Below are 112,558 nucleotides of genomic sequence, written 5' to 3' on the forward strand. Positions count from 1 at the left end.
CGCTTCGTGCGCGGCCTGGTGGCGCGCCTGACGCGGCGGCACGAGGCCGCCGAAGCGTGCCCGTGGAAGATGGGCGACGCCCCGCCCGACTACCTCGACGCCATGCTGCGCGGCATCGTCGGCCTCGAGATCGCCGTGACGTCGCTGGTGGGCAAGCGCAAGCTCGGCCAGAACAAGGACACGCGCGACCGCCTCGGCGTGGTCGACGCGCTGGAGGCGCGCGGCTGCGCGGAACTGGCGCAGTCGATGCGCAACGCGGTCTGATCCGGCTTCGCCGCAATCCACGCCGGCACGGCCGCAACCCTGCCTCATCAACAAGGAACCCCGAACCATGTCGCTGATCCCCTTCCTGATCGCCGCAGTCGTGCTCGCCATCACCCCCGGCCCGGCCATCGCCTATGTCGTCGCGCGAACGGTGGCCGGCGGACGATCGGAGGGCCTGGCCTCATGCCTGGGCACCGGCCTCGGCGGCTTGCTGCATGTGCTGGCCGCGGCCGCGGGCCTGTCGCTGGTCATCGCCCAGTCCGCGGTGGCGTTCAGCGTGCTCAAGTACCTGGGGGCAGCCTACCTGGTGTACCTGGGCGTGCGCATGCTGGTGCGCAAGGCCCCGCCCGCCACAACGGTCGCGGCCGTGCCGTCGCGCGGCGCGCGCCGCGCGCTGATGGAAGGCGTGGTGGTCGAGGTGCTGAACGTCAAGACCGCGCTGTTCTTCCTGGCGTTCCTGCCGCAGTTCGTCGCGCCCGGCGCAGCGGCCGTGTCACAGCTGGTGCTGCTGGGCTGCATCTGCGTCGCGCTCAACACGCTGGTCGACGTGGTCGTGGTGTTTGCCGCGCACCGCCTGCTCAGGTCCGGGGCCGCGAGCGCGGCACGCGCGCGCCTGATGACCCGTGCTTCCGGTGTCACGATGGTGGGGCTGGGCACCTTCCTGGCGCTGGCGCGGCGCGAGGCATAGCAGACCGCGCCACCCTGCCGCCCTCATCGGGGCTGGAAAGGCCTGCCCATCGGTTTGAGCCGGATGCCCGGCGCCAGCCGGGTCCAGGGCAGGTCCGCGGGATCGGCCGTCATCGGACCCGGCGCCTTGGCCACCAGCACGGCCTGCGCAATGCCCTGGAAATCCGCGCGGAAGTGCACCGAGCTCTTATTGACCAGGATCTTCATCGCCTCGGGCTCTACCCCGCCCACGCGGAACAGGTTGCGGTCGAGCATCTGGGCCTTGCCGGCGCTGACCACCACCTGCACATCGTCGATGCGCAACAGTGCCACCGGGCCGACATCGGCCTGCATGCCGTGCATCATCGGCCCGCCGTAGCGGCATACGCCATCGGACAGCTTCAGCACCTCGAAGCTGCCCTGCAGCGGCGCGTCGCCGGGCACCCCGGATACGCCCCCGAGCGCGACGTCGATGGTCGCGCCCACGCCGGCGCGGTGCGCCTCGGCCGCCGCGGCCGGATCCCAGATCAGCCCGATCGCCGCCTGCCGCGCGCCGTGGCGCAGCAAGGCCCGCAGCATGCCCATGGTGTTCGAATCGCCGCCCGCGCCGGGGTTGTCCTGCGTGTCGGCGATGACCACCGGCCGCGTGGCCCCCGCCGCCAGCCGCATGGCTTCGAGCACGGCCTCGTCGGGCGAGAGGAACGGCACCTCCCAGGCGGGCTCGTCGGCCAGCATCCGGTCGTACAGCGCCTGCACCGCGGCTTCGGCCGCGCCGGCGTCGTCGCCATAGCCCCAGATCACCGGACCGCATTCCGGGAAATCGGCGGCCGGGAAGCCCGGCGCGAACGACAGCGACACCACGTCGCCGCGTTCGCCCTGCTGCAACAGCGCGTACATGCCGCGCGCCGGCTCCAGCATCGTGCACATGCCGTTGATGGGGATCAGGAACGGCAGCCGTCGCACCGCGCAGTGCAACAGCCCCTTGTGCGCCAGCAGTCGCTGCACCAGCGCCGCGGCGCGCGCGCCGGTCTCGGCCATGTCTACGTGCGGGTAGGTGCGGTAGGCCACCAGCGCGTCGGCGGCTTGCAGCATGGCGTGCGTGACGTTGGCGTGCAGGTCGAGCGAGGCAACCACCGGCACCCCGGGGCCCACCGCCGCGCGGATACGCTCGAGCAGCGTGCCCTCGCCGTCGTCGGTGTGCTCGGCTACCATGGCGCCGTGCAGGTCGAGATAGACCGCGTCGAAGCCGCCAGCGCGCGCCGCGCCGACGATCTCGCCCGCGATGCGCTCGTACGCGTCCTCGGTCACGTGCGTCGACGGGCTGGCGCCGGCCCAGATCACCGGCAGCAGCGTCCAGCCGTAGCGTTCGGCGGCGGCCATGAAGCCGCCGGCCGGGATGTTGACGTCGCGCAGCGCGCGCATGTCGTCGCCGCGCACCATCGCGGGAAAGCCCTCGCCGCGCTCGAAGCTGGCGTAAGTTGCCTTTGACGGCGCAAAGGTATTGGTCTCGTGCTGGAAGCCGGCGACCAGGATCCGTGTTGCCAAGGTTCTTCTCCGTGAAACAAAAGTCCGGCGTCACGCCGGCGACACCGCGCCCTGCGGCGCCGGCATCCGGTTGGCCACCAGCACTGCCGCGCCGGCCAGCAGCAGCGCCACCATCACCAGCAGGCCGGCCTGCATGCTGCCCGTGGCGGTGCGCACGGCGCCGATGATGGTGGGGCTGAGGAAGCCACCGATCAGGCCGATGGTGTTGATCAGCGCAATGCCGCCCGCCGCGGCATCGCCCTTCAGGTATTGCGACGGGATCGCCCAGAACACGGTATAGGCGGCCCACATCATCGCCGTGGCAATGGTCATGCACAGCAGCGACACCGGCAGGTTGCCGCTGGACTGCGTCGCCACGGCCAGCGCCACCGCGCCGGTAAACGCTGGCACCGCGCTGTGCCAGCGGCGCTCGCCGCGGCGGTCCGAGCTGCGGCCGATCACCAGCATCGCGATCGCCGCGGCAATATAGGGAATCATCGAATACAGGCCGATCTGCATGGTGTCGGTGACGCCGTCCGCCTTCAGGATAGACGGCAGCCAGAAGCTCACCGCGTAGATGCCGCAGATCATGGTGAAGTAGGCAAAGGCCAGCAAGTACACGCGCGGATCGCGCGCCACCTGGCCGAACGAGTGGTGCCCGCCCGCGGGCGCCTGCAGTTCGGCGGCCAGCATGCGCTTTTCCGCGTCGCTGAGCCAGCTGGCGTCGGCCGGGCGGTCGGCCAGCACGCGCAGGGCCAGCGCGCCAAGCAGCACGCAGGGCAGCCCTTCGACCAGGAACATCCATTGCCACCCGGCCAGCCCGTGCGCACCGGACAGCGCCGTCATCAGCCAGGTGGACAGCGGCGAGCCAAAGATGCCGCCGATGGGGCCCGCCAGCATCACCACCGCCATCACGCGGGCCATGCGTTGCTGCCCGTACCAGTAGGTCAGGTAGAAGATCATCCCGGGGGCGAAGCCGGCCTCGAACACGCCAAGCAGGAAACGCAGCACGTAGAACGTGGTTTCGTCGCGCACGAACATCATGCCCGCCGAGGTCAGCCCCCACAGCACCAGGATGCGGCTGATGGTCTTGCGCGCGCCGATCCGGGGCAGCAACAGGTTGCTCGGGATCTCGAACAGTACGTAGCCAAAGAAGAAGATGCCCGCGCCCAGCCCGTACACCGCGTCGGAAAAGCCCAGGTCGCTCTGCATCTGCAGCTTGGCGAAGCCGATGTTGACGCGATCCAGGTAGGCAAAGGTGTAGCACAGCAGCAGGAACGGCAACAGGCGCCAGTTCAGCTTGCGGTACAGCGCCTGCTGCGCGGCGCCGGCGCCTTCCGTGAGGTGGCGTGGGGGCAGGGTTGCGGACATGTCGATCTCTCCCGTGGTGGTCCGGCTCTTGTGGACGCGATGTCTTGCGGTGGCGGGCGTTGATCGTCTGGCATCTGAAAAAACAGAGCAAGAGCAACTTAAGTCGGCTATCGTTGCCCTGCCGGCAACACAACGACACGCCGGCGCCTTCCAAGCCAGACAACGAGGTCCCGACATGCGCGAACTGAACCAGCGCAGGCTGCGCTATTTTCACGAGGTACTGACGCACGGCTCGATCCGTGGCGCGGCCGACAGCATCAACACCTCGCCGTCGGTCATCACACGCCAGATCCGCCTGCTGGAAGAAGAGGTGGGCGCGCCGCTGTTCGACCGCCATGCGCGCGGCGTGCAGCCGACCGAAGCCGCGCAGCACCTGCTGGAGTACTGGCGCGGCTGCCGCGCCCAGCAGGAACTGTTCGAAGACCGCCTGCAGGCCTTGCGCGGGCTGCAGCATGGCCAGGTGCGCATCGCCACCAGCGAGGGCTATGTCGACGGCCTGATGGATGAAGTGCTGACGGATTTCTGCGCGCGCTATCCCCGGCTGGACGTGACCGTCGACATCCTGCCGGTCAACAACGTGCTGCAGGAGGTGGCCGAAAGCCGCGCCCATATCGGCCTGGCCTACAACCCGCCCGGCCATGCCGACATCGCCTGGGTGGCGACGTCATCGCAGCCGGTGGTGCTGCTGGTGCATGCCGGGCATCCGCTGGCGCGCCGCGGCGGCAAGGTCGGCGTGCAGGAGCTGGCCGACTATCCGCTGGCGATGATGCCGCCGGCTTTCGGGCTGGGACAGGTGGTGCAGATGCTGGCCTACGCGGAGAACATCCAGATCCGCCCGACGCTGACCACCAACTCGCTGGCGGTGCTGCGCCACTTCGTCAAACGCCATGACGGCATCACGCTGATCGGCGGCTTTGCGGCCTACCGGGAATTGCAGTCCGGCGAACTGGTGACCTTGCCGATCGCGCATCCGCTGTTCGAAGCCGCCAAGGCGCGCCTGCTGGTCAAGGCGGGCCGGCCGATGGGCGTGGCAGCCAATACGCTGCTCGACTGCATCCTGCGCGACATGTCGATGTTCGCCGGCGCCCGCCGGCGCCGGAAGCGATAGGCCGCGGCCCGCTACTCCGGCACGAAGCCAATCGACCGCAGCAGCTCCGCCTGCCGCTCATAGGCCGCGCGGGCCTCCTTTGACAGCGCTTCGCTGCCGAGCGGCTGGCCGTTGTCCATGCCCATGTCTTCCACGTGCTTGCGGTAGCCCGGCTGCTGCACCACCGCCAGGGTGGCGTTGCGGATCTTCTCCTGCACCGCCGCCGGCACGTCCGGCGGCAGCCACAGGCCCATCCAGCCCGGCTCCGTCATCGCCGGGAAGCCCACCTCGGCGAAGGTCGGCACGTCCGGCAGCGCGGGAATGCGCTTGGGGTAGGCCACGGCATAGGCCCTGAGCTTGCCGGCCTTGATCAGCGGCAGCGAAGTGGCCAGCCCGTCGAACATCAGCGGCACGTGTCCCCCCATCACGTCCTGCAGCGCGGGCGGCGAGCCCTTGTAGCCGACGTGGCTCATGTTCACCCCCGCCAGTCGGTTGAACTGGACCCCGAGGGTCTGGCCGCGCATGCCGGCGGCATACGAGGCGTAGTCGATCTGCCCCGGCTTGCTCTTGATGTAGGCCAGCAGCTCGCTGAAGTTCTTCGCCGGCAGTTTCGGGTTGCCGACCAGGACCAGGCCGGTGCGCGCCACCTGGGCAATGGGCTTCAGGTCCTTGAACGGATCGAACGAGACCTTCAGCGCCAGCGGGGTCTCGGAGACGATGCCGCCCTGGATCAGCAGCAGCGTATGCCCGTCGTGCGGCGCCGACAGCAGCGTGCCGACCGCGATCGCGCCGGCGCCGCCGGGCTTCTGCTCGACGATCACCGGCTTGCCCAGCGACTGCGTCAGCCCCTCGGCGAGCAGGCGCGCGAGGATGTCGGCGGTGCCGCCGGCGGGGCCGCCGACCACGATCCTGACCACCTTGGACGGCCACACCTGGGCATGGGCAGCCGATGGGAACGCGGCCGGCAGCGCCAGGCCGAGCATGCATGACAGCAGCGCCCTGCGGCGCGCCGACGGTTGTGCTTGCTTCATGGTTGTCTCCGAATGTGCGAGGGTTCGGGGCAGCCAGCCGCCGCCCCTGCCCTTCTACGGGGCCGCCTGCCGGTGGCAGCCGGCCCGGTTCAGGCGGCCTTGCGCAGGAAGCCCTGGTTGCCGCCGTTGCGGTTGGGCGCGAACCCGTTGGCCGCCAGCGTCTCCTCGACCGTGTCGTAGAACACGCCGATCTTCTGGATCTCGCGCGCTTCCCGGGCGCTTGCCACCTTGCGGCCGAATTCGCCGGCAATGCGCACCAGTTGCTCGATCTGCTTCACGGTGCTCATCTTGGCCGTGCGCGACTGGTTCCACAGGCAGTCCTCGGTCCCGCAGCGCACATGCAGCCCCAGCGCAATGCCCATCATGTTCACCGGCAGCACGTTGCGCACCGAGCTTTCGACGGTCAGCACCGCGCCATCCGGCACCGCGCGGACGATGTTGGCCAGGTTGAACACGCTCGGCGCATCCATGCCGCCGCTGATGGCGACCCAGTTCATCACCAGCGGGCCCTTGTAGATGCCGCGCCGGATCAGCCGCTCGACCGATTCGAAGCTATTGATGTTGTAGCACTGGAATGCGCTCTGGATGCCGGCGGCGGACAGGCGGCGGATATGCTCCTCGACCCAGCCGGGCTGCGCGGGCACCGTCATTTCCTTGTACGCGTTGAAGATCGCGGGATTCTCGCGCGAGGTGCCGCGGAAATCCGCCAGTTCGGCATGCTCGGTGACGTTCATCTGCGAGGTGTTCACGGTCACGGTGACCTGGTCCGGCACCGGATCGAGTTCGGCCAGCATGTGGCGCGTGTCGTCGGACAGCCACTTCGCGGCATCGCCCTCGTTTTCCGGCGCGAAACTGATCGATCCGCCGACCTGGATCACCATCTCCGGCACCGCCTTGCGCACCCCGGCGATCAGTTCGTTGAACTTGGACAGGCGCTTCGAGCCCTTGCCGTCGAGTTCGCGCACGTGCAGGTGCAGCACGGTCGCGCCGGCGTTGTAGCAGTCAACGGCCTTCTGGATCTGGTCCTCCATCGTCACCGGGATGTCTTCCGGAAAGTCGGACGGCAGCCAGCCGGGCGCGTAGGGGGCCGCGGTGATGATCAGCGGCTGCTGGTTTTCAGGGAACAGGGATCCATCTAGGTAGTGCACGGCATGTCTCCATTGATCGTGGCGTGGCCAGGCCTGCGGCGCTGGCGCGGCTCAGAACGGCTTGTCGCCGATGATGGCGGCGCGCTCCATCTTGCGCGGCGCCGGCCAGTAGTCCTGCACCGCGTAGTGCTGGGTGCAGCGGTTGTCCCAGATCGCCACGCTGTTGGGCTGCCAGCGGAAGCGCACCTGGTACTCGGGAATCGCCGCCTGGCTGATCAGGTAGTTCAGCAGATGGCTCGCGCCCGGGGTCTTGTCCTGCCCGTAGCGCACGTTCTCCGGCGTGTGGAAATTGACGAAGTGGGTCGAGAAGCCGCAGACATAGAGCACCTTCTCGCCGGTTTCCGGATGCGTGCGCACCACCGGGTGCTCGACCGCGGGGTACTGCGCCGCCAGCTTGGCGCGGTTCTCCGGGCTCATCGCCGCGCCGAAGGAATGCTCGATGCCGTGCTTGGCGCGCAGGCCGGCGATGCGCTGCTTGATTTCCTGCGGCAGGTGCTCATACGCCGCGGCCATGTTGACCCAGATGGTGTCGCCGCCGACGGGCGGCGACTCGATGCAGCGCAGCACGCAGCCCATCGGCGGGCATTCGCGCCAGCTGCCGTCGGTGTGGTAGCTGTTCTCGTAGTTCTCGCGCTTGTCGCTGCGATAGATCTGCACCAGGCCGGGATGGTCGGGATCGCTGCCCGCCACCGGATGGTCTTCCAGTTCGCCGAAGCGCCGCGCGAACGCCACGTGGTCCGCGCGCGAGATCTCCTGGTCGCGCAGGAACAGCACTTTGTGCTCGAGCAGCAGCGACCTGATCTCGGCAAACAGCGCCGCATCGCGCGCGGCATCGGCCAGGCTGACGCCGCTCAATTCGGCGCCGATGCTGCAGGTAAGTTGTTGGACTCGCATGAGGACGCTCCTTTACAGCACGAAGATCGATGAGCCGGTGGTCTTGCGCGACTCCAGGTCGCGGTGGGCCTGGACCGCATCCTGCAGCGCATAGCGCTGGTTGATGCCGATGCGTAGTCGCCCGGCGGCCACGTGGCCGAACACTTCCGCGGCCAGTTCGGCCTTCTCGGCGGGATCGGCAATGTAGTCGGCCAGCGCCGGCCGGGTCAGGTAGAGCGAGCCCTTCCGCGCCAGCAGTTGCGGATCGAACGGCGGGATCGTGCCCGAGGCGGTGCCGACGCAGACCATCAGCCCGCGCCGCCTGAGCGAATCCAGCGAGCCCTGGAAGGTGCTGCGGCCGACGCTGTCGAACACCACCGATACGCCGGTGCCGTCGGTCAGTTCGCGCACCCGCGTTGCCACGTCCTCGCGGCTGTAGTCGATGATGTGGTCGCAGCCATGCGCGCGCGCCAGCTCGGCCTTGGCTTCGGTCGAGACCGTGCCGATCACGGTCAGGCCGAGCAGCCTGGCCCATTGCGAGACGATCAAACCGACCCCGCCGGCGGCCGCGTGCAGCAGGATGGTCTCGCCGCCGCTGAACGGGTAAATGCGGCGCATCAGGTAGGCCGAGGTCAGGCCGCGCATGGTCATCGCCGCGGCGGTCTCGAAGGAAATCGCATCCGGCAGGCGGATCAGCGGCGCGGCGGGCACCAGGCGCTCGGTGCTGTAGGCGCCGAGTGTGTTGGTGAAGCCCGTATATGTGACGCGGTCGCCTTCCGCGACCTGGGTCACGCCGGGCCCGACCGCCTGCACCACCCCGGCCGCCTCAACGCCCATGCCGCTGGGCAGCGGCACCGGGTAGGTGCCGTTGCGGAAGTAAGTGTCGGCATAGTTGAGCCCGACCGCGACGTGGCGGATCCGTACCTCGCCCGGGCCCGGATCGCCGACTTCGGCGTCCTCGTAGCGGAGGACTTCGGGGCCTCCGGTCTCATACATGCGAATGGCTTTGGCCAAGGCTGTCTCCTGATTGTGGTGTCCTGCCCGCGCCGCTATCATTGGCGCGGCGCAGTCGATTGTGAGACAGCCGGGCCGCAGCGCCCTTGACCGATCGCGCCAGGATTTGCCATTTGACGACGGACACGACCGACGCCCCCACCCACTCTCGCGGCAGCCCCATGACCGTCCTTGTTCGCAGCGCATCGCTGACCAAATACCTGGGCATTGCCCGGGGCGCGGGCCTGGATCCGGTGCAAATGGTGGCCCGGGCCGGCCTGGACCAGGCGTGCCTGTACACGCCCGACCTGCGCATCCCCGAGCAGCGCCTGGCGCAAGTGCTGGAGGCCTCGGCGCGCGAGACCAGCTGCCATTCGCTGGGCCTGATGGTGGGGGAATCGTGGCGCCTGTCGGACTTCGGCCCGGTCAGCCTGCTGTTGCAGCACCAGCCCACGCTGCGCGACGCGCTGGCCGAGATCGAGCGCTACCGCCACTGGCTGAGCGACTCCATCGCCATCCTGGTCACCGAGCATCGCGGTGTCGCGGTGCTGCACGTGACGCTGCAGACCGGGCGGCAACAGCCCGGCCGGCAGGCGATGGAACTGACCGTGGCCGCATTGCACAGCCTGATCCGCGCCATCCTGGGCGAGTCGTGGATGCCGCACAGCGTGCATTTCGCGCATGCGGCGCCGGCCGACCTGCGCATCCACCGGCGCCTGTTCGGGCCGCGCATCGAATTCGGTTCGGACTTCGACGGACTGGTGCTTGCCGGTGGCGACCTGGATCGCGTCAATCCCCTGGCCGATGCCAGCCTGGCCGGGTACGCGCGGGGTTTCCTCGACCTGCAGCCGGGGGCCGGCAAGCCATCCCTCGCCGCGGACGTGCGGCGCACCCTCAACCAGTTGCTGCCGCGCGGACGCGGCGCGGTGGAACAGGTCGCGCAAAGCCTGGGCACCAGCCCGCGCACGCTGCAGCGCCAGCTGGAACAGGATGGCCTGACGTTCTCCGCACTGGTCAATGAAGTGCGCCGCGAGCTGGCGCAACGCCATCTGCAGGATCCGCGGCGGCCGCTGGCGCAGGTCGCCACACTGCTCGGGTTTTCAGAACCGAGCGCATTCTCGCGCTGGTTCGCGGCGCAGTTCGGCAAGTCGCCGACGCGCTGGCGCCAGGACGGCGCCTGAGGCGGGCCGCCTACTTCAGGTACTTCATCGTGGCCACGCCAGTGGCCACCAGCAGCTCGCCATCCAGCCACACCTCGGCCCGCGAAAAGAAGATCGAACGCCCGCGGCGGTCGACCATCCCCTTCGCCGTCAGCAGCTTGCCGGTCCCGTTGCTGAGGAAGTTCGATGTCAGCGACAGCGTGACCGCATGCCGCGGGCTCTCGTGCGGCGCGGCGTAGAGGCCGGCATAGCCGGTGGCGGCATCGAGCAAGGTGCAGATCGTGCCGCCATGCACGACGCGGCTGCGGTTGAGCATGCTGGGCGCGAGCGGCAGTTCCAGCTCGACATGGTCGTCGCGCCAATGGGTGATCCTGACCCCGATGCTTTCCAGTGCGGGATTGTCGAGGCTGTATGCCTCGCCCTTGCCTGCTGCCATTGCCGCGTCCATCGCCCGGATTTCCCTTTGCTTGATCAAGCCTCCTTTCTGCGCGATCTGCGTGTTTCCGACAATCTGTATTTCGCAAACCGGACCTTCCGCCGGCATGAATCCGCGCATGCGGCGCGGCACGCACGGCTTTGACTCGGCTTGCAGAACGACCTAGGCTAGGTAGGCTTAGCGCGCACTCGGCCACCCGCCAAGTGACGTACCGGCGATGTCGCGAGGTCCGCCAGGACCAGGAGGGCACACCATGAACATGCGGCCAGATCCGACGTTTCACGCCTCGCCGGAGCTTGCGATCCACGCGCCCGCGGAATCCTTCGCCTACACGGTGCTGCTCAGCCCCGGCGGCGCGCAGCCCGACGCGCTCGCGGTGATCGACGTCAAACCCGGATCGCCGACCTACAGCCAGGTGGTGCACACCGTGCCGATGACGCACAAGGGCGACGAGCTCCATCACTTCGGCTGGAACGCCTGTTCGTCGGCGCTGTCGCCGCTGACCGGACATGCGTTCCTGGAGCGGCGCTACCTGATCATTCCGGGGATGCGCTCGTCGCGCCTGTATATCGTCGACACCAAGCCGCATCCGACCCAGGCGCGCATCCACAAGATCGTCGAGCCCGACGAGATCTTCCGCAAGACCGGCTATTCGCGGCCGCATACCGTGCACTGCGGGCCCGGGGGCATCTATGTCAGCACGCTGGGCGGCGGCGGGCCGGACGGCACCGACGGCGCCCCCGGCATCTTCATCATGGACTGCGAAACCTTCGAGGTGCTGGGCCGCTGGGAGATCGACCGCGGCGAGCAGCAGAAGCACTACGACTTCTGGTGGAACCTGCCGCGCGACTACATGGTGTCGAGCGAATGGGCCCTGCCCCCGCAGTTCGAGAACGGCCTGGTGCCCGAGGATTTGCTCGGCAACCGCTACGGCCACAAGCTGCATTTCTGGGACCTGCGCGCGCGCCGCAACGTGCAGACCATCGACCTGGGCGCCAATCACCAGATGGCGCTGGAAGTCCGGCCCGCGCATGATCCGGTGCGCGAGTACGGCTTCGTCGGCGTGGTGGTCGACACCACCAACCTGGAAGGCTCGATCTGGACCTGGTGGCGCGAAGGCGGCAAGTTCCACGCCGAAAAGACGGCGACGATCCCGCCCGAAGCCGCCGACGCAAGCCAGTTGCCGCCGCTGCTGCAAGGCTTCGGCGCGGTGCCGCCGCTGGTGACCGATATCGACCTGTCGCTGGACGACAGGTTTCTCTATGTGTCGTGCTGGGGCACGGGCGAGATGCGCCAGTACGACGTCACCGATCCGCGCAAGCCCAGGCTGGCGGGCTCGGTCCATCTCGGCGGCATGGTCCGCCGCACCCCGCACCCGAACGGCAAGCCCTTCGCCGGCGGCCCGCAGATGGTGGAGATCAGCCGCGACGGCCAGCGCGTCTACTGGACCAATTCGCTGTATTCCACCTGGGACCAGCAGTTCTACCCCGATGGCATTCCCGGCGCGCAGGTCATGGCCCGCGCCGGAGCGGACGGTGGCCTGGAGCTGGCCGACGACTACTGGGTCGAATTTCCCGAAGGCTACCGCGCGCACCAGATCCGGCTGGAAGGCGGCGACTGCTCGACCGATTCGTTTTGCTATCCCTCGGCCAGGGCTTGAGCGGGCACGACTGGGAACAGCTTGGCCTGTGGTCGGCGGTGCTGGCCAGCGGGCTCTATCACGGCGTCAATCCGGCGATGGGATGGCCGCTGGCGGTATCGAACGGCCTGCTGGCGCACAGCGGCCGGGCCCTCGTTGCCGCGCTGGGGTATCTGGCCGCCGGGCACGCGCTGGCGGTGCTGGCGGTGACGCTGCCGTTCGGCATGCTGGCCGCGCTGGTCGCCTGGCAGGCGCAGATCCGCATTGGCGCCAGCCTGCTGCTGGTTGCCGCCGGCATCGCGCTGCTGCTCAGGCGGGGGCATCCGCGGGCGCTGGTGCGCATCGCGCCAGCGCGGCTGGCGCTATGGTCGTTCGCGGTGGCGATCGCGCATGGCGCCGGGCTGATGCTGGTGCCGATCTATCTTGGGCTGTGCCGTACCGATAGCGAGCCGGGCCACCAGGCGGCCGCCACGCTTGCCGGCGCCAACCTGGGCATGGCGCTGGCCGTCGCGCTGCTGCATACGCTGGCCATGTTTGCCATGGGCGGCGGCATGGCGTGGCTGGTCTACCGCTACCTGGGGCTGCAGTTCGTTTCGCGCAGCTGGTTCAACCTGGAGGCGGTCTGGGCCCTCAGCCTCATCCTGGTGGGGATGCTGGCGCTGGGGCTGGAAGCGTCCGGCTAGGAACCGGGTTCAGCCGGCCAGCCGCGCCGCCAGCCGCCCGCGCGTGATGGCCGCGATCTGCGCCAGCGCCTCGTCCAGTTCCTGCTGCGTGCTGCGGCCGATGCGGCGCTCGAACGCGGCAAAGATGCCTTCGCGGGTGTAGTGGCGCACGCAGATGATGAAGGGGAAGCCGTGGCGCGCCTGGTAGTCCGCGTTGAGCTGGTCCAGCGCGGCTTCCTGCTGCGCCGACATCGCATCCAGGCCGGCGCTCTTCTGCTCGGCGTTGGAATCCGCCGTCATGGTGCCCGCGCGGATATTGCGCGCCGACAGCTGCGGGTGCAGGTTCAGGAAATCGCACTGGCGCGGCGCATCGAGCTTGCGCACCACGTCCATCATCGCGCCATGCAACGCCGCCACCGAGGCGAACGGCCGCTGTGCCCAGGCGCCTGCCGCGGCCTGCGGAAAGTGTTCGAACACGCTGCCGAAGGCCTCGGCAAAGGCCGCTTCGTCCAGCGCATTGACCGACGCCAGGTCGAGGGGGTGAGACATGGAAGCTTCTCCCGTAGGGATTCCCGCAAGGGCAATCGTTGGATACGGGGCCGAGTATAGGAACGCCCCGCCGCAGCGGCGAGAGCCGGCGCCCTATAGATCGGATAACAGAAACCGATACCGTTAGCGGTGCATGTCGCGCAGGTCGCGCAGTTCCTGCGAAGCCGCGGTCAGCATGCCGCGCAGCCACACGTGCGCGGCCGAGCGATGGCGCGACGGATGCCACAGCTGGTAGAAGCGCATGAAGGGGAACTCGATCGGCGGCTCCAGCACCGCCAGCGGCACATGCTGCGCGTGATAGTTGGCGAAGTGGCGCGCCGTGGTCAGGATCAGGTCGGTGCCGGGAATCAGGCTGGGGGCGAGGTTGAAGTAAGGGCAGCTGACCCGGTTGTCGCGGTGCACGCGCATGGTGCTCAGGCCCGCATCCACCAGCCCGCGCTGGTCGCGCGAGTACGGCGTCGGCACGATATGCGACGCACCCAGGTAGGCCTGCGCGGTGAACTTGCCGGGCTGCGCATGCACGCTGTCCTGCGCCACCACGCATACCACCTCGTCCTCCAGCAGCACCGACAGGTGCAGGTGCTCGGGCGGATTGGGCCAGTTGCCGATCACGATATCGACCGCGCCCGCCGACAGCGCCTGCTCATAGTCGAAGGTGGCCCCGAGCGGCAGCGCCGACAGCCGCGCATGCGGCGCGGCACGGCGCACGGCGCGCACCACATGCGCAAAGAACGGCGGCGCCAGGTAGTCCGGCATCGCCACCACGAAGCTCTGCTCGGTGGTGGCCGGGTCGAAGCGGTCGTCAGAGACCAGCAGGTTGTCCAGCGCGCTGAGCGCTGCCTGCGCATTGCGCGCCAGCTGCAGCGCCCGCTCGGTCGGCACCATCACGTTCTTCTCGCGCGTCAGCAGCGGGTCGTTGAAGATCGCGCGCAGGCGCTTGAGCGCGGCGCTGATGGCCGGCTGCGACTGGTTCAGGCGGATCGCCGTGCGCGACACGCTCTGCTCGGCAATCAGGATGCACAGCACGCGCAGCAGGTAAGTGTCGAACGGGTCGTCGGCGCGAATCATGTTGGGTCCGTGGCAGGGGAACAAAGGCAGGGAACAGAGAATGCATGGCAGGTGCGGCTGCCGCCGCTCGCGGCGGCGCCGGCACGCCGGGCCATGGCGACTTTGTAGCGTGTCGCGCACCGCACGGCAACCGGTGGAACCCGCACGGGCGCCGCCGCGCCGCGCGCGCGGCATCCCTGCAGCGGGCCGATCAGGGTAATCCATAGGTCCGCCGGCAGCCTTCGCCGATTCCCGCAAACCCGCGCCAGGCAAGGGATTGCGGCCCATATCGACGCTGCTATGGGGCCTATACCAGCCCCCTCGTTTCGCATCGGCGGGCCATTCATATACTTGCTCCCAACCCGGCGGACCGCATGCAAACCGCCACCAGGCCGCGGCCTGGCAGAACACCACAAGACAGGAGACATCATGTCGATCACGAAACAAGGGGTACCGGTCTTCGCCGGCACCGCCGAGGACGCCGAGGACAGCGTCTACCGCAAGGTTACCTGGCGCCTGCTGCCATTCCTCGGGGTGCTGTGGGTGCTGGCTTGGCTGGACCGCGTCAACATCGGCTTCGCCAAGCTGCAGATGCTGGATGCACTGCGCTTCAGCGAGGCCGTGTACGGGCTGGGCGCGGGCATCTTCTTCCTGGGCTACTTCTTCTTCGAAGTGCCGTCGAACATGCTGCTGCAGAAGATCGGCGCCAAGAAGACGATCATGCGCATCACCATCTGCTGGGGCGTGATCTGCATGCTGCAGAGCTACGTCACCACGCCCACGCAGTTCTACATCCTGCGCTTCCTGCTGGGCGCGTTCGAAGCGGGCTTCTACCCCGGCGTGATCCTGTACCTGACCTACTGGTACCCGTCGCAGCGGCGCGCGCGCGCCTTCGGCACCTTCATGTCGGCATCCGCCATTGCCGGCGTGCTGGGCGGCCCGCTGGCCGGCTGGATCATGACCGGCATGGCCGGCGTCAGCGGCATGCACGGCTGGCAGTGGCTGTTCATCCTGGAAGGCATCCCGTCGGTGCTGGCCGGCATCTTTGCCTGGTTCTACATGACCGACAAGCCCGAGCAGGCGCACTGGCTGTCCGACGCCGAGAAGCGCGTGGTGCAGGACGCGCTCAAGCGCGACCACGCCGCCATGGGCGAGCGCGGCCACGACTGGCGCACGCTCTTCACCAACCCCAAGGTCTGGCTGCTGATCGCGATCTTCTTCTGCCTGCTGTGCGCCAACTCGACGCTGACCTTCTGGATCCCGACCATCATCAAGGACGTGGGCTTCACCACGCCGATGGCGGTGGGCTGGATCGCCGCGGTGGCGTACCTGTGCGGCGCCGCCGGCATGATCCTCAATGGCGCGCATTCCGACCGCCGCAATGAAGTGCGCTGGCACTTCAGCGGCGCGGCGCTGGTCGGCGGCGGTGCCATGGCCGTGCTGGCGGTGCTGCTGGGCGCGCAGGTGCTGTCGCCGGTGATCGCGCTGCTGGCCATGACCGCCGCGCTGGTCGGCACCATGAGCGCGATCCCGGTGTTCTGGCAACTGCCCAACCGCTACCTGGCCGGCAGCGCCGCCGCGGTGGGCGTGGCCCTGATCAACTCGGTGGCCAACCTGGCCGGCTTCGGCGCGCCGTACGTGATGGGGCTGGTCAAGAACACCACCGGCAAGCTCACCTCCGGGCTGTACCTGGTGGCGGTGATCGAAGTGCTGGCCGCGGTGCTGGTGCTGGTGGGCATCCGCCAGCTGCGCGGCAAGACCGCACCGGCACCTGTACGTTAAGGAGCCTGAGATGGACGACCATACCTTTGATCCCGCGCGCCGGCGCTTCGCGCTGCAATCGATGACGCTGGGCGGCGGCGCGCTGCTGGCCGGCGCCAGCTGGGGCGCCACGCCGCATGCGCCGGCGCCGAACCAGACCGCGGCGCCGGTGCAGCAAGGCGGCCTGAGCCCGCGCCTGACGCTGCATGCGCTGGACACCTACCACGGCACCCCCGCGGCCGGCATGCGCGTGGAGATGTTCCGCATCGACAATGGCCAGCGCGTGCCGCTGCCGACCGTCACGCTGGCCGCCAACGGCCGCAGCGAGCCGCCGCTGCTGATCGGCGACAGCTACCGCACCGGCACCTATGAGCTGATCCTGCACGCCGACGAGTACTTCGCCGCGCGCAAGGCCAGCCTGCCGCAACCGTCGTTCCTGTCGAAGATCCCGCTGCGCGTGCGCGTCACCGACGCCGGCCAGCGCATCCACCTGCCCGTGCTGTTCGGGCCGTGGAGCTACAACTACTACCGCGGCAGCTGAGCGCGCGGCCCAACCCGGAGAGATCGCATCATGGCAGGTATCAGCACCCATGTGCTCGACGTATCGCTGGGCCGCCCGGTGGCCGGCATGCAGGTCGAGCTGTTCGACGTCGCGGTGCAGCCGCCCCGGCTGCTGGCGCGCACCCGCACCAACCACGACGGCCGCACCGATGCGCCGATGCTGCCGCCGGCGCAGGCGCGCACCGGCGAGTTCGAGCTGCGCTTCTGGGTGGCGGATTACTTCCGCACCCCCGACGTGTTCGCCGACATCGTGCCGGTGCGCTTCACCGTCGCGGATGCCGCGCAGCACTACCATGTGCCGCTGCTGTGCTCGCCGTGGAGCTTCGGCACCTATCGCGGCAGTTGAGCACCAGCGCACAGGCCGCGCCTACCGCGGCTTGCGCACCTCCGCCTCGTCGTGCGACAGCACCTTGCCGTCGCCGGAGCGCGGCATCATCGGCGGCACCGGCTTGCCGGTGCGCTTTTCCACCAGTTGCGAGCGGCGCTCGCCGCGCGCGAACAGGTGGTGTTCCCCCCACTGGCGCAACGCCACGACGATGGGGAACAGGCTCTCTCCCATTTCCGTCAGCACGTATTCCTGGTAGGCACTGCCGTCCGAGGCCGGCCGCGTCGCCAGGATGCCGGCTTCCACCAGCCGGCGCAGGCGATCAGACAGGATATTGCGCGCCACCGCCAGGCTGCGCTGGAAGTCGCTGAAGCGGTGCATGCCGTCGAAGGCATCGCGCACGATCATCAGCGACCAGCGGTCGCCGACCAGCGCCAGCGCGCGCGCCACGGGGCAGGTGTCTTCGCTCGGGTCCTTGCGGGTGACCATGTCAGGTAAGCCTTGGGCGCATCGCCCGCCGTCAAAAGTGGTTGCATTTTAAAACCGGCAGGCTTACGCTTCAACTGGTTTTAATTTGCAACCACTTGGAAGCGATATGGAAACCTGCTCGCGGGCGCCGGATACGACATCGCCCACCGCCCCCACCGCTTGCCCGGCGGCCTTGCCCGCATCGCTGCCGCGCGCCGCGGTGCTGCTGTTCGCCTGCGCCAGCGGGCTGAGCGTTGCCAACGTCTATTACGCGCAGCCGCTGCTGGACGCGCTGATGGTGGATTTCCACATCGGCGCCGCCGCCATCGGCGGCGTGGTCACCGCCACCCAGGCCGGCTGTGCACTGGCGCTGCTGTTGCTGGTGCCGCTCGGCGACCTGCTGCCTCGCCGCCGCCTGATGCTGGCGCAGGTTCTGGCGCTGGCCGGCGCGCTGGCCGTGGTGGCGCTGGCGCCATCGGTGCCGATGCTGCTGGCGGGGATGCTGCTGACCGGCCTGCTCGGCACCGCCATGACCCAGGGACTGATTGCCTACGCGGCCGCCGCGGCGGCGCCAGGGGAACGCGGGCACGTGGTCGGCACCGCGCAGGGCGGCGTGTTCGCCGGCTTGCTGCTGGCGCGCGTGGTCGCCGGCGCCGTCAGCGACCTGGCCGGCTGGCGCAGCGTCTATGTCTGCGCCGCCGCTGCCATGCTGGTGCTGGCCTTGCTGCTGTGGCGCTCGCTGCCGCCGCTGCCGGGCCCCGCGCAGCGGATGCGCTATGCCAGCCTGGTGTGGTCGATGTTCGCGCTGCTGCGCCGCGACCGGGTCCTGCAGATCCGCGGCATGATCGCGCTGCTGATGTTCGCCGCGTTCAATATCTTCTGGAGCGCGCTGGTGCTGCCGCTGAGCGCCCCGCCCTACCAGCTGTCTCACACCGCCATCGGCGCCTTCGGGCTGGTCGGCGCGGCCGGTGCGCTGGCCGCGGCGCGCGCGGGACGCTGGGCGGACCAGGGCCTCGGCCAGCGCACCACCTGCGCGGCGCTGGTGCTGCTGGTGGCCGCCTGGCTGCCGCTGTCATGGCTGGGCAGCTCGCTGTGGCCGCTGGCGCTGGGCATCGTGCTGCTCGACCTGGGCGGCCAGGCCATCCATGTCACCAACCAGAGCATGATCTTCCGCGCCGACGCCACCGCGCACAGCCGGCTGGTCGGCGCGTACATGCTGTTCTATGCGACCGGCAGCGGCCTGGGCGCGCTTGCCACCACGGCGACCTATGACGCCGCCGGCTGGCGCGGCGTTTGCCTGCTGGGCGCGGGCGTCAGCTTGCTGGCGCTGTGGTTCTGGGCCGGCACGCGGCGATGGATGGCGGCGCGCTGCTGACCAGGCCAGCGGGGGCGCAGCGCCTGGCCAGTTCACTCGGGCTCGATGCCCGCGGCCTTGATCACCTTGGCCCATTTCAGGGTTTCGCTGCGGACGAAGGCGGCCAGTTCCTCGGGCGTGGACGGCGAGGGTTCGCCGCCGCTGCGGGCAAAGTATTCCGCGGCAGCCGGACCGGTCAGCCCGTTGCGCATCAGGCCGCTCATGCGATCCACCACAGCCCTGGGCGTCCCGGCCGGGAAAAAGGCTGCCGCCCACGCCACCATCTCATAGCCCGGCAGGCCGCTCTCGGCCATGGTCGGCACATCCTTCAGCACCGGATTGCGTTGCGCCGTGGTCACCGCGATGGCGCGCAGCTTGCCACCCTGGATCAACGGCATGGCTGGCGAGACGTCGCTGATCATGAAGTCGACCTGGTGTCCCATCAGGTCGTTGAGCGCCAGCGGCACCCCCTTGTACGGCACGTGCAAGGCCTGCACGCCGGCCAGCATCTTGTAGAGTTCACTGGCGATACGGGTCGACGAACTGCCGCTGGCAAATGTGAGTGCCCCTTGCCGGGCCCGCGCCAGCGCCGTCAGGTCCGCCAGCGTGCGCACCGGGCTGTCGGACGGCACCACCAGCACCAGCCCGCTCTTGACGATCAGCGATGCCGGCGCGAAGTCCTTGACCGGATCATAAGGAAGCTTCTTGAACAAGGACGCGTTGGCGGCATGCGTGGTATTGGTCGTCACCAGCATGGTGTAACCGTCGCCCGGCGCGCCGGCGACCGCCTTGGCCGCAATGAAGCCGTTGGCGCCCGGGCGGTTGTCGACCACGACGGGCTTGCCGGTCTGCGCAGTGATGCGCTCGCCGATGAAGCGGGCGCTGCTGTCGGTGCCGCTGCCCGCCGGGAACGGCACGACGACGCGAATCGCCTTCTCAGGGTACTGGCCGGCGTCGGCGGCCCGCGCGGCCCCGATCGTTGCCGTCGCGGCCGCCAGCGGCAGCAGCAGGCCGGCCGCCGCCTTGCGCATGCATGGATGCATCATGGTTGTCTCCTCGTGCCTTTGGCATCTATTGATGGTTGGTGCGCTGGCTGCGGTCCGGCTCAGCCTGAGGCGTCGTGCGCGCGCACCAGGATGGCTTCGCACCCGCCAGCCAGCGCGGCGAAGCTGAAACGCCCGTCCTCCGGCACAAAGACCCAGTCGCCGGAATCCGCGGTGAAGCCCTGGCCGTTGATCTCGCCGCTGATCGACCCCGACTGCAGGAACAGCACCTGCTCGGTGCCCGGCACCGTATGGGCTTCTGCACCGCCAGACGCTTGCACGGCAAGCTGGCAAATATCCAGGTGACGCGCATTGACCGTCTCGCGCGTGATAACGGGCCGGGCAAGCGCTCCGTGGTAGTGAGGCAGGCTGCGCGCCGCGGCGTGCATCGGCACCTCGCGCACGGTGTCCGCGTGGACGCGGCAGCGCGGGTCGTCCGCGCCATCGGCCACCGTGGCGGCGTCGGGGTTTTCGCTGTACGGCGGCGCGTAGACCACCATGACCTGCACCGGCGCTTCGCTGACCACCTCGAAGCGGTGGAATACCCCCATCGGGTTAAAGCTCCAGTCTCCCGCGCGCAGCATGTGCGAGCGGCCCGCGCTCTCCCCAATGCCCTCGCCCTGCACCAGGTACGACGCCTGCTCCAGGTTCGGATGCGCATGAGGCAAGGCGCCGTGGCCGCGAGAGATCGTGCCCAGCAGCACTTCGACGCGCCGCGCGCCGACGGTCTCCCTGCCGATGACGCGCTGGTTGGCGGTGCCGGTATGGTTCGCCGGGGAATACGCGGGCACATCGGCCGCGCGCCTTACGAATGGCGATGTCATGGCTGGTCTCCTTGCTAGTCTTCTTCGCGGGCAGCGGCCTTCGGTATGGCCAGCTCGGGGTAGCGCTCGGTGAGCTGAGCGGGCATTTCCACGTCCAGGATGAAGCGGTCGCCGCGATACCAGAAGCGGCCTGCCGTCAGCACGTTGCCATCGACATCCAGCGTGGTGCGGACCATGCGCGCCACCGGTGCCGCGAAGGCGTAGTCCAGCGCGCGCGCCAGCATGGCATCGGCCGGTTCCACGGTCAGGGTCTGGCGCATCATGCCAAGGCGGTCGCCCAGCTGCTGCCGCAACAGGTGGGCGATCTTGTGGTGATTCTCGGCGCCGCGCGGAAACCTGGCGAACACCGGTTCCGCCACATACAGATCGATCAGGCAGAACGGCACACCGTCATGCACATGCAGCTTGCGCAGCATCACGTAGCGATCCATCAACACGCCGCAAGTGGCAAGCCCGGGTGGCAGGCTCACACCCTTGCGCTTTTCCAGGATGCGGATCTCGAGATCGCTGGCGCCGACCGAGACATCGTTGATCGCCGAGCGCATGCCTTCGCCCGGTCCGGACGGCGCGCTGATGACGTGGGTGCCGCGCCCGCGCTGGCTACTGATCAGCCCTTCCTCGGTCAGCAGCGCATAGGCCTGCCTTACCGTGACCTTGGCAATGCCATAGGTGTGCGCAAGATGCTCCACCGTAGGCAACTGGTGCCCGACCGGATACTCGCCCGAGACGATCTTGTGGCGCAGCACGCTGGCCAGCTGGCGGTAGCGGGTCACGCCGCCGGCATTGTCGTCGCCCAGTGCAACGCCGTCATTAGCCGCGATCTTTTGCGTGGCGCGCGTCATGGCAGCAGGCTCCGCGGTACGCGCACAGGCATGGTCAGCAGGATCTGCGCCATTCCCTTGCCCAGCGAGTCATTGCGCAGCGATGCCATGCCGCCGCCGTCAAGCGCGGATTCGCAAACGAAGTTCATCGCGTCAAAGCCCGGCAAGTCGTAGCGTGCAACGCTGCCTTTCACGAGGTGACCCAGCCAGTCCGCCACCCGGCAGGCGGTGACTTCGGCGCGCAACACGGGCAGGTACTCCGGCCGGCGTGCCATCAGGCCGATATTGGAGATGTCGCCCTTGTCGCCGCTGCGCCCGTAGGCCAGCCGGATCAGCGGCACCTCGATGCAGTCGCCGCGGGCCGGCCCGGCGCTGGCAGCCGGCGCTTGCGCCGCTGCCGGCACGGCATCCTCTTCCGGCATGCGCGCGGCGGGACTGGCGACGGCGGTGCGCATGCCATCCATCACCACGGTGGGGGCCAACGCGGCCTTGTCCAGCAGGAATGCGTATTGCCGGATCGACGGCGATGGACTGGCGCGTCCGCCGCCCGATCCCGTGGTGCCCGGCGCCCAGCTGGTGCCGGCTGCCGCGATCTCGCGCGCGAACAGCTCCAGCGCCGCCTTCTCGGCATGCATGACCGCCAGCCGCATGATGGCCTCGCGGGTATGGCGCGTGGCGGCATGCGGCCCGAAACAGGATTCGGCGCCGAGGACTTCGACCCGGGTCCGGGTGTAGTCGCCCCAGCCGTTTTCCGCGAAGAGCCGGCGCGTGCGGGCGAGGATTGCTTCGGCCGTGCGCTCTGCCTTGGCCACGGCATCGATCCCGACGATGGTCAACTGGGCATTGCACCGGAACCCGTCCAGATAGGTGGCGCTGACCTTGTAGCAGTGGCTGGGGGCCCGCCCGCGTGCCCCGCGCACTTCGACCAGGTCCGGCCCGGCCTGGCGCAGCGTCACCTGCGTGAAATCGCAGGTCACATCCGGCAGCAGGTAGGCCGCGGGGTCGCCGATCTCATACAGCACCTGCTCGCCCACCGTGGCGGTACTGACCAGCCCACCGGTGGCCGGCGGCTTGCCCACCAGGAAGCTGCCGTCCGCCCGGCACTCGAGCACCGGATAGCCGATGTTCGGCCAGTCGGGCACCTGCTCCCAGTCGGTATGCAGCCCGCCCGTCGCCTGGCAGCCGCATTCGATGATATGGCCGGCCAGGCTGCCGTGCGCGAGCCGGTCATAGTCGTGCGCCTGCCAGCCGAACTCGTGCATCAGCACGCCCAGGGTCACGGCGCTGTCCACGCAGCGCCCGGTAATGACGATCTGCGCGCCCTGGTCCAGCGCCTGGCGGACCGGCAGCGCGCCAAGATAGGCATTGGCGCTGACCAGCTGGTCCGGCAGCGGCAGGCCCTTCTGCAGGTCCGCAATGCCGGCCTGGCGCAGCGACGGCAGCAACGGCATGACGTCGTCGCCCTCGACCACGGCGATGCGCACATCGATGCCCTGCTCGGCGGCGATTGCCGCCAGCGCCTGCGCGCAGCCTTGCGGATTGATGCCGCCGGCGTTGCTGACGACGCGGATATTGCGCGCGACGATGTCGCGCAGCAGGCTCTTCATCGTCACCGTGACGAAGTCGGTGGCATAGCCGAGTTCCGGCTTGCGCAGCCGCGCCGCGGCCAGCACCGACATGGTCAGCTCGGCCAGGTAGTCGAACACCAGGTAATCGATGTCCCCATGGCGCACCAGTTGCGGCGCGCCCACGCTGCTGTCCCCCCAGAAGCCAGAGGCACCGCCGATGCGGACGGTCTTGTCATGCATGGTCCATTCTCCTTGCCTACCTGCCAGTCCAGTTCGGCTTGCGTTTTTCGCGGAAGGCGAGCTGCCCCTCGCGCGCGTCCTCGGTCATGGCGAACAGGCCGATCTGGCTTTCCGTGAATGCCATCGACTGCTCGAACGACATGGTGTCGATATGCTTGAGGGTGTAGAGGCCGCGCCGGATCGCCGCGGGCGATTTGTCCATCAGCCGGCGCAGCAGCCAGTCGAGCTTGCCGTCGAGGTCCGCGCTGACATGGTTGACCAGTCCGGCCGCCAGGGCTTCCTGCGCGGACAGCGGCTCGCCACACAGGCAGAGTTCATTGAGCACGCGCCGCGGCACCAGGTGCTGCAGCACGCTCAGCACCTGCGCCGGGAAGACGCCCACCTTGACCTCGGGCAGGCCGAACACCGCCCGATCGCTGGCGACCGCCAGGTCGCACATGGCCATCAGGCCCATGCCGCCGGCCATGCAAGCACCATTGACGCGCGCGACCAGCGGCACATTGGAGCGCCTGGCACGGCGCAGCAGGTCGGCAAGCCGTTGGCCCGGCTGCGCGTAGTCGAACGCAAAGGCCTTGCCACTCTGCAGGTCGGCGCCCGCGCAGAAGGCCTGGTCGCCCGCGCCGGTGATGACCACGGCGCGGATGCCGGGGTCATCATTGGCACGCTCGATCCCGGCGTGCAGCCCGTCCAGTACCGCAGGATTGATGGCGTTGCGGCGCTCGGGCCGGTTGATCGTCAGCCAGAGTACTTCCCCGCGGACTTCGCTCAGGAGTTCTTCATGCATGCTCCGCTCCGGATGGCGCCGCTGCCGGCGGTGCTTGCCGGGAAGCGCCGCACGCCATCAGGCCGTCGATCTCGGCTTCGCTGTAGCCGGCCTCGCGCAGCACCTCGCGGCTATGCTCGCCGAGGGATGGCGCGTGGCGGCGCCGCGCCGGCGGCGTGCCGTGCCATTCGCTGGGCACGGCCATTTCGCGGATGCGGCCCACCGCCGGGTGATCGGCTTCATGGAAGAAGCCAATATCATGCAGGTGCGGGTCATCGAGCAGCGATGCAAAGGTGTGCATGGGAAATACCGGGATATCCGCTTCTTTCAGCAATTGCTGCCATTCCTGCGTGGTGCGCCTGGCCAGTTCGTCGCTGACCATGCCGTAGAGCTCGGTAATGTGTGCCGTGCGGCTGGTGATGTCGGCGAAGCGGGGATCGCTTTCGTACAGCTGCGGCTTGCCGATGACTTCCAGGAAGGCACGCCAGTGGTGGTCGTGGTAGATCAGGCAGCAGACATGTCCGTCCAGCGTCCGGTAAGGCCGGCGCTCGGGCGACAGCAGCCGCGGATAGCCGAATCCGCCCTTGGCCGGCACGAAGGTTTCGCCATAGAGATGGTCGCCCATCACGTAGGGCACCATGGTTTCGAACATCGGCACGTCGACGCGCTGGCCGCGCCCGGTGCGCTCGCGCGCATAGAGGGCGGCGCAGATCACCCCGAAGGCATAGAGCCCCACCGAACGATCCGCGATGGTCAGCGGGAGATAGCGCGGCATGTCGCCGGTTCCCAGCGCGACGGCCTGCGGCAGGCCGGTCGCCGCCTGGATCAGGTCATCGAACGCCGCGTGGGCGGCATAGCGCCCGCGCTGCGAAAAACCGAACATGCCGACATAGAGCAAGCGCGGATTGACCTGCGCCAGCGTCTCGTAGTCCAGGCCCAGGCGCTGCATGGCCTGCGGTCGCACGTTGTAGGCGAGCACGTCCGCGCTCTCGACCAGCCGCAGCAGCGCTTCGCGCCCCTGCGGCGACTTCAGGTCCAGCACGATGCTGCGCTTGTTTCGGTTCAGTCCCAGAAACAGCGGCCCCATCTTGTCCTTGCCACAGGGCCCGATGCCGCGGGTGCTGTCGCCTGCGGGCGGCTCCACCTTGATTACGTCCGCACCCAGGTCGCCAAGCATCTGCGTGGCGGAGGGCCCCATGAATACCGCCGTGATGTCCACAACTTTGACGCCAGCCAGCGCCCCAGTGCCTGTCTCCATCCTTGCTCCTGTCTTGTTTCTATAGTTCTATGTATAGGACTATAGTGAAGGAAGACCGGGGACGCAAGCAGGCGCCACGGCGTTCCGGCGGCAAGAAGGCCTTAGAATCCCCGCTGGCAACCTCTATCAACACCGTGAAAGTCCTTCCCCGCCTGAACATGAAGCAGTTCTCCCTGCTCTGCGCCGCACTGCTGGCCTCCGTTTCCGTCCACGCCGCAACCACCGCGGCCCAGCCCGAGCCGGCCGGCAATATAGCTGCGCCGCTGGGCCTGGAACTGGGCAAGGCCAGATGCTCGCGCCTGTCGCCACCGCACAACCATGCCAAAACCGGCACCTCCGAATGGGCTGGCGGCGATACGGTGGAACTGAAGCACCTGGAGCGCTTCCATCTGCCAGGCCTGTCGCGCGTAGTGCTGAACTGCGATGCGCGGGATGCGGTGGCGCTGATCACCATGACCTTCGAGCGCCCCGCCATGGAAGAAGTGCGCAGGAAACTGGACGAGCGCTATGCCGCCGTGCGCAAGACCGAAGGCGCGGCGGAGAACGGCTACGCCGAATGGAGCGCCGCCAATGGCAGCCTGGAGTTGCTCTACGGGCGCGACAGCAGGCATTTCACCGTGGCTTACTGGGCCAGGGGCGCCAAGGCCCGGTACTTCTCCTACAGCGGCGGCGGCAAAAAGCCCGCGGCCCCGCCACAGCCTGCGCCGCTGTAGCGCGGGTTGCGGCGCGGACCTGCAGAGCCGTGTCGCCAGGCGCTTCCGGGCGTCGAAATCATCACTGCACGACTTTGATGCGCTGGATGATTCCTTTGTATGGAAGGCGCCGTCTCGCCTATGCTGTCCAGTGCGGCAACGAAAAAAAATCCGCGCAGCATCACATGCACTGAAAACAAGAAGGGGCAAGTCCCCACAAGCGGGAAGCGCAGCACGGCTGGCGCTTTCCTGCTTTTGCCTTGGCCTGGTCACGGGGTGAGTCGATCGCACACGAGCTTGTGGGGGCTCGTGGGCGGGATGCGCCGTTGACGACAACATGACAGACCAATTCCTGTTTAGTAAGCCGTTCACGTTTCTCGCCTGCGCCGGCATGACAGAAGTCAGGGACGGCATCGAGGCACTGGAAGCGCTTCCGGGCCACCTGTTCTGGCTGGAGAACGAGGATTTCATCCGCCGGGTCTACGTGCCCGATTTCCTGGAGCAAAGCCGCGTCGCACTCGAGGCCGCGATGCCGGGCGGGCCGGAGCTGATCGACGCCCTCGCGCCCGAGATCCGCCGCAGCCCGGCCGTGCTGCCGGCATTGCGGCAGCTATCCGCGGACCAGGCCGCGCTGGCCCACTCGTACTGCTACTGGGGCTATTGCGCCGATGTGGTCGGGCGCGCCCAGGGCATCCCGCGCAGCGCCATCGCGCGCCAGTTCGAGCGCGCCGCCGCCGCGCGCGACGGCGCACACAAGCTGCAATGGCTGTGTCCATGCTGCGGCGGCCGGGCGCAGTATCAGGTCGATGGTTTGCTGGCATCGCAGCGGCCGGTGCGCCAGGGCGGCTTTTCGCTCGAATGCGCGCATTGCGGACACCAGGAGCGGCTCTATGCCGGCTTCCTGCACGCGGGCCGGCTCGAATGCCGCTGCGCGCTGTGCACCAGTTTTGTCCAGTCGCTGGCCGGCCAGCTGGCGCGGGCCGCGCGCAAGCTGTGCGCCAGCCTGGAAGACTATGCGTGGATGCACGCGGTGGACACCGCCGCGGAAATCGGCGAACTCAAGGAGGCCTCGCTGCAACGGATTGCACACGGGGACAAGCCTTCCGCCAACGCGATGGCGTTTGCGGCAGCAGCCCAGTCCGGCGAGATGCGCGCCATGCCGGAACTGCTCGCCCGCATCGACCCCACGCTGGAGAACCGGCTCGACAAGAACCCCAGGGCCTGGGCGCTCTTGTGCGAGCTGCTGCGCGAAGGCGTGGTCGATAGCGAATGCACCATCTATGACCACGACGGCCGCAAGCACGTGGCGCTTGAAATTGCCTTGCTCGACGACGACCCGGCGCTGGACGGCGGCACCGCGCAGGACTATCTCGCGACCCTGCTGCGCGGCTACCAGCCGGCCGAGCCCGAGGCCTTCGTCGGCTGGCTCAAAGCGCTGAAGCGGCTGCGCCTTTGCACCGGCCGGTTCAATGCGGCCGTCGATGTATCGTGGAAACCCAACCTGGAGCACTGCCGCATCCTGACCGCGCGCTGGCTGCAGGACTCGGCGCCACTGGCGCCATTGGCCGCGTACGGCAGCGCCCCGGGGCCGCTGCCCGCGCAGCGCGCGCGCACCCTGGAACGCCCGGTGTATCTCGACGCCGAACTGGAGGCCGTGCAGCTGCTCAAGTCGCTGGGCTACATCCTGCTCAGTCCGGAGGACATCCGTTCGCAACGGGATCCGGCGGAGTCCACCGGACTCGATTGAGCCCATCCACGGCGGCCCTGGCGCGCCGTGTGCCCGCATATCGAAGCGCGGATTTATTCGTTGGTGCAGGGGCGCGGTCCGCGTACGTTCGGGGGTTCTGACATCGAACGCCCCGAACACCATGACCGCTTCCCGACGCCAGTTCCTGCGCCGCGGCGCCGCTACCACGGCGGCGCTTGCCGCCTGCCCTCTCCTTGAGTTCACCACCTTCGCGGCCGGCCACGCGCACGCACAGGGACGCCCGGTGCTGAAGGCCGGCGACCAGAAGGGCGGCCTGCGCGCCCTGCTGGAGTCCGCCAATGCGCTCGAGGGCCTGGGCTACGACATCCAATGGACTGAATTTCCCGCCGCGGCACCGCTGGCCGAGGCGCTCAACGCGGGCGCCGTCGACAGCGGCCCGATCGGCGACGCGCCGGCCATCTTCGCGCTGGCCGCGGGCACGCGCATCCGGCTGATCGGCGCAAACCGCTCTGACCCCTACGGCACCGCGGTGCTGGTGCGGCCCGACTCGCCACTGCGGCAGGCGGTCGACCTGAAAGGCAAGAGCATCGGCACCAACCGCGGCTCGATCGGGCACCTGATCGCGCTCAAGGCGCTGGAATCGGCCGGACTGAAGCCGGAAGACGCCAACCTGCGCTTCCTGCCGCCCGCGGATGCCAAGCTGGCGCTGAGCAGCGGCTCGATCGATGCCTGGGCCACGTGGGAGCCGTATACCGCGATGGCCGAAACCAGCCAGCACGCGCGCGTGCTGGTCAACGGCCGCGGGCTGTGGTCCGGCCTCAGCTACCTGGCCGCGACCGATGCCGCGCTGGCAAACAAGCGCGCGGTGCTGCAGGACTTCCTGCACCGCGTGGTACGCGCGCAGCAATGGTCCTACCAGCATGTGCCGGAGTTCTCGGCGACGCTGGCCCGCATCATCGGCATCTCGCCGCAGGCGGCGCGGCTGCAGTTCGAGCGGCGCCGCACGCAGTGGCGCGGCATCGACGCAGAGCTGATCGCCGAGCAGCAGCGCACCGCCGATTTCTACCTGAAGGCCGGCCTGCTCAGGCAGCGGCTCGATGTGCGCCAGACCTTCGACTCCGGGTTCTCCCTGAGCGCCTGAGCGCCCGCGCCTGGCGCGTTGCCGCCGCAAGTGGCGCTGGCGCGATCCCGGCACCGGCCGCGGCCGGTACAGGAATTCCATGATTGACGCAGCCCCGCGCCACCGCTCCCCGCGGTCCGGCGCGGCCTGCGCGCGCGCGGCCGGTTCTGGCCCCACCGAATTCCGGCAACTGGTCCTATAGGCCCGGAATCGGGCTCACCTATAAAGCCGTGACCCCCAAACCCATTTCTCATCCGAGGAGCACAACCATGCGGTGGATCAAGCAGATTGCGATGTATTTCGCGCTGGCGGCGGCGCTGGTGCCGGCCGCACATGCCCAAAGCAAGAATGTAGTGATTGCTTACCAGGACATGGTCGTGCCCTGGCGCTATGCGCAGGACATGAAGGAGCTGGAAAAGCAGACCGGCTACACGATCTCGTTCCGGCAGTTCGGCGGCGGCGGCGATGTAATCCGCGCCATGGCCTCGGGCCAGATCGCCATCGGCGAAGCCGGCACCTCGCCGATCGCCTCGGCACTGTCGCAAGGACTCGATGTCGAGCTGTTCTGGATCCTGGACGACATCAACGCGGCCGAGGCCATGGTCGCGCGCAACGGCAGCAAGATCGCCAGCGTTGCCGACCTGAAGGGCAAGCGCATCGGCGTGCCGTTCGTGTCGACCACGCACTACCACACGCTGGTCGCGCTGGAGCGCGCGAAGATCAATCCGAAGGACGTGCGCATCGTCAATATGCGCCCGCCCGAGGTCGCCGCAGCCTGGGAGCGCGGCGACATCGACGCCACCTTTATCTGGGATCCGGTGCTGGCCAAGCTCAAGCAGTCCGGCACGGTGCTGACCACCTCGGGACAGATTGCCGCCGACACCGGCAAGGCGACCTTCGACGGCATGATCGCCAACAAGAAGTTCGCGCGCGAGAACCCCGAGTTCATGGTCAAGCTGGTGCGCGTGCTGGCCGCGGCGGATGAGAACTACCGCAAGAACAAGGCGTCATGGACCGCGGACTCGCCCATGGTGAAGGCCGTGGCCAAGGTCTCCGGCGCCAAGCCCGAGACCGTGCCGGCCAGCATGGCGCTGTACAGCTTTCCCACGCTGCAGGAGCAGGTCTCGGAGCGCTGGCTCGGCGGCGGCGCGGCGCGCGCGCTGCAGTCGGCGGCGCAGTTCCTCAAGGAGCAGGGCACCATCCAGACCGTGCTGCCGGACTACGGCCCCGGCGTCAACGCGGAATGGGCAAAGCGGGCGCTGCGCTGACCCCGGCCCCCAAGTCGCTGAAGCTGGCCGCCGCGCCCCCTGTTGCATGCGGCGGTCCCGTAGATCCTGTTGCGGAAGCCCATCATGTACCAACTCGAAATCGATAATGTCAGTGTCAACTACGGCACGGCCGGCGGCGCGAAGACGCTGGCACTGTCGCAGGTCAACCTCACCATGGAGCGCGGCGATTTCGTGGTCGCGCTGGGTGCCTCGGGCTGCGGCAAGACCACCCTGCTGTCATGCATTGCAGGCTTCATGGAGCCGTCGGAGGGCGAGATCCGGCTGAGCGGCAAGCCCGTGCACGGCCCCGGCGCCGAGCGCGGCGTGGTGTTCCAGAAGCACGCGCTGATGCCGTGGCTCAGCGTCGAGGACAACGTCGCGCTGGGCCTGCGCCTGCGCGGCGTCAACCGTGCCGAGCGGCTGCGCATCGCCCATGAGAAGCTGGCCGCGGTGGGACTGGAAAGCGTCGCCGCCAAGCCGGTCTACCAGCTCTCGGGCGGCATGCAGCAGCGCGTGGGGATTGCCCGCGCGCTCGCCTGCGATCCGGCGGTGATGCTGATGGACGAGCCGCTGGGCGCGCTCGACGCGCTCACGCGCGAGTCGATCCAGGCGCTGATCCTGAAGCTGTGGGCGCGCGAGCAGAAGATCGTCTTCTTCATCACGCACAGCGTGGAAGAGGCGCTGTTCCTGGCCACGCGGCTGATCGTGATGACGCCCTCGCCCGGACGCATCGCCCACACCTATGAACTGCCGTTCGCACGCCGCTTCATCGAATGCGGCGACGCCCGCGCGGTCAAGTCCGACCCGGAGTTCATCCGCTACCGCGAAGAGATCGTCGACCTGATCCATGCCACCGCCTGAGGAGAAGCAGATGTCCGCTACCGTCCAACGCATCGAGCCGCCGCCGCATGCCCCCGCGGCGTCCGCGGCCGCACCAAGCCGCCCCATGAAGACCGTGTCGGGCTACCGCCTGCCTGGCGAAGGGTCCAGCTCGCGCATTTCCACCATCACCGTGGTGCTGCTGCTGGCGCTGTGGTGGCTGGCCAGCCACCTGCGCTGGCTGCCGCCGCTGTTCCTGCCCACGCCCGAGTCGATCTTCACCGCCTTTATCGATGCCTGGCAGGGCAACCTGCAGGGCGGCCAGCCGCTGACCGAGCATTTCGCGGCGAGCATGCTGCGCGTGTTCGGCGCCTTCGCGCTGGCGGTCGCCACCGCGGTGCCGATCGGCGTGATGATGGGCGTGTCGCGCATCGCCCGCGGCATCTTCGATCCGCCGATCGAGTTCTACCGCCCGCTGCCGCCGCTGGCCTACCTGCCGCTGATCGTGATCTGGTTCGGCATCGACGAGACCTCCAAGGTGCTGCTGATCTTCCTGGCCTGCTTCGCGCCGCTGGCGATGTCGGCGCAGGCAGGGGTGCGCTCGGTCACGATCGAGCAGATCAACGCCGCCTATTCGATGGGCGCGAGCCCGTGGCAGGTGGTGCGCCATGTGGTGATCCCGGCGGCGCTGCCCGATATCCTGACCGGCATGCGCATCGCCATCGGCTTCGGCTGGACCACGCTGGTCGCCGCCGAGATGGTCGCGGCCACGGCCGGGCTGGGCCAGATGGTGCTCAATGCCTCCAACTTCCTGCGCACCGACGTGGTGATCATGGGCATCGTGCTGATCGGGCTGATCGCCTATGTGTTCGACCTGCTGATGCGCAAGCTGGCCAAGTGGCTGGTGCCCTGGAAGGGCAGGATGTGATGCCGGCGGCCCCGCGGCAAGCCTGCGGGGCCGTTGCGCTGTAACATGGCGGGGACCTCGCCGGCCGTGGCCCGGCGACTCCTGCAAGCCCGCCATGAACCGCTGCCCTTCCCTCTCCCCCCTCGCCCGCCTTTGCGTGGTCGCAGCCGGCCTGCTCAGCCTGGGCAGCGCCCGGGCCACCGATATCGATTGCGACCCGTCCGCCAGACCGGCCGTCGCCACCCAGGCGCAGCGGCTGGTCTGCGAATCCGCGCTGTTTTCCATGGGCTACCAGCGCATTTACGCCGACCAGCAACGGCTGCTCAAGGCGGGCGCCATCACCGACGCAGACATCGCCGCGTTCCGAAACAAGCGTGACCGTTGCGACACGGCCGCCTGCCTGGACGCCGTGTTCCGGGAGTGGCGGGCCTTCGCGGCCCAGGCCCGCGCCAGGCCGTAGGCGCCGTGTGCTGCGCCCGCTGCAAAAGCCGCCCGACGCCGCCGGGTATGCCCCCCTCCCGGCCTTGATACAATCCCGGTTCACACAACGGCAGACATCATGGGCTTCGAACAACTGGCAGCACTCAGGGACCAACTCGCCAAGAAGGCGGCCGCCGAATCCAGGAAGGGCGAGCGCAAGGGCCCGCGCCAAGGCGCGACCGGCGGCGCCACCGGCGACGCATCGAAGGGCACGTCCAAGGGCGCATCCAAGGGCGCGCCGAAGCGCCCCCGTGACGGCGAGCGTGCCGGCGCCGGCGCGGACACGCCCGCGGGCGCCAAGGGCCGCCGCGCGGCGCCTGCCGCGGCGCCGGCCAAGCAGGTCGATCCGGTGGTGCATTCCATTGCCCGGCTGCAGAAGCACTTCCCCAAGGCCTTCCCCAAGAACCCGGCACCCAAGGTGCCGCTGAAGATCGGCACCTTCGAAGACCTGACCCAGCACGCCGGCAAGCTCGGCCTGGACGAGGCCGAGCTGCGCGAGGCAATCCGCACGTGGTGCAGCGGCGCGCGCTACTGGTCGTGCATGGTGGAAGGCGCCAAGCGGCTGGACCTGGATGGCAACGAGGCCGGCGTGGTCACGCTGGCGGATGCCAAGCGCGCCCAGCAACTGAAGGCGCGCCGCGCCGGCGCCGCACGCCAGAAGGCCAAGGCTGCAGCGCCTGCAGCGACAGCCGCTCCTGCAGCTCCTGCCGCGCCGGCCGCGGCGGAGTCGAACGAGGCGCCTGGCGAGGCGCAGGCACCGGCAACGCCGGCTACGCCTGATACCCCGGAAACGCCCTGATCCGCGCCGCCGGCCGTCCGGCGGCGCCTATCCGAGCACCGCGCGCGCGATCACCGTCCGCTGGATTTCCGACGAGCCCTCGTAGATGCGCAGGATGCGCGCATCGCGCACCAGGCGCTCCAGCGGCATTTCGCGCGTGAAGCCGTAGCCGCCGTGGATCTGCAGCGCGGCATCGGTGACGAATCCCACCATCTCCGAGGCATAGAGCTTGGCCATCGACGCCTGCTCGGTAAAGGGCTCGCCGTCGCGACGCCGCGCCGCGGCCTGCAGCGTCAGCAGCCAGGCTGCCTCCAGCCGCGTGCGCATGTCCGCGAACATCCATTGCAGGCCCTGCTTGCGCGCCAGCGGCTCGCCGCCCACCTGGCGCTGCCGGGCCCAGTCCACGGCGCAGGCCAGCGCGGCCTCGGCAATGCCGAGGCTGGTGGCAGCAACGTCGAGCCGGCTGTTGTCGAGTACCTTCATCGCGGTGCGGAATCCCGTGCCCTCCGGCCCGAGCCGGTTGGCGGCGGGCACGAAGCAGTCGAGCGCCACCTCATGGGCCGGGGCGCCGTGGATGCCCATCAGTTTCTCGGCTGGCGCCACCTGCACGCCGTCGCTGCGGCGGTCCACCACGAAGGCGCTGATGCCGCGCGTGCCCGCCGCCGGGTCGGTCTTGGCATAGACCACGATAAAGTCCGCCGCGTCGGCGTTGGAGATAAAGTGCTTGACCCCGCGCAGCCGGTAGCCATCGCCTTCCGGCATGGCGCGCGTGGCCATGTCGGCCGGGTTGGACCCGGCGCGCGGCTCGGTCAGCGCGAAGGCGCCCAGCCGCGTGCCGGCCGCCGCGTCGGGCAGGTAGCGTGCACGCTGGCTGTCGTCGCCGCCGATCAGGATGGAATCGGTGGCCAGGTAGTGCGCGCCGAGCATCGATGACGTCGACGCGCAGGCCTTGGCAACCTCCACCAGCGACAGGATCAGCGCCACCGGCGAAGTTTCCGTGCCGCCCCAGCGTTCCGGCAGGTTCATCCCCATCAGGCCGAGTTCGGCCAGTTGCGGCACATAGCGCGTGGTGGACGTTTCCGCGCGGTCCACTTCGGCCGCCTTTGGCGCCAGTTCGCTCTGCGCGAAGCGGCCGATGGCATCGGCGATTTCCAGGTCGCCCGGCTCGACGCCCAAACGTTTAAGCATGTTGTGTCTCCTTGCTGAAATCGTGCGCGGCCAGGATGGCCCCGGTGTGCTGCCCCAACTCAGGCGCGGGCGTGACACGGTTGGGGCCATAGCCCGAGAACTTCACCGGCTGCGACGGCAGCCGCACCGTGCTTCCATCCGGCCCGGCCACTTCGGTCAGCAGGCCGCGATGGACGGCCTGTTCGCTCTCCAGCGCCTGCCTGACATTGCGGATCGGCGCGACCGGAATGCCCGCCGCGCCCAGCAGGCGGTTCACCTCGGCGACGGAGCGGCCTGACGACCATGCTTCCAGGCCCGCGCGCAGCGCGGGCTCGAAGCGGCAGCGCGATTCGTCATCGGCAAAGCGCGGGTCGTGCGCCATCTCCGGACAGCCGATGGTCTCGGCCAGCGTGTGGAACAGCTTGTTGTTGAGCACCGCCACCACGTAGAAGCCATCCGCGGCGCGGTACACGCCAAACGGCGCGGACGAGGGATGGCGGTTGCCCACCCGTTGCGGCGCCCGCCCGGTGGCGGCATAGCGCGCCACCAGGGTCGCGCTCAGGCTCAGCGTGGCGTCGAACATCGACACATCGACATGCGTGCCGCGCCCGTTCTTTGCGCGCGCCAGCAGCGCGGCCAGCACGCCCCATGAGGCGAAGAGCCCGCTGACCGCATCGGAGACCGCCTCGCCAAGCATGGTCGGCGCGCCGTCCGGCGCGCCGGTGGCGTCCATCAGCCCGCACATCGCCTGCAGGATGATGTCGTAGGCCGGCCGGTGCGATTCCGGCCCGGTCTGGCCGAAGCCCGACACGCTGGCGTAGACCAGCGACGGATTCAGGGCCCGCAGCGCCTCGTAGCCGATGCCGAGCTTGTCCGCCACGCCAGGGCGGAAGTTCTCCACCACCACGTCGGCGCGCTCGCACAGCTTGCGCGCCAGTTCCAGCCCCGCTGCGGTCTTCAGGTCGATGACGATGCTCTGCTTGTTGCGGTTCATCGCCGCGAACAACCCGCTCCTGCCATCGACGAAGGGCCCGACGGCGCGGTAGTCGTCGCCGCCCGGCGGCTCGACCTTGATCACCTCGGCGCCGAGGTCGCCCAGCAGCGCCGTGCAGTAAGGGCCGGCCAGCACCCGCGAAAAGTCGATCACGCGGATGCCGGCCAGCGGCAGGTCGGAATGGTTGGAATCGCTGGAAGGGTCCAAGGCTTGCTCCTCGATGGCTTGCAAGCGCATGGGCTTGCGTTTCAGTGCCTAGATTCTGCGCAGCGCAAGCTATCAAGTAAAATATGGAATTCGACTAGCGCCTATAGGATTTCCTGATGCCTGTCTCCCGCATCTCGCTGCGGCGGTTGCGCTACTTCGCCGCGACCGCGGAAACCGGCAGCACCACGGCGGCGGCGCGGCTGCTGAACGTGTCGCAGCCGTCCATCTCCGTGGCCATCCGCGAGCTGGAGACGCTGTTCGAGGAAGCCCTGTTCGCCCGCGACGCCGGCGCGCGCATGACCCTGACCCGCTTCGGCGCGCGCAAGCTGGCGGAAGCGCGCCACATCCTGGGCGCGGCCACGGCGTTTGAAGTCGACAAGCGCGGCGACGGCGCGGCCGGCGAAGTGCAGCTCGGGGTGTTCCGCACGCTGGCGCCGGTCTACCTGCCGGTGGTGCTGCGCATGGCGCGCGAGCGTTATCCGAACCTGGCGGTGCGTTTTGTCGAGGGCGACCTGGCCCAGCTGGAAGACTGGCTGCATGGCGGGCAGATCGAACTGGCGCTGAGCTACGACGTCGGCATGCCCGAGGACCTCGAGCGCGAACGGCTGGCCGAGCTGCGGCCCTACGGCCTGGTGCCCGCCGGCTCGCGGCTGGCACGGCGCCGTGGCAGCATCTCGCTGCACGACCTGGCCCAGGAGCCGCTGATCCTGATCGACCTGCCGCACAGCCGCGAATTCCTGATGGCGCCGTTCTGGCAATACGGGCTGCAGCCCGAGGTGCGCTACCGCGCGACCTCGCTGGAGCTGGCGCGCGGCATGGTGGCCAACGGCCTGGGCGTGGCGCTGCTGATCACGCAGGCACCCGCATCATCCCAGATCGCCGCCGTGGTGGAAAAACCGATACGCGAAGAGACCGTGCGCCAGCCGCTGGTGATCGCCCGCGCGGCGCGCGCCACGCGGTCCCGTGCGTCGGAACTGCTGGCCGAATGCGTGCGCGCCGCCGTGGCGGAGGCAACCGCCGCCTCGGCCCGTGCGCGCCCCCGCGCTTCCTGAGCCCGGCTACCGCGGGCGCGACTGTGGTAGCGTGGCGCTTTCCGCCTGGCTTGCTCCCATGCCCGATTTCGACGCCGACGCCCTGAACGGCTGGTCACCGTCACCATGCCCTTTGGCAAGCACAAAGGCACGCTGATCGCCGACCTGCCTGGCAATTACCTGAACTGGTTCGCGCGCGAAGGCTTTCCGCCGGGACAGATCGGCGCGCTGCTGGCGCTGATGCATGAACTGGATCACAACGGGCTGGCGTATTTGCTGAAGCCGTTGCGGGGCCACGTGTCAGCTAAACCATTTTCTTGGTCGAGAATAAACGATATTGCTGGACTTTCTTGAGGGGCCGGGTGCAGAGCCCGTCTCTAACGTAAAGCGTATCGCTTGATTTCATGTACAAAATAAAGCATTTCATTGGATTTCGCGCACAGCCATGACCGCAGTGCCTTATCGCATGCAGACCAGTGGCTGCCTGACGATTCGCTACCGGAGAATTCTTCTATGCGTGTACCCCGCTTTGAGTTCGAAGCTCAATGAGGGGCTGGGTCCGCTTGCTGCGCTCAACCTCAGGTCTGATAATCACGTGCCAGTGGTGCCATCCAGAGACAACCTATGACCGGTAGTGGCGTTGAGCAACGTTGAACCACCGCCGCTCTACCTTTGATATTGGCCATTCCAGTAGATGTGGTCAAAGGAATCAATGAGGAGCTCAAATTTTTCATCCAGAGCCACAGGCAGGCCATATGCATACCACTCGACGTCTCGGTCAACTGTAGCAAGTTGTTCCATCTCTTCCAGTGCTCGCAAATGGCTGGTTGGAGCGTCAGGTGCTAGGCTTCTGCTAACTTTGACCTCAAAGGGTGCGATGCCGCTTAACGGCTTGGGCCAAGAATCCACGTCCTTTATAACCAAGTAGTCGCCTTCGGCCCGAATCTTCCCGGAGCCGTAGTACACGCGTTCCTCGCCGCGGGGCTTCAGCTTACTGCCTTGAAACGCATTCCCATACGTCAGCCTCTGTCCATAAAGCGACAATGCATGTGCGTTGAGAGTTGTGCGGAAACTCTCGTTGTACTTGGCTGTCCCCCGTGTGAGGTTGGCTGTCACGGCTCGGTCATATGCATGCTTCCGAAGACGCTTGTAGGCCTGAATGATGGGCCGAAGCTGGGATGTGGTGTAGCGGCTCGATATAGTCTTGTCCGCAGCAATCAGCCTGCGACGCCGGGCAATTTCTGTCTCGTCTGGCGGCGGTCCGTCCCCATCGTCTCCAGGTTTGCGCACTCTGGACGCCTTCCGCCGCTTCACTAAAGCCTCGGGGAGTTCAATTTCTCCAACCACCGTTCGTTTCGGCTCGGCTGACGAGACAGTTTTGCCAACAGCTCCCTCTTCACCGGCCTCACCATTGCATGAGCCTCGATGGGCAGTTTTGTTCGGCAACTTGAAATGGGGAGCCTTTACGCACTCTGTGACGATGCACCTGTCCTCGTATGGGACCTCGCAGAACGGGCATCTATAAGGGCCGTACGAATCGCCGGTCTCCTCAAAGATTTGCTTGAACTCCGACGCGCTACGCACATCCCCGTAGTTGTTCATCCCAAGCGAACTCAAACTGGCCTCCATTTACTGTCAAGGCGGGCCCAGAAAAGCTGTCCGCCTCCAAGGCCCAACTCGCGGGTAGCAATGCTCCGCAAGTGCAATATCGGACGCTTCCTTTAAAATTTGAGTCAACTTTCAGCGCTAAGCACGCCGCCGCATCCCTGTCCTTCAGGGCAAAGCGAGATACTGTATATTCATACAGCATCAATCTCGCTCGAGGCAATGCTCCCAGAAACCTGCGTATTTCCCGTTGTGCGGCGCTGCCGCGGAGCGGTAGCGGCTCGCACACTAGGGAGCAGCGCTGTGAAAACGCCCGATGCTCGCATACATACTCTTAGTGGACAGTCGTGGCTCCTACCGCGCACGCCCCCAACGTGATGTTGGTGGATTTGCAAGCTGGGCATAGCGTGATGCCGGTGGAGACCACTCTGGTAGGCCGGGAACTAGCTATCCCGCCGGCGAGAGGTGTTGCTATCCCTGCAGAGGGCAACCAGGAACCGAAAACAACTGGCTGCCCGCCGGACTCGCACTCAGCGCGCAATGGAGGTTAGCTCTGCCAAGACAGTGTCCTTGAACGACTCAAAGACGACCCAGTTGTTGAACTGAGCGCTCCAGTAACCCCAGCCGCGGCAAATCGGCTCTACGAGCTCGCGAACTGGCTCGCAGATGGGATGGAAGACCGCGATGTTGTTTATCGGCAATTCCCGAACTCGCACTACGACACCCAGCACCGAAAACGTCCATACTCCGTCTCGCTGAAACATATGACCCTCCATCGTTGAAAGAGAGGTCAGGCTAGTCATCGAGGTGCTATCAAAACAGTCAAAAACAGTGGGAACAACTGTGACACACGGAAACAACTCCTTAAAAATCAGTGCCATAGGCGAATTACCAGGCGACGAACAGCATCCGACTTCCACCGAGGAAGAGGCAGCCTTGACGGCGTTCCTGGGCTTCTTCTGCCGGCCTGAGAAACGAGAAACCTGGGCGGTGAAGATGGCACGCGCCCTCGCCTCTGCCGCGCTCGAAAGAGTACAAAGTGGTAAGCCACGCGTTGAGCTCAACTCGGCATACGTTGTTGAAATGCTTAGGCAGGACATAGCACCAGAATCCGGCACAAGCTGGTTGTCCGGTATATGGACCACGCTAAAGACTCGCCTGGACCAGCGCGAGGCTGGCATGCAGGACACAGTCCGCCAAGCCGGCCTGGCCTATTACGCCTGGCCAAGAAAGACTGGCAGCAGCGGTGGTGCCGGCAATAGTTCTACCTACGCCATGGAGTTCATCCGGCTTCCGGATGCAGAAGGAGAGTCCGTACCCCTACCTGCAGGTGGCATAGCTTACGTTCGCGACGTGACGCTACGACCGGCATTCTGGGTACATCGGCTGGTCGCAGCCGGCTTCGCGCTGAAAGGATGGCGCCGCAACCTGTTTCTTACATATGGCTTAGGCGGCCTGGCGTTAGTTGGCTGCTGGCTTTTGGTCCTCTGGTTGATTATCACCACGCAGATGGCGCGACTCACGACCGGCGAGCTTTCCACGCTAGTGCTACTCGCCGCGATGGTGGCCTGGCTGGGATACACCTTTCTCCGTCCATTCTGGACACTAATAGACCGGCGGATAATCATGGCGCCCGATGTCCTGGTCTCCCTGCGAGAGCGAGGCGTTCAGCTCGAAGCAGCAAAAGAAACTTCAGATGATGGACAGTCTGTTCGGATAATCCGCCTGGTCCGATACTCTGGGCGCTGCCCACTCTGCGGCGAAGACGTGCACCTGCAAGATGGTCGAAAGGAATTTCCCGGCAGGCTGGTCGGGCGGTGCGATGAGCACCCCGCCGAACACGTCTACTCGTTCGACAGGTATACGCGAATGGGCCACCTTCTGAGATAAGAATGCTTCGACAACTGTTTCTGATTGCAAACACTCTTGACGCCACTTGCTACGCGCTTGCCAATCTTCGGTTTCAAGGTAGGCATCATTCCAGCACAGGGGCGTGCCTTCAGTATCCATCTCCGTCCAGGTCGTAGCTGACTTGCACTCCAGGGCGGCTGCCAGCTTTTCGCCCGCGGCCACATTGACAACGCCAAGGACCTCTCGCTCCGTATGGCTAGCGTAGTTGACGAGGTCCTCATCCGTCCCTGTACTATTCGCACGATGGCTCATTTCCCTTGTCCGAATACGAGGCAATCATGGTGAAACCGTACCTTCGAGACCTCAGAGCAGACGCGACTGCTCTACTCAACAAAGGGGGGATGTGGGTCGTCGGCGGAGTCGAAGGCAGCGTAGCGTGGCCCAAAGTTGCCCAAGTCGTGCCATTCGATGGCATGGATTTCATTCTCCGACCTGCAGAAGGCAACCGAATGGCCACCATTGCCTTCAACGCAGGCCTCTACCGACTCAATGTCACGCAAGGCCAAGCACGGATACTGAAGCTCGCGACCGCATTGGCCTGGAGCGATGGAGGAAGTCTGGAAGTGACCAGTTGGGTCAGCGGCGGCAATCCAATTGGACTTGGGAAATGGCGCGGCAATGTAGTGCGGGATTTCATTCGCGGCGATGACCTGCCGTACGCCCTATCGGAAGAAGCCTGGGTTGCCCTGGCGCTCTTCCGAGAAGGAGTCGCATCAAAAAACGTGTTCTATTCGTTCCTCAGTCTATTCAAGGTCATCGGGTCGATTCACCGCGATGGACGAAAGAGAGAGGACTGGTTCCGAGCGCATCTGGGCAACTTGGACTCGGAGGACGCAATCAAGCGCTATGACGAACTACATGCAACCGGAATCGACGTAGCAAAATACCTTTTCATGGAAGGCAGAAATGCCATCGCGCATGCGGAGAAGGAAGTCTTCGTAAACCCCGACGAGCCTCTCGACTACGAGCGAATCTCGCGAGACCTTCCGGTTGTTCGCAATCTGGCTGAGATTGCTATAGAGGAGCAGTTTGGGCTGCTGCGCAGAAGAACCCGGTACCACTCGAGGGGCTTGGACATAGTGGGCTTCAAAGAAGCCATCGGACAAGAACTCTGGCAGATGCTCCTAGAAAAGTCCCCGGAGGTCGAGGGGCGCAACATAGAACTTCCTGACACCGTAGCCCTTGTAGCCCGTCGGGATGCAGCTATCCACGTCTATGAAGGCATGCGGTTCGGCCCTATTGGTCCGGATGACAAGGGCATCCGGTTCCTCCTGACCGACGCCAGCGAGACTGTTCAGTTCAGCATTGGGCTCAACCTACAAGAGGAGGAGCTATTCTTCGAGGCGCTCGAGGACATGGGTATCAGGCGGGAACCTGAGTCGGTTGACGGCATTGACCGGCTCATTAAGTACCTCAATTTTCAGTTTTGCCTATTCTGCAATGGTTGCGTTGAGGTTTGGGATGAGAAAACGGGCTTACTGCTCGGAAAAGCGCCACCTTACATGCTCGAAAACATGATGATTGACTTCGACAGGCACAAGGCGCAAATCGCGCAGCTCGAAGCGCGCAAGGCTGAGCTGATGAAAGCCTAGTCCGGCGGTCAATGTTGGCCGCTCTTCGCACAGCTAAAGCCTCGAGTAACCGCTCTACCTGTCCATCTCGGTCGCGGAACCCGCAAATTGCAGCCCGAATCGCCCGACGACAGGACAGCCAGGGACGGAATACTGCCGCTTCTTGCGAGCGTGGTCGTCACGCGCTCTAAATTCTCGAACCGGGCAACAGGCGGAGGCTCTTTGCGTATCTATCCGAATTTGTCCAGATATTCGACCTGCGGGCAATTGCGCGATATACGCGCCACGGTGCACGAGTGCCCCTTTCCCCGAGCCCACCCCGAAAGTCTCGGCAGCTATGCCCTAGGGCTTGGCTGCGTGAATAGTCAATACATCGTTTATTCTGTCCAGAATTGCAGCAAAGTTCGAAAAATCGATACTCTTCTGGCCCTTTTTGACAACGTGCTCGGCAAAAAGGTGCTTACCGTACTGGGTGGCCGCGTCAAACTTATCAGCCCTGCTAAATTTTTTCCCGTTGAGTACGGTGTCTAATACTTTCTTCTCAAAGAAATCTTCAATCGCTGTCGGATTCCCCCCCAGCATTGGAACCGGAACAATGTATAAATTGTCGCGCACGAAATAGTACGGTTTGCTTCCGTCAATGGTATCTTTGCTTTTGATGGCGCTCCTTATAGCGGAATATATGCGATTTGCACCAGAGTCGTTGTCTATAAGTATGATGACCGGATTTCTCTTGCCATCGTGCTTAAAGCCTTTGAACTCAGAGCCGTATTTTGCGATGAAATCGCACATATCTCCGGTTCCTCCCCCAAGATGGAGAATGCGGTCCGCCACCTTTGAGTGGCTAAAAAAGTCAATCTTAAACTCGATTTCGCCGCTTTTCTTTTTTGCGGCTAGCGCTGGATATTTGGCGAACAGCTGACGAAGTGCGCAACGAATATAGACGTTGTCAGTTTTTCCCTCGCAAAATATGAGTGGCTGAACAGGGCGGAAGAACTGCGTAAAAACAAGAAATCTACGATAAATCCGTGCGGGGCCGTCCATATCGTCCAGACTGCTGCGAGGCAACTTATAGTCTGGGACTCCATTATTTTTTGGAGTATCTCTGCATTCCTCAAAATGGCGCACCGAATCGATAAAACTGAGCATTCCTCTAAGCTGCGCCTCAGAGCCTTTTGCTACTGCCTCAGTCCATGCACCACTGTCATCGCGAAAAACTTTCCGGATTTGAAATTCTCCCCGGGTGACCAAAGCGTGCACCATTGCACGGACATTCTTTACGTATTCCGTGCGAACGTTCACCTTTGAATTGACTATGACGCCCGTGACGTCCTGCCGGAAGTCCTTAAATTGCATCCGAGTCTTTGCGAAATTCAACTCGAAGCCACAGCGACGAATTTCGCGTATAAGCTTCGTTCCGGGTGACCATTGGGTCGTATCGCCCATTCGGGTCGCAATTAGCGCAGGAAATTCTTTCTTGTTCGTGGAAAACGTTAAATCGTCCGCATACCGAGAATAATGACAGCCAACTTTTGCCGCAAACTGCGCCATGCGAATATCAAGCACATGCCCGATAAGATTAGATATCGCAGGTGAGCATGGACTACCTTGCGGCAATACTTTATTGTGACACGCAATTTGAGCAATGGTGCGAGCCACGGCGGAGTTCAATTGAAACTCTCTATGTTTTTCGAAGAAACGCCAAACCCTACCAAAATTGATAGTTCCGAAGAAATCTTGAAGGTCTATATTGAAAACGTAGCGTCGTCCACGATGGGCGGCAGCATTTGTCATAATCGAATGCTTGCGCCGAAAACCGTGCGATAACGATTTCTTTATGCCTCGTGTCGAATTTATTTCCGCCGCGCAATCTTCAAGAAGATGGGCCAAATGTTTTTGTAATTTTTTTAGCTCAGGAATCGGCGCACTAATCGTGCGCAATCCGCCTGACCGCTTCTTAATTTGGAAATCCGTATATTTTATACTATCTGGAATTCCATGAACGACGTAAGCCAGGCCCTTTGCTCTGTAGCCAAGCACTTGTGCAAGGGTGTGCAAGGAATTGGCGGCCTTTAGGCTAGCAAGACGGGTAGTCATTCTTGATTTTGTGCTTTTAAGGCGGGCGCTACGGACACTCTCTGGCAGCGACGATTCACGGCACATTGCTACATTGACGCAAAGGCAATCTTCCCTTGCATGACTTCCACCTGTCGCGAAACACGACAATAAATCTATCCGCAGGCCCAGGAAGAGCATATCACGGGATTCAAGGGAAGACTCCCCCCTAAGAGCAGGGAGTTTTCGTCGCCCCCCCAAAGGCAAAGACCCCTGCGTGGTTTCAGATATTACTGGGTTATATAGCTCCGCGAACACTGCAACGCCTACCTACGGCCAATGCCATGCTTTATGATGCGATACGCTAGGCGATTTCCTTTTGATTTTCAGGTGGCGGCTCAACAGGTGGACTCCAACTCCTACCTAGTGAAAAGAAATGGCTATCGCCTGTGTCGCCTCAAGCGTCACCGGCTGCTGCGCCTTCGGCTCCGGGCGATGTTTCACTCCAGTTCAGTCCGGCTTCTTGAGTCGTGGCTTGCTGGCCCGCTGACGCGGCGCCGCAGTTCGGGTCAGCATGAGCGGATTGATGGTTGGAACTGGAGCAATAGTCTCGAACCACTGTTCGCGCCCGAGAGCACGAACGGCCTGGATAAGAGTGTGCAGCGATGAGCCGCTGCCGCTCTCGAGATTCCGCAACGTACGAACACTGATGCCTGCCCGAGCGGCAAGCGTGGCTTGGTCCAGGTTCCGGTGTACCCTGAGTTTTTTCAATCGCTCGCCAAGCTCGGCCTCAATCTCCTGCGGAGTGAGCTGCCCTCGTGCACTGCTCGGCGTCTTCATAGCGCTCCCCCGAAATCCGCTTGCTCGGACCATCCGCGACAACCGGCATCATTATGCCTCTTAAGCCGAAATATCCCAAATAAGAGGCAGGATGTTACCGGTTATCGGCGGACGCCGGCGCTGCGCGGAGCAGCACGCGCACGAAGCGGTCCAGCTGGGCGTGACATGACAACGAAGCTGAAGGGGAAGAAACCAAAGTTGCAGCTGAGACATAGCCAGCCCTGATGGTTGAATGTCTCGGACCGAGGACAGACAGAGACCACTTCCGCCAGAACGTCCAGCCCGCACGCTCCAGAATGCGCTGACGGTTCATGTCACTCTGCCAGCGGTCAGGCCCGTGGTACGCGTCTCCGTCGCATTCTACCGCGAGGCGTGCATCATTGGCACCTTCCACCACCATATCCAGCCGATACGCTCCGCTCTTCACCTGAGGGATGACGCGGTAGTCGCGCTGCACGAGCATCGTGAATACCTCGCGCTCGAATCCAGATTCGCACAGCTTGATGAGGTTCCCCTGGTCGTCCACGTCTTGCGCGACTTTTGGCTTGCTGAAGTGCTCGAGCAAGGTCATGCGAATGTCCCCCTTCCGCTCATCCAGGACGATAAGCAGGTGTGGCCTCTTGAGTCTTGACTTGCTAGCACGCTGACAGGGGGACGCGTCGGCCCACGCCTGTGCGATGATAAGTACTCCATTTTCGCGGACTCCTCCATGGCAAACGAACACGCAGGGCTTCTGAATTCGGTTCTCGTTCGGCTCGGCCGCAATATCCTGCTATTCCAGCAGATTGAATCGGGATTGAAGTTCATGCTCCCGTATATGCACCCGAAAGGGAGCGCTGAAAGTGACGATGCCTTCGGCAGGTTTCGGGAGAAGACCAAGGGCCAAACGCTAGGGCAGCTAGTGGAAAACTTCCAGGAGTCGATGAGAACGGACACCGACACCCTGAAGCGGTATCTCAAGCGAATTGTGGAGCAGCGCAATCAGCTCGTTCATCATTTCCATGAGATGCCTGGCGTGTCGCTGTGGACCGTGGCCGGCTGCCGTGCCGCGATACACATTCTCGACGAGCAGCATCGCGAGGCAGAACCGCTCCAGGACATGCTCCATGCACTAGGTGTCAGCCTGGGAGCATCGATGGCCAAGGACTACCCTGAGTTGGCGACCATCTACACGGCACTAAAGCAGCAGCTCCCGGCCCATGTCGAGTATGTCGACCTGTCAGACCCGTGCGAGACGAATTGGCCCACCACTCGCATCGTCCGGGCTCTCCAGGAAGCCGAATCTCAGACCGAGCCCGTGAACGGCATGACATCGTTGGCCCTTGCCGGGGTCTTCCTCCGCTCGCTCGACGCTGAGCTAACTCCACAGGCGCATGGCGTCAGCAAGCTCAAACGCATCCTTAAACTGTCAGGGGCTTTTGACATCGTCGAATACCGTCCGCACGAGGCTGCGGAGCCCATCACGCTCTATCGTAGCAAGCCCGCCGGCAGGCTTGGCCCTGCGCCGGCCCATCAGCCGAGGACCACTTGAGGACCTCCAAGACACCGCGAGGGGTCACTTTGCTCATGTATCTGCTCAGAATCTGCTCATTATTGAGCAGATTCAACGCAATGAGCAAATGCCCCCGATTTTGAGCAGATTTGCGCTCGTCAAGTGGAGCACAAGCGCTAGCGGCACGTCGCACGAGGCCTTCTATCGAGAAGTACGCTCCACAATAGGACGGGGAACACGAAGAGGACGTCCTTGACATAGGGGAGTCACCAAGTCGGTGGACTGATGGCTATTCGTCGAATCCGTGCCGAGCAACACATATCCGCAGTACATGTGCCACCTCGCCCGGACGCCCATACCACCACCATCATTTATGTCCATTCCAGACCGGGTCCGAGTCTTCATCCCACGCAGGAGCGAACTCGACGTTCCTCCATTTCGGGTGGCTTCTGTCGAACGGCGTCCCGGGACCTTCTCGCGGACGGTCGTAGCGATATATCCATCCTGGCAGATTGGATTTCGACATTTCATCGTAGCGCGCCATAAACGCAGCAGTGGACATGTGCGGCGCATCTCGCAAAAATTCGTGCCCCTCAAGCTCGCAGTCTGGCGTCCATATCAGCCATGTGTGTTTGTAGAATCTCGGTGGCGTGCTCGGTAGGTGCCCGAGGCAAAAGCTCAGAGTTTCGGGCTGGTCGCGTTCCCAGTTCGCCAAGGTCGGTAGTCGCATAGTGGGTCGGTTTTCGGGGTCAGACTTGTCGCGCAAGAAGGTCGAGGCGAGGAGCCGTCAATCGTCATCGCCACACCGGACCAGGGCCGTGAGTTGATTGCCGTTCCCGTACACACGTAGTCGCGAATCGAATGTCTTATCAAGTTGAGGATTGTAGATTCCAACCATTCTCCCGCCCGCGTAGGCGAACTGCTTCCCCTCGCCGTCAGTCCGGATGAAGCCGATTACTTTCAATGCGCTGTCGCGAAATATAGGTTGTGTTCACAACGCCTCCATTCCGTCGTCTTACTGCTTAGAAGTTTTCGGCCCAACGGTCCCAGAACCCAGGCTCATCATGGTGAGCGTTCTGCATGGCACGTTCCAGCGCGACGATATAGAACTTGACGTCATCAAAGCGCATCGTGCCATCCGCGTGCTCCAGGAATGCCTGAACCTTCCGGTACTGTGCGTCGGCTTCGTCAAACGGAACGTCAACATAAATCTCCCCGGCGTATGAGCGCATCACCGTCTCCGACGCGAATGGCCCACACTCGCACCAGGAGATGTGCTCGTTGTCGAGCCACTGTGTAATGCGTACCCGGCTGTCAAGCCGTCTGTAGTCCGCGTAGTGAGGCCGCTTCGCCTTCACAAAGTCGAGATAGAGGACGTCCCGCTTCATTCTTCGCGCAATTGCGTCGATGTGTTCAAGGACTTGGGGCATGGCATTTCATCCGTGTGATGTGAGCGGAATCGCCCTGTTGCTGTGGCTGAGCACCATGATGCTGGACAATTAGGACAAAACTTGTCCCAATCGGCCGATAGAATCATCGCTACCGGGACACAGCACGAATCCCTCCTCGACAAACGCCCAGAATGATGACTTCCAGCCTTGATGAAGCGATTCTTCGCATCCTGCCGACAGACAGGGACCTGGAATCGTGGATGTCGACGTCCCAAGTTCTTCAGTTGCTGAAAGACCGGGGGCATCGCGTCGACTATCCGAAGCAACTTCTGCGACGCCTCTCCATGCTGGAGCGGGACCTGCTTGTCCTGTCGACCGTGTCCGGTCGGCACCGGCTCTGGCAACGCAAATCCTGGCTGCGCGGCGCCAGCCAAGTGGCGAGCTTGATGAGCGCTTCCGAGGCAGTGGCATTTCACGCGCTCAGGCGTTTTGTGGGAGACAAGCTGCCGGCGGCGGTGACCAGGGACATCGAGCCGCTATTCAAGGCAGCCGACACGCGACTTTCGCAGGACCGCGAGGACAGTCGACTGTATCGTGCGTGGGTCAACAAGATTGACTCGGTGGAGCCCACGTACATGCTGAGTCGCCCCTCTATCAATCCCGAGGTCTTTCAGACGGTGGTGACGGCGACATTCTTTGAGCGCGAACTGCTTGTCCGGTATCGCCCAGCCTACAGAGAGACCAGGGCGGACGACGTCAAGCCGAAGCGGCTTTGGCCGCTTGCGCTGGTCGAGTCAGCCGGGCTCATGTACATGGTTGCCCAGAGCCCGGAACACCCGCCACGACCCGACGAGGGTAAGCCCCATTGGCTTCGGATTTTGTATCGAATGGACCGAATCACCTCGGCGGTCGATTCCGGGAACGCGTTCGCGTACCCGCGCGATTTCCGGCTGCAGGACACGATTGAGAATGAACAGGTCTTCGACTTTCTGCCTGAATCGCCAGTTGTACTAGAACTTGCGCTGGAACCGGCGGAGGCTCGCCGACTGACGGAGCGTCACATGGTGCAAGACCAAACGCTTGAACCGCTACCCGACGGCCGCGTGAAGGTGACCGGGACGGTAGTTCCCAGCGTAAAGCTGCGAAGGTGGCTGCGCTCGCTCGGCGCCGCGGTGGAAATCTTGGCGCCACCCTCGCTTCGGGACGAGTTCGCGCGCGATGCGACCACCTTAGCGATGCGCTATGGCGCGGCGGGCTGAATCGTAAAAAGGGTGTTGCCGCTCGGCATAGCTCAAACAGGACAATCGAGGTATCAGGTGGAAAGCGACGAAGCAATCAGACAGGCGGCCGACTGGATTCGGGATGCGGACGGGCTACTTATCACTGCCGGTGCGGGCATGGGTGTGGATTCCGGCCTGCCGGACTTTCGTGGGCTGCAGGGCTTCTGGCGGGCCTACCCAGCGCTACGTCTTCATGGGCTGTCGTTCGAGGACATCGCCAATCCCGCTGGATTTGCGAGCAATCCTCGGTTGAGCTGGGGGTTTTACGGCCACCGGCTGGCGCTCTACCGCGCAACGGCACCTCACGCGGACTTCAACACTCTGCTCACCTGGGCGTCGACGATGAAACACGGCGCCTTCGTGTTCACGAGTAACGTCGACGGTCAGTTCCAGAAGGCAGGGTTTCCGGCCGCGCGCGTGGTCGAGTGCCACGGGACGATTCACTTGCTCCAGTGTATTGAGGCCTGCACCGACCAGGCCTGGCCGGCGGATGGTTTCAATCCGCTTGTCGATAACTCGACCTGCCTGCTCGAGAACGAAATGCCACGGTGCCCACACTGCGGCGGGCTCGCGCGGCCGAACATCCTTATGTTCGGGGACTGGATGTGGGTGACCGGGTATGCCGACCGGCAGGAGCGGAAGCTTACCGCATGGCTCGATTCAGTCGAGCGCCTGGTAGTGGTCGAACTTGGGGCCGGCAGAGCACTACCGACCGTTCGACGGTTCAGCGAACGCCAAGGATGCCGAGTCATACGCATCAACCCGCGCGATTACTTGATTTCTGCTGACGTGGGAGTGGGAATCGCGAGCGGCGCACTGAAGGCGCTGCAACGGCTCGACAACGAACTCTACGAGAGCACATAAGTCCCGCGTACTAAAGAAGCTCAAGAATTGGTCGTTAGGTGACGTCGACCTGCTTTCTGTCAATCGCAAAGTCATCACCAGTTTCCACGTCCGCCAACCAACCATCGGAGATATTGAGTGCCCATGAACCACGCAACCTATATTGATGCGCAACATGTGAAAGGCTTCATCGCCTATCTCGCACGTGTCATCAGCGGAGCCACGCCACTCGACTTCACTGTTGGATTCTCGCGCAACAAGCTTCCCGTCGGCTATGAGCAAGAGTTCTCTGGCTATGTTGACGTCAGGAAGGGAGGTGGCCCTGTCTATGTGGTGTTTGCGCAGACCTTGGAAGACCTTTTCCGGATGTATTGGTGGGACAGGAAGGACTATGACGAGAACAAGCTGGCGCTCGACCAAGTTAGCGCGGCAATCAAAGCCGCCGTTGACGGCGAGAACTGTGCGGAACATCAGAAGCTCGCACATGACGCTTGCCATGAGGTGATGAAGTGGGGGTTCGGGGTAGACCGCCGCCCGTACACGGCCAACATGAACTGGGCGAAGGGTCTGAAAAAGAATCTCGCGTCCGTGTTACGCACCGGGCGGGAGTCTCTTTCTGGGAAGCATCCGAATATTGCAGCTTTCGGGATGGACCCTAAAAGTAACCCCAAGATGAACGCGGGTTGGACCAAATATTACGCGCTGGCCCTACCCAATCACATTATTTATGACGGAAGGGTCGGCGCAGCGCTCGGGTTCCTCGTACGACGGTATCTGGGAAGCCTGCCGCGGCATGAACAGCCAGCGAGCGTGCCCAGCGAACTCAGGTTCCTCTGGGCCGATGCTGAAGGTGGTGGCAAATTGCACGACCCGTCTTCTGGTCAATACAAGTTCAGTAAACTGTACGGTGGACCTTACGGGTCCAGGGCATGGGCACGTGTCAACGTGCAGGCCAACTGGATACTCTCGGAAGCTATGAATGCTGCGAAGGCTGACTGGTGCTCTGGCCTGGACGGCCTTCGCAAACTGGAAGCCGCGCTTTTCATGCTCGGCTACGACCTGAGCCGTGCCGACGAACGCAATCCGATGGCCGAGGCAGCATAGTTGCTACGGGCGCCATGCCCAGGGGTAGCGCATAAGCATTGCCCGTGGCTAATGGAACGCCACTGAGCGCCGTTCCATCAGCCACAGTGTGCTCACTGCAAGTACATAAAGCCAACCCCAGTGCCGTCTAGTGTCACCGCTTGGGATTGCTAGGGCCGACCCTAGAGCGGAGACAGAGCTACGGCTCGCATGTCCCCACATCACCCGGCTTGCCCGCTCCCGTCGAGTCCGCCTGTGCTCCTCAAACTCGCAGGCGTGCTGACTTTGGTCCAGCGGAGCACTATTCGTTCAGTTATCCTTTCGAGCGTAGCGCCCCTTAAGCTCTTCCGCGCTAATGGTAGTCCAGCCATCGGCATTGACCTCTGTGTCGAGTAGCGTGTCAACGAACTCAGCAGTCTGCTCCGGGTCTCCGCCAAACGACAGTTCCCAGAGGGCTCCGTGGATTACCTGAGCAAGTGATGGCGCGAATACCACAGAGGTTATGGTGCCCATCTGACCATCCTCATTGACACTCTCTTCTTCCGAAAAGATAACCTTGCCATTGAAACGCAGCGGCAAATTCAGTAGCTCGTTCAATGGGCAGTACATGATGGACCACCGGATTCTGGTCCCTGCCTTGTACTGCATGCCGCCGACGAGTTCCACATCCTGCCGTAGCACATAGCCCACACCGACAATCGAAAGACGCGGACATACCGAAAGCTCGCCAGCTTGCGTGTTCCTTTCCCAATCAGGCGTTAGCTCAAGATACTCGATTTCATCAGCATCGTACCCGCCAGTGTAAGCAACAGCTCCCGGCTTCTTTGACTCTGCCAGGTATTCAGTCGCGTAAGTCCGCGCAAACACCTGCAGCAATGCTGGATTGCACTCGAGGAGCGAAAAGATGTCCCGAAGGTAGATTTCGCCTTCAAACCGAACCGCATCCATAAGATATGCGGCGGCGTCTGCCGTCACATCGGAGCCGACAAATTCTTCGCCCCCCCGCTTCGTTAGCGTCACTCCAGGTCAAAAATTCCAGGCGACCACCGGCTTTAAGGACAAGTCCTCTCATCTGGTTCTTCCGAGTGTATTCAGTTGAGTCGATGCACATTCTAACCAGGTCCTCCTCGCCGAAGGCGAGCCAAGTACGACGGTCTGGCTAGCAGCCACCATAGTTCTTACGGCCGCTCGCTGTAATTGTGTACGTACCTCCACGAGGTCCCGTGTAGCACGTTTGCCCGGACCCCGTCGTGCGAGACGCAGCCAAGGTAGCATTGCAGATTGGCCAACTCTTCTGGCTGAATTGAAATGATGGCCTGTCATTTAATCGCCCCCCTTCGCGTGCCAGAAGGAGAGCGTCTATTCATGAAAGAGAAAATCGAATCAGGACTCACTCCGCAAAGGCATTTTGGATGACTTCTTCGAAGTCCCCAGTCTCCATTTGTAACATGTGGTCTACCCCAGCGTCCGTAGCCTCACGAGCCAGCATCGAGAGAAGCTGAGCCGAAATGTCAGCCTGGCGGTCGCGGGCACGACCGCCCAAACAGCCGCAATGATGCCAAACATGGTCATCAAGGAGCTTGTATCTATCACGTGATGGCCTCCAGTTATGCTGGGTAGTGGAGCTATGGCGGGGCCAGGGCTTCTGAAGTCCGCTCTATTTAGTACTGCGAATCGTAGTATCGGTAACGCACCTGACTATAAGTGTCCGACGGCATTGGTAGCGGAGGAAGAAGCTCGCTCGCTCCTTTTGACAGCTCTCTGCCGTGCCTTACTAGACGAAGTCGAGAGAGCAGCCGATTTCGCTCGGTGACCAGGTCCGTAAAGGAAGCGAACCACTGTCTTTCGATACCCTCGACTGCCGTTGCGAGCGCTGCCTCTTCGGCAGCAAGAGCTCCAGCCGCCATTTGCGAATAGTACCTGGTGACCGGGTAATCGAACGCACAAACTGCAGGAGCAAACAGATGGCTATACTCCTCGCCTCGCCCATAGTCCCATTCGTTCCAGCGGTCAAAAAACATGGCCCACAGTTTATTCGCTTTGATGGCAGCCACCTCATTGGAAAAAGTCGCCATTACCTCAGCTACTGCCCTCGCACTTCGTTTCATGCCGCGTAGGTGCACAGCATCAACGACTGCCTGCCAGTGAGGCTCATCAAGCCTTGCCAACACCAAAGGCAGGACTTGGTTCAGCAGCGACTTTTCGTCTGGCGACGCAAAAAGTTCTTTCATCCAAGCAGACCAGTCCTTTGTCTGCGCCACTTGGGCCAAGAGGCGCTCTAGAACTGGTCGCAACTCGTTCGAGTCTCGACCTCCCCGGTATTCGCCCTCTAGTTGGTCGACAGCTATAAACTTGAACGTCAGAAGAGAAGTTCGGAGCGCCAAATCGGCCGTATCCTCCCTCAAGACAAGCCGAACAAACAGAGAAAAGAAGACATCGTCTTTTTTACTCAATACCAGCGCAAGCTTATCCGGGTCAAGCTTCCACAGCAGAATGATTGCTGCCCATCCTCCCGGCGGCGGCTCGGGCATAAGATGCGAAGCAATTTGGTGGAGACGCTTGTAGCTTCCTTTCAATGCTTCAGTTTTCAGTTCCTCTCGTACATTTGGGAGATGTCGGTCAAGGCCACGCATCGGACCAACGTCCAAGCCATCTAAAAGCGCAGCCAGCCCGTCTTCCAGGGCGGAATTCGCAAACGAAGACGCAACACTTTTCAGGCCCGTGGAGCGCATATCGAGAGCGTTGACCGCAGTCAGCAGAACATTCAGTTCCGAGAGGGAGCCTGCATAATGACGCTTCCAACTTCCCAAAGCCCTTAGGAGCCCACGAATGGCTTCCTCAAGTTGGAGGTTCGCAGAAGCAATGTTCTGAGGCTCGCCAAGACATTCGTCCGCGACTGCCCATCCGAGGGCCTCCAGCTCAGCGGACGAAATCACTACCGCACCTTCGGAAAGGCGAGCCAACATCTGCGCAACTGCGCCTGGGAGCCGCGAGGGCCCATCTTCATTGCCACGAAGGAAAACCTGCGAGCGGTCTTCGTCGGTGCTCATGCTGTCTTCCACACAAGATGCGAGGGTGCGTCGAGCGCTTCCCACAACTCTAAGAACGCCTCTCGGATTAGTTCTCCGTCCGACACCTTTTGCAAGATATGGTGCTGCTGCCCCAGGCTGTTGATTGAAGTTCCGAGGGACCAGGCGATGGCCCCACCTTCGGCGCCGGGAAATATTAAGAACCTGTCGTGGAATGGCCAGCCAGCACTTCCTGACCGAACTCGAAACTCGAGATTCAGACCTTTACAGTTTCCTTTTGTCTGCTCTAACAAGCCCTCTTGACGCTCGCGCCACGAGACCGGAGGCACTGCAGGCTTAGCGGTGGAACGCGAGCCTACCAAGCGCATAAACATCGCTAGACACCGGCGCGAGATACTTGGCGGGTTGGTCGCTGGTGCGTTGCGCGAAGTTACATCGCGGTGCATAGAGCCGGCGCTTAGTGCTCGTAGCTCCGCTTCCGGCCACTGGCAGAAGAATAGCGTATTCAGTACATCTTTCGCGTCTAGGTATGGGTCCCAAATCCATACCCCGCCTTTGCCGTGTCTGTTAATCAACCAGTGGACATCTTCAAGAGCCGAGTTCTTTTCGCCAGCGGCTGCTCCGCGATACTGTATGAACTCCTTACGGCTCTGCAAGCTATGTAAGCTCTCTCGAAATAAGCGCCTCGAACGCCAGGGCTCTCGGACGTTCGGATGCACCTTCTGTGTAGTCTGTGGGACGGGCTTTGGTTGCAACAGTATGGAGACGCGCTCTTGGGAACGCCCGGATGCATCGAGCCTGTAAAACTCGCGCTCGACGCTCTCTGCGAGGCCGTGGCTTGTCACAGTAACGCTACCACCGAAGTACGCTGTTTCGGCCGAAGCGCCTACGACGATTTTATTGTCGTCATCCCATGCAACATAGCGTGCTCCCATTCTCTTCGAGTGAATTGGCACGAGAGCTGCGACATCAGGGCTCGTTGGTGCTGAGGAATAGTCTTCTACCGTGGCATCCTCATATATTTCCCACGAAATTCTCAAAGGACGTCCAGAGTGAGATGGATGCCATATGTGTTCCAACGGAAGTTTTCCATTTTCCGGAGCACCAAATTTCGTGACCATTGCGGTCACGGGGAACTGAATAAGTATGTTTCCCAATCGGTCGGAGAGCCCGTCAATTCCCATGGGCACACAAGGACGGATGACTTCCGCAAGCGCCTTGAGGAGTTCCGGTCTATCGAACAAAAAGCGCAACGTCTCCTTGCTTCTGTCAAACAATTCCAGAACGTGCGAACCGTTAAAGAAGTTGTTTTTAAGAACGCCGTTCCACGGATGAGGCTGAAACTCGTCTGAGGGAACGAACTGGGGTGCAACTGGCGTCAGTTTTGCGACTTGCAGCGGGTGCGAGCCAATCTTCCATTCGCCGGTCTCGGCCAAGTGCTGCAGCGCCTCGATTAATCGTGCAGGGGCTATCCGCGACCTAGACACACCGAACTTCCAATCTGTCGACGGCAACACGAGGGGCTTCTTGTTGAGGAACAATGGTTTGCTTGAGGTTGCCTCGTCCAACGAACCAGGCTCCGCGACAAGCAAACTCAACACGTTTGTCGGCTGACCACCTGGCTGAAATCCGAGGATTTCCGTCACTTCGATGGTTTGGTAATTGCCAATCAGCCCCGGCGTAAGCAGTTGCTGCAGGTGGTCGACAGTCTCCTTGACTCCCCAACTCATTACCCTCTCCGCTTTCCTTAGCTAGGTGTTGAGTGCTGCCGCGATGGTTGCTGATGGCCCCAGACCGAGCACTACTAAAAGACTGCAAATCATAGTGCCTTTTAAGTAACGTGGGAGGGAAAGAGCTACTTCAAGGATGGCTAGCCTAGGCTTCCCTTGCCCTTCAGCGCCTATACTGTATATTCATACAGCATCCTAGGCAATGCGACACCATCTGGGAACCCGTGATGTGACACAATAGCTACATCGGAATAATTTCGGAATATTTTTACGTCATTTTTGTAGTTCGTGCTATGCTTCGTCCACGCCACTTCTGGGTGTTGCCCATGCCGACTATCGACGAACAAGAAGCACGAGCCCTTGTAGCACCACATCTGGTCAAGTTTGACAGCATCTATCGTCGAGCTTGGGAGTCTTGGCTGAAGAATCCAGTCGCGGCGCGCATGCAAGACAAACGGGTGCGCGCGAACGTCATATGGAACGACGCTGTCGCCGAGGCGAAGGTGATGTTTGATGGCGATGGCGAAGTGCGGTTCGATGAAAAGGGCCAGTGGAAAGGCCTCCTGGTTGGCAATCGATTGTTTGTGCGTCTCAAGAAGGGAACAGCCGCCCTCCTGTCGCGCAACGTCAAAACGAAAGCTAACGAAGCCTTCCATGACCAAAATCGTGACCTCTTTGGAGGCATCGCACGGTGCGAACTGCTGTACGTGCTATCAGAAGATGAAACGGAGCTGGAGCGAGTAGTTGTCGTCCAGCGACACAAGAAGGCGGTTGTATGGTCCATCGATGCTCTGGGAGACTTCGACGATGGACAGATGATTATTCCGTTTGCACCGGTTCCCCCGGGCAGCGGTGGTGGCGGGTCTGTCGCGGACCGCGTAGTTAAGCCAAAGAAAAATGGGGAAAACGAAAATGGAACACGTCGGGACGCAGCCGCTGGCGGAGGCCTTTCGACCTGACTTAGTCAATCTCCGGCGACGCATGCTGGACCTGAGTCAGGCGGAACTGGCAGAACGAGCAGGCATAGCTCAAGGAACCCTTTCAAAGATTGAACAAGGCCTGCGGCCTGTAACGGAGGATGTGCTTCAGCGTTTGGCTGAGGCCCTCAATTGCCTACCTTCCTTCTTTTGCCGGAAGGACCGGCTCTACGGCGCTCCGCTTAGTACGCATCCTCTGTTTAGAAAGAAGGCATCGGTAGGTCGTGGCCCGATTGAAAAGCTAGTAGCGGAACTGAACGTTCGGATGGGGCACATTCGAACTCTGTTGAACAGCGTCGATTTGGACGCCGAACTCCCTTTCCCGGAGTATGACGTTGAAGAGGTCGGCAGTGCTCAGGATGTAGCCAAACGGGTTCGACGCGCCTGGTACATGCCGTCTGGACCGGTGCCGGACCTCACGGAGTATGCTGAGCGCGCCGGCGTCATTGTTGTCTATTGCACTATGCCGGATGCCGGCATTGACGGGGTAAGTTATCGAGTCGCTGGACTACCACCTCTTGTCTTCCTCAACGAAGCCCGACCCGCGGACCGCCTGCGCTTTTCCCTTGCGCATGAAATTGGCCATCTGGTTATGCATCGTTATCCCACCGGAAACATGGAAGACGAGGCGGACGAATTCGCGTCTGAATTGTTGATGCCGGCCGAAGACATCGGCCCTCACCTCACAGGACTGACGCTCGACCGTGCGATGTACATGAAGCCGACTTGGAAGGTTTCCATGGCGGCGCTCATAGTTCGTGCAACGACGCTCGGCAGAATTGATGCCGGTAAAGCCCAGTGGCTTTGGCGACAAATGTCCGCGAGAGGATTCCGCACACAAGAGCCGTCTGCGGTCGATTTCCCTGTCGAGCGCTCCTCTGTCATGGGTGCACTGCTAAGCAACCTCACGGACAATCTCGGGTACACCGATGATGACCTTGAGCAGACCTTGGATTTACATCTCGACGAACTTGCTCTGATGTATGGCCTGAAACCCAAGCAAGCGCTGAGGCTCATCGCGGCGAGGCCCTAGCTTGCATGGAGGGCGCTCCCCACACCCGCATGCGCCCTAAATTTTAGTCGGGTGTGGGCTTTCCCTGGCGGTTGCTTTGAGAACAAGAAGTTACCGGCAATCGTTGCCAAAAGGACGAGAAAATGGGCGAGGGGGATTGGTTCTCGCAGTTCTGCACAGGGCTGCGAATATCTCGGGAGAAACGCGGAAACATCGCCTACCGAGCAGCTCGGATTGTGAATCAGCTTGAGACCGATTTCCGCTCACTCGTGACTGGCAGTTCGGCCAACAGGTTCTACGTTGGGTCGTATGGTCGGAATACTGCAATTCCCTCCGTGAGCGACGTTGACCTGCTGTACGAATTGCCGGCCCACATCTACACCCGCTTCAACAACTACGCCGGCAATGGCCAGTCGGCACTACTGGCAGCGGTAAAAAACTCCATCCGCAAGACTTACAAAGTGTCTGACATGGCTGGAGACGGCCAGGTCGTCGTGATTTCATTCACAGATGGGGTCCGATTCGAGATTCTGCCTGCCTTCCTAAACACCGCTGGCGGCTACACGTTCGCCGACGCCAATGGCGGGGGCTCATGGAAGTCCTGCAAACCTAAGCAGGAAATGTCGGCCTTCGGCCAGCGCAACGCCGAATGCAATGGCAATCTGGTCGAGCTTTGTCGCATGGCACGAGCATGGCGGGACCACAACAATGTCGACATGAGTGGCATGCTCATCGACACCCTAGCCTACCAATTCATCGCGGGCTGGCAGTACCGACAAGCCTCCTATGTCTACTTCGACTATTTGACTAGGGACTTCTTTCACTTCCTGGCAAACATCCCGACGACCCAGTTGTATTGGCAAGCACCTGGTAGCGGCTCATTTGTGTTCCGAGGCCTGCCCTTCCAGTCGAAGGCACGTTCGGCTGAACTCCGCGCGTTGGAAGCCATTAGGTACCAGCTAGACAGCTACAATTGGTCCGCACGCCAAAAATATAGGGAGATTTATGGAAACGCCTTCCCGGCCTGAACAGCACACGGCACCTCGCGAGGGCGCCGACACTCTCGATGGTCAATTGCGCGAGATGTATGGGCGTGCCGCATACACACATAAGACCCATGAAAAAATGGCTGACCAGTGTACTCGCAAGTACGGCATCCTGAAGGTGTTTGAGATTGCCCTTTCAGCGGCTACCACGACGGCCTTGCTCCTCGCGTTGTTTGGTGACTCGAAGGCCGGAACCATTGTCGGCGCCCTCTGCTCGACAGTGATGCTGGGGATAACGCTCTATTTCAAGGAAGCGAACTTGATTGAGCGCGCCCGGAGGCATTCGGACGCGGCGGTAGCGCTTTGGAGTATTCGCGAGCGTTTACTCTCCTTGTTAGTCGACCTAAAAGATGGACGAGGTGCCAGCGAAATCCGCGCGGTCCGTGACGACATCAACGATGAGTTGAGCCGAATCTATAGTGAAGCCCCCCGCACCAGCAGCAAGGCATATGAAGCGGCCCAAAATGCCTTAAAAAACAGTGAGGAGCTCTACTTTTCCGATGAAGAGCTCGACAAGATGTTGCCGCAACAATTGCGTAAACGCTGAGCCGATAGCGCTCGTGGCTTACACGGCCATCCACGGCCAGGTTTGCTATCCACTTTGAGGTCATGCCCGGCAGGAACTGAGGCATCTTGTTTGGCCGCCATGGGAACGCTGGTCACCCAGTCTTTATAACAACGGTCTGCACCCAGCCCAGCATCGGCCAAAAACGCGGAGGCAGAAGCTCTTGGGCTTTATCAAGGGGCACCCACCGAAACTCGTGATGTTCCGGCCGACCAAGCTCGGCATTGACCGGCAGACTCACCTCACCCTGCCTCGACAGCGCAAGATATAGGCGCACGACCTTTCCCTTCGAGTACGGCTCGGTCTCCCGATAGTCTTCGCCCCATGGCAATTCCAGCTCAGACAGCCCCGTTTCCTCCATGGTCTCGCGCAGTGCCGTCTGCAACAGTTCTTCGCCAGGCTCGGGCTGCCCTTTCGGGAAGTCCCAGTTCCGATACGCGCGCAGAACGAGACAGCGCCACAGGCCGTCAAATTGACGCATCACAACCAGACCAGCCGAACGTTTGATTGCCGCCATATTCGGTCGCTTTGCACACTTTCGCTAGAAGTCAGAACTGCAAGCAATGGCGGCGAGCGCCGCCGTAATGTGCCTGACCTCGGGAGCCTCAGCAATAACCGGCAAGATTCTGCCCACTCTCACCAAATGGCCGCTTTACGGGCAAAGTGTTGCCTGTAAATGCAGCCGGGTCACGTAGGAGAGAGTCCGGCTTGTTTACGCTTCTTCTGCGATGAGGAAGAGCTCCGGTCGTTTGCCGAGCCATGCGGGTGCGCGGCCACGGCCTGACCAGGTCTTGCCGGTCTTGGGGTCAAGATACTTCAGAGGCAACGGTTCCCTGGCTGCCTTGGCCACGCCGCTTCCAGCAGGCCGGCCGCGGCGCCGCTTGCCTTCAATGTCCTCCGCGGTCAACCCGAACTCGGCCATCAGGGACCGGATTTTCTCGATAGCGCCTGCGACCTCAGTTGAGCGCACTTCAGCGAGCTGCGCCTCCAGGGCTTCCGTCTGTGCCATCAATTGCTTGTAAGTTGCCATGCCTTCTCCTGTGGATTGTTTCAATACTCATGAAACTCCGCACAGTTCATTGAAAGTCGTAGTCGGGATACACTCGGCCATCTATACGCTTACGACCCTTGCATAGATGAATAGACTCTTGGAAATCGGATTTCAAGTTGCTGGACACTGGCTACTGGAAATTGGCCGACTGCGGATAGCCATTCGACAGCACGGCACTCAGCGCAACGTGCTTTACGCATTCGTTTGCGATGGTGAGGTCAAGTACGTCGGAAAGTCGACACAGATGCTTCGAGAGCGAATGGCCGGGTACGTTTCCGGAGGACCGTCGGCAAGGACAAACTTTCGAGTTCGACAGCTCATTCACGACCTCGTGGCCGCCGGCTCCGCAGTCGAAGTCTACGCACTTCCTGACAATGGCCTGATGCATTATGGCCCCTTCCACCTGAATCTAGCTGCCGGCCTCGAAGATAGCATCATCCGGACGTTGAACCCGGAGTGGAACGTGACCATGGGGCGTCGCAAAAGGGAGAGCATTCAGGACGACCACGAACCGCTGGAAGCGAGCGAACGTGTAGCCGCGGAAGGCAACGCGGTGAGATTTGCGCCAGCCGAAATACTGGAGCCTGTACAAGGCACTTTCGAGTTCAAGCTTCAACCCACCTATTGGAGGACAGGCTTCTTCAACGGTGGTATCGCATCGTCTCCGCTGCTGGGGGCTGATGGCGACACGGTGGAGCTCTATTATGGGGAAGAGCAGCAGCCCATGTTGGGTACGATTAATCGCAGCGCCAACTCCAATGGTTCTCCCCGCATCTTCGGCGGACCGGCGCTCCGTCAGCGCTTTCAGGCGCTGCCCGAAATGACCCCGATGGTCGTAGAGGTGCTATCTCCTACGTCGATTCGACTCAAGGCTCGCGCCTGAGCTACCCCGGCTGCGAAACAGCAGACTGCGACTATGGTCAAGCATCCCGATTCCAAAGAGGTTACCTTTCTCTACCCCTTCGACGGCCGCCCCAAGGCGCTACCACTCGTTTGACTTTTCACCTTGTCCCCTGAGGTCTATATGAAGCTGACCGACCTCAGCCCCCAGGCAGCATTCAAGTCCCAAGGTCTCGAACCTCTATTTCGCCGCTTAAAGCGTCTCGGAGATAAGGGAGCTTCAGAAGAGGCCATGCGAAAGGTTCTGGAAGAGCTCCTCCCTCACCTCGACGATAACCCAGTGGCTTTGGAGATGAAGAGTCCACTCAATGGGGATAAGGAAGCCCTCAGGCGCGTGGAAGATACGACGAGGTTCGAGTTCATGTTCGCTGGGCTCGGCGTCGAGCGGCAGGATTACAACCTGCATCGCTGGTTCATGTTGCTGTCGGAAAGAGTCGGGTTCGCTGCGGCGCTGGACCTAAAGAAGGGAGACGGAGTCAGTGCTGGCCGGCGTATCGCCGAGCATCCTATTCTGGTGAACCTTCTGTGGCCGGAGGCCCGGGAGCGATTCGAACGGGGAACCTCGGAACAGCAGCTCGCACCACTGTTGGTCTCGCTCGCAATGCAATGCACTCTGGCTGCAATCGCGGCGTGGGACCGGCATCTCGGTCGGCGCGAGGGTACAGACCGTTCGTTTTTTCAACCTATCATTCCGTCCATAAAGCAGCCAGGAAGAAATCCGTCGAGTCTGTTCTTTGACGAGTTGCAGCGACGCTTGGGCGCCAAGTCAATCGGCGCGCTGCTTGCATCCCGGGAGGGAAGCCAGTCTAAGGTCCAGCAATGGACACTCGACCGGTGGAGCGCCGGTATAAGTAAGCCTGACTTTGAATCCGTCCAGGACCTCTTGCAAGCGTACGGGAAGAATCATCCGAAGGAAGTCCTATTCTCGCAGTTCTGGTGTACCCGGTATCTGCACTTACTGGGACACATTGGGCAGTACGTGTCAAAGATGGCCCGGCGTCTGCCCGCCAGTGCGAGCGAGGTAGTTTGGCCGTGGCCGAAGTACCCGTTCGGCTACCCGAGCTTCGAGGCCTGGACAGCCGAACGGTATCCAAAGTAGATGGCAATCATCGAAGCTCACGCGGATGAGCTTCCGGCACTTGCCCTCCAGCCACAGAGGACAGCCGCCGAGCCGTAGGCACTACTTGTTCTTCGGCTTATCCCACGGTGCTTGCCCGAAGGCATGCCCGGATTCTTGCTCGGGTAGTTCGGGTTCGTGGGCTCGGCTTGGAAGGCTCGCTATCAAGCGCGCTTCAGGGGCACCAAATTCCGTAGGGTCGCAGTGACAAATCAAGCTTTCACGCGTGCGGCGGTGACACAGGCTGAGGCGAACCAGGTCGAGCTTGTGACTAGGTCACGTCTCGAAGAGCTTATAGGTGCTCACCCGGTTTCTAATCATGAGTTTGATGAAGTCTGGCACGAGCTCACTCAGTTCTCGACTGACGTGGTCTAGTCGTACACGGTCTCAGCGGCGCTACGGTCGGCAGCTGTTGCTCAACCCAGTGCCTTCTGGCGGGCAGGAGCATCTGTGGGACGCCTCTCTGGGAATACATATAGTGAAAGTTCAGCGAGTCATTGAGGACCGCGCGGGACGCGTCAGTCCATTTTCTGGGTGCAATTGTGCTGGACCAGAGCCGGACGTATGTTGGTCGCGTCGAACGCCGGAGGTAGCATTATTCAGGCGCAGGGGGATGCAGGACGCTAGATTGCAGAAGTCGACTCAGACGATGCGTTCCATCTACTGAGCAACTCAACGTCCGGCAAGCGTAGTGGTGGCAGAAGAATGCGCCTTGGAAGAGTAAGGGGACGGCAAGAGTGCCATCCCCGGGGGGGCAACGCCGGACGGCGCTGGGTTAGCAATGGCCGTAGCTTCTGACGTCCGCTGCTCTTACAAGAGTCTTCGAGCTAATCATTGGACACAACGCTGTGGGGAGCCCATGGATTCTTGCTACCGCGCGTCATCCTACTCGTCGTGACGCACGGGCGAACCTATGAAGCAAAGTTCGTTCAGCACGAGCGATACGGCAATTTCCGGATGGTAGTTTTCAATGAGCACTTCATTGAGTGTCACCCAGTAGCCAAATGCAGTAGCACGCCAGATGGCCTTGAATTTGTGGCCGAACGCTTCACAGTGCGCGACGAAGGTTCCGTGTTCCTGGTAGTACTGGTCGTCTTGGTCGAGCGTGGCGCTTTCTTCAAGGCCAAATTCATCTATTGTTAGGATGATGGTCTCTTCATCGCCAGTTGCTGCTTCGACGATGAGAATTTCAGCATGGCCAGATAGTTCAGCCATTTTTTGCTCCTTCAGTTATCTTTTCGTACGAGCTCCGGACTTTCTCTTTTTGCTCCAGAGAGAACTCCAGTTCCACTAGCAGGAGGTCGAGCGGAAGAGAGTAGCGTGCGCCAAGCTCGCCTGCCATGGCTGCACCTGCCATGCGACTTGCACGCTGACCGGACTCAACGATGCTGCGACCTACGACAAATCCGAGCACATAGTGTTGTTTGTAGCGAGACATGTCAAAAGCGTCGGGCGCCTCGTCGGCGTCGAGCCCAGCCTGGAAGCCAACCTCAAAAAGCGTTGTCGCCATATTGGTTCGCTGGGTCATGATTGCCCTCCCTCATCGCTAGTACCCTTGCCGGGGACCTTTGCCTCAGGGCGAGTCACAACTGGGGCGGGCTCGCCGGTAAGCGCTCGCCGGGCCTCTGCAAGAGCAGCATCGAGCTCGCGTGCGGCGGTGGGATGCTCGACGACCATCTGGCGGTAACGTCGCGCTTTTTCCTTGTCGGGCGCGACTTTATCGGAGTAGAACTTGTCCGGGTCATCGTCGAGAACGTCCGCAGGGTTAGAGTAGTAGTGATACAGGTAAAGGGCAGCCTTCCAATGGCCATGGTCGGCGGAGCGTTCCAAAATACGAATGACTTTGCTGACCTGTTCGGGCGAGGCTTTTACACTGGCCGAGGTCGCTGCGGCGGCGTCCCCCAGTTCTGCATATATCAATCTCGCCTCAGGGTCGTCGTCAAAATCTTCTTCGCTCGCCTCCATGACGAGCTCCCATGCCTGCTGATGATTCTTGCGGCTCCAGCCCACACTCAGATGCCGGGCGAGGCGCGCCTTCGCGTAAGGGTTAAAAAGCGAAACCGCACGAAGAATACGAAAGCCAATCTCGGCCTTCTCGTCTTCCTTAGAGCGAACTACGATGTTGTTCGCGACCAACCCGGCCATCAGGCGGATGCGTTCGGCAAATCCCTCGCGGGCCCAATGAATATTCTCAATGATGAGGCGCAGGTCTTCATCGTTTGGAAGGCCGGAACTCATTTGGCACAAGCCGAGCAACGTCTCGCAGTACCGCTCCTGGCCTGTGCCACCTTTCTCTCTTGCCGAGAAGTACCGTTCGACATCGAGGTCAGGGTGGCGTGCCGACGGCTGCCAATCACGAACGAAACGCGCTACGAGTTCTGTGCTGGCATCGACACCGTGCTTTGCCAAGAACTGCTGCGCCCTGGTGGTTTGCAGTGAGCGAGTCACGACGAAGAGCTTCTCGTCGTCCTCGTCGAGTTTTGAGGGCGCCTTAACGTCCGTCCAGGACGCTTTCATCTCGCGCCACGATTCGAACCCGCACAGTACAAAGGCGGTGAAATCCTTCGGCGGAATTGAGTTGCCCGTGTTGGGGAAATGCTTGGCGAGAAGTTCTTCACAGCGCTTGGCAGCGCGTGTGGGAACCCTGGAATCTTGAAAGTACATTGTCTCGACCTCATACGGACGTCAACAGTTACGGTCCAACGCTTATGCGCGGGGACCGGAGGAACCAAGGTCAAAAATGCTTGACCCGACTCGCTCGGTTAGCTGTTGCGTTGCCCGTAGGGCCGAATGGGACGCGAGGCGTTGGAACTCCCTACTACCTTCCACGCCACCCAAAGCGGACCGAACAATTCGACAGGGGTCAAAGTCGAACGCTTCCGAGGGCTCGGTCCTGAGCGAAAATATACGGGACAGGCGCCCGACACGTCAATACTTCCGTCTGCCGACCCCGCCAGGGCGTCGGGGGAAATCAATCTGGACGACTCTTGATGAGTCCGCGGCTCAGGATGCAGAAGCCTGATTGCTGGCGAGGGAATACGGGGGGCTCCCGGCGAGCCATGGCCAGCATCTCGCTGTCTGGCAAAGGTTGAATGACGCCTGAGTGAAACCTGTTGTAAGGCGGACCCACGAGTCTCCTTATCTAGCGGGAGACGGGTTTTGGCGAAACCACGCTAGTGCTTCTGGCGTCGGCGTGAGGGAAAGTTGCGGCACCGGAATCCACCGGCAACCCAATAGGAGCAAACCATGCCGCACATAGCACCAGCAGTTACCTCTTTGATGGCGTCCCATCCAACCTCGGCCGATTTCGAGCTCTTGCACTGGAGCAGCTCTCCTTCTCGGCCCTTCAGAGCAACCACGTCGATTCCTCCATCCCCACCCCTCTTGGGCGTCACGGTGGCCTGGAATCCTTGCTTGTTCCACAAGAGGCAGCAGAAAACCTCAAATGCTTCACCATCCATGCGGTCGAAATCATCCATTGTGAGGTACCGCTTCGGGATGGCCTCGCCAGCACCACCTTCCTCAACGAGCTCCTTGAATCTTGCGTCATTACCGGCGCCATTCAGCATAGCCGTCAACCCTCCATCATCGAGGGCTGCTCCCGCCAGACCTGCTTTGTGCTTGAGAAGCTCGTCCAATCTGACCTCAAAGGTGTTGAAGTCGTCGGCAACTACGGTCGGGCAATACACGAAGCCATCCCGCTCCTGCCCAATGCGAAACGCCCAGTCGGTCGCTTGAGCCTCCTTGGAAGGGTGTGTATTTCCACGGACAGCTCATGATGCATGTCAGCGGCTACCGGCCTGTGTTGAGTGGCTGAAGGCAGCGTTGTAGGCCGCATAGAACGCCGCACGAGCTGGCTCTTTGGGGTAAAGACAACTGCTGTTGAACCACTCCTGACAGCCGTAGACCTTCTCATCAATTTCGCGAGTGTGGTGGGCTCCGATGAGCCCCCGCCAGATCCCATATGCCTTTTGAGGGACCGCGAGCCGCTTTTTCAAATGCGGCGACCCAATCAGGCGCCCCGAAATGGACGCCCGTTGGTGGAGTGCGGGTACGAACAAGCCAGACTTTGAATCCATCCAGGGCCTCTTGCAAGACTACGGGATGAATCCATACCTGTACCTGCTGGGATACATCGGGCAGTATGTGACAAAGATGGTCCAGCAGGTACGGTCAGCGCTAGCGAGGCAGCTTGGCCGTGCCCGAGGTACCCGAGCCGGCAGCGACAAAAGTTCAGAAAGCACACCGAACGCTCGGGTAGCCATGGCAGGTCTTCAAGCAACTCACACATCCCACAGAGATTCACCACTCTGGCACGAAGGCCCCGTGTGCGAGGCCCGCCACAACTTAGCAAATCATGCGATTTCCGGAGAATGCGTTGGCACGATGCGTCGGTGATAGTGTTCACATACCCGGAGAGTCGACGCTGCCGTCTCCTACCATTCTTCGGCGCAGGTCCAGCAACTCCACTGTTACGTCGACCGTACAGGCAAGCCTCGCATCGAAGGTCGCGCAACACTCTACGAAGGAAGCAGCGGTCGCCGCCAATCCTGGCTCGCCAATCAATCGGTATCTCTTGCCATTCGCAGCCTCAGCGACTAGCCGCCGAACATCCTTAAAGACGAGGGGTGGCGTTACCCAGAATCCGCCATTAGGTCCGAATTGGCCAAAGATGTGCCAACGCGGATGGTAAGTCTGCAATAGGCGCCAATGTGTGACGCGAACTTCGTCTGTCTTGGCAGCCAGGAGAGCGATGACTTTCGCCATGTTGAATCTCCTTTGATGCTCAACTGAGAACTCCACTCAAGCGAACCTACCCGCCGGCTACTAAGTCGTAGGCGTGCCATCATCCGCATCCTCAGGTGCGAGATACTGCGAGCTCACGTTTGTCTGTTGCGTAACGTTGTTCGCGAGGGCCCAGATACCCCAGGTATGCATGCCGTCCGGGTCGTATCCGGGCTGCCCAATTAGGGTGTAGCGACGTCCGCTCCGAGTCTGTCCGGTCCGGTTCTGTATGTCGAAAGACGTGATTGCAGAACTCACGCGACCAGAGCCGCTTGCGATGGATTGGCCAACGAAATGGTGCTCACCTCGTTCAGTCTCAATGACCTGCCAACGGCGTAGCCCTATCTCGGGCTCCTCATTCACTGGCGCAACCGACCAAAAAGGCATAGTGCCCCCATCGGGAGAACCGCAGCGCTAGATAGCCTTGATGATGGCTAAGGAGACAGTGTGTCGAGACACCGCACTCGTTCAAAGGTCCGAACGCATCGGGGCCTGTCAGCTGCGGATAGGGGAAATGAGCGCTGCCAGGAAGTAGTTCTACTTGTAGGCGACAGCGCGTGTGTGAGTCGAGTGTAGACCGTGTGACAACAGTTTCAAGGTTGGGCTGCCCTCTCATCTGCACCACGCCAATGACGGACAGTCCCTGCCGCGAGGGACGCCTTTCGAAAAGACACCGCTGTTCCTTGCATTCTACGTTTTTTGGCCTAGTCTGTCGGTATGGTTTAGCACATACCGTGACTCTATCCGTCATGAACGTGCTGCTGCGCGGTCTTTTCGATGTCGGTCTGGTCAACGAACCGCTGAAGCATAGTGACAGGCGCTACCGCGGAGAGTTGCAGGAGCAACGTAAATGGAAAACTGCCAGATAAGATTTGCTGCTCAAGCTGCGTTGCACTCACCTCGAGGCCCAGCTTCAAGAACCGTTTGGCCAGGACGGTGTATGTCAAGCCGTGAGCTTCCAGCTCGCGAAGGAAAGTCCGGGAACACACGTCTTCCCATGACTCACGGCGCTTCGGCAACACCAATTCATCGGGAAGGTCAGCTTGCACTGCAGACAGAAGCTGGAAGAAGAAGCTGCAACGAAAGGAGCCGCGCTGAACCTTACCCTCAACGGCGCGAACGGACTCCTTCAAGGAGACGGCCGCAAGGCAGTCGACAAGTTGCTCGTACGACACGCCTTTTCGCACCAGCAAGCCGCGGGCGGTGCGCGACGCTAGCCGCGTCCACGCTGTATCAACATGACTCAAGCGGTCCTCGCTGATGTTGTTGCCCTGTTAACCGTATACCGTTGAAACAGGGAATAGCCGACTCGTCCAAGCAGAAGTAAAGCCATCTCCGGCAGAGCCAGGCAACTCAAGAACGGTGCAGCGCATGCATTGTATCTGGTCCGTTCACCTGCGGACCACGATGCACGACGGTGTGCGCGCCCTCTTTTGCCAAGCTCTTCGTGTCCACTCTCTATCTCAATCCTGAGGGCATTCTTCACCCTCCGCATGCCGTTGCAAAACGGAACGCTGCTTCAGAAACCTTCGCAGTCAACATAGCACTGTTCGAAGAGCTTTTGCTCACATCTCCGCCAACTGCAATCATCCTGCACAGTTGGTACATCCTGGAGGCGGGTTACCGGGACGCTCTATCCTGCTTGCCAAGCGCGACGCGCGCAAGCGTCATAGGCGCAACCCTTCCAGGCAACAGACTTCACCGATACCACCACCCTGTCGTGAGCGCTCGACGGGAATGGTTGCGTGCGGACCTTCAGCGCCGTCGCCCTCCTCATCCAATTCTTCTCGACACAGATTGGGGCCAAGTCCTGCCGATTCTCTCTGAGTCCAGCGTCATCATCGAAGCCCGAACTGACCTGGCCACCGCAATCCACGCGCTACGTACCCTTCTTTTGGATGGGGGCTCGGTCTACCGCCCAATCAAGCGAAACCGTGGCGGCCACAGGAATCGAGAGGAGCAGGCGTGATGAGAGTTTTATTCTTCGTGTGCGACGGAGTGCTCCACCCTTCGTGCAAGGGAGTTCCGGCTCAGCACCGCCAGGCGACGGCAAGCAGCATCATGGACGCCGGCTTCTTCCAATGGTCGGCTCATTTGGCCGAAGCACTCCAGGGCTACAACGACGTCGTTCTTATCAACGAGTGCGATTGGGGCGTCAAGCTCAAGCAACGTACTTTCTTGCAATGCCTCGGGCCATCTGCCCGGTGGTTCGCCGGTGCTCTCGACAGCAGGCCTACGTCGATTGAAGGCGCCAGAGCCCTCTTTCTTCATGTCACACATCCGACTGACTGGATGCGAATCCTCCCACGGCCTCAGCCAGCATACGCCGAGCGCGTCCTTCTGGTCGACCCTAAACACGGTATTTCGGCGGCAGCGGCGAAGCAATCGCTCCACAGACACTGGCATAAAGAATCGGCATGAACAGTATCACACCGATTATCTTCGATTAACGCTATTATGATTTGTTAATGCAAGTTGACGCATAGTATATTTTCCGCGAAAGCACGGGAAAACCCTCCCCGTACCAAATAGTTTCGCAAAAAAACGCTTGCATAAATCGCCGATAGGCATAAACTCGGCTCACCATGGAGATGGTAATCATGGAACACAGGAAACCCCCACCGCACACCACCTAACTAGACCTCCTGCGCTTAGGACGAGTCGTCAAGAACGTCGCCCGAAGCAAGCCCACTGCAAGCTCTTTTTGAGAAACTTCATATTTCTCAATGGACGACTATTTTCGCAACTCAGGACGTTAATCGTTTTGAGATGCCCAACTTTTGCCCGCAACCTCAAGAGCCTACGCGATTTGAGGAAGGCAAGATATTGCCAAGAGTATGACGCGCGAAACAACGCGTCTGGAATCTAGCTCGAAGTGAGTACGAAAATGGACCATGTAGAACTCTGCAAGCACGTGGAGAACATCCTCTGCCAGATGAATATGCCAGAGGAGGGACGGCAGTATGTTCGCCACGTTATTAACAACGGACCTTCACGAACCGCGAAGAATCATTATGGCAACGTGATGTCGCGATATCCAAGCAAGAAAATGAACCGTTTTATTTTGGTGGAAAGCATGGCGGGAGAATTAGCGAAAGCAATAGAGTACGAGAACGATGAAAGCATCATTGCGTATTTCCCTCAGCCCAAAGAGATACAAGTCGACTATATCGACAAAAACGGCAAGCGTCGTGGGACAGGCCCTTATCACTCAGATTTTTTTGTCGTATCCAGAATGTCCGTTTATGTGGATGAGGTCCGAGATGATGCGCGGCTATATGCGCAAACATTAAGCCACCCCGACTCGTATTTCCGAGATGAAGGCGGGATAATCCATTTTATCCCCGCTGAGTCGGCATTTGGAAGAATGGGCGTACCTTACAAAATAGTAAAGAACTCGTCGATGAATACTCGACTCCTAACGAATGCACGATTTCTTAAAGATTACCTTAGAGAGGATGCGCCGGAGATTCCCAGCGAAACACTACTGCAAATTACCCAGCTCTTACAGGAGCGGAAATATGTCTCGTATACAGAACTCATCGAGGAACACCGATTTACGGCGGACCACGTAATTGCTGCCATTGCGGGGGGATACGTTCACGTGAACCTCCATGTAGAGCGGCTCGATGTCCCATCGGATTTAATTATCTGCTGGGATGCCGCTACGTCGGCCGCCGTACGTGCTGCTCGTCAGAAAGAGCTGCAGCCGGTCTTACCGCTGCCGGGCCTGATGCGGCTCCGTTCCGGGGCCGTCATTCGGTACGAAAATGTTGAGTACACAGTTGTCATGTGTGGAGAGCGCCAGCTACATGTACGAGACAAAGACGGATACATCTCAGTGCTGGACTTAGAGTCGGTTTTAGCCCTAAACGACCTTAATGAGATTTCTTCGGATGCAGTCGGAGTGCCACCGAACGCAAAGAAGATGTTACATGATTTCGGCTCCGCGCAATGGGCACGAGCAGAAGCACGGCTAAAGGCTCTCGAGACTTGGGACCTTACCGCATTCTCCAGGAGTTCACTCGAAGGTTATGCCCGCAAAGTACGTGGCATGGAAAATCAGCTAGACCGCCTGATTGCCTTAATGGACCACATCCCGAATCGGGGAAATCATCACTCGCATTTCCCAAATGAGGCAGAAAACAAATGCCTCATCGAAGCCATGAAATGCTACAACTCTCCTGAACGCATGACGAAAAGGGGAGCGTATGCAGTGTATTCAAAGCTAATAGAATGCCATACAAAGAGCACTGGAGAGCCCCTTACGCCCAGGTCGTACCAAACATTCTGTAAAAACTGCAAGGATTCAGAAGATATTTTGCGAAGAGAAGGCGAAAAAGCCGCATATCAGAAATATCCTTTGGATTCGCTCTTCGCTCAGCCGTTTCCAGTCCACGGAACAAGACCGCATGAGGTCTGCTACATCGACCACACCACCATACCTCTTGCCACAACAGACCTTGATGGCGTGGACCTCGGTAAGCCGCACATAACGCTCGGCGTGGATGGCGCGACCCGGCACAGGCGTGCATTTTGGGTCTCGTACAACCCGCCGAGCGCCGCTTCCGTCCTTATGGTACTCCGGGACTACGTTCGTCAGCACAAACGCCTTCCAACAGTTCTCGTCGTAGATAACGGCAAAGAATTCCACTCTAACGAGCTTATTTGGTTCTGCTATCTCTACGGCATCGAACTTCGCTATCGGCCACCCAGCCAGCCGCGTGGTGGTGCGGTCGTTGAGCGAGCGCTTGGCGCAACCCAGGAGGAAGTGATTCAACAGCTTCGGGGCAATACGACCAATATGGTGGACCCGAGAATGGTGTCGCGGGCGGTCTATCCGTTCGACCGCCGCGTATGGACGCTGCCTGCGCTCTACTTCATGTTGGATGAGTACTTTTTGCAGTACGCCGACCGGGTCCATCCTGCGCTCGGCATGAGCCCTAATGAGAAGGAGAAGCGGCTATATAAGGAAAGCGGTCGCCGAGAACACACCCTCGTACGATTTGATGAAAACATAATGTTGCTTACATGCCCTCATACGGAAAATTGGTTTCAACTCGTTAATAACAGGCGTGGAATATATATTTACGGCCAATTCTACTGGCACGAGACATTCAGAAAACTCAAAAAAGGAACTCGCCTTGAGGTTCGAGTAGAGCCGTGGGATGCAAACGTACTATATGTATGTGTAGAAAAGCTTGGCTGGCAGTGCGCCATTATTCGCAACTTGGCGCCGTATCGCGGCAGGACGAATTATCAGATTCAACAATCATACAGAGAAGCTGCCCGAGCCGCAAATCAGCTATCCAAGAGAGATATCGGCTCCAAGAAAGTTCTGACTGAGAAGGCAGAATTGTTCATACCCGGTTCGTTTGATGAGCGCATGACGAGACAGCAAGCCGAGATGGGTTACCTGGCTAAAAAGATTGGAATGTTTATTGCCAGTTCCAAAGCCGCAAAATTTCTCGAAAAAACCACTGCGGACAACATTGACTCACCTTTCGGGGAGCTGCGGTGGGGCCAGAAAGATGATTTCGCTGAAGAAGTGGAGAGCGCAGCAACGGAGTCGGAATCCGCAAAGAAGTCGGATGACAACAGTGACTTCAGCGTACCCCATCCTCTGCTCGATGAATCCACACTTCGTGCATTTCGCAATTATGTGTGAGTAACTGAAATGTTCAAGGACACGCCCCCAGACCGGCCCTCAATCCGGCTACACAGCGCCACCAGCGGGTCGCGCTTCGCGGGCCAACAAGCCGTCGTTCTGTCCCGGCAACTGGCAAACGTCTCAATCTCCATTGAGAACATCCCAATGCCAGAAAAGACGCCGAAATTCAATTTTTGTTGACGTGACCATGCACGGCGAATTCGCGATGGATAAACGACCCGGAACAATGGTCAAACTGTAAACTGAATAAATTTCATTTAGGAAACATCATGTTTAGGCGGAACCGAGAATATATCCACCCAGAGCTTGACGCGATACTTACTGCAAGCAAAAAAAGGCGTGAAGAATGGTTCAATAAACTAACCATTTCACATCGAAATCTTGGCGTCGCCCTTCAGGACATCCTAGAATGTGTCCAGCGCAATAAAAATACTAGATTCATATTTTTTATCGGAATGACCGGCGCCGGAAAAACAAATCTAGCCGAAAATGCTTTAGCGGATGCCCTTGCAGATTTATGGGGAGACGGGGCAGGCGCAAAGAAACCGTTTATGTACATCCCAGTGGAAACTAATAACGAACATACATTCGCCTGGAAAAATCTATTCAGCGATATTATGGAGCAAGGCTCAGCCGTTCCAGCTGAATTCATTCGCGAGCCATCCGACTCACATGGAGTTATACGGTACGCAAGCAACAGTCGATTAACTCTTGGCGCCCTCCGAAAAGCAATAAAACGCATGGCAGACCAAAGAGCCTTAAAGGTAATCATCTTTGATGAGGCCTACTATTTTCTTCGGCTTCGGTTCGACAATCTTGATGTCATGGACACTGCAAAATCCTTCGCCGAACAAATAGACGTGAAGCTGCTTTTCATTGGAAGCTATGAATTACTGGAACTTTCAACACTCTACGCGACCCAAATTCGCCGCACTGAGGTTGTCCCTTTTTTTCGATATGATACGAAAAACAAAGCCGAGATGAAGGAATTCACAATAGTGGTAGAAAAGTTCGCATCGAATTGGCCCTGCAAAAGCATCCCAAATTTTCCGGCTGCAGTCGAGGAGTTGGCAGATGCATCTATGGGTGGAGTCGGCCAACTCTCAGTAATTCTGTCAAACTTCCTGGGTTACCAGCTTCGCAGCAAGGCCGAAGTATGGACGCCCATTATGTTCGGTAGAGCGTTAAAGGCAACAGCTCTTGATGAAGAAATGCGCGACCAAATAATAACAGGGGAAGCCGAGCTCAGGCGGAAATATAGCGTCAAGAACTATTACTGCACGAATAAAGGTATCTCCGCCATTGGGAAAAAGCTGGCATGTTAATATTTTTCAGACATGTATCCTCTTTATAACCTTGAGCCGATAGGCTACGGAACGAGCCAAGCAGAGTCCCTGGCAAGCTACGATTTTCGGCTTGCCTCCGCCCATTGTGTTCCCGTCCGCAAGCTGAATAGCTGTGTTCTTGCGCCGCTGGCCGAAGGTCACGAAGAGCCAGTTTTGACCGCCTCATGGTACGCACGCGGTGGAGCAATGGTAGCCATGGGGCTAGTTTCTAAAGCTTGGGCGGCAGCCTTAAATCTCGCAACTGGAAGAAATGACTTAGGCCTTGGTACGCTCAATTTTTCAGCCGGGTTCCTGGCTACGACACATTTGCTCGCGAAGAGCGCTCGGTACTGCCGAGAATGCTTGCGGGATGCAGTCACCAGAAATGCTGAGCCATGGATACCTCTTATTTGGTATGTCGATGTGGTAACAGCTTGTCCTATTCACGGAATTAAATTGCGCAATCGTCGGTGCGGAGCGCCGGAGAATTCCATTTATCCTTCGCTTAGGAAGACTCTGCCAGAAAACTGCTGGACGTGTGGGCGGCTCTTTTGCTTGTGCGACAAGTCCCGTTCCATGAAGGCTACCGCAGAAGAGATTGCCGTCGCTGAACTCGTCGGAGAACTAATTGCAGTCGGGACATCGGGTGTAGTTTTTCCGGCCGATGCGCTGCAACTGTGTAACGAAGCGATGCCGACGGTCCTTGGAGAAAACTGGCTAGTTCGGGCGGCTGATGCGTGTCACCTCTCTAAGGGCAGAGTTCACAGAATGTTTCGACAAGCTGGAACCCGCGCTTCCCTTCCTGGCCTTGTACGTTTCTGCCTCTGCAATCAACTGTCTTTAGCTCAAATGGCGCTTGGCCGCGTCGAATACCGCCGTTGCGTTAGTCCAAGTGTCCACCACACGAGGCCGTACCGCTCTGCTTGCGTGGAGTCCATCCGGGAGGAGATTCAAAAATCGATTGATGCAGGCGGCGTCAGGAGCTTGCGATACTTGGCACGCAAGCTTCATCACTGTCCGAAGACGCTCAAAGAAGTGGCGCCTGACCTAATCCCAGCTCTTAATCTCGCCAATGCAGCATTTCGCGTGGCAGAACGTAACCTTGGCGCTGCTAGGCAAGAACAGGAGTGCCGTCAGATAATCGGGAATCTGCTGCGCAAGGGGCAAACTCTCACCTTGCGCAACGTAGAAGAACACACCGGCCATAGCTGGCACTGGGCGAGCAAGCGCGCCCAAATCTTCCTCAAGATGCGGGAGGAGTATCGCTGAGCCCATAATGCGCGTTCGAGACTTTGCTCTGTGCGCTTTGACCGACAATGTAAAGTAATTCGCTGGATTCTACTCAGTAAAGCAATACAGTCAAATCGGCCAGCGAATTACTTACGCTGACACCACGCATCGCCCAAATGAATCCAGCCTTCAAGTCACCGGCGCCGGATTGAACAACACCAGCGCATTGCGGATCTGCCAATGCTCCGCCCATGACTTCTTGCCGCTGGCCACGGCCAGCAGCGTGTGGAACAGCTCCCAGCCCACTTCCTCGATGGTGGCCTCGCCGGTGGCGATGCGGCCGGCGTTGATGTCCATCAGGTCGTGCCAGCGCCGCGCCAGGTCATTGCGGGTGGAGACCTTGACCACCGGCACCTCGGCCAGGCCGTATGGCGTACCGCGTCCGGTGGTGAACACGTGCAGGTTCATGCCGGCGGCAAGTTGCAGCGTGCCGCAGACAAAGTCGCCGGCGGGCGTGGCGGCGTAGATCAGGCCTTTCTGCGTGACCTTTTCCCCCGGGCCGCTGACGCCGTGGATCGGCCCGGTACCGGACTTGACGATCGAGCCCATCGCCTTTTCGACGATGTTGGACAGGCCACCCTTCTTGTTGCCCGGCGTGGTGTTGGCGCTGCGGTCGACCTGCCCTCGCTCCAGATAGCGGTCATACCAGGCCATCTGGCGCACCAGCGCCTCGGCCACCTCCGGCGTGGCGGCGCGTGCGGTGAGCTGGTCGATGCCGTCGCGCACCTCGGTCACCTCGGAGAACATCACCGTGGCGCCGGCGCGCACCAGCAGGTCGGTGGCAAAACCCACCGCCGGGTTGGCGGTGACGCCGGAGAACGCATCGCTGCCGCCGCACTGGACCCCCACCACCAGGTCCGACGCCGGGCAGGTCTCGCGCCGGCGCGCGTTCAGGCGCGCGAGATGCTTTTCCGCCGTGGCCATGATCGATTCGATCATCGAGGCGAAGCCCACGTGCTGCTCGTCCTGCAGGCAGACCACGTCGGGCTCGCCGGCCTTCTGGATCGGAATGGTGCCGGCGCCGATCAGGCGCGCCGGCTGCAGCTTTTCGCAGCCCAGGCTGACGATCATCACCTCGCCGCCGAAGTTGGGGTTCAGCGCGATATTGCGGATGGTGCGGATCGGGATGCCGGCGTCGGGCGCGTCGATGGCCACGCCGCAGCCATAGGTGTGTTCCAGGCCGACCACGTCATCGACGTTGGGGTACTGCGGCAGCAGTTCTTCCTTGATGCGTCGCACCGCGAACTCGACCACGCCCTCGACGCATTGCACCGTGGTCGTAATGCCCAGGATGTTGCGCGTGCCGACCGAGCCGTCGGCATTGCGATAGCCCTCGAAGGTATAGCCCTCCAGCGGCGGCAGCGGCGTCACGCGCGTGCCGACCGGCAGGTCCTCCAGCCCGGGCGCGTCCGGCATGCGGATTACGCGCTCATTGACCCAGCTGCCGCGCGGCAGGTACTTGAGCGCGTAGCCGATCACCACGTTGTAGCGGATCACCGCGTCGCCTTCGCGCAGGTCGGCCAGCGCCACCTTGTGGCCTTGCGGGACGGCTTCGGCCAGCACCAGGCCGCACGGGAACGTGGTGCCTGCCGGCAGGCCGCCGTCATTGGCGACGATGGCGACGTTGTCGGCGGCGTGCATCGCAATGTAGAGGGGGCGCGCCGCCTGCGGGGCCGCTGTAGGTGCTGCTGCCATGTTTTCTCCAATCCGAAACCTGCTCAGGTTACGTGTTACGTTGTCTGACAACATTCTATCCGGTTCGGCGCTAATCTGGCTGCAGGTTATCCCCGGATACGCGGCAATTCGGGCGGATACCGCCTCACATGCACTGCATGTTGTATGACAACATATGAAAAGAACGCATAACCACGTCGGACGCGAGGGGCTTGTGCTGCACCGCATAATGACCGTCACCGCCAGCATGGCCTATAAGGGTGCAACCGGTTTCATGCAGACAACGCCGGCGAATCGACGCGCCGGACATACGCAACGGTATGGTCCGGCCCCCCGTTCCATTCCGCATCGCTGGTCGTTCAGCACGGCCAGATACACGAAAGGAGGCATGACTCATGCGCTGGAAGCAACGTCCGCAAGGTTCCAACTGGGGAGACTTCGGCCCCGACGACCAACTCGGCCGCATCAACCTGATCGGGCCCGAGCAGGTCATCAAGGGCGCGCGCGAGGTGCAGGCCGGCCTGAGCTTCTGCCTGTCGCTGCCGCTGGACTACCCTGGCGGCAACAAGCTCAATCCGCGCCGTCATCCGCCGGTGCTGCGGCCGACCTTCCGCGACGACGCGCCGTACACCAACTTCCCCCTGGCAAAGATGAATCCTGCCGCCACCGATGTGATCAGCGACGACCAGGTGCTGATGTGCCTGCAGTACAGCACGCAATGGGACGCGCTGGCGCATGTGGGCGCGCTCTTCGACGCCGACGGCGATGGCCGCGCCGAGCGGGTCTACTACAACGGCTACCGCGCCAACGAGCATATCGTCGGCCCGGTCGACTATGCCGAGGACGACAACTTCGCGGCGCACCCGTGCGGCCACGACCACAGCGCGGCGCACGCGCTCGGCATCGAGAACTTCGCGGTCAAGGGCATGCAGGGACGCGGCGTGCTGGTCGACCTGGCGCATGTCTTCGGCATGGACTTCCGCAATGTCGGCTACGACGACCTGATGCGCGCAATGGAGCCCGCCAGGGTGGAAGTCGAACGCGGCGACATGCTGCTGCTGCGCACCGGCTTTGCCGAAGTGGTGCTGTCGATGCAGCGCGAGCCCGATGAAGCGGTGCTGCATCACAGTTGCTGCGCGCTCGACGGGCGTGATGACAAGCTGCTGAACTGGATCACCGATGCGGGCATCGCGGCACTGATCGCCGATAACTATGCGGTGGAGCGCTACCCTGCCCGCCCGGCGCCCGACGGCGAATCGCATCATCCTCTGCTGCCGCTGCATCACCATTGCTTGTTCAAGCTGGGGTTGCCGCTGGGGGAGCTGTGGTATTTGCGGGAGCTGGCGGACTGGCTGCGGGGGAATCGGCGTACGCGGTTTCAGTTGACGGCGCCGCCGTTGAGGTTGCCCGGGGCGGTGGGGTCGCCGGTTACGCCGGTTGCTACGGTGTAAGGGTTCCCCATCTTCGGCATTTTGGACGGGGATCGCTCTTGGCGGGCGCGGCTGTTTCGCCGGCGTAGCCGGCGAGTCACTTTTTGGCCGAGCGCCAATAACCAAAAAACGCGTCGCCTGTGCGGCTGGCAATCAATTTCACGGTGTTGGTCGCTCGGGCGGCGGTGCTTTCCGTTTGGGCGTGGGTGCCCGTTCGGCCCTGCTACGCCATGTGAGTCAGGGGCGGTGCCTGCGATCACCCACTATTGGACAATCCCAATGAGGGTGTAGGCAGCCTGCTGCCGGCCGTATCGCGGGGACGCCTGCGGCTGCTGCGCAGGCTCGATTGCGCGGGCGGGCATTGGGCGTTTGCGCGAATGCAGCCAAATGCGTCTGGCGATTCGCCAGCCAAGTTAACCGGCCGACGACGGCGCCAAGCGAGCGCAGCGATGCGTCCCGTGCCAGGGCCCACGCCGCGCGATAGGGCCGGCGCGCAGCGCAGCCGTAGGCGTTCCTACGGCAAGGCCCGCAGCAGGGACCACCCACCGCTCTGGGCTCGTTCAACCTGCACTTCAACGCCCCTGCCACCGTGGCGCACCCCTGCGGCAGGCAGTCCCGCTATGCGAGGAAGCAAAGCCCCGTACGAAAGCCCCCGGGCACACTACGATAAGACATGCCGCCCGCAGGGCAGTAAACGCGCTTTTTGGTTACGTTTTGGCGCTCGGCCAAAAAGTGACCCGCCCAGCAGGGCGGAACCAGGCGGCCCAAAAGCCGACAGCATGTCACCAACAGCAACCACTCAAATCCAGTTGATAGATCGATTTCCGACATAGGACCCTCCAATCGTTACCTGAAGGTCCACCGCACAACGCTAGCGGAGGGCGGCGGGTCTGACGACGAGGGTGGAAGACCGATGCAAACACCAAGCCGGCCAGCCTTGCGGCTGCCTCGTGTCGGCCCGCCATGGATGACAAGCGCGTATGCGGAGACAGGCGGCGTCGAAGACGCCGACCTGTGGTGCTTGCAGGTCGGGCTTCCACGCCCGGCCACCGTTGTGTGCGATGACCGTGTCAGTCTCCCGCATCAGAGTCAGGAACTCGATAGGACAGTTCCCATTCCTGCGCGGACGCAGCATCGTGCCGTCGCTGCGCCCGCTCGCAAATAGACGATCTCCGAAACGATTCCGCAAGACCTGCCGTGGGTGGTGAAGCGACGTGAATCTGCAGTCGTGACTTCGTGGATGCTCCTGCCCTCTCCCCCAACCCTTGCATGTTCTCGGAACGTTGTTCTGAACGCATGCAGGAGAGTAGCGACCCGCGGGCCTGACGACGAGGATGGATGGCCCAGAGCTGCATGAAGACAATGAAGCGGGACTACGTCGCCTTCATGCCCGCGACAGCGCTTCCTTGCATTCAACGGTGACGACATCCGCCGACCTTGAATTGATCGACGTTTCCGGCTTCTTCACCAATCACCTGATCGCCATCGGCGATCTGATATGAAATATTTTGGGCCTATAAATGAAATTATTCGTTTGTGGTACGGGCGCCACGTGTTTGGTCGCTCGTTAGTTTCGGGCAACAAGTCCTACTACTACGTTTGCGGCTTTAGTGAAGCGTGGCAGGCAGCGCGGAAACCGCTGATCTGACCAATCGCGGCACGCTGTAGCGATGACCTGACGGCGTCCTTTTCCAAGAGCGAGCGGTACTGCCCCTTACCGCTCGCTCCGTCACCTTGTAAGGTCTGAACCTGAGCGTATCAGTCCTTTAGTTCCAGATCGGATCTTCCTTCTGCATCTGATCCTTGGTCTTCTTCATCCAGTACGAACCGATCTGGCGTTCCGTGACAGACCCCTTCTTCTTGGCGTCAATCTTGTCGAAATTCGCGTAGACCTGGGGCATGCCTGCCTGCGCTTCGTCGCGGGTAAGCTTGCCGTCATGATTGGCATCGGCCGCCTTGAATCGCTCCGCAATCAAGGCCTTGGCTTGTGCCGTAGTCGGTGGTGCTTTGGGAACCTCGCCTTGGGATCCTTGAGCCGACTGGGCGCTCACTCCTAGAGAGGTGAGTGCCATCAGGACTGCGAAACCAACTGCCGGCAATTTGCGTACGGTCATGTCGCTCTCCTCAAGTCATAGTGTTGTTTGGAGCCGTGGAACAGGAAGGCCTGCTGGCCGAATATCCCGTGAGCCCTGGCTCGCTCAGTATTCTACGTGCGTACGGGGCATCACGAGTAGGGGGAATCCGCTATCACAAGGGGCTACCGCCAACGCGTTCCCAGAACATACTGGCCCGCCAAGCACGGCGACCCGCCCCTCAGGCAACCCCCTTCCTCCCCCGCATCCTCAAATCACTAACCAACGGCCACACCAGCACAAAAACCGCCAGCCCCATGATCGTCCCCACCAGCCCGTTCGACCAGAACACATCCAGCGCCCCGGACGACACCAGCATGGTCTGGCGGAACGCGTCCTCGGCCCGATCCCCTAGCACCAGCGCCAGCACCATCGGCGCCAACGGATAATCCAGCTTCTTCAACACATACCCGACCACGCCGAAGCCCAGCATCAGCCAGACATCGAACAACGCGCCGTTCACGGTGTATGCGCCGATCGCGCAGATCACCAGGATCAGCGGCGCGATGATCGAGAACGGGATGCGCAGGATCGCCGCGAACAGCGGCACCGTCGACAGCACCACGATCAGCCCGACGATATTGCCGAGGTACATGCTGGCGATCAGCCCCCATACGAACGGCCCCTGCTCTGCGAACAGCAGCGGCCCCGGCTGCAGGCCCCAGATCATCAGGCCGCCCAGCAGCACCGCCGCGGTGGCGGAGCCGGGAATGCCCAGCGCCAGCATCGGCAGCAGCGCGCTGGTGCCGGCCGCGTGCGCGGCGGTCTCGGGCGCGACCACCCCTTCGACATTGCCCTGCCCGAACGAATCGGGATCCTTCGCCATGCGCTTGGCCACGCCATAGCCCATGAACGACGCCGCGGTGGCGCCGCCCGGGGTGATGCCCAGCCAGCAGCCGATCACCGACGAGCGCACCACGGTCAGCCAGTAGCGCGGCAGTTCGGCCCAGGTCTTCAGCACCACCTTCAGGTCGATGCGGGCCTGCTTGCCGCGGAAGGCCACGCCCTCTTCCATCGTCATCAGGATCTCGCTGATGCCGAACAGGCCGATCACCGCCACCAGGAAGTCGAAGCCGCGCAGCAGCTCGGTGGAGCCGAAGGTCATGCGCAGCGTGCCCGAGACCGTGTCCATGCCGACCGCGGCCAGCACGAAACCCAGGCACATCGCGATCAGGATCTTGGGCTTTGACTCCTTGCCCATGCCGACAAAGCTGCAGAAGGTCAGCAGGTACACCGCGAAGAACTCGGGCGGGCCGAAGCGCAGCGCGAACTTTGCCACCATCGGCGCGAGGAAGGTGATCAGCAGCACGCCGGCCAGCGCCCCCAGGCACGAGCCGGTGAACGCCGAGGTCAGGGCCTTGCCGGCATCGCCGCGCTGCGCCATCGGGTAGCCGTCGAAGGTGGTGGCCACCGACCAGGCTTCGCCCGGAATATTGAACAGGATCGAGGTGATCGCGCCGCCGAACAATGCGCCCCAGTAGATGCAGGACAGCATGATGATGGCCGACACCGGGTCCATCGAAAACGTCAGCGGCAGCAGGATCGCCACGCCGTTGGGCCCGCCCAGGCCGGGCAGCACGCCCACCACGATGCCGAGCAGGATGCCGACGAACATCAGCCCGACGTTCTGCCACGACAGCGCCACGGCGAAGCCGCCCATCAGTGCATTGATTTCATCCATGATCCGCGCCCCCTAGTAGCCCAGCGCCGCTTCCAGCGGGCCCTTGGGCAGCGGCACGCGGAACTGGATCTCGAAGATCCAGAACAGGAAGGCATTGATGCCCACCCCGACCAGCGCGGCCTTCCACCACGCCGACTTGCCCACCCAGACCATGAAACCGGCCACGAAGGCGGCCGATGCCACGTAGATGCCGAGCAGCCCGATCAGGCTGACATACGCGGTCAGCGGCACCAGGATCACGCCCACCTGCCGCAGCTGCTGCCACGTTGCAAATACCGCGTTGCGGTCCGCGCGCAGCGCCTGCACGCCCACCAGCACGCTGCAGGCCAGGATGATGATCCCGACCCGCATCGGGAAATAGCCTGCTTCCGGCCCGTCCGGCGCCCAGCCGGCGCCGATGCCGTGGTTGCTCCAGATCACCACCAGCGCACCGGCCAGCAAGCACAGCGCCACCGCCAGTTCCACCGCCCTGACCGAAATGCCGGCGCCCGCATGCGCCGTTTCCTGTTGTGCTTCCATGTTGTCCCCCGCCTTCAGGCCATCGGCTGCGCCGCGCGGCGCAGCCCGTTGATGATCCGCGCCAGCGTCAGCGCGCGGCGACGAAGCCCGCCTCCTTGATGATGTCGCGGTGCGCGGCTTCGTCGCGCGCCAGGAAGTCGGTCAGCGCCTTGCCGGTCAGGAAGTCGTTCTTCAGTGCGTTCTTCTCCAGGTATTCCTTCCACTCCGGCGTGGCCACGATCTTCTGCATCAGGTCCACGTAGTACTTCTGCTGTTCGGGGGTCACGCCGCCCGGCATCATGAACACGCGCAGCATCTGGTATTGCACGTCGAGGCCCTGCTCCTTGCAGGTCGGCACGTCATGCCAGCTCTGGGTCTGCGTGACCTTGCCGTTGTAGGCCATGCGCTCCGGCGCGAACACGCACAGCGCGCGATGCTCGCCGGCGCGCCACTGGCCGATCGATTCGGACGGGTTGTTGACGTTGGCGTCGATATGCTGGCCCGAGAGCTGCGTCGCGGCCTCGCCGCCGCCCTTGTACGGCACGTAGATGAAGCGGGTGCCGGTCTTCTTCTGCACCAGCGCGCTGATGATCTGGTCCTCGCGCTTGGAACTGGTGCCGCCGACCTTGATCTTCCCGGCGCTGGCCCTGGATGCGTCGATAAACTGGGCGACGGTCTTGTACGGGGCCGCGGCATTGGTCCACAGCACGAACTCGTCCTGCGCGATCATCGCCACCGGGGTCAGGTCGCGCCAGCTGAACGGCAGGTGGCTGACCATCGGCACCGTGTACAGCGCGGACGAGGCCACCAGCAGCTTGTGCGGGTTACCCTGCGATGCCTTGGTATCCATCAGCCCTTCGGCACCGCTGGCGCCCGCCTTGTTCAGCACGATCACCGGCTGGCTCATCAGCTTGTGCTTGGCGATGATGCCCTGGATCGACCGTGCCATCTGGTCCGAGGCGCCACCGGCGCTGAACGGCACCACGATCTCGACCGGCTTGGCCGGCTCCCATGCCCATGCGCTGAGGCAGGCCGTGGCACCCACCACGGCCGCCAGGGTCTTCCTGACTGTGTTGCGTTGCATCGTTGGTCTCCTTTGGCTTTGACTACCCGGTGCCGCTTGCCGCGGCTCTTCTCTCTTCTTTTTCTGCGCTGCCACGCGGCATCAGCGGCTCAGGCCGCGCGCCGCGATGTCCCACAGCTCGGCCACGTGCCCGTCGCGGCAGCAAACGTATTGCGCGTGCAGGTTCGCGGTGGGATCACAGTGGCCGGGCACCAGCCAGAGCTTGCTGCCCAGCAGGCTCTGGCCGTCTTGGTCCAGCACCTGCAGCACCCCGTGCTCGTCGTTGGCCGTGACATAGCGCAACCACTCGCTGCCCGGGCCGGACCACACGCGTGGCAGGCCGGAATCCACCGCTAGCGACTTCAGGCCCGCATCGCACACCGCCACGCCGGCGCGCGCGGTGCTCATCACCGTGGTCGCCAGGAACAGGCCGTGGCGGGGCTGGAAGCGCCCGGGCCATTCGCTGGCGCCATAGTGGCCGTCCAGGAACACATAGCTGCCGGGCTGGATCTCGGTATAGACGCCGCTTTCGCAATCGAACTCCGCGGTGCCGCTGCCGCCGCCGGTGATGACCGGGCAGGCGATGCCGCGGGCACGCAGGTGCGCCACATAGGCGCCCGCCTGGTCGGCGGCGCGCCGGGCCGCGTCGCGGCGCTGCGTCCAGTCCGCAAGGTGCTGGACGCCGCCGTGATACGCCTGCAGCCCGCCGAAACGCAGCGACCGCGCCGCGCCGATCGCATCGGCCAGCCGGCTCAGCGCTTCGGGGCTGTCGACGCCGCAACGCCCCTGCCCGACATCGGCTTCCGCCAGCACCGTGATGCGCACCCCGCCGGCCGCCGCGGCGGCGGCGATCGCGGTGACCTGGCGCACGTCATCCACGCACACGCTCAGGTCCACATGCCGGGCCAGCTCCACGGCCATCGCCAGCTTGTCGGCGCCGACGAACTCGTTGCTGATGTGGATGCTGTCGATGCCGGCGGCGGCAAACGGATAGGCCTCGCTGAGCTTCTGGCAGCAGATGCCCACCGCGCCGGCGGCAAGCTGCCGCTGCGCGATGGCGACCGACTTGTGCGCCTTGGCATGCGGGCGCAGCGCCACGCCGCCGGCATCGGCCAGCGCCTGCATCCGCGCCACATTCTGGTCGAAGGCATCGAGCTCGACCAGCAGCGCCGGCGTGCCTACGTCCTTGACGCGATCGCCGATCCTTGCCGCCGGCGGCGGCTGCAGGCGGGCACGGTCGTGGACCGGATTGCGCACCGGCTCAGTCATGGCGGCCGCCCTCCAGCGCCATCGCCAGCACCCGCGCCACATGCATTGCCTCGGCCTGCGCACCGTCGCGGATCTGGTGGCGACAACTGGTGCCGTCCGCGACCACGATGGCATCGGCTGCGCGCCGCCGCACTGCCGGCAGCAGCGACAGCTCGGCCATCGCCTGCGATGCTTCGAAATGCTCTGCCTCATAGCCAAAGCTGCCGGCCATGCCGCAGCACGATGACTCCACCGGCGCCACCTTCAGGCCGGGAATCCACCCCAGCACGGTCTGCACCGGGGTGAAGGCATCGAAGGCCTTCTGGTGGCAGTGCCCGTGCACGATGGCCTCGGACACCCGCAGCGGCTGCAGCGGCAGCGCCAGCCGGCCCGCCTGGCGCTCGCGCACCAGGAACTCCTCGAACAGGAACGACAGGCTGGCCAGCTGGCGCGCTTCGTCGCCATAGCCATAGCCCAGGAACTCATCGCGCAGCGACAGCAGGCACGACGGCTCCAGGCCGACCACCGGCACGCCGCGCTCCACGAACGGGCGCAGCGTATCGAGCAGGCGCCGCGCCTCGGCCTTCGCCTGGTCGACCAGGCCCGCGGCGAGGAAGGTCCGGCCGCAGCACAGCGGACGTTCGCCTGCCCGGGTATTGAAGTGCACGGTATAGCCCGCGGCTTCCAGCACCGTCTGCGCGGCGCGCGCATTGTCGGGCTCCATGTAGTTGCTGAAGGTATCGACGAAGAGCAGCACCTCGCGCCCATCGGCCTTGCTGCCCGCGGCGTTGCCCTCGCCGCGGCCGCGCGCAAGGAATGGCGCGGTGAAGCGCGGCAGCGACCGCTGCGGGGCAAACCCCAGCGCGCGCTTGATCCAGCCGGAGACCCCGGGCAGGCTGTCGGCCAGCGCCAGCAGGCCCGGCACGTGGCTGGCCGCCGGCGCATAGCGCGGCAGGAATGCGACCATGCGCTCGCGCAGGCTAATGCCGTGCCGGCTGGTCCATGCATGGCGCGCCTCGATCTTGAACTTCGCCATGTCGACGCCGGTCGGGCAGTCGCGCTTGCAGCCCTTGCACGAGACGCACAGGTCCAGCGCCTCCTTGACTTCCGCACTGGCCAGCCCGTCGCTGCCGAGCTGCCCGGTCAGCGCCAGCCGCAGCGTGTTGGCGCGGCCGCGCGTCACGTGTTGCTCGTCCTTGGTCACGCGATAGCTGGGGCACATGATGCCGGCGTCGAACTTGCGGCAGTGGCCGTTGTTGTTGCACATCTCCACGGCCGACGCCAGGCCATGCGTGGCGGTATCGCTGCCCGTGCCCGGGGCGGTCTCGGCGCCCGTCATCGGGTCGCGCCGCACGTTCCACGCCGACCAGTCCAGCGCCGGGGTCAGCGGCAGCGCAGCATAGCCGGGCGCAAAGCGGAAGTTCTCGCGCGCGTCCATGCGGGGCGGGCGCACGATCTTGTCGGGATTGAAGCGGTTGTCCGGATCGAACAGCGCCTTGATCTCGCTGAACGCGGCATTGATGCGCGGGCCGTATTGCCAGGCCACCCATTCGCCGCGGCACAGGCCGTCGCCGTGCTCGCCGGAATACGCGCCCTTGTATTCGCGCACCAGCTCGGCCGCCTCTTCCGCGATCTCGCGCATGCGCAGCGCGCCGTCGCGGCGCATGTCCAGGATCGGCCGCACATGCAGCGTGCCGACGCTGGCGTGGGCGTACCAGGTGCCTTCGGTCTCGTGCTTGTGGAAGACCTCGGTCAGCCGGCGGGTGTATTCGGCCAGGTGCTCGAGCGGCACCGCGCAATCCTCGATGAACGAGACCGGCTTGCCGTCGCCCTTCATGCTCATCATGATGTTCAGGCCGGCCTTGCGCACATCCCACAGCGCCTTCTGCGCCTTCTCTTCCGGCATCTTCACCACCGAGCCCGGCAGGCCCAGGTCGGCCATCAGCTCGGCCAGCCGGTCCAGCTGCGCCAGCAGCGCCTGGCGGTCGTCGCCGGCGAATTCCACCAGCAGGATGGCCTGCGGATCGCCGGCCAGCGCACGCTCGACCACCGGGCGGAAGGCCGGGTTCTCCATCGACAGGTCGATCATGGTGCGGTCGACCAGTTCCACCGCCACCGGTTGCAGCGTGACGATATGCTGCGTCAGGTCCATCGCCTGGTAGAAGGTGGGGAAGTTGACCACGCCCAGCACCTTGTGCGCCGGCAGCGGCGCCAGCTTCAGCGTGAGCTGGCGGCTGCAGGCCAGCGTGCCTTCGGAACCGACCAGGATATGCGCGAGGTTGGCGTGGCCGTCGTCGGTATAGGCGCGCGGGTTCTGGCAGTCGAACAGGTCGATGTTGTAGCCGGCGACGCGGCGCAGCACCTTGGGCATGCGCTCGGCGATCTCGCCGCGCTCGCGCGTGGCGATGCGCTGCAGCCCATGAAGGATGCCCTCGGTGCGTCCGGCCGCCACTGGTTTCGCGAGCGAACCGAAGTGGCAATCGCTGCCGTCCGCCAGCACCGCATCGATCGACAGCACGTTATGCACCATGTTGCCGTAGGCAATCGAGCGCGAGCCGCACGAATTGTTGCCGGCCATGCCGCCGATGGTGCATTGCGCCCCCGTGGAAACGTCCACCGGGAACCACAGCCCGTGCGGCTTGAGCCAGGCGTTCAGGTGGTCCAGCACGATGCCGGGCTCCACCGTCACCGTGCGCGCGCCGGCATCGAAGGCGACCACGTTGTTGAGCCACTTGCTGGTGTCGATGACCAGCGCCTCGCCCACGGTCTGGCCGCACTGGCTGGTGCCGGCGCCGCGGGCCAGCACCGGCACCCGCTGGTCGCGCGCGATGTCGAGCGCGCGCACCAGGTCGTCCTGGTCGCGCGGCACCACCACGCCAACCGGGATGATCTGGTAGATCGAAGCATCGGTGGCATAGCGGCCGCGGGCGGCGCGGTCGAACAGCACGTCGCCGCGCAGTTCCTTGCGCAGCAGCGCCGACAAGGGCGAGGTGGCCCGGTGCTGCGCGGGCACCAGGTGGATCGGCTTGACCAGCAGGGAAGACGAAGTCATGTTCATGGCATGCAAGAAACAAGGGCCGCGCGCCCGCGGCGATGCATGCGGCCGCCTGCGGTGGGCGCATGTCGTGGTGATGCCTTGGCAAGAAAATCAGGCAGGCGGCGGACCGTGCCGCGCCTGCCATGGCCTGCGCGGCTCGGTCGGCTGCGCTTGGTTGGCTGCGCTCAGGCGGCGGCCTTGAGCACCGGCTTGTCGGCGTGCGCGGCCAGCGAAGCCATCGCCGCGGCTACGCCGCTGCCGGCAAGCGGCACGCCTGCCAGCTTCAGCCCCATCTCGCAACCGGCGAGCGTCGCCATCAGGGTCAGGTCATTGCAATCGCCGAGATGGCCGATGCGGAACATGCGGCCGCGCATCTTGCCCAGCGCCTGCCCCAGCGACATGTCGAAGCGCTCGTAGATGAGCTTGCGCACCGCATCGGCGTCGACGCCGTCGGGCATCATCACGCCGGTCAGCACCGGGCTGTACAGCGCCGGGTCGGCGCACTGGATCTGCAGGCCCCAGGCGCGCACGGCGTGGCGTGTCGCCTCCGCCAGCCGCTGGTGGCGGGCGAAGACCTGTTCCAGGCCCTCGCCCAGGATCATGTCGAGCGCTTCGGACAGGCCGTACAGCAGGTTGGTGTTGGGCGTGTACGGCCAGTAGCCGTTCTTGTTCGATTCGATGATCTCGGCCCAACCCCAGAACGCGCGCGGCAGCCGGGCGTGCTGGCTGGCGGCGATCGCCCTCGGCGAGAGCGCGTTGAAGCTGATCCCCGGCGGCAGCATCAGGCCCTTCTGCGAGCCCGACACGGTCACGTCGACGCCCCACTCGTCATGGCGATAGTCGGCCGAACCCAGGCCCGAGATCGTGTCCACCAGTAGCAGCGCCGGGTGGCCGGCGGCATCGATGGCGCGGCGCACCGCGGCGATATCCGAGGTCACGCCGGTCGAGGTCTCGTTGTGCACTACACAGACCGCGCGAATCGCATGGCCGCTGTCCTCGCGCAAGCGCGCCTCGATCATGTCCGCCTGCACCCCGCGGCGCCAGCCCTCGATGCCGGGCAGGCCCAGGAATTCCGGCCGCAGGCCCAGCGCCTCGGCCATCTTCTTCCACAGGGTGGCGAAATGCCCCGTCTCGAACATCAGCACGTGGTCGCCCGGGCTGAGCGTGTTGGTCAGCGCCGCTTCCCAGGCACCGGTGCCAGACGCCGGGTAGATGATCACCGGATGCCGGGTCTTGAAGATTTCCTTGATGCCGGCCAGCACCTTGCGGCCGAGTGCGCCGAACTCCGGGCCACGGTGATCGATGGTCGGATAGCTCATCGCGCGCAGGATACGGTCCGGCACCGGGCTCGGGCCCGGGATCTGCAGAAAGTGGCGGCCAGAGGGATGGAAATCGAGGTGAATCATGGAAATCATGCCTCCTTGTTGTTTTATGAATTTTGAATGCAATCGACTATAGCAGAGCGATCGATGTGATCCAAGGCGAAACTTACGGCAATTTGTGATGGTTAACCCCGCGTTTTGAAGCCAGGAAGCAAGATGCAGTAGAATCCGCGCCAAGTGGATAGAGGATATTGAATGCAAAAACCATATTGCGATGCAGATGCGGCGGCTGTTGACCAGCACGTTCCACCGCCCTCGCTGCCGCGCCTGGCACGCCCGCGCCTGCACGACACCGTGGTCGAGCACCTGCGCCAGTTCATCGTCGAAGGCGTATTCGCGCCGGGCACAAAGCTCAATGAGCGCGAGCTGTGCGAGACCCTGGGCATCTCGCGGACGCCGCTGCGCGAGGCGCTCAAGGTGCTGGCGGCCGAAGGCCTGATCGATCTTCTGCCCAACCGCGGCGCCAGCATCTCGCGCATGACCGAGGCCGAAGTCAGGGAGAGCTTCGAGCTGATGAGCGGGCTGGAGGCGTTTTCCGGCGAACTGGCCTGCGAGCGCATCACTGCGGCTGAACTGGCGCAGATCAAGGCGCTGCACTACGCGATGCTGGCTTGCCGCGCCCGCAACGACCTGCCGGGCTACTACAGCCGCAACCAGGAGATCCACGACCGGATCAACGAGGCCGCGCGCAACGGCGCGCTGCGGCAGACCTACCAGTCGATCAACCGCCGCCTGCAGGCGCTGCGCTTCCGCTCCAACCAGCAAAGCGGCAAGTGGGACGAGGCGGTCGAAGACCACGAGGAGATGATCCAGGCGCTGGAAGCCCGCGACGGCAAGCGGCTGGCGGCGGTACTGAAGCGCCACTTGCTGGAGAAGCGCGACGCGGTGCTGCCCCTGGTATCGGGCGACGCCACTGGCACAAGAATCTTCTGAAAGCGGGGTACGCGTAACCGCAGCGCAGCGTTTTACCGTGCCGGGGCCGGATTTTTCTTGCCTCCATGCGAATACTGTATATATTTACAGTACCTGTATGGATGAACAGTGGAGCCCCGGCATGGAACACCTGATCCGCGTGCAAAACGACTATGACCGCCAGGTGCTGGCCTGGCTGCGCGGCCGCATTGGCGACGCCGCGCTGCAAAGCGCGGTGCATCGGCTGGCAAGTCCGCGCAAGCCCTACCTGTCCACGATCTGCCGCAGCCTGGGCATCCGCCCGCCCAGCCGGCGCCAGTTCGCCGCCGAGACGGCGCGCATGCACCGCACAGTGGGCGACAGCTACCTGGCCCGCATCAGGGAAATCCTGGCAAGAGGCCCTGCGCAAGTGGCCCCCCACCGGTAGGCATTTGCCGATCACCGGCCACGCGCGAGCCGGACGTATCATGAAAGCCCCCTTGCCGTCACACGGCAACGGGGCTTTTTGTTTCGCAACGTATTCCTCCCTCCAAGGCCGACATGAGCGAACTCCGCATTCCCACCCGCGCGCTGCACCAGTGGGTCACCGATCTCTGGCTTGCCGCCGGCAGCAGCCCCAAGGAGGCGCAACTGACGGCCGACCACCTGGTCGGCGCCAACCTGAGCGGGCATGACTCCCACGGCGTCGGCATGATCCCGCGCTATGTGCTGGCGTGGCAGGCCGACGAGCTGCAGCTGAACCGGCAGGTCAGCGTGCTGCAGGACGCCGGCAGCCTGCTAAGCCTGGACGGCAACCGCGGCATGGGACAGGCGGTAACGGCGCAGGCCATGGAGATGGCCATCGCCCGCGCCCGCGAGCACGGCGTCTGCGTGATGGGGCTGCGCCAGTCGCACCACCTCGGGCGCGTCGGCCACTGGGCCGAGCAGGCCACGGCGGCGGGCCTGATCTCGATCCACTTCGTCAACGTGCTGTCCAAGCCGATCGTGGCGCCCCACGGCGGCTACGACGCACGCTACGGCACCAATCCGTTCACCATCGGCGTGCCGATGGCCGACGAGCCGCCGCTGGTGCTGGACTTCGCCACCAGCGCCATCGCGCTGGGCAAGGTGCGCGTCGCCCATAACAAGGGCGTGCCGGTAGGGGCCGGCTGCCTGCTCGATGCGCAGGGCGAGCCCACCACCGATGCCGCCGTGATGTACCCGCCCGCCGACACGCCGCAGGGCGCCTTGCGGCCCTTCGGCGAGCACAAGGGCCACGTGCTGGCGGTGATGTGCGAACTGCTCGGCGCCGCGGTCACGGGCGGCCATACCATCCGCCCGGAAACGCTGCGGCACGAGCACGCGGTCTGGAACAACATGCTGGCGATCGTGTTCGATCCCGCGCGGCTGGGCACCAGCACCTCGTTCGGGCATGAAGTCGCGGCCTTCGCCGACTGGATGAAAAGCGCGCGGCTGCAGCCCGGCCAGACCGGCATCCAGCTGCCCGGCGAACCGGAGCGCGCCTTCCGCGCGGCCCGCGCGCAGCAGATCCCGATCGATGCCGGCACGCTGGCGCAGCTGGACGACGCCGCCGCGCGCGTGGCGGCGGCGCGGGCCAGCGCGCATCCCGTGCCTGGTCCGCTGTCTGCGCTGGCGCGCGGCTGACTATCATCAGATATGCGCCCGGCGCGGTGCGCCACGCACGCACGGGTTGACGCCTGAACCCCAACCGGACACTGACATGAGCAAGATCGGCTTTATCGGGCTTGGCGTGATGGGCAAGCCCATGGTGCGGCACCTGGTCGACGGCGGGCATAGCGTGTTCGCCCATAGCCGCAGCGGCGTGCCGCAAGACCTGCAGGATACCGGCGTGAAGGCCTGTGCCAGCGCCGAGGACGTCGCCAGGCAGTCGGAGACCATCATCCTGATGCTGCCCGACACGCCCGACGTGGAGAAGGTGCTGTTCGGCGAGCGCGGCGTCGCCGATGGCCTGGCCGATACCGCGGGCGGCGTCACGGTGATCGACATGAGCTCGATCTCGCCGATCGCCACGCGCGAGTTCGCGCGCTGCATCGAGGCGATTGGCGCGGACTATGTCGACGCGCCGGTGTCGGGCGGCGAAGTCGGTGCCAGGGCCGGCACCTTGTCGATCATGGCCGGCGGCAAGCCGGAGGTGTTCGACCGCGTGCTGCCCATCCTGCAGCTGATGGGCAAGAACATCACGCGCGTGGGCGCGGCCGGCGACGGCCAGGTGGCGAAGGTGGCCAACCAGGTGATCGTGGCGCTGACCATCGAGGCGGTCGGCGAGGCACTGGTGCTGGCGGCCCGCGCCGGCGCCGACCCGGCGCGGGTGCGCGAGGCGCTGATGGGCGGCTTTGCCAGTTCGCGCATCCTCGAAGTGCATGGCGAACGGATGATCCGCCGCACCTTCGATCCGGGTTTTCGCATCGCGCTGCACCAGAAGGACCTCGAACTGGCGCTGTCGGCCGCGCGCGAGCTGGGCGTGGGCCTGCCCAATACGGCGTCGTGCCAGCAGCTGTTCAATGTCTGCAACGGGCTGGGCGGCGCGGCCTGGGACCATTCCGGGCTGGTCCGGGCGATCGAGCACTTGTCTTCATTCGCCCTCGGCGACTCCGACGAGACCGGCGAGAGCAGCGACGGAAGGCCCGCCGGCTAAGCGCAAGACCGGCCCGCATGCCGCATGCAAACACCGCGCTGCTGACCGCGCTGGCGATGCTGGCGTTCGCCGGCAATTCGCTGCTGTGCCGGCTGGCGCTGAAGGGCACCACCATCGACGCCGGCACCTTCACGCTGGCGCGCGTCGCGGCCGCGGCGGCGGTGTTGTGGCTGATCGTGGTGGCGCGGCGGCAGGCCGGACGCCACGGCGCGGGCGCCATGACGCTGGGCGGCAACTGGGTATCGGCGCTGGCGCTGTTCTGCTATGCCGCGGCGTTTTCGTTCGCGTATGAACGCCTCAGCGCCGGCACCGGCGCGCTGCTGCTGTTCGCCGCGGTGCAGGCCACCATGACGGGCTATGGGCTCTACTCCGGCGAGCCGCTGCGCGCGCAGCAGTGGGTCGGCCTGGCGCTGGCACTGACCGGCCTGGTCTGGCTGATGCTGCCGAGCCTGGCGACGCCGCCGCTGGCCTCATCGCTGCTGATGATTGCGGCGGGCATCGCCTGGGGCGTTTATTCGCTGCGTGGCAAGCGCGCCGCGGATCCGGTCGAGACCACCGCGGGCAACTTCGTGCGCGCCGTGCCCATGGCGCTGGCCCTCGGTGCGGCGATCCAGGCGCAGCGCTCGCTGGATGCCCCGGGACTCGCCTATGCGGTGGTGTCCGGCGCCATCACCTCGGGGCTTGGCTATGTGATCTGGTACGCCGCGGTGCCGCGCCTGCGCGCCGCGACCGCGGCCACCGTGCAGCTGAGCGTGCCGGTCATCGCCGCGGTGGGCGGCACCGCGTGGCTCGGCGAGGACCTGACCTTGCGGCTGGCGCTGAGCGCGGCGGCGGTGCTGGGCGGCATCGCGCTGGTGATCCTGGGCAAGCGGGCCGAGCGCGCCTAGCCCGAGCGGGGTACGCGCGCGTCGGCAAAGCCGCCGCCATGGAACACCAGTGGCATGCCCGGCGCGGCGCCATAGGCCACCACTTCCACGACGAACAGCACGTGGTCCCCCACCGTGCGCACCGAGCGATGCCGGCAGATAAAGTATGCCAGCGTGCCGTCGATCAGCACCGTGCCGCACGGGCCGGGGCGATGGGCAATGCCGGCGAAGCGATCTTCGGCAGGCGCCGCAAAGCGCCGGCACACATCCAGCTGGGCGCTGCCCAGCACGTTGATCGCGTGGCAGGGCGCGGCGCGCAACACCGGCAGGCTGCCTGAGCTTCGCGCTAGGCACCACAGCAGCAACGGCGGCGCCAGCGACACGGAAGCGAACGCATTGATGGTCACGCCGACCGGGCGGCCATCGGCGCCGGCGGCGGTGACTACGGTCACGCCGGTGGCAAACTGCCCCAGCGCATCGCGCAAGGCGCGGCGCGCCGCGCCATCGTGGCCGATGGCGCAGGCGTCTTCGCCCTGGCCGCTGTCATTGCAGGCCTCGGTGTCGTAGGAGAGCTGGGCCAGGGCGGACATCATTGCGCTGCCGTGCGCACCTCGCCGGGGGGCGCATCGATATCCAGCCCCAGCGCCATGCGTCCGGCGTACTCCTGCTGGGCCCCGGCCTGCAGCGGATGGAAGCGTGCGCCCTGCGCATCGCGGAAGCGCCGCTCCAGGCCGGCATCGCGATAGAAGCCCGCGCCGCCGGCAAGGTCCATCGCCGCTTCCACCGTCGCCAGCACCGCGCGCGCCGCCAGCGTGCGGGCGCTCATGATGCGGCTGGTGGTGATCGCGCCGGGTGCCTGGCCGGCGGCGGCCGCGAACATCGCATCGAGCGCCAGCTGCGCGGCATCCGCTTCATTGCACAGCAGTCCCGCGGCCTCGACCGCATGCGCGTTCAGGCGCCGCTGGCGCGCCAGCTGCAGCGCGATATCCCGCGCGGCCTCGGCGATGCCGACGTAGACGGCGTAGATCAGCGGCAACGCGATCATCGCCACCGTATGCATCATCGGATGCCACACGCCTTGCGGCCGGCGCGCGGCAACGGCGGTGTCGGGCACCAGCACGCCTTCCAGCATGACATCGTGCGAGCCGGTGCCGCGCATGCCCAGCGTGTGCCAGTTCGACAGCACGCGCACGCCCGGCGTCTTCATCGGCAACGCGAAATGCAGCACGGTGGGACCGGCCTGCGGGTCGTCATAGACCGCGCAGGTCATGAACAGGTCCGCCACCGGCGCGCCGCTGGCGAAGATCTTGCGCGCGTCGACGCGATAGCCGCCGTCGACGCGCGTAGCCTTGCCGCTGCCTTGCAGCCAGTCGGAGCCGCCGCTGCCGAGCAACACCAGCTGCTCGGCGCCGACGCGCTTGAGCAGGCCTTCCACCGGCGCTTGCTGATTGCGCCAGCGCCATGCGGCCGTGGCCACCGGATGCGTATGCATGGCAAAGGCCAGCGCGGTCGAGCCGCAGTACTTGCCCAGTTCGCGCAGCACCGCGCCAAGCTCCTGGTGCGACAGCCCGGCGCCGCCCAGCTCTTGCGGCACCGCCGCGGCAAAGAAGCGGTGCGCGCGCAGGTCGTCATAGTTGGCGCTGACGAACTGCTCGCTCGCGTCGATCTCGGGCGCGCGGCCATCGAAGGTGCGGCCCAGCGTTGCGGCAAGGCCGATCCAGTCGGCCTGCGCGCCGGCGCTGGCATCCGCTGCGGAAAGGGTTTCCATGGTGTTGTCTCCGTCCGGTTATGGTGCGTGTCCCGCGCCGTTGTACGGCCACGGGCACGGTGCTAGTATCGGAGCCCGGTCCCCTCGCCCGTATGATCGGGCGTCCGGCTTTCTTGCGCGAAACCCCGGATCTGGAGGAATGTGGCCATGGATGCCTTGTCCGACCTCTTGCGCGCCGTGCAACTGAGCGGTGCCGTGTTCCTGAACGGCGAATTCAAATCACCGTGGTGCCTGATCAGTGAAGCCGATGCTGAATTGCGCGCCGCGTTCCTGCCGCGCGCCGACCGCGTGGTCTCGTATCACCTGATCACCGAAGGTGTCTGCTGGGCGCGCCTGGTCGACGACACCGGCCCCGGGGTGCGCGTCGAAGCCGGCGAATTGCTGGTGGTGCCGCAGGGCGAGCCGCATGTGCTTGGCAGCGACCTCCACCTGCAGCCCTTGCCTTCCGCGCCGCTGGTGTATGACCTGCTGCGCAACAGTCCCGGCGAAGTCATGCGGGTCTCGTACGGCGGCGGCGGCGAACACACGCGCATGGTCTGCGGCTTTCTCGGGTTCGACGACACCATGGGCAATCCGCTGCTGACGTCGCTGCCGCGGCTGTTCAAGGTAGGTCTGGGGAGCGGGCTGGAATCCGCGTGGCTGGCCTCGGCGCTGGCCTTCGCCACCTCGGAGGCGGCGGAACCGCGCGCCGGCAGCGCCACCGTGCTGGCCAAGCTGTCGGAACTGCTCTTCGTGCAGGCGGTGCGGCGCTGCATCGACACCCTGCCGGCCAATGAAAGCGGCTGGCTCGCCGCGCTGCGCGACCGCTACGTGGCGCGTGCGCTGTCGCGCATGCATGCGCGGCCGGCCTATCCGTGGACTGTCGACGAACTGGCCGGCAACGTAGGCCTGTCGCGCTCGGCGCTGGCGCAGCGCTTCACCGACCTGCTGGGGCAGCCGCCGATGCAGTACCTCGCGCACTGGCGCCTGCGCACCGCCGCGGCCGAGCTGCGCAGCGGCAACCGCTCGATCAGCGAGGTCGCCGGCGCGGTCGGCTATGACTCCGAGGCCGCCTTCAGCCGGGCCTTCAAGCGTGAATTCGGATTGCCGCCGGCCAGCTGGCGGCGCAACTGCACCGAGGCGGCGCACGCATGAATGAAAACGGCCCGCGCCTGGGGCACGGGCCGTCGACCGGCCACCACGTGGCGGTCAGTGTCTTACATTTTCTGCTTGGTGCTTTCCGCCGCGCCCTGCACCTTCTCGCCGCCGCGCTCGATATCCTTGCCGGCACCGGCCATGGTGTTGCAACCCGTGACCAGCAGCATGCCAGCGAGGGCAAACAGTGCGTATAGCTTTCTCATGATGATCTCCTTGCTTCGTGTGGATGCGGCATGCGCCGCCAGGATAGAAGAGCTCGGAATGGCTTGACCGGGCAGCCTGTTGCCCAACCGGCAATTGGATCGTAGCAATCCGTAGCACGACGAAAAGTCGGCATTCGTCCTACCGCGATGTCAGCAGAACGCGCGACATGCCACGGCGCCATGCCGCACTACGACGGTGCCAAACCCGGCGTGCCGGCTGGTCCCGAATATGCTTGTAGGACTGCCACCGATAGCCCGCGCCCGCGGGATCCTATAAAACCCCAATGTCACTGCCAGCCATCACGGAGAACACCATGACGTCACGCAGCATCCATGTGCTTCCCGCCACGACCGGCGACTCCGAATACGCCAGCGAGGGGGAATGGGCGCTTACCATCGAGGGCCTGGAAAGCGGCCCCGACGACGCGGCATTGCACTTCCCGACGCAGGAAGCCGCCATCGCTGCCGGCTGGATGCGTGCCCGCGAGGATGGCGTGTCGCTGTGCATCCATGGCCGCGACGGCCTGGTGCGTGAACGCAAGATCTACTGCCGCGATGGCCGCGGCAATGCCCGCCTCGGCCGCTAGCGGCGTCTAGGCTGGCCCGCCGTCGCGGTGCCAGCTGCCTCGCCATCATTGCCTTGCGTGCCCGCTGACACAGCGGGCCGCAACCGTTCATTGCGCCGGATGCATTGAGTCGCATCAAAGTGTCGCGCATCTTCTGCTGAAAACCTCGGGTCCACCGCCAATACTGGAGTCAGGCCACTGGCCGACGACCAGGACAACCGAGACCCGCCATGCGTTTTCTTCTTCTCCGATACCGTCCGCTGGACATCTATCCCGACCCGCTCGACGCCAGGGTGGCGGAACTGCACGATCTTGCCGAAGACATCCAGGATCGCCACGCACGCAAGTGGCGCCGGCATGGCTCCATGCTGACCCGGCATGACGGCGCGCAACCGGGCTATCCCACCGGCGACCCGAAAACGCGGCACTGATGCGCCGTGCAAGGACATTGCCTTTTCTGGCAGGAATGTGAACAAGTGTCATATCGGGTTGGCAAGACCATGACCCCTGCTGAAGAATGGTTATCCGCAGGCAAGGAACCCGATCGGCGGGTTCGCTGCCGCACCATTTTTCTGACGCAGCGACATGAATCGAACCACCCGGGAATGCGTGATGGCGTTGATTTCCAGCCTGCGTGCCAATGGGCCCATGCCCCGGCACCGGCTCGCCACCGCCAGCCGCCTGAGCGCCGCGGAACTGACCCGCGCGCTCAAATCCGCCCGCCAGATGGGCGTCGTGGCCTATGACGGCGAGCCCGACCTGCCAGCCGCGGCCGAAACTCCGCTGGTGCTGACCGGCCGGCCGTTACCGCCGCCCCGGCGCGTCACTCCCGCGCCGCGCGACAACACCCCGCACTTCGAGCCACTGCTGGATGTCTGGGGCATCGCCCGGCCCGCCACGCTGCGGCGCGGACACGCTTCCTGACACGCTTCCTGACCGGCTCCATGCCCTTCGGCACGCTGGCTCGCGCGTGCCGTTCTTACAAAGGCAGGTAAGGCGCACACGCAAAAGTCGAGCCCGGCGCGCCGGCAACGGGCGCTTGCGCAGGGTACGGAACTTGCGCGACGCTTCAGGCTATGGCTTTCGCTTCCCCCTGAGCGTGCGCAATGAGGCAATACCATCCGCCCGGCACCACGGCGTCTTCAGCGCCCACGGCGTCGCCACCACCGCATGATCCCGCCTCGCCGCCCGGCTTCCAGCTCGAACCCGGGCGCAACTGCTGGCGCGTCGAACCGTGCCGGCGCTTTGCCATGCTGGTCGACGCCGACGCCTATTTCCGCGCGCTGCGCGAGGCGCTGCCGCTGGCCGAGCACACCATCTTCATCCTGGGCTGGGACATCGACAGCCGCATGGAACTGGTCCCCGCCGGCGCGCAGGATGGCCTGCCGCCGGGGCTGCGCGACTTTCTGTGCGCGCTGGCCGACCGCCGCCCCAACCTGCGCATCTACATCCTGAGCTGGGACTACGCCATGGTGATGGCGATGGAGCGCGAATGGCTGCCCTCGGCCAGCGCGCACTGGCAGGCGCACCGGCATCTGTCGTTCCTGCTGGACGGCAATCATCCTCCCGGCGCATCGCACCACCAGAAGGTGGTGGTGCTCGACAACAAGGTCGCCTTCGTCGGCGGGCTGGACCTGACGCTGCGCCGCTGGGACGACAACCAGCACGCGCCCGGCGCGCCGCTGCGCATGGCCGAGGGGCGACCCTACGCGCCGTTCCATGACGTGCAGTGCGCGGTCGACGGCAGCGCGGCCGCGGCGCTCGGCAAGCTGTGCGCGGAGCGCTGGCTGCGCGCCAGCGGCAGCCAGCCGCGGCCGGTGGCACCGACCTCGTCGGATCCGTGGCCGCCGAGCCTGGCGCCAGAGCTGACCGACGTGCGCGTGGGCATCGCCCGCACCATGCCGATGTGCGAGGACGAGCCCGGCGTCAGCGAGATCCGCATGCTGCTGCGCGATGCCATCGCCTCGGCCCGGCACAGCATCTACATGGAGAACCAGTACTTCAGCTCCGGCGAGATCGCCAAGGCGCTGGCCGCGCGGCTGGGGCACGAGGACGGCCCGGATATCGTGCTGGTGTCGCGCCGCAACGAGAGCGGCTGGCTCGAGGCCCACAGCATGGGCGTGCTGCGCGCGCGCCTCTACCGGCAGCTGCGCGCGGCCGACAAGTTCGATCGCTTCCGCCTGTACTGCCCGACGATCCCCAACCTGCACCCCGAATGCGTCAACGTCCACAGCAAGGTGACGGTGATCGACGACGACTTCCTCACCATCGGTTCCTCCAATCTCAGCAACCGCTCGCTGGGGCTGGACACCGAGTGCAATATCGTCGTGGTCTCTGGCGGCGAGCCGCGCATCCAGGCCGCCATCGCCGCGATGCGCGCGCGGCTGCTGGGCGAACACCTGGAGGTATCGCCCGAAGCGTTCCAGGCCGAGGTGGCCGCCACGCGCAGCGTGCTCGGCGCGATCCGGAACCTGCAGCGCAGCGACGGCCGCTCGCTGGAAGACTATGTGCCGCCGCTGCCCGACGATGTCGATGCCGCGTCACCGGCGGCCAACCTGCTGGACCCGATCGAGCCGATCGACAGCGACCAGGTGCTGGCCGAGTTCGTCAGCCACGAGGCGCGCCCGCGCGTGCTCGGGCGCGTGGGGGTGATGGTGGCGCTGGCGCTGCTGATGGCGGGGCTGGCCTTTGCGTGGCGCTATACGCCGCTGCGCGAGTGGGCGGATTTCCGTGCCTTGCTGGGCGCCATCGAGCGCGTCGACGAGATGCCGCTGGCGCCCCTGGCCATGATGGGGGTCTACCTGGCCGGTGCGGTGACGATGCTGCCCGTGACGCTGCTGATCCTGGTCACGGTGGTCGTGTTCGGCCCGCTCTACGGCGCCGTGCTGGCCCTGTGCGGCACGGTGCTAAGCACCGGCGCCGGCTATCTGGCCGGGCGGCTGCTGGGGCGCCGCGCCGTGCGCCGCTTTGGCGGCAGGCGGCTGAACCGCGTCAGCCACCAGCTGGGCAAGCACGGCGTCGTCGCCATGGTGGTGCTGCGGCTGGTGCCGATCGCACCGTTCTCGCTGGTCAACATGGTGGTGGGCGCCTCGCGCATCAGCCTGCGCGATTGCCTGATCGGGACCGCGCTGGGGATGTTGCCGGGCATCGTGGTCAGTGCCTTGCTGGTGGACCGGGTCGCCGCCGCGGCGCGCGACCCGGGGCTGATCACCTTTGCGCTGCTGGCGCTGGTGCTGCTGGTGCCCGCCTCGCTGCTGCTGTTGCTGCGCCGCCGGCGCCGGCGCAATGCGGCGCGGCAGAGCGGCGGCCGCCACGACGATCCGCCCGGCCCCGGCTCGCGTTTGTCGCGGCTGGCGCGGATCGCCGGGGAACGCTCCTGAGACTCACGGCTGGCGGCGGTAGGTGGCCTTCACGATCTGCGTCCACTCGCCGTTTTCGCCCTGCATGTACGAAGTCAGCTCGCGGTGGTTGTCGTCGCGGAACGTGATCACGTCGCGGTACTGCACCATGCGGCCGTTGCCCGAGCAGTCCGGTCCTTCGGCGCGCAGCGTCAGCTGCTGGCCGCCCGCGTCGAGGTCGCCTTCGTAGACCCACAGGTGGGTCATCATCGAGCCGATGAAGGTGCCGACAAAGTGCTTGCGCGCCGGATCGTAGCCCAGCGTCATGACCGTCGAAGCCGGGCCGCAGCCGGGCATGTCGCCCTGGGCTACGCACTGCACCCAGACGTCGCCGATCGCGCTGACCCGCTCCGGAATCTGCCAGGTCTGCACCGGCTGGTCCGGTCCCATGACGGCCTCGCCCTCCGCCAACCAGTTGCCAACCAGACGTTGCAGCCAGCGGTGTTCCTTTTGTGCTTCGATTTGCATTTTCGGTCTCCAGTGAATGGGTAACGGCCGGGGTGCGGCGGTTGCCGCGAGCATTTGTGGATGCTGTACACATAGACTAGCAAACGAAATGGACAGCGTCCACATTAAATTGCAACAGCGGGCACTGAGGGGGACAGACCGAGCTTATTGCGGCAGGCGCAGCTTGGGCACGGCAAAGCGGTTGCCCTGGGCGCGGCGTACGTCGCACTGGACCTTGGCCTCGCGTACCGCGCCGTCCTGGGCCAGGTATTCGACATCGGCCACCACGCTGTAGTTGTCCTGGTCGATCTGGCGCGCGGTGGCGGACACCCACTTGAAGCTGCCGGGATTGGGCAGCGCCGCCTTGACCGCCTGCTTGCAGGCGGCCTCGGGCGCCCCCTCCTTGCCGGGCGGCCGCGATGCATCCTGCCTGGCCGCGGCCAGCGCGGCCGGCACGCCCGCGGACAACGCTACCGCGAGCGCGGTAGACAGCAAACGTGGGGAAAGCGGCGAGAACATCCTGGACTCCTGCGACTGGGCGGCGCCGGATCGCACCACCCTGGCGCCGGCGTCGATGCAGTTCAGGCCGCGGCGCGCATGCAAAAGTTCCCTTGTCGCCACAGCCAGCGGCCCTAACGCCGCACGCAGGCCTTGTAGGTGAACTTGTCGCCGCGGAACATGAATTCCGAAAACGCCAGCGGCCGGTCGTCGATGTCGTGCGGCGTGAAGCGGATGCGCAGCAGCGGCTCGCCCGGCTCGACCTTGAGCCGGCGCGCGCTTTCCGCGCTGGCGGGGATCGCCGCGCTTTCCGTGTGCAGGTACTTGAGGCGATAGCCGAGCCGCGCCTCCACGATCATCAGCGCGTCGTTGTTTTCCAGGTCGTGCTCCAGCATCGCGCGCATCAGCGCTTCGGGCGCCATGGTCACGCCGACCGCCACCGGCGTGCCGCCCACGGACTTGAGCGTGGTCACGCTCAGCAGCTTGCTGCCGGGCGGCATGCGCAGCGCGTCGGCGGCGATGGCCGGCGCGGTGATCAGCCGCGTCGACAGCAGCTTGCCGTGCGCTTCGTGGCCACGGGCCCGCATGTAGTCGTAGAAGCCGGTCAGCGGCCCCAGGTCGGCCTGCCCCGCAGGGCGGCTGACAAAGCTGCCCTTGCCGTGGACCGTTTCGATCAGTCCCTCCGCCAGCAGCGATGCCAGCGACTGGCGCACGGTGATGCGGCTGACGCCGAACTCCGCCATCAACTCGGCTTCCGAAGGCAGCTTGATGCCCGGCGTCCATTCGTTGTTGACGATGCGCTGGCGCAGCGCGCCTTCGATCTGCTTGAAGCGGGGCAATGAGCTGGTTGTCACGAGATTCGAGGGATTCATGGGGACGGCCCATGCGGGCATCTACTTATCATAACAACGTTGACTCATCATAACATGTTATGACAACATCGGCCGGGCATCATCCATACAAGACCAGCCGCGCCAGCCTGCAAGGGCCCACACATGACGGCGCACGCATACGGAGACAACCGATGCCAGACCTCAGCGCATTGCTGCAACCGCGCACCATCGCCGTGATCGGCGCTTCCACCCAGCCCGACAAGGTAGGCGGCATGCCGGTGCGGCTGCTGAGCGAGCTGGGCTACGCCGGCCGCATCGTCCCGGTCCACGCCACCGCCAGCGAAGTGCAGGGGCTGGCCGCGGTGCCGACGCTGGACGCGCTGGATACGCCGGCCGACCTCGCCATCGTCGCGCTGCCGGTCAGCGCCAGCCTTGACGCGATGCGCCAGCTGGCGCGCAACGGCACGCGCGCCGCGGTGTTCTTCACCTCGGGCTTTGCCGAGACCGGCGGCGATGGCATCGCGCTGCAGGCCGAGCTGGCGGCGCTCGCGCAGGCCCACGGCATCACGTTGCTGGGACCGAACTGCCTGGGCGCGATGAACCTGCGCGAGCGCGTGTTCGCCACCTTCTCGCCGATCCCGCTTGGCGGGCTGCCGCCGGTCGGCGAGGTCGGGCTGGTCAGCCAGAGCGGCGCGTTCGGGGCCTATGCCTTCGCGCTGGCGCGCGAGGCCCAGCTGGGCCTGAGCCACTGGGTCACCACCGGCAACGAAGCCGGCCTGCATGTGGCGGACGTGATCGAATGGCTGGCCCGCGACGATGCCACGCGCGTGATCCTGGCCTACCTGGAAGGCTGCCGCGACGGCACCCGCCTGCGCCGCGCGCTGGCGGCGGCGCGCGCAGCGGGCAAGCCGGTGGTGGTGACCAAGGTGGGCACGAGTGAAGCCGGCGCGCGCTCCGCGCAATCGCATACCGCCAGCCTGGCGGGCGAAGACGCGGTCTACCAGGCGGTGTTCGATGAATACGGAGTGTTCCGCGCCGATACGCTGGAGGAATTCTTCCGGCTCGGCTACGTGCTGTCGCGCGGGCGCCGACCGACGCGATGGCAGGCTTCGGCGAAGGAGCCGGCCAACGCCGTCACCCCGGTCGCGCTGGTCACTGTCTCCGGCGGCGTCGGCATCATGATGGCCGACCAGGCCGAGGCGCTCGACTTGCCGCTGCCGCCGATGCCCGAAGCCCCGGCCGCGGCGCTGCGCAGCGCGATTCCGTTCGCCAGCACCGCCAACCCGATCGACGTCACCGGCCAGGTGGTGGCACAGCCCGAGGTGTTGCTGGGCGCCATTGCCGCCGCCGCACAAAGCCCGGACTACGGCAGCGTGGTGGCCTTCCTGGCCGGCGGCGTAGGCTCGCCGCGAATCTGGCCCGGGCTGCAAGACACCGTCGACGCCCTGCACCGCAGCGGCACCGCGGCGCCATTGCTGTTCAGCGGCCTCGCCGATGAAGACAAGCGCCGCTGGCTGGAAGCGCGCGGCGCGCTGGTGTTCCGCGAACCGGCGCACGCGGTGCAGGCCGTGGCCGTGCTGGCCAGGGCCGCGGCGCAAGCCGCGGCGGCACAGGCGCCCATCCCCGCAGCGGCCGCCGCCGACAACCTGCCCGTTCCCGATGTCCCGCCCGGCACCACCGCCTTGTCCGAGTTCGAAGCCATGCAATGGCTGGCCGCCTGCGGCATTCCCACCGCGCCGCACGGCCTGGCGCGCGATGCCGACGAGGCCGCGCGCATCGCCGACACCATCGGCTATCCGGTCGCGATCAAGCTGTGCTCGCCCGACATCCTGCACAAGAGCGATGTCGGCGGCGTGGTGCTGAACGTGGCCGACGCGCAGGCGGCCCGCACCGCCTTTGCCCAGGTCCAGGCCGCCGCGGCCAGCCACGGCACCTCCGCGCGCTTCGACGGCGCGCTGGTCGCCGGCATGGTGCGCGGCTGGGGCGAGTTGATGGTCGGCGTGCGGCGCGACCTGGTGTTCGGGCTGGTGGCGCTGGCCGGCATCGGCGGCACCGCGGTGGAGATCTTTCGCCAGACCGCGTTCGGCCTGGCGCCGCTGAGCCATGCCCGTGCGCGCACCATGCTGCGCGCGAGCCGTGCCGAGGCCCTGCTGTCGGGCCACCGCGGCCATCCCGCGATCGACGCCGCGGCCGTGGCCGAGGTGCTGGTGCGCGTCTCGCGGGCCGCGGCGGCGCTGGGGCCGCGCCTCGACACACTCGAAATCAACCCGCTGATCGTCACCGCGCGCGGCGTGGTCGCCGCCGATGCCGTGGTGACCCTGCACGCGGCGGACCCCGACAGCCACACGAACATACCCAACGAGGAGACCACCCGATGAACCAACCCGCTGCGCCCTTCCTTGCCGGCGCTCCCATCGACACCCCGCAGGAAGCCCTGACCGCCGCGGCGGCACTGCCGCTGGTGCTGGCCACCTACCCGCTGTTCGAAAGCCTGCGCACCTGCCGCCTGCAGACTTCGGTGGCGCAGGCCACCGGCTACGGGCGCGCGCCGGTCAACACGCTGTCGGCCAGCACCCAGCCGTGGACCCACCGCGACCGCGACATCGTCACGCCGGCCAATGACCTGCTCTACTTCTGCGCCTGGGTCAACCTGGCCGACGGTCCCGTCACGCTGCACGTGCCGGCACTTCCGGATGCGCGCCGCTACTATGTGGTGGAACTGCTCGACGCGTGGACCAACAACTTCGACAACCTGGGCCCGCGCAACGTGCCCGCCGCGGGCGCCGACATCGTGCTGGCCGGCCCCGGCCAGCACGCCGACGGCGCGCACGTGGTGCATTGCCCCACGTCGCTGGTCTGGCTGCTGGGCCGCGTGCTGGTGACCGGCACCGACGACCTGCCCGCCGCCAGCGCCTTCGAGCAGGGCTTCCGCCTGTCCGGCGGCAGCGCGCGGCAACCCGCCTGCGTGCGCGACTGGCAGGACAGCGGCGAGCCGGCGCTCGACTTCTTCGCCAACGTCTTGGACGCGCTGCGTGAGTATCCGGCCGAGCCTTCCATGGCTGGCCTGCTGTCGCTGCTGCGCAAGTGCGGCATCCGTGCGGGCGAGCCGGTCGACGTGGGCGCGCTGCGGCCGGCGGTGCAGCAGGGCCTGGTGCGTGCGTGGCGCGAAGGCATGGCGCTGATCGAAGCCAATACCCGCAGCCATGCGCGCAAGAGCTGGACCTACAGCCTGCTGCTGGGCCGCTATGGCGACGACTGGATGCAGCGCGCCGTGACCGCGATGAAGGGCCTGGGCGCGCTGCGCGCCGACGAAGCCGTCTACGCCGCCGCCGACTACGATGCCGACGGCGAACTGCTGCATGGCCGCCACAGCTATGCGCTGCACTTCCCGGCCGGGCAGCTGCCGCCGGCGCAGGCGTTCTGGTCGGTCTCGCTCTACGGCGCCGACCGCTTCTTCACCGACAACGCGATCGGCCGCTATGCGCTCGGCGACCGCAGCCCGGGGCTGCAATACGACGCCGATGGCGGGCTCACGCTGACGATCTCGCACCAGCGCCCCGCGCAGGCACAGGAGAACTGGCTGCCGGCACCGGACGCCCCGTTCTACCTGATCCTGCGCCTGTACCACCCCACCGACGGCTTCATCGCCGGCGACTACGTGATCCCGCCGCTGCGGCGCATCGCCTGAAGGAGGCCGCCCATGGCAACCCTCGACAACTCCCTCGACCCGCTCGCCCGCGACGCGGTGCGCTACACGCTGCCGCTGTACGAAATGGCGCGCATGCGCGCCGCCACCTGCCCGCGCCGCGACAGCGCCGGCACCTTTGCCGGCGATGGCCCCGATTCCACGCTGCGCTGGATCAACACCGTCACGCACGTGCGCGCGCTGCTCGGCCCGCAACACCGGCAGGTGGTCACACCGAACAACGACACGCTCTACACCAACGCCTGGCTCGACCTGTCGCGCGGCCCGCTGCTGCTCGACGTGCCGGACTGCCACGGCCGCTACTACGTGCTCGGGCTGCTCGACGCCTATACCAACCCGTTCGGGTACATCGGCACCCGCACCACCGGCACACAAGGCGGCATCTGGCTGCTGCACGGGCCGGCCTGGCGCGGCGAGGTGCCGGCCGGCGCCACGCCGTTGCCCTGCCCCACCGATGCGGTCTGGATCATCGGCCGCATCCTGGCCGACGGCGAAGCCGACCTGGCTGGCGCGCATGCCTTGCAGGACGGCATCCGCCTGCGGCGGCCCGACGGCACCGCCGCCGCGAGCGTGATCGACGCCGGCATGCACGCGGCCGAGCGCCCGGGCGACCCGGACCGCTACGCGGCCATCGTCCGGCGCATGCTGGCCGAGAACCCGCCGCCCGCCGCCGAAGCGGACCTGGTGCGCAGCTTCGCCGCCACCGGCATCGGCAGCGCGACGCCGCTGACGCCGGCGCAACGCACTGCGCTGGCAGCCGCGCTGGCGCACGTCGATGCCGAACTGGCCGCGCCCAAGGCTTCCGCGCTGGGCGGCGGCTGGTCCCTGCCGGTGGAAATCCGCACTTCGTTCGGCGCGCAATACGCGCTGCGCGCCGAGGTGGCGCGCAACTACATCGGCGCGCTGGGCATCGAGGAAGCCATGTACCTGATGGCCGATTGCGATGCCGACGGCCTGCCGCTGGACGGTACGCACCAGTACGAGCTGGTGTTCCCGGCGCACGGCTTGCCGCAGGTGAGCGCGTTCTGGTCGCTGACCATGTACCGGAAATCCGACTGCATGCTGGCGGAAAATCCGCTGCGGCGCTATTCGCTCGGTGACCGCTCGCCAGGCCTGCGCGCGGCCCCCGATGGCAGCCTGCGCATCGTACTGGGGGCGCGCGCGCCGGCGGACGACGCCGATACCGGCAACTGGCTGCCCGCGCCGCCCGAACCGTTCTACGTGGCCTTGCGCCTGTACGTCCCCGGCAGCGCGCACCTGGAACGCACCTTCCGCTACCCCGCCATCCGCCGCATCAAGGAAGCGTCATGAACCGATCCCTAGTCTTCTCCCGGGCCGTGCTGGCGGCCGGCGCGGCGCTGCTGTGCCTGGCCGGCCAGGCACAGGCGCAAACCTATCCGTCGCGCCCGGTCAAGCTGGTGTCGCCCTACGGCGCCGGCGGCTCCAACGACATCTCGGCGCGCATCCTCGCCGATGCGCTGGGCGGCAAGCTCGGCCAGCAGGTGGTGGTCGAGAACAAGCCCGGCGCCGGCACGCGCCTGGCCACGGAGCAGGTGGCGCATGCCGCGCCGGACGGCTATACGCTGCTGTGGGCGGCCGCGCCCTTCGCCATCAACACCGCCGCCGGCATCGCGCAGCGCTACGATGTGCGCAAGGACTTCGTCGCGGTAGGGCCGCGCGTGCTGGGGCCGATCTTCCTGATCGTCAATGCCAGCTCGCCGGCGCGCACCGTGGCGGACTTCGTGCGTATGGCCAGGGACAAGCCCGACGGCGTGACGGTGGCCTCGCCGGGCGCCGGCTCGGGCCCGCACCTGAGCGCCGAACTGTTCGGGCAGGTCGGCAAGTTCAAGCTGCTGAGCGTCCACTACCGCGGCGACGCCACCGCCTACACCGAGTTGCTGGCCGGCCGTGCCGACGCCACGCTGACCGCCATCACCTCGGCGCTGCCCTTTATCAAGGCCGGCAAGCTGCGCGTGCTGGCGGTGGCGTCGGAGCAGCGCACGCCGGTCTATCCCGATGCGCCCACCTTCGCCGAACAGGGCTATCCGGGCATGGTCGGCTACGGCTGGTTCGGGCTGGTCGCGCCGGCCGGCACGCCGCCCGCCGTCACCGAGCGGCTCAACCGCGAGGCGTCGGCCGTGCTGGCCGATGCGCAAACTCGCAACAAGCTGCTTGGCCTGGGCCTGGAGCCGCATCCCGAGCGCGGCAGCGCGTTTTCGGCCTTCATCGACCAGGAGATCGGCAAGTGGGGCAAGCTGATCCAGGCGCGCGGCATCAAGCTGGACTAGCGTGCGGGCGCACAGCGTCCGCGCAAAGGCAAACCGTGACATCGCATAAAACAGGAGACCACGCCATCATGAAGACCGTTGCCCGTTTTTCGCCGTGGCTGCGCGGCACGCTGCTGCGGACCGCGCTGCCCTGGCTCGGCATCGCGGCGCTCGCCGTCGCGCCCGTGGCCGCCCCGGCACAGGGCGCCTACCCGGCCAAGCCCATCCACCTGATCGTCGCCTATCCGCCGGGCGGCCTTACCGACACGCTGGCGCGCGCCGTCGGCGACGGCCTGTCGCGCCAGCTCGGCAAGACCGTGGTGGTCGAGAACAAGGGCGGCGCCGGCGGCATCATCGGCACCGACTATGTCGCCAAGGCGGCGCCGGACGGCTACACCCTGCTGATGACCATTCCGGGCCCGATCACTTCCAACCTGGCCCTGTACAAGAAGCTGCCCTACGACCCGCGCACCGACCTGCGCCCGGTCTCCGACATCGCCACCGCGCGCACGGTGCTGGCGGTCAACAGCAGCGTGCCGGCCAGGACCGTCGCCGAACTGCTGGCCTATGCCAAGGCCTCGCCCGGCAAGCTGCGCATGGGCTCATGGGGCGCCGGCACGCAGCCGCATACCATCCAGACCTATTTCGCCAGGCAATACCAGGTCGACATGCTGCACGTGCCCTACCGCGGCGAAGGGCCGATGGTGACCGACCTGCTGGCCGGCCAGGTCAACGTGACGGTGGGCTCGGTGACCGCGCTCAAGCAGCATTTCGCCACCGGCAAGCTGCGTCCGCTGGCGGTCACCGGCACGCGGCGCGCACAGGCGCTGCCAGACGTGCCCACCTTCACCGAGGCCGGCTACGCCGACGAGCCGTTCCGCCTGACCGGCCCGATCACGCTGATGGCGCCCGCAAAGACGCCGCAGGACATCATCGACCGGCTCGGCCGCGAAACCGCGAGCCTGGTCGCCAGCGCCGACATGCAGCGGCGCATCGTCGACATGGGCGCGGAGCCGCTCGGCACCACCCCGGCGCAGGCCGAGGCAGCCTACAAGGCTTACCTGCCGGTGGTGCTGAAGCTGACGGCGGATACGGGGGTGACGCTGGACTGAGGGAGTAGAGAGGCGTCGGCAGCGGCGTGATACAGTGCCCGGGCGCGGCACATGGCCGCGCAAGCCCTACCGCCCGCATGAAAACGCTGCTGATCGTCTACCACACCATGACCGGCGGCACGCGCCAGATGGCCGCGGCCGCCGCTGATGCAGCACGCCGGCAGCCCGGCGTCACGGTCGTGCTCAAGACCGCCGCCGAGGCCGGCCCCGACGACGTGCTGGCCGCCGACGGCTACCTGTTCGCCACCCCGGAGAACCTGGCCGCGATCGCGGGCATGATGAAGGACTTCTTCGACCGCTGCTATTACCCTGCGCTGGACCGCATCAACGGCCGGCCATACGCCGCCATGATCTGCGCCGGCAGCGATGGCCAGAACGCGCTGCGCCAGCTCGAGCGCATCGCCACCGGCTGGCGCCTGAACCGCGTCGCGCCCGGGCTGATCGTCTGCACGCATGCGCAGACGCCGGAGCGCATCCTCGCCCCCAAGCAGATCGAAGCCGCCGACCTGGCGCGGTGCGCCGAGCTTGGCGAGGGCCTGGCCGCGGGGCTCGGCCTGGGGGTGTTCTAAGGCCCTGACGGCCATCGGGCAACCGGGGCGCGGAGCGGGAACGGGACTTGCACGTCCCACGCATTCCCTTTGCAAACCCTTGCCATGGAAGACCCCGAAATTACCGCTTCAGAAGCCCGGCGCGATCCGCTTGCCGGCACGGCGCGCGGCGTGATGCGCGTGGTCGATGCGCTGACGCAGACCGCGCTGGTGGTGGCCACCGCCACCCTGGCCTGGGCGCTGTGGCGCCGTTCCGATGCCTATGCGTGGTTCGGCGGGCTCGGCCCCGGCACCGCGGTGACGCTGGCGGTGTTGGTCACGCTGGTGGCGCTGCTGGGGGTCTGGATGGGCGTGCGCACTTGGCGGCGCGTAGGGTGATGCGTCGCTAATCCTTACAACGCCACAGTAAAAACTCGCCACAAAACCCGAGGAGATACGGTGCCTGACACTTCGCTTCGCCGCACCGGCCTGCTTGCCGTCGTCACTGGGGCGTCGTCCGGCATCGGCTACGAGCTGGCGCGCTGCTGCGTGCAGCGCGGCTATGACCTGGTGATTGCCGCGGACGAGCCGCAGATCGAGGTCGCCGCCAGGCAACTGCGCGACCAAGGCGCCGACGTCACGGCGCTGCTGGCGGACCTGTCCACACCCGACGGTGTCGAACAGGTTTGCGCGGCACTGGGCGGCCGCCGCGTCGACGTGCTGTGCGCCAACGCCGGCCGCGGCCTGGGCCACGCCTTCCTGGACCAGGACTTCGCGGCAATCCAGCGCGTGGTGGAGACCAACGTGACCGGCACCCTGCACCTGCTGCACCGGGTCGGGCAGCTCATGCGCGCGCAGCACGAGGGGCGCATCCTGATCACGGGATCGATCGCCGGCTTCGTCCCGGGCACCTGCCAGGCCGTGTACAACGCAACCAAGGCCTTCCTGGACTCCTTCTCCTACGCGCTGCGGCACGAGCTGCAGCACACCGGCGTGTCGGTCACCTGCCTGATGCCGGGCGCCACCGAAACCGACTTCTTCGAGCGCGCGGACTTGCTCGATACCCGGCTCGGCCAGCAGAAAAAGGCCGATCCCGCCGAGGTGGCGCGGATCGGCTTCGATGCCATGATGCGCGGCGAGGGCGAGGTGGTGCCGGGCTGGCAGAACAAGCTGCGCGCCGCCATTGCCATGGTGACGCCCGCCGACGTGCTGGCCGAGCAGCATCGCCGCATGGCCGAGCCGCGGCACGCGCCGGGGAGCGCCCCGGCAGCACCGGCGGACAAGCCGCCGGCGCCGTAAGTCCGCATCAGCCCATGCGCGTGGTGCCGCCGGTGCTGTCGCGTCCCTGGCCGGGACCGCCGCTGCCGGTTTCCATGCCGCCGCCATAGCTGCTGGCGCTGGAGCCCGTGGCACTGCCTGAACTGCTGACGCCGCTGACGCGCCCCTGGCCGGACCCGCCGGACTGCGCTCCGGTCTGCCCGCCGGACTGCGATCCTTCGGTGATCCCCGACACGCCGAACGCGCCCGGCGCGCCCAGGCGCACCGCGTTATGGATCTCCTGCACGCCGAAGACATCGTCGACGATGTCCTCGATGCAGTACTTCTGGCGCCGGTCGCGCACGTTGCCGGTCAGGCGCACCACGCCGCCCTGCACTTCGACTTCCACCTCGCGCACATCGACATGGCGCGCGTGCGCGAGCCGTTCGCAGATATCCTCGCGGATGCGCTCGTCGCTGCGCTGGTAGCCCTTGGGCCCGACGCGGTCGCGCCCGCGCGGCATCTCGCGCGACGCATTGCCGCGGCTGTCGCCGCCGCTGTCACCCCACTCGTCGCGCACCTCGCTGCCGCGGCGCCAGGCTTCGTCCTCTTCCCATGGCGGGCGCCGGGCGGAGGTTTCCCAGACGCGCTGCGCCGGGCTGGAGCGGCCGCCGTAGTAGCCGGACTCGCGCACGTCGCTGTCGTGTCGCTGGCGGCCTTCATAGCGGCCTTCGCCGTAGTCGCGCGCGGGGCCGCCGCGCTGGCCGTAGCGCCCCTCGCCGTAGCCGCGCGGATCGCCGCCGCGCGGGTCGCCGCGATTGCGGCGGGATTCATCGGTGTCGCGGTCCTCGCGCCACCAGGAGCCGCCGCCTTCATTTCGGAATGGATGCATCGCTTTCTCCAAGGGTTGAGCTTCCGGCGCGGCCCGGCGGGCCGCGCCGCCAGTCACCGCGGCGCAAGTTCCATACCATTGGCGGGCATGGGCATGGAGGACGGCACGCCTGCCGCGCGCCCCCGCGCCAAAGCAAAGGCGGGCGCCACCGGTAAAGGGCGCCCGCCTTTGTCACGCAACCGGGTTGCCGCG

106 protein-coding genes and 1 pseudogene (1 of these 107 running past the window's edge) are annotated in these 112,558 nt (G+C 64.2%); 56 read left to right on the forward strand and 51 right to left on the reverse strand.

The genetic code is table 11. From position 1 onward, the window contains the following. Together CBM2588_RS26595 and CBM2588_RS26600 are read left to right on the forward strand one after the other, a co-directional pair. Positions 1-264: the end of an FMN-binding negative transcriptional regulator gene (locus tag CBM2588_RS26595; protein ID WP_115683249.1), read on the forward strand. The gene continues 360 nt to the left of window position 1, outside the view; 264 of the gene's 624 nt are visible here — the last part of the coding sequence; its start codon lies beyond the left edge, outside the window; it ends in the stop codon at positions 262-264. A 67-nt stretch (positions 265-331) separates the two neighbouring features. Further along, on the forward strand, positions 332-952 hold the full coding sequence (locus CBM2588_RS26600; RefSeq protein WP_115683250.1) for a LysE family translocator: 621 nt from the start codon (positions 332-334) through the stop codon (positions 950-952). 23 nt (positions 953-975) lie between these two features. On the opposite strand, the gene CBM2588_RS26605 is transcribed toward CBM2588_RS26600, so the two are convergent. Both CBM2588_RS26605 and CBM2588_RS26610 read right to left on the reverse strand, forming a co-directional pair. After that, a complete protein-coding gene (locus CBM2588_RS26605) occupies positions 976-2,475 on the reverse strand; it encodes a M81 family metallopeptidase (RefSeq protein ID WP_115683251.1) in 1,500 nt (499 codons plus the stop codon). A 30-nt stretch (positions 2,476-2,505) separates the two neighbouring features. Beyond that, complete coding sequence (locus CBM2588_RS26610) at positions 2,506-3,825, reverse strand: MFS transporter (RefSeq protein WP_115683252.1); 1,320 nt, start codon at positions 3,823-3,825, stop codon at positions 2,506-2,508. A gap of 175 nt (positions 3,826-4,000) precedes the next feature. Here CBM2588_RS26610 and CBM2588_RS26615 point away from each other — a divergent pair, with 175 nt between their 5' ends. Next, entirely contained in the window at positions 4,001-4,933 is a 933-nt protein-coding gene (locus tag CBM2588_RS26615) for a LysR family transcriptional regulator (RefSeq protein ID WP_115683253.1), read from the forward strand. Between the two features lie 11 nt (positions 4,934-4,944). On the opposite strand, the gene CBM2588_RS26620 is transcribed toward CBM2588_RS26615, so the two are convergent. The 4 genes from CBM2588_RS26620 to CBM2588_RS26635 all read right to left on the reverse strand — a co-directional run bounded on the left by CBM2588_RS26620 (position 4,945) and on the right by CBM2588_RS26635 (position 8,978). Further along, the gene (locus tag CBM2588_RS26620) at positions 4,945-5,943 is read right to left on the reverse strand and encodes a Bug family tripartite tricarboxylate transporter substrate binding protein (RefSeq protein ID WP_115683254.1); all 999 of its coding nucleotides are present in this window, start codon (positions 5,941-5,943) and stop codon (positions 4,945-4,947) included. An 89-nt stretch (positions 5,944-6,032) separates the two neighbouring features. Next, positions 6,033-7,091 (reverse strand): 3-keto-5-aminohexanoate cleavage protein, encoded by a 1,059-nt coding sequence (locus tag CBM2588_RS26625; protein ID WP_115683255.1) that lies wholly within the window; start codon positions 7,089-7,091, stop codon positions 6,033-6,035. Between the two features lie 51 nt (positions 7,092-7,142). Then, positions 7,143-7,985: a TauD/TfdA dioxygenase family protein gene (locus CBM2588_RS26630; RefSeq protein ID WP_115683256.1), complete on the reverse strand. Its 843-nt coding sequence runs from the start codon at positions 7,983-7,985 to the stop codon at positions 7,143-7,145. Positions 7,986-7,997: 12 nt separating this feature from the next. Then, positions 7,998-8,978, reverse strand: coding sequence for a quinone oxidoreductase family protein (locus CBM2588_RS26635; protein WP_115683257.1), 981 nt, complete (start codon positions 8,976-8,978; stop codon positions 7,998-8,000). 161 nt (positions 8,979-9,139) lie between these two features. Here CBM2588_RS26635 and CBM2588_RS26640 point away from each other — a divergent pair, with 161 nt between their 5' ends. Further along, positions 9,140-10,138 (forward strand): AraC family transcriptional regulator, encoded by a 999-nt coding sequence (locus tag CBM2588_RS26640; RefSeq protein WP_115683258.1) that lies wholly within the window; start codon positions 9,140-9,142, stop codon positions 10,136-10,138. A 10-nt stretch (positions 10,139-10,148) separates the two neighbouring features. Here CBM2588_RS26640 and CBM2588_RS26645 read toward each other — a convergent pair whose 3' ends face one another. After that, positions 10,149-10,553 (reverse strand): PaaI family thioesterase, encoded by a 405-nt coding sequence (locus CBM2588_RS26645; RefSeq protein WP_115683745.1) that lies wholly within the window; start codon positions 10,551-10,553, stop codon positions 10,149-10,151. Between the two features lie 253 nt (positions 10,554-10,806). Here CBM2588_RS26645 and CBM2588_RS26650 point away from each other — a divergent pair, with 253 nt between their 5' ends. Next, positions 10,807-12,213 carry a selenium-binding protein SBP56-related protein gene (locus CBM2588_RS26650; RefSeq protein ID WP_115683259.1) on the forward strand — a complete coding sequence of 469 codons (1,407 nt, stop codon included), beginning with the start codon at positions 10,807-10,809 and terminating at the stop codon, positions 12,211-12,213. After that, positions 12,210-12,875 (forward strand): hypothetical protein, encoded by a 666-nt coding sequence (locus tag CBM2588_RS26655; RefSeq protein ID WP_115683260.1) that lies wholly within the window; start codon positions 12,210-12,212, stop codon positions 12,873-12,875. Before CBM2588_RS26650 ends, CBM2588_RS26655 begins: the two co-directional genes overlap by 4 nt. Positions 12,876-12,884: 9 nt before the next feature. Here CBM2588_RS26655 and uraD read toward each other — a convergent pair whose 3' ends face one another. After that, positions 12,885-13,403, reverse strand: coding sequence for a 2-oxo-4-hydroxy-4-carboxy-5-ureidoimidazoline decarboxylase (gene uraD, locus CBM2588_RS26660; RefSeq protein ID WP_115683261.1), 519 nt, complete (start codon positions 13,401-13,403; stop codon positions 12,885-12,887). A gap of 123 nt (positions 13,404-13,526) precedes the next feature. Continuing rightward, positions 13,527-14,471 (reverse strand): LysR family transcriptional regulator, encoded by a 945-nt coding sequence (locus CBM2588_RS26665; protein ID WP_115683262.1) that lies wholly within the window; start codon positions 14,469-14,471, stop codon positions 13,527-13,529. A gap of 408 nt (positions 14,472-14,879) precedes the next feature. Between CBM2588_RS26665 and CBM2588_RS26670 the strand changes: the two genes are divergently transcribed. The 3 genes from CBM2588_RS26670 to uraH are packed head-to-tail and all read left to right on the forward strand — an operon-like array spanning position 14,880 to position 17,118. Beyond that, positions 14,880-16,232: an MFS transporter gene (locus tag CBM2588_RS26670; protein ID WP_115683263.1), complete on the forward strand. Its 1,353-nt coding sequence runs from the start codon at positions 14,880-14,882 to the stop codon at positions 16,230-16,232. 10 nt (positions 16,233-16,242) lie between these two features. Continuing rightward, positions 16,243-16,752, forward strand: a complete 510-nt coding sequence (locus CBM2588_RS26675; RefSeq protein WP_115683264.1) for a hydroxyisourate hydrolase — start codon at positions 16,243-16,245, stop codon at positions 16,750-16,752. A 30-nt stretch (positions 16,753-16,782) separates the two neighbouring features. Beyond that, positions 16,783-17,118 (forward strand): hydroxyisourate hydrolase, encoded by a 336-nt coding sequence (gene uraH / locus CBM2588_RS26680; protein WP_115683265.1) that lies wholly within the window; start codon positions 16,783-16,785, stop codon positions 17,116-17,118. A gap of 21 nt (positions 17,119-17,139) precedes the next feature. Here uraH and CBM2588_RS26685 read toward each other — a convergent pair whose 3' ends face one another. Then, positions 17,140-17,586: a winged helix-turn-helix transcriptional regulator gene (locus CBM2588_RS26685; protein ID WP_115683266.1), complete on the reverse strand. Its 447-nt coding sequence runs from the start codon at positions 17,584-17,586 to the stop codon at positions 17,140-17,142. A 106-nt stretch (positions 17,587-17,692) separates the two neighbouring features. Between CBM2588_RS26685 and CBM2588_RS26690 the strand changes: the two genes are divergently transcribed. Then, a complete protein-coding gene (locus tag CBM2588_RS26690; protein WP_115683267.1) occupies positions 17,693-18,940 on the forward strand; it encodes an MFS transporter in 1,248 nt (415 codons plus the stop codon). 32 nt (positions 18,941-18,972) lie between these two features. Here CBM2588_RS26690 and CBM2588_RS26695 read toward each other — a convergent pair whose 3' ends face one another. Genes CBM2588_RS26695 through CBM2588_RS26720 form a run of 6 tightly spaced genes read right to left on the reverse strand, consistent with a single transcriptional unit; the run spans position 18,973 to position 25,436 of the window. Beyond that, complete coding sequence (locus tag CBM2588_RS26695; protein WP_115683268.1) at positions 18,973-19,965, reverse strand: Bug family tripartite tricarboxylate transporter substrate binding protein; 993 nt, start codon at positions 19,963-19,965, stop codon at positions 18,973-18,975. Between the two features lie 59 nt (positions 19,966-20,024). Continuing rightward, positions 20,025-20,786, reverse strand: coding sequence for a cupin domain-containing protein (locus tag CBM2588_RS26700; RefSeq protein WP_115683269.1), 762 nt, complete (start codon positions 20,784-20,786; stop codon positions 20,025-20,027). Positions 20,787-20,800: 14 nt separating this feature from the next. After that, positions 20,801-21,628 carry a GntR family transcriptional regulator gene (locus CBM2588_RS26705; RefSeq protein ID WP_115683270.1) on the reverse strand — a complete coding sequence of 276 codons (828 nt, stop codon included), beginning with the start codon at positions 21,626-21,628 and terminating at the stop codon, positions 20,801-20,803. Continuing rightward, positions 21,625-23,415, reverse strand: coding sequence for an acyclic terpene utilization AtuA family protein (locus CBM2588_RS26710; protein WP_115683271.1), 1,791 nt, complete (start codon positions 23,413-23,415; stop codon positions 21,625-21,627). The genes CBM2588_RS26705 and CBM2588_RS26710 overlap by 4 nt, the downstream gene beginning before the upstream one ends. A 16-nt stretch (positions 23,416-23,431) precedes the next feature. Next, a complete protein-coding gene (locus CBM2588_RS26715) occupies positions 23,432-24,199 on the reverse strand; it encodes an enoyl-CoA hydratase/isomerase family protein (protein WP_115683272.1) in 768 nt (255 codons plus the stop codon). Next, the gene (locus CBM2588_RS26720; protein ID WP_115683273.1) at positions 24,192-25,436 is read right to left on the reverse strand and encodes a CaiB/BaiF CoA transferase family protein; all 1,245 of its coding nucleotides are present in this window, start codon (positions 25,434-25,436) and stop codon (positions 24,192-24,194) included. The genes CBM2588_RS26715 and CBM2588_RS26720 overlap by 8 nt, the downstream gene beginning before the upstream one ends. A gap of 158 nt (positions 25,437-25,594) precedes the next feature. On the opposite strand from CBM2588_RS26720, the gene CBM2588_RS26725 reads away from it, so the two are divergent. The 8 genes from CBM2588_RS26725 (at position 25,595) to CBM2588_RS26760 (ending at position 33,229) form a co-directional block, all read left to right on the forward strand. After that, a complete protein-coding gene (locus CBM2588_RS26725; RefSeq protein WP_172583715.1) occupies positions 25,595-26,149 on the forward strand; it encodes a hypothetical protein in 555 nt (184 codons plus the stop codon). A gap of 316 nt (positions 26,150-26,465) precedes the next feature. Continuing rightward, the gene (locus CBM2588_RS26730; RefSeq protein WP_115683275.1) at positions 26,466-27,875 is read left to right on the forward strand and encodes a hypothetical protein; all 1,410 of its coding nucleotides are present in this window, start codon (positions 26,466-26,468) and stop codon (positions 27,873-27,875) included. 121 nt (positions 27,876-27,996) lie between these two features. Continuing rightward, positions 27,997-28,977 (forward strand): ABC transporter substrate-binding protein, encoded by a 981-nt coding sequence (locus CBM2588_RS26735; protein ID WP_115683277.1) that lies wholly within the window; start codon positions 27,997-27,999, stop codon positions 28,975-28,977. Between the two features lie 248 nt (positions 28,978-29,225). Continuing rightward, entirely contained in the window at positions 29,226-30,224 is a 999-nt protein-coding gene (gene tauA, locus CBM2588_RS26740) for a taurine ABC transporter substrate-binding protein (RefSeq protein WP_115683279.1), read from the forward strand. An 84-nt stretch (positions 30,225-30,308) separates the two neighbouring features. After that, the gene (locus CBM2588_RS26745; protein WP_062804169.1) at positions 30,309-31,085 is read left to right on the forward strand and encodes a taurine ABC transporter ATP-binding protein; all 777 of its coding nucleotides are present in this window, start codon (positions 30,309-30,311) and stop codon (positions 31,083-31,085) included. Between the two features lie 10 nt (positions 31,086-31,095). Then, positions 31,096-31,971, forward strand: coding sequence for an ABC transporter permease subunit (locus tag CBM2588_RS26750; RefSeq protein WP_115683281.1), 876 nt, complete (start codon positions 31,096-31,098; stop codon positions 31,969-31,971). A gap of 94 nt (positions 31,972-32,065) precedes the next feature. Further along, positions 32,066-32,410 carry a hypothetical protein gene (locus CBM2588_RS26755; protein WP_115683282.1) on the forward strand — a complete coding sequence of 115 codons (345 nt, stop codon included), beginning with the start codon at positions 32,066-32,068 and terminating at the stop codon, positions 32,408-32,410. Between the two features lie 99 nt (positions 32,411-32,509). Then, on the forward strand, positions 32,510-33,229 hold the full coding sequence (locus CBM2588_RS26760; protein ID WP_115683283.1) for a ProQ/FinO family protein: 720 nt from the start codon (positions 32,510-32,512) through the stop codon (positions 33,227-33,229). A 27-nt stretch (positions 33,230-33,256) separates the two neighbouring features. Here CBM2588_RS26760 and CBM2588_RS26765 read toward each other — a convergent pair whose 3' ends face one another. Both CBM2588_RS26765 and CBM2588_RS26770 read right to left on the reverse strand, forming a co-directional pair. Then, a complete protein-coding gene (locus CBM2588_RS26765) occupies positions 33,257-34,396 on the reverse strand; it encodes an acyl-CoA dehydrogenase family protein (protein ID WP_115683284.1) in 1,140 nt (379 codons plus the stop codon). Beyond that, complete coding sequence (locus tag CBM2588_RS26770) at positions 34,389-35,606, reverse strand: CaiB/BaiF CoA transferase family protein (RefSeq protein ID WP_115683285.1); 1,218 nt, start codon at positions 35,604-35,606, stop codon at positions 34,389-34,391. The genes CBM2588_RS26765 and CBM2588_RS26770 overlap by 8 nt, the downstream gene beginning before the upstream one ends. Before the next feature lie 86 nt (positions 35,607-35,692). On the opposite strand from CBM2588_RS26770, the gene CBM2588_RS26775 reads away from it, so the two are divergent. After that, entirely contained in the window at positions 35,693-36,628 is a 936-nt protein-coding gene (locus CBM2588_RS26775; protein ID WP_115683286.1) for a LysR family transcriptional regulator, read from the forward strand. A gap of 105 nt (positions 36,629-36,733) precedes the next feature. After that, the gene (locus tag CBM2588_RS26780; protein WP_115683287.1) at positions 36,734-36,961 is read left to right on the forward strand and encodes a DUF3820 family protein; all 228 of its coding nucleotides are present in this window, start codon (positions 36,734-36,736) and stop codon (positions 36,959-36,961) included. Positions 36,962-37,273: 312 nt separating this feature from the next. On the opposite strand, the gene CBM2588_RS26785 is transcribed toward CBM2588_RS26780, so the two are convergent. From CBM2588_RS26785 to CBM2588_RS26795, 3 genes are all read right to left on the reverse strand, one after another. After that, entirely contained in the window at positions 37,274-38,209 is a 936-nt protein-coding gene (locus CBM2588_RS26785; protein WP_147298440.1) for a hypothetical protein, read from the reverse strand. Positions 38,210-38,742: 533 nt separating this feature from the next. After that, positions 38,743-39,015: a hypothetical protein gene (locus CBM2588_RS26790; RefSeq protein ID WP_197717973.1), complete on the reverse strand. Its 273-nt coding sequence runs from the start codon at positions 39,013-39,015 to the stop codon at positions 38,743-38,745. 889 nt (positions 39,016-39,904) lie between these two features. Next, a complete protein-coding gene (locus CBM2588_RS26795) occupies positions 39,905-40,375 on the reverse strand; it encodes a hypothetical protein (RefSeq protein ID WP_147298441.1) in 471 nt (156 codons plus the stop codon). Positions 40,376-40,401: 26 nt separating this feature from the next. Between CBM2588_RS26795 and mauJ the strand changes: the two genes are divergently transcribed. After that, positions 40,402-41,715, forward strand: a complete 1,314-nt coding sequence (gene mauJ / locus CBM2588_RS26800) for a methylamine utilization protein MauJ (RefSeq protein WP_147298442.1) — start codon at positions 40,402-40,404, stop codon at positions 41,713-41,715. Positions 41,716-42,036: 321 nt separating this feature from the next. Here mauJ and CBM2588_RS26805 read toward each other — a convergent pair whose 3' ends face one another. The 3 genes from CBM2588_RS26805 to CBM2588_RS31140 all read right to left on the reverse strand — a co-directional run bounded on the left by CBM2588_RS26805 (position 42,037) and on the right by CBM2588_RS31140 (position 45,160). After that, positions 42,037-43,791, reverse strand: coding sequence for a retron Ec67 family RNA-directed DNA polymerase/endonuclease (locus CBM2588_RS26805; protein ID WP_172583672.1), 1,755 nt, complete (start codon positions 43,789-43,791; stop codon positions 42,037-42,039). Between the two features lie 468 nt (positions 43,792-44,259). Further along, positions 44,260-44,589, reverse strand: coding sequence for a helix-turn-helix domain-containing protein (locus tag CBM2588_RS26810; RefSeq protein ID WP_197717974.1), 330 nt, complete (start codon positions 44,587-44,589; stop codon positions 44,260-44,262). Between the two features lie 94 nt (positions 44,590-44,683). Further along, a complete protein-coding gene (locus CBM2588_RS31140) occupies positions 44,684-45,160 on the reverse strand; it encodes a DUF559 domain-containing protein (protein WP_231942287.1) in 477 nt (158 codons plus the stop codon). 138 nt (positions 45,161-45,298) lie between these two features. Here CBM2588_RS31140 and CBM2588_RS26820 point away from each other — a divergent pair, with 138 nt between their 5' ends. Then, positions 45,299-46,120 (forward strand): hypothetical protein, encoded by an 822-nt coding sequence (locus tag CBM2588_RS26820; RefSeq protein ID WP_147298443.1) that lies wholly within the window; start codon positions 45,299-45,301, stop codon positions 46,118-46,120. A 983-nt stretch (positions 46,121-47,103) separates the two neighbouring features. On the opposite strand, the gene CBM2588_RS31145 is transcribed toward CBM2588_RS26820, so the two are convergent. Next, positions 47,104-47,511, reverse strand: coding sequence for a hypothetical protein (locus CBM2588_RS31145; RefSeq protein ID WP_231942288.1), 408 nt, complete (start codon positions 47,509-47,511; stop codon positions 47,104-47,106). A gap of 152 nt (positions 47,512-47,663) precedes the next feature. On the opposite strand from CBM2588_RS31145, the gene CBM2588_RS26830 reads away from it, so the two are divergent. From CBM2588_RS26830 to CBM2588_RS26840, 3 genes are all read left to right on the forward strand, one after another. Further along, complete coding sequence (locus tag CBM2588_RS26830) at positions 47,664-48,731, forward strand: helix-turn-helix transcriptional regulator (protein WP_306437254.1); 1,068 nt, start codon at positions 47,664-47,666, stop codon at positions 48,729-48,731. A 57-nt stretch (positions 48,732-48,788) separates the two neighbouring features. Then, a complete protein-coding gene (locus tag CBM2588_RS26835) occupies positions 48,789-49,616 on the forward strand; it encodes an SIR2 family NAD-dependent protein deacylase (protein ID WP_115683294.1) in 828 nt (275 codons plus the stop codon). A 123-nt stretch (positions 49,617-49,739) separates the two neighbouring features. Then, the gene (locus CBM2588_RS26840; RefSeq protein WP_115683295.1) at positions 49,740-50,699 is read left to right on the forward strand and encodes a hypothetical protein; all 960 of its coding nucleotides are present in this window, start codon (positions 49,740-49,742) and stop codon (positions 50,697-50,699) included. Positions 50,700-50,987: 288 nt separating this feature from the next. Here the strand turns inward: CBM2588_RS26840 and CBM2588_RS26845 are convergent, their stop codons facing one another. The 3 genes from CBM2588_RS26845 to CBM2588_RS26855 all read right to left on the reverse strand — a co-directional run bounded on the left by CBM2588_RS26845 (position 50,988) and on the right by CBM2588_RS26855 (position 55,437). Then, complete coding sequence (locus tag CBM2588_RS26845) at positions 50,988-51,698, reverse strand: hypothetical protein (protein ID WP_115683297.1); 711 nt, start codon at positions 51,696-51,698, stop codon at positions 50,988-50,990. A 641-nt stretch (positions 51,699-52,339) separates the two neighbouring features. Continuing rightward, entirely contained in the window at positions 52,340-53,728 is a 1,389-nt protein-coding gene (locus CBM2588_RS26850) for a hypothetical protein (RefSeq protein WP_147298444.1), read from the reverse strand. Next, complete coding sequence (locus tag CBM2588_RS26855; RefSeq protein ID WP_115683299.1) at positions 53,725-55,437, reverse strand: VPA1262 family N-terminal domain-containing protein; 1,713 nt, start codon at positions 55,435-55,437, stop codon at positions 53,725-53,727. The genes CBM2588_RS26850 and CBM2588_RS26855 overlap by 4 nt, the downstream gene beginning before the upstream one ends. A gap of 326 nt (positions 55,438-55,763) precedes the next feature. On the opposite strand from CBM2588_RS26855, the gene CBM2588_RS26860 reads away from it, so the two are divergent. From CBM2588_RS26860 to CBM2588_RS26875, 4 genes are all read left to right on the forward strand, one after another. Beyond that, entirely contained in the window at positions 55,764-56,396 is a 633-nt protein-coding gene (locus tag CBM2588_RS26860) for a hypothetical protein (RefSeq protein ID WP_147298445.1), read from the forward strand. Between the two features lie 22 nt (positions 56,397-56,418). Further along, positions 56,419-57,447, forward strand: a complete 1,029-nt coding sequence (locus CBM2588_RS26865; protein WP_172583673.1) for a helix-turn-helix domain-containing protein — start codon at positions 56,419-56,421, stop codon at positions 57,445-57,447. A 122-nt stretch (positions 57,448-57,569) separates the two neighbouring features. Then, complete coding sequence (locus CBM2588_RS26870) at positions 57,570-58,454, forward strand: SMODS domain-containing nucleotidyltransferase (protein ID WP_115683301.1); 885 nt, start codon at positions 57,570-57,572, stop codon at positions 58,452-58,454. Further along, positions 58,432-59,019 carry an SLATT domain-containing protein gene (locus CBM2588_RS26875; RefSeq protein ID WP_115683302.1) on the forward strand — a complete coding sequence of 196 codons (588 nt, stop codon included), beginning with the start codon at positions 58,432-58,434 and terminating at the stop codon, positions 59,017-59,019. The genes CBM2588_RS26870 and CBM2588_RS26875 overlap by 23 nt, the downstream gene beginning before the upstream one ends. 112 nt (positions 59,020-59,131) lie before the next feature. Here the strand turns inward: CBM2588_RS26875 and CBM2588_RS26880 are convergent, their stop codons facing one another. Further along, positions 59,132-59,554, reverse strand: coding sequence for an NUDIX domain-containing protein (locus CBM2588_RS26880; RefSeq protein WP_115683304.1), 423 nt, complete (start codon positions 59,552-59,554; stop codon positions 59,132-59,134). A gap of 195 nt (positions 59,555-59,749) precedes the next feature. Next, positions 59,750-60,067 carry an H-NS histone family protein gene (locus CBM2588_RS26885; protein WP_115683305.1) on the reverse strand — a complete coding sequence of 106 codons (318 nt, stop codon included), beginning with the start codon at positions 60,065-60,067 and terminating at the stop codon, positions 59,750-59,752. Positions 60,068-60,173: 106 nt separating this feature from the next. On the opposite strand from CBM2588_RS26885, the gene CBM2588_RS26890 reads away from it, so the two are divergent. Together CBM2588_RS26890 and CBM2588_RS26895 are read left to right on the forward strand one after the other, a co-directional pair. Continuing rightward, entirely contained in the window at positions 60,174-60,971 is a 798-nt protein-coding gene (locus tag CBM2588_RS26890; RefSeq protein ID WP_197717975.1) for a GIY-YIG nuclease family protein, read from the forward strand. Positions 60,972-61,112: 141 nt separating this feature from the next. After that, positions 61,113-62,087: a hypothetical protein gene (locus CBM2588_RS26895; protein WP_147298446.1), complete on the forward strand. Its 975-nt coding sequence runs from the start codon at positions 61,113-61,115 to the stop codon at positions 62,085-62,087. Between the two features lie 903 nt (positions 62,088-62,990). Here CBM2588_RS26895 and CBM2588_RS26900 read toward each other — a convergent pair. The 6 genes from CBM2588_RS26900 to CBM2588_RS26925 all read right to left on the reverse strand — a co-directional run bounded on the left by CBM2588_RS26900 (position 62,991) and on the right by CBM2588_RS26925 (position 68,137). Then, positions 62,991-63,320 (reverse strand): hypothetical protein, encoded by a 330-nt coding sequence (locus tag CBM2588_RS26900; RefSeq protein WP_115683309.1) that lies wholly within the window; start codon positions 63,318-63,320, stop codon positions 62,991-62,993. Next, entirely contained in the window at positions 63,313-63,633 is a 321-nt protein-coding gene (locus tag CBM2588_RS26905) for a DUF2623 family protein (RefSeq protein WP_115683310.1), read from the reverse strand. Before CBM2588_RS26905 ends, CBM2588_RS26900 begins: the two co-directional genes overlap by 8 nt. Then, a complete protein-coding gene (locus CBM2588_RS26910) occupies positions 63,630-64,769 on the reverse strand; it encodes a hypothetical protein (RefSeq protein WP_115683311.1) in 1,140 nt (379 codons plus the stop codon). The genes CBM2588_RS26905 and CBM2588_RS26910 overlap by 4 nt, the downstream gene beginning before the upstream one ends. Before the next feature lie 509 nt (positions 64,770-65,278). After that, positions 65,279-65,794 (reverse strand): restriction endonuclease, encoded by a 516-nt coding sequence (locus CBM2588_RS26915; protein WP_231942289.1) that lies wholly within the window; start codon positions 65,792-65,794, stop codon positions 65,279-65,281. A gap of 715 nt (positions 65,795-66,509) precedes the next feature. Beyond that, positions 66,510-66,872, reverse strand: coding sequence for a hypothetical protein (locus CBM2588_RS26920; protein WP_147298447.1), 363 nt, complete (start codon positions 66,870-66,872; stop codon positions 66,510-66,512). 758 nt (positions 66,873-67,630) lie between these two features. Beyond that, positions 67,631-68,137: a DUF6471 domain-containing protein gene (locus CBM2588_RS26925; RefSeq protein ID WP_147298448.1), complete on the reverse strand. Its 507-nt coding sequence runs from the start codon at positions 68,135-68,137 to the stop codon at positions 67,631-67,633. A gap of 814 nt (positions 68,138-68,951) precedes the next feature. Between CBM2588_RS26925 and CBM2588_RS26930 the strand changes: the two genes are divergently transcribed. From CBM2588_RS26930 to CBM2588_RS31150, 5 genes and pseudogenes are all read left to right on the forward strand, one after another. Next, a complete protein-coding gene (locus CBM2588_RS26930; RefSeq protein WP_147298449.1) occupies positions 68,952-69,311 on the forward strand; it encodes a hypothetical protein in 360 nt (119 codons plus the stop codon). A gap of 466 nt (positions 69,312-69,777) precedes the next feature. Then, positions 69,778-72,558, forward strand: coding sequence for an integrase catalytic domain-containing protein (locus tag CBM2588_RS26935; protein WP_115683315.1), 2,781 nt, complete (start codon positions 69,778-69,780; stop codon positions 72,556-72,558). Positions 72,559-72,830: 272 nt separating this feature from the next. Next, the gene (locus CBM2588_RS26940; protein WP_115683316.1) at positions 72,831-73,886 is read left to right on the forward strand and encodes an ATP-binding protein; all 1,056 of its coding nucleotides are present in this window, start codon (positions 72,831-72,833) and stop codon (positions 73,884-73,886) included. Between the two features lie 12 nt (positions 73,887-73,898). Further along, positions 73,899-74,333 (forward strand): annotated as a pseudogene (locus CBM2588_RS31580) (TniQ family protein); the annotation flags it as partial. Between the two features lie 129 nt (positions 74,334-74,462). After that, positions 74,463-75,155, forward strand: a complete 693-nt coding sequence (locus tag CBM2588_RS31150) for a hypothetical protein (protein ID WP_231942290.1) — start codon at positions 74,463-74,465, stop codon at positions 75,153-75,155. Positions 75,156-75,305: 150 nt separating this feature from the next. Here CBM2588_RS31150 and garD read toward each other — a convergent pair whose 3' ends face one another. Continuing rightward, positions 75,306-76,871 carry a galactarate dehydratase gene (gene garD, locus CBM2588_RS26950; RefSeq protein ID WP_115683319.1) on the reverse strand — a complete coding sequence of 522 codons (1,566 nt, stop codon included), beginning with the start codon at positions 76,869-76,871 and terminating at the stop codon, positions 75,306-75,308. 374 nt (positions 76,872-77,245) lie between these two features. On the opposite strand from garD, the gene CBM2588_RS26955 reads away from it, so the two are divergent. After that, a complete protein-coding gene (locus CBM2588_RS26955) occupies positions 77,246-78,301 on the forward strand; it encodes a cyclase family protein (protein WP_115683320.1) in 1,056 nt (351 codons plus the stop codon). Between the two features lie 1,313 nt (positions 78,302-79,614). Continuing rightward, positions 79,615-79,782 (forward strand): hypothetical protein, encoded by a 168-nt coding sequence (locus tag CBM2588_RS26960; RefSeq protein ID WP_172583674.1) that lies wholly within the window; start codon positions 79,615-79,617, stop codon positions 79,780-79,782. A gap of 264 nt (positions 79,783-80,046) precedes the next feature. Here the strand turns inward: CBM2588_RS26960 and CBM2588_RS26965 are convergent, their stop codons facing one another. From CBM2588_RS26965 to CBM2588_RS26995, 7 genes are all read right to left on the reverse strand, one after another. Continuing rightward, positions 80,047-80,394 carry an EF-hand domain-containing protein gene (locus CBM2588_RS26965; RefSeq protein WP_115683321.1) on the reverse strand — a complete coding sequence of 116 codons (348 nt, stop codon included), beginning with the start codon at positions 80,392-80,394 and terminating at the stop codon, positions 80,047-80,049. Positions 80,395-80,593: 199 nt separating this feature from the next. Next, positions 80,594-82,093 carry a tripartite tricarboxylate transporter permease gene (locus CBM2588_RS26970; RefSeq protein WP_115683322.1) on the reverse strand — a complete coding sequence of 500 codons (1,500 nt, stop codon included), beginning with the start codon at positions 82,091-82,093 and terminating at the stop codon, positions 80,594-80,596. Between the two features lie 12 nt (positions 82,094-82,105). Further along, entirely contained in the window at positions 82,106-82,612 is a 507-nt protein-coding gene (locus tag CBM2588_RS26975; protein WP_115683323.1) for a tripartite tricarboxylate transporter TctB family protein, read from the reverse strand. A gap of 67 nt (positions 82,613-82,679) precedes the next feature. After that, complete coding sequence (locus CBM2588_RS26980) at positions 82,680-83,675, reverse strand: Bug family tripartite tricarboxylate transporter substrate binding protein (protein WP_115683324.1); 996 nt, start codon at positions 83,673-83,675, stop codon at positions 82,680-82,682. A gap of 81 nt (positions 83,676-83,756) precedes the next feature. Continuing rightward, entirely contained in the window at positions 83,757-84,923 is a 1,167-nt protein-coding gene (locus CBM2588_RS26985; protein ID WP_115683325.1) for a DSD1 family PLP-dependent enzyme, read from the reverse strand. Then, positions 84,916-87,960, reverse strand: coding sequence for an FAD-binding and (Fe-S)-binding domain-containing protein (locus CBM2588_RS26990; RefSeq protein ID WP_115683326.1), 3,045 nt, complete (start codon positions 87,958-87,960; stop codon positions 84,916-84,918). Before CBM2588_RS26990 ends, CBM2588_RS26985 begins: the two co-directional genes overlap by 8 nt. A gap of 164 nt (positions 87,961-88,124) precedes the next feature. Beyond that, positions 88,125-89,345: a pyridoxal-phosphate-dependent aminotransferase family protein gene (locus tag CBM2588_RS26995; RefSeq protein WP_115683751.1), complete on the reverse strand. Its 1,221-nt coding sequence runs from the start codon at positions 89,343-89,345 to the stop codon at positions 88,125-88,127. A gap of 171 nt (positions 89,346-89,516) precedes the next feature. Between CBM2588_RS26995 and CBM2588_RS27000 the strand changes: the two genes are divergently transcribed. From CBM2588_RS27000 to CBM2588_RS27020, 5 genes are all read left to right on the forward strand, one after another. Further along, positions 89,517-90,254: a GntR family transcriptional regulator gene (locus tag CBM2588_RS27000; RefSeq protein WP_115683327.1), complete on the forward strand. Its 738-nt coding sequence runs from the start codon at positions 89,517-89,519 to the stop codon at positions 90,252-90,254. Between the two features lie 121 nt (positions 90,255-90,375). Further along, on the forward strand, positions 90,376-90,660 hold the full coding sequence (locus tag CBM2588_RS27005; RefSeq protein WP_115683328.1) for a hypothetical protein: 285 nt from the start codon (positions 90,376-90,378) through the stop codon (positions 90,658-90,660). 113 nt (positions 90,661-90,773) lie between these two features. Continuing rightward, the gene (locus tag CBM2588_RS27010) at positions 90,774-91,877 is read left to right on the forward strand and encodes a malate/lactate/ureidoglycolate dehydrogenase (protein WP_115683329.1); all 1,104 of its coding nucleotides are present in this window, start codon (positions 90,774-90,776) and stop codon (positions 91,875-91,877) included. A 76-nt stretch (positions 91,878-91,953) separates the two neighbouring features. Beyond that, positions 91,954-92,889 carry a 2-hydroxy-3-oxopropionate reductase gene (locus CBM2588_RS27015; RefSeq protein WP_115683330.1) on the forward strand — a complete coding sequence of 312 codons (936 nt, stop codon included), beginning with the start codon at positions 91,954-91,956 and terminating at the stop codon, positions 92,887-92,889. 17 nt (positions 92,890-92,906) lie between these two features. Further along, the gene (locus CBM2588_RS27020) at positions 92,907-93,776 is read left to right on the forward strand and encodes a DMT family transporter (RefSeq protein ID WP_115683331.1); all 870 of its coding nucleotides are present in this window, start codon (positions 92,907-92,909) and stop codon (positions 93,774-93,776) included. Here CBM2588_RS27020 and CBM2588_RS27025 read toward each other — a convergent pair. Together CBM2588_RS27025 and CBM2588_RS27030 are read right to left on the reverse strand one after the other, a co-directional pair. After that, positions 93,773-94,348, reverse strand: a complete 576-nt coding sequence (locus CBM2588_RS27025) for a flavin reductase family protein (protein WP_115683332.1) — start codon at positions 94,346-94,348, stop codon at positions 93,773-93,775. The two genes, CBM2588_RS27020 and CBM2588_RS27025, sit on opposite strands and share 4 nt — an antisense overlap. Continuing rightward, complete coding sequence (locus CBM2588_RS27030; RefSeq protein WP_115683333.1) at positions 94,345-95,523, reverse strand: acyl-CoA dehydrogenase family protein; 1,179 nt, start codon at positions 95,521-95,523, stop codon at positions 94,345-94,347. The genes CBM2588_RS27025 and CBM2588_RS27030 overlap by 4 nt, the downstream gene beginning before the upstream one ends. 147 nt (positions 95,524-95,670) lie before the next feature. Here CBM2588_RS27030 and CBM2588_RS27035 point away from each other — a divergent pair, with 147 nt between their 5' ends. Continuing rightward, positions 95,671-96,657: an AraC family transcriptional regulator gene (locus CBM2588_RS27035; protein WP_111517074.1), complete on the forward strand. Its 987-nt coding sequence runs from the start codon at positions 95,671-95,673 to the stop codon at positions 96,655-96,657. Between the two features lie 62 nt (positions 96,658-96,719). Here CBM2588_RS27035 and CBM2588_RS27040 read toward each other — a convergent pair whose 3' ends face one another. Further along, on the reverse strand, positions 96,720-96,863 hold the full coding sequence (locus CBM2588_RS27040) for an entericidin A/B family lipoprotein (protein WP_012355598.1): 144 nt from the start codon (positions 96,861-96,863) through the stop codon (positions 96,720-96,722). A gap of 314 nt (positions 96,864-97,177) precedes the next feature. Here CBM2588_RS27040 and CBM2588_RS27045 point away from each other — a divergent pair, with 314 nt between their 5' ends. The 4 genes from CBM2588_RS27045 to CBM2588_RS27060 all read left to right on the forward strand — a co-directional run bounded on the left by CBM2588_RS27045 (position 97,178) and on the right by CBM2588_RS27060 (position 100,809). After that, complete coding sequence (locus CBM2588_RS27045; protein ID WP_115683334.1) at positions 97,178-97,450, forward strand: DUF2188 domain-containing protein; 273 nt, start codon at positions 97,178-97,180, stop codon at positions 97,448-97,450. Between the two features lie 209 nt (positions 97,451-97,659). Beyond that, a complete protein-coding gene (locus CBM2588_RS27050) occupies positions 97,660-97,860 on the forward strand; it encodes a hypothetical protein (protein ID WP_115683335.1) in 201 nt (66 codons plus the stop codon). 181 nt (positions 97,861-98,041) lie between these two features. Then, the gene (locus CBM2588_RS27055) at positions 98,042-98,353 is read left to right on the forward strand and encodes a hypothetical protein (RefSeq protein ID WP_115683336.1); all 312 of its coding nucleotides are present in this window, start codon (positions 98,042-98,044) and stop codon (positions 98,351-98,353) included. 182 nt (positions 98,354-98,535) lie between these two features. Further along, positions 98,536-100,809 carry a VTT domain-containing protein gene (locus tag CBM2588_RS27060; protein WP_115683337.1) on the forward strand — a complete coding sequence of 758 codons (2,274 nt, stop codon included), beginning with the start codon at positions 98,536-98,538 and terminating at the stop codon, positions 100,807-100,809. Positions 100,810-100,812: 3 nt separating this feature from the next. Here the strand turns inward: CBM2588_RS27060 and CBM2588_RS27065 are convergent, their stop codons facing one another. From CBM2588_RS27065 to CBM2588_RS27075, 3 genes are all read right to left on the reverse strand, one after another. Continuing rightward, positions 100,813-101,295 (reverse strand): DUF1579 domain-containing protein, encoded by a 483-nt coding sequence (locus CBM2588_RS27065; protein ID WP_115683338.1) that lies wholly within the window; start codon positions 101,293-101,295, stop codon positions 100,813-100,815. 144 nt (positions 101,296-101,439) lie between these two features. Then, on the reverse strand, positions 101,440-101,793 hold the full coding sequence (locus tag CBM2588_RS27070; RefSeq protein WP_115683752.1) for a DUF2880 domain-containing protein: 354 nt from the start codon (positions 101,791-101,793) through the stop codon (positions 101,440-101,442). Between the two features lie 113 nt (positions 101,794-101,906). Then, a complete protein-coding gene (locus CBM2588_RS27075; RefSeq protein WP_115683339.1) occupies positions 101,907-102,644 on the reverse strand; it encodes a GntR family transcriptional regulator in 738 nt (245 codons plus the stop codon). 152 nt (positions 102,645-102,796) lie between these two features. On the opposite strand from CBM2588_RS27075, the gene CBM2588_RS27080 reads away from it, so the two are divergent. The 8 genes from CBM2588_RS27080 (at position 102,797) to CBM2588_RS27115 (ending at position 111,516) form a co-directional block, all read left to right on the forward strand. Further along, on the forward strand, positions 102,797-104,983 hold the full coding sequence (locus CBM2588_RS27080) for an acetate--CoA ligase family protein (protein WP_115683340.1): 2,187 nt from the start codon (positions 102,797-102,799) through the stop codon (positions 104,981-104,983). After that, a complete protein-coding gene (locus tag CBM2588_RS27085) occupies positions 104,980-106,293 on the forward strand; it encodes a DUF1254 domain-containing protein (RefSeq protein WP_115683341.1) in 1,314 nt (437 codons plus the stop codon). The genes CBM2588_RS27080 and CBM2588_RS27085 overlap by 4 nt, the downstream gene beginning before the upstream one ends. Before the next feature lie 12 nt (positions 106,294-106,305). Continuing rightward, positions 106,306-107,622, forward strand: coding sequence for a DUF1254 domain-containing protein (locus CBM2588_RS27090; RefSeq protein ID WP_115683342.1), 1,317 nt, complete (start codon positions 106,306-106,308; stop codon positions 107,620-107,622). Then, positions 107,619-108,599, forward strand: coding sequence for a Bug family tripartite tricarboxylate transporter substrate binding protein (locus tag CBM2588_RS27095; protein ID WP_115683343.1), 981 nt, complete (start codon positions 107,619-107,621; stop codon positions 108,597-108,599). Before CBM2588_RS27090 ends, CBM2588_RS27095 begins: the two co-directional genes overlap by 4 nt. Positions 108,600-108,667: 68 nt before the next feature. Continuing rightward, a complete protein-coding gene (locus tag CBM2588_RS27100; RefSeq protein WP_115683344.1) occupies positions 108,668-109,690 on the forward strand; it encodes a Bug family tripartite tricarboxylate transporter substrate binding protein in 1,023 nt (340 codons plus the stop codon). A 77-nt stretch (positions 109,691-109,767) separates the two neighbouring features. Then, entirely contained in the window at positions 109,768-110,259 is a 492-nt protein-coding gene (locus CBM2588_RS27105; RefSeq protein ID WP_115683345.1) for an NAD(P)H-dependent oxidoreductase, read from the forward strand. 84 nt (positions 110,260-110,343) lie between these two features. Continuing rightward, entirely contained in the window at positions 110,344-110,616 is a 273-nt protein-coding gene (locus tag CBM2588_RS27110; protein ID WP_062803427.1) for a hypothetical protein, read from the forward strand. A gap of 60 nt (positions 110,617-110,676) precedes the next feature. Further along, positions 110,677-111,516, forward strand: a complete 840-nt coding sequence (locus CBM2588_RS27115; RefSeq protein WP_115683346.1) for an SDR family NAD(P)-dependent oxidoreductase — start codon at positions 110,677-110,679, stop codon at positions 111,514-111,516. 7 nt (positions 111,517-111,523) lie between these two features. Here the strand turns inward: CBM2588_RS27115 and CBM2588_RS27120 are convergent, their stop codons facing one another. Continuing rightward, positions 111,524-112,366 carry a BON domain-containing protein gene (locus CBM2588_RS27120; protein WP_115683347.1) on the reverse strand — a complete coding sequence of 281 codons (843 nt, stop codon included), beginning with the start codon at positions 112,364-112,366 and terminating at the stop codon, positions 111,524-111,526. Between the last annotated feature and the right edge of the window lie 192 nt (positions 112,367-112,558).

The sequence above is a fragment of the Cupriavidus taiwanensis genome, assembly GCF_900250075.1.
Classification (GTDB): Bacteria; Pseudomonadota; Gammaproteobacteria; order Burkholderiales; family Burkholderiaceae; genus Cupriavidus; species Cupriavidus taiwanensis_C.

Coding starts and splice junctions, on each gene's coding strand:
- CBM2588_RS26885 (WP_115683305.1), bottom strand. CDS start 60,067: ATGGCAACTTACAAGCAATTGATGGCACAGACGGAAGCCCTGGAGGCG.
- CBM2588_RS26640 (WP_115683258.1), top strand. CDS start 9,140: ATGACCGTCCTTGTTCGCAGCGCATCGCTGACCAAATACCTGGGCATT.
- CBM2588_RS26930 (WP_147298449.1), top strand. CDS start 68,952: ATGGACGCCGGCTTCTTCCAATGGTCGGCTCATTTGGCCGAAGCACTC.
- CBM2588_RS31145 (WP_231942288.1), bottom strand. CDS start 47,511: ATGCCCCAAGTCCTTGAACACATCGACGCAATTGCGCGAAGAATGAAG.
- CBM2588_RS26975 (WP_115683323.1), bottom strand. CDS start 82,612: ATGGAAGCACAACAGGAAACGGCGCATGCGGGCGCCGGCATTTCGGTC.
- tauA (WP_115683279.1), top strand. CDS start 29,226: ATGCGGTGGATCAAGCAGATTGCGATGTATTTCGCGCTGGCGGCGGCG.
- CBM2588_RS27020 (WP_115683331.1), top strand. CDS start 92,907: ATGCCGCATGCAAACACCGCGCTGCTGACCGCGCTGGCGATGCTGGCG.
- CBM2588_RS26880 (WP_115683304.1), bottom strand. CDS start 59,554: ATGGCGGCAATCAAACGTTCGGCTGGTCTGGTTGTGATGCGTCAATTT.
- CBM2588_RS26715 (WP_115683272.1), bottom strand. CDS start 24,199: ATGCATGAAGAACTCCTGAGCGAAGTCCGCGGGGAAGTACTCTGGCTG.
- CBM2588_RS26830 (WP_306437254.1), top strand. CDS start 47,664: ATGATGACTTCCAGCCTTGATGAAGCGATTCTTCGCATCCTGCCGACA.
- CBM2588_RS26770 (WP_115683285.1), bottom strand. CDS start 35,606: ATGCGCTTGCAAGCCATCGAGGAGCAAGCCTTGGACCCTTCCAGCGAT.
- CBM2588_RS27040 (WP_012355598.1), bottom strand. CDS start 96,863: ATGAGAAAGCTATACGCACTGTTTGCCCTCGCTGGCATGCTGCTGGTC.
- CBM2588_RS31150 (WP_231942290.1), top strand. CDS start 74,463: ATGAAGGCTACCGCAGAAGAGATTGCCGTCGCTGAACTCGTCGGAGAA.
- CBM2588_RS26805 (WP_172583672.1), bottom strand. CDS start 43,791: ATGACTACCCGTCTTGCTAGCCTAAAGGCCGCCAATTCCTTGCACACC.
- CBM2588_RS26760 (WP_115683283.1), top strand. CDS start 32,510: ATGGGCTTCGAACAACTGGCAGCACTCAGGGACCAACTCGCCAAGAAG.
- CBM2588_RS26905 (WP_115683310.1), bottom strand. CDS start 63,633: ATGACCCAGCGAACCAATATGGCGACAACGCTTTTTGAGGTTGGCTTC.
- CBM2588_RS26615 (WP_115683253.1), top strand. CDS start 4,001: ATGCGCGAACTGAACCAGCGCAGGCTGCGCTATTTTCACGAGGTACTG.
- CBM2588_RS27095 (WP_115683343.1), top strand. CDS start 107,619: ATGAACCGATCCCTAGTCTTCTCCCGGGCCGTGCTGGCGGCCGGCGCG.
- CBM2588_RS26985 (WP_115683325.1), bottom strand. CDS start 84,923: ATGACTGAGCCGGTGCGCAATCCGGTCCACGACCGTGCCCGCCTGCAG.
- CBM2588_RS26620 (WP_115683254.1), bottom strand. CDS start 5,943: ATGAAGCAAGCACAACCGTCGGCGCGCCGCAGGGCGCTGCTGTCATGC.
- CBM2588_RS27000 (WP_115683327.1), top strand. CDS start 89,517: ATGCAAAAACCATATTGCGATGCAGATGCGGCGGCTGTTGACCAGCAC.
- CBM2588_RS26650 (WP_115683259.1), top strand. CDS start 10,807: ATGAACATGCGGCCAGATCCGACGTTTCACGCCTCGCCGGAGCTTGCG.
- CBM2588_RS26630 (WP_115683256.1), bottom strand. CDS start 7,985: ATGCGAGTCCAACAACTTACCTGCAGCATCGGCGCCGAATTGAGCGGC.
- CBM2588_RS26670 (WP_115683263.1), top strand. CDS start 14,880: ATGTCGATCACGAAACAAGGGGTACCGGTCTTCGCCGGCACCGCCGAG.
- CBM2588_RS26910 (WP_115683311.1), bottom strand. CDS start 64,769: ATGTACTTTCAAGATTCCAGGGTTCCCACACGCGCTGCCAAGCGCTGT.
- CBM2588_RS27075 (WP_115683339.1), bottom strand. CDS start 102,644: ATGAATCCCTCGAATCTCGTGACAACCAGCTCATTGCCCCGCTTCAAG.
- CBM2588_RS26725 (WP_172583715.1), top strand. CDS start 25,595: ATGAAGCAGTTCTCCCTGCTCTGCGCCGCACTGCTGGCCTCCGTTTCC.
- CBM2588_RS27030 (WP_115683333.1), bottom strand. CDS start 95,523: ATGGAAACCCTTTCCGCAGCGGATGCCAGCGCCGGCGCGCAGGCCGAC.
- CBM2588_RS26700 (WP_115683269.1), bottom strand. CDS start 20,786: ATGACATCGCCATTCGTAAGGCGCGCGGCCGATGTGCCCGCGTATTCC.
- CBM2588_RS26705 (WP_115683270.1), bottom strand. CDS start 21,628: ATGACGCGCGCCACGCAAAAGATCGCGGCTAATGACGGCGTTGCACTG.
- CBM2588_RS26665 (WP_115683262.1), bottom strand. CDS start 14,471: ATGATTCGCGCCGACGACCCGTTCGACACTTACCTGCTGCGCGTGCTG.
- CBM2588_RS26735 (WP_115683277.1), top strand. CDS start 27,997: ATGACCGCTTCCCGACGCCAGTTCCTGCGCCGCGGCGCCGCTACCACG.
- CBM2588_RS27060 (WP_115683337.1), top strand. CDS start 98,536: ATGAGGCAATACCATCCGCCCGGCACCACGGCGTCTTCAGCGCCCACG.
- CBM2588_RS26685 (WP_115683266.1), bottom strand. CDS start 17,586: ATGGTCACCCGCAAGGACCCGAGCGAAGACACCTGCCCCGTGGCGCGC.
- CBM2588_RS27055 (WP_115683336.1), top strand. CDS start 98,042: ATGGCGTTGATTTCCAGCCTGCGTGCCAATGGGCCCATGCCCCGGCAC.
- CBM2588_RS26990 (WP_115683326.1), bottom strand. CDS start 87,960: ATGAACATGACTTCGTCTTCCCTGCTGGTCAAGCCGATCCACCTGGTG.
- CBM2588_RS27085 (WP_115683341.1), top strand. CDS start 104,980: ATGAACCAACCCGCTGCGCCCTTCCTTGCCGGCGCTCCCATCGACACC.
- CBM2588_RS26755 (WP_115683282.1), top strand. CDS start 32,066: ATGAACCGCTGCCCTTCCCTCTCCCCCCTCGCCCGCCTTTGCGTGGTC.
- CBM2588_RS27025 (WP_115683332.1), bottom strand. CDS start 94,348: ATGATGTCCGCCCTGGCCCAGCTCTCCTACGACACCGAGGCCTGCAAT.
- CBM2588_RS27100 (WP_115683344.1), top strand. CDS start 108,668: ATGAAGACCGTTGCCCGTTTTTCGCCGTGGCTGCGCGGCACGCTGCTG.
- CBM2588_RS26890 (WP_197717975.1), top strand. CDS start 60,174: ATGAATAGACTCTTGGAAATCGGATTTCAAGTTGCTGGACACTGGCTA.
- CBM2588_RS26960 (WP_172583674.1), top strand. CDS start 79,615: ATGGATGGCCCAGAGCTGCATGAAGACAATGAAGCGGGACTACGTCGC.
- CBM2588_RS26935 (WP_115683315.1), top strand. CDS start 69,778: ATGGACCATGTAGAACTCTGCAAGCACGTGGAGAACATCCTCTGCCAG.
- CBM2588_RS26645 (WP_115683745.1), bottom strand. CDS start 10,553: ATGGCAGCAGGCAAGGGCGAGGCATACAGCCTCGACAATCCCGCACTG.
- CBM2588_RS26955 (WP_115683320.1), top strand. CDS start 77,246: ATGCGCTGGAAGCAACGTCCGCAAGGTTCCAACTGGGGAGACTTCGGC.
- uraH (WP_115683265.1), top strand. CDS start 16,783: ATGGCAGGTATCAGCACCCATGTGCTCGACGTATCGCTGGGCCGCCCG.
- CBM2588_RS27090 (WP_115683342.1), top strand. CDS start 106,306: ATGGCAACCCTCGACAACTCCCTCGACCCGCTCGCCCGCGACGCGGTG.
- CBM2588_RS27120 (WP_115683347.1), bottom strand. CDS start 112,366: ATGCATCCATTCCGAAATGAAGGCGGCGGCTCCTGGTGGCGCGAGGAC.
- CBM2588_RS26860 (WP_147298445.1), top strand. CDS start 55,764: ATGCCGACTATCGACGAACAAGAAGCACGAGCCCTTGTAGCACCACAT.
- CBM2588_RS27110 (WP_062803427.1), top strand. CDS start 110,344: ATGGAAGACCCCGAAATTACCGCTTCAGAAGCCCGGCGCGATCCGCTT.
- CBM2588_RS27015 (WP_115683330.1), top strand. CDS start 91,954: ATGAGCAAGATCGGCTTTATCGGGCTTGGCGTGATGGGCAAGCCCATG.
- CBM2588_RS26795 (WP_147298441.1), bottom strand. CDS start 40,375: ATGAGCCATCGTGCGAATAGTACAGGGACGGATGAGGACCTCGTCAAC.
- CBM2588_RS26750 (WP_115683281.1), top strand. CDS start 31,096: ATGTCCGCTACCGTCCAACGCATCGAGCCGCCGCCGCATGCCCCCGCG.
- CBM2588_RS26730 (WP_115683275.1), top strand. CDS start 26,466: ATGACAGACCAATTCCTGTTTAGTAAGCCGTTCACGTTTCTCGCCTGC.
- uraD (WP_115683261.1), bottom strand. CDS start 13,403: ATGTCTCACCCCCTCGACCTGGCGTCGGTCAATGCGCTGGACGAAGCG.
- CBM2588_RS26695 (WP_115683268.1), bottom strand. CDS start 19,965: ATGATGCATCCATGCATGCGCAAGGCGGCGGCCGGCCTGCTGCTGCCG.
- CBM2588_RS26850 (WP_147298444.1), bottom strand. CDS start 53,728: ATGAGCACCGACGAAGACCGCTCGCAGGTTTTCCTTCGTGGCAATGAA.
- CBM2588_RS26765 (WP_115683284.1), bottom strand. CDS start 34,396: ATGCTTAAACGTTTGGGCGTCGAGCCGGGCGACCTGGAAATCGCCGAT.
- CBM2588_RS26865 (WP_172583673.1), top strand. CDS start 56,419: ATGCTGGACCTGAGTCAGGCGGAACTGGCAGAACGAGCAGGCATAGCT.
- CBM2588_RS27105 (WP_115683345.1), top strand. CDS start 109,768: ATGAAAACGCTGCTGATCGTCTACCACACCATGACCGGCGGCACGCGC.
- CBM2588_RS26790 (WP_197717973.1), bottom strand. CDS start 39,015: ATGACTAGCCTGACCTCTCTTTCAACGATGGAGGGTCATATGTTTCAG.
- CBM2588_RS27070 (WP_115683752.1), bottom strand. CDS start 101,793: ATGTTCTCGCCGCTTTCCCCACGTTTGCTGTCTACCGCGCTCGCGGTA.
- CBM2588_RS26710 (WP_115683271.1), bottom strand. CDS start 23,415: ATGCATGACAAGACCGTCCGCATCGGCGGTGCCTCTGGCTTCTGGGGG.
- mauJ (WP_147298442.1), top strand. CDS start 40,402: ATGGTGAAACCGTACCTTCGAGACCTCAGAGCAGACGCGACTGCTCTA.
- CBM2588_RS26980 (WP_115683324.1), bottom strand. CDS start 83,675: ATGCAACGCAACACAGTCAGGAAGACCCTGGCGGCCGTGGTGGGTGCC.
- CBM2588_RS26720 (WP_115683273.1), bottom strand. CDS start 25,436: ATGGAGACAGGCACTGGGGCGCTGGCTGGCGTCAAAGTTGTGGACATC.
- CBM2588_RS27005 (WP_115683328.1), top strand. CDS start 90,376: ATGGAACACCTGATCCGCGTGCAAAACGACTATGACCGCCAGGTGCTG.
- CBM2588_RS26745 (WP_062804169.1), top strand. CDS start 30,309: ATGTACCAACTCGAAATCGATAATGTCAGTGTCAACTACGGCACGGCC.
- CBM2588_RS26970 (WP_115683322.1), bottom strand. CDS start 82,093: ATGGATGAAATCAATGCACTGATGGGCGGCTTCGCCGTGGCGCTGTCG.
- CBM2588_RS26600 (WP_115683250.1), top strand. CDS start 332: ATGTCGCTGATCCCCTTCCTGATCGCCGCAGTCGTGCTCGCCATCACC.
- CBM2588_RS26895 (WP_147298446.1), top strand. CDS start 61,113: ATGAAGCTGACCGACCTCAGCCCCCAGGCAGCATTCAAGTCCCAAGGT.
- CBM2588_RS26690 (WP_115683267.1), top strand. CDS start 17,693: ATGGAAACCTGCTCGCGGGCGCCGGATACGACATCGCCCACCGCCCCC.
- CBM2588_RS27045 (WP_115683334.1), top strand. CDS start 97,178: ATGACGTCACGCAGCATCCATGTGCTTCCCGCCACGACCGGCGACTCC.
- CBM2588_RS26995 (WP_115683751.1), bottom strand. CDS start 89,345: ATGATTCACCTCGATTTCCATCCCTCTGGCCGCCACTTTCTGCAGATC.
- CBM2588_RS27035 (WP_111517074.1), top strand. CDS start 95,671: ATGGATGCCTTGTCCGACCTCTTGCGCGCCGTGCAACTGAGCGGTGCC.
- CBM2588_RS26785 (WP_147298440.1), bottom strand. CDS start 38,209: ATGAACAACTACGGGGATGTGCGTAGCGCGTCGGAGTTCAAGCAAATC.
- CBM2588_RS26920 (WP_147298447.1), bottom strand. CDS start 66,872: ATGGCGAAAGTCATCGCTCTCCTGGCTGCCAAGACAGACGAAGTTCGC.
- CBM2588_RS26820 (WP_147298443.1), top strand. CDS start 45,299: ATGGCAAACGAACACGCAGGGCTTCTGAATTCGGTTCTCGTTCGGCTC.
- CBM2588_RS26840 (WP_115683295.1), top strand. CDS start 49,740: ATGAACCACGCAACCTATATTGATGCGCAACATGTGAAAGGCTTCATC.
- CBM2588_RS26875 (WP_115683302.1), top strand. CDS start 58,432: ATGGAAACGCCTTCCCGGCCTGAACAGCACACGGCACCTCGCGAGGGC.
- CBM2588_RS26810 (WP_197717974.1), bottom strand. CDS start 44,589: ATGAAGACGCCGAGCAGTGCACGAGGGCAGCTCACTCCGCAGGAGATT.
- CBM2588_RS31140 (WP_231942287.1), bottom strand. CDS start 45,160: ATGACCTTGCTCGAGCACTTCAGCAAGCCAAAAGTCGCGCAAGACGTG.
- CBM2588_RS26675 (WP_115683264.1), top strand. CDS start 16,243: ATGGACGACCATACCTTTGATCCCGCGCGCCGGCGCTTCGCGCTGCAA.
- CBM2588_RS26775 (WP_115683286.1), top strand. CDS start 35,693: ATGCCTGTCTCCCGCATCTCGCTGCGGCGGTTGCGCTACTTCGCCGCG.
- CBM2588_RS26870 (WP_115683301.1), top strand. CDS start 57,570: ATGGGCGAGGGGGATTGGTTCTCGCAGTTCTGCACAGGGCTGCGAATA.
- garD (WP_115683319.1), bottom strand. CDS start 76,871: ATGGCAGCAGCACCTACAGCGGCCCCGCAGGCGGCGCGCCCCCTCTAC.
- CBM2588_RS27080 (WP_115683340.1), top strand. CDS start 102,797: ATGCCAGACCTCAGCGCATTGCTGCAACCGCGCACCATCGCCGTGATC.
- CBM2588_RS26940 (WP_115683316.1), top strand. CDS start 72,831: ATGTTTAGGCGGAACCGAGAATATATCCACCCAGAGCTTGACGCGATA.
- CBM2588_RS27065 (WP_115683338.1), bottom strand. CDS start 101,295: ATGCAAATCGAAGCACAAAAGGAACACCGCTGGCTGCAACGTCTGGTT.
- CBM2588_RS26900 (WP_115683309.1), bottom strand. CDS start 63,320: ATGGCTGAACTATCTGGCCATGCTGAAATTCTCATCGTCGAAGCAGCA.
- CBM2588_RS26855 (WP_115683299.1), bottom strand. CDS start 55,437: ATGAGTTGGGGAGTCAAGGAGACTGTCGACCACCTGCAGCAACTGCTT.
- CBM2588_RS26965 (WP_115683321.1), bottom strand. CDS start 80,394: ATGACCGTACGCAAATTGCCGGCAGTTGGTTTCGCAGTCCTGATGGCA.
- CBM2588_RS26610 (WP_115683252.1), bottom strand. CDS start 3,825: ATGTCCGCAACCCTGCCCCCACGCCACCTCACGGAAGGCGCCGGCGCC.
- CBM2588_RS27050 (WP_115683335.1), top strand. CDS start 97,660: ATGCGTTTTCTTCTTCTCCGATACCGTCCGCTGGACATCTATCCCGAC.
- CBM2588_RS26780 (WP_115683287.1), top strand. CDS start 36,734: ATGCCCTTTGGCAAGCACAAAGGCACGCTGATCGCCGACCTGCCTGGC.
- CBM2588_RS27010 (WP_115683329.1), top strand. CDS start 90,774: ATGAGCGAACTCCGCATTCCCACCCGCGCGCTGCACCAGTGGGTCACC.